The 115,343-nt window shown below is 47.9% G+C and carries 97 protein-coding genes, 2 pseudogenes and 1 riboswitch (2 of these 100 cut by a window edge); of the genes and pseudogenes, 86 read left to right on the forward strand and 13 right to left on the reverse strand.

From position 1 onward, the window contains the following. The 5 genes from OCV96_RS00455 to OCV96_RS00475 form a co-directional block, all read left to right on the forward strand. A protein-coding gene (locus OCV96_RS00455; RefSeq protein ID WP_262593220.1) for an alpha-mannosidase crosses the window boundary here: on the forward strand, positions 1–359 show its end. 2,764 nt of this gene lie to the left of the window's left edge; only the last 359 of its 3,123 coding nucleotides appear in the window; the start codon falls outside the window, past its left edge; the stop codon is at positions 357–359. Between the two features lie 22 nt (positions 360–381). Then, positions 382–1,740: a glycoside hydrolase family 28 protein gene (locus OCV96_RS00460; RefSeq protein ID WP_118502887.1), complete on the forward strand. Its 1,359-nt coding sequence runs from the start codon at positions 382–384 to the stop codon at positions 1,738–1,740. After that, entirely contained in the window at positions 1,715–2,893 is a 1,179-nt protein-coding gene (locus tag OCV96_RS00465) for an MFS transporter (protein ID WP_227063478.1), read from the forward strand. Before OCV96_RS00460 ends, OCV96_RS00465 begins: the two co-directional genes overlap by 26 nt. A 28-nt stretch (positions 2,894–2,921) precedes the next feature. After that, complete coding sequence (locus OCV96_RS00470; protein ID WP_262593221.1) at positions 2,922–3,815, forward strand: ROK family protein; 894 nt, start codon at positions 2,922–2,924, stop codon at positions 3,813–3,815. Between the two features lie 395 nt (positions 3,816–4,210). Beyond that, entirely contained in the window at positions 4,211–4,978 is a 768-nt protein-coding gene (locus tag OCV96_RS00475) for a zinc ribbon domain-containing protein (protein WP_262593222.1), read from the forward strand. Between the two features lie 39 nt (positions 4,979–5,017). Here the strand turns inward: OCV96_RS00475 and OCV96_RS19695 are convergent. Next, a pseudogene (locus tag OCV96_RS19695) lies at positions 5,018–5,185 on the reverse strand (IS4 family transposase); the annotation flags it as partial. After that, entirely contained in the window at positions 5,163–5,996 is an 834-nt protein-coding gene (locus OCV96_RS00480) for an AraC family transcriptional regulator (protein ID WP_262593223.1), read from the reverse strand. The pseudogene OCV96_RS19695 and the gene OCV96_RS00480, both read right to left, overlap by 23 nt. A 263-nt stretch (positions 5,997–6,259) precedes the next feature. Here OCV96_RS00480 and OCV96_RS00485 point away from each other — a divergent pair, with 263 nt between their 5' ends. From OCV96_RS00485 to OCV96_RS00500, 4 genes are all read left to right on the forward strand, one after another. Continuing rightward, a complete protein-coding gene (locus OCV96_RS00485; RefSeq protein WP_262593224.1) occupies positions 6,260–9,169 on the forward strand; it encodes a glycoside hydrolase family 2 TIM barrel-domain containing protein in 2,910 nt (969 codons plus the stop codon). A gap of 52 nt (positions 9,170–9,221) precedes the next feature. Continuing rightward, on the forward strand, positions 9,222–12,551 hold the full coding sequence (locus OCV96_RS00490) for a DUF5107 domain-containing protein (protein ID WP_262593225.1): 3,330 nt from the start codon (positions 9,222–9,224) through the stop codon (positions 12,549–12,551). Positions 12,552–12,606: 55 nt separating this feature from the next. Continuing rightward, the gene (locus OCV96_RS00495) at positions 12,607–14,637 is read left to right on the forward strand and encodes a beta-galactosidase (protein ID WP_262593226.1); all 2,031 of its coding nucleotides are present in this window, start codon (positions 12,607–12,609) and stop codon (positions 14,635–14,637) included. A 61-nt stretch (positions 14,638–14,698) separates the two neighbouring features. Beyond that, positions 14,699–16,033, forward strand: coding sequence for an MATE family efflux transporter (locus tag OCV96_RS00500; RefSeq protein ID WP_117465058.1), 1,335 nt, complete (start codon positions 14,699–14,701; stop codon positions 16,031–16,033). 28 nt (positions 16,034–16,061) lie between these two features. Here the strand turns inward: OCV96_RS00500 and OCV96_RS00505 are convergent, their stop codons facing one another. Further along, positions 16,062–17,060 carry an AraC family transcriptional regulator gene (locus tag OCV96_RS00505; protein WP_227063465.1) on the reverse strand — a complete coding sequence of 333 codons (999 nt, stop codon included), beginning with the start codon at positions 17,058–17,060 and terminating at the stop codon, positions 16,062–16,064. Positions 17,061–17,501: 441 nt separating this feature from the next. On the opposite strand from OCV96_RS00505, the gene OCV96_RS00510 reads away from it, so the two are divergent. The 9 genes from OCV96_RS00510 to OCV96_RS00550 all read left to right on the forward strand — a co-directional run bounded on the left by OCV96_RS00510 (position 17,502) and on the right by OCV96_RS00550 (position 29,916). Beyond that, on the forward strand, positions 17,502–18,455 hold the full coding sequence (locus tag OCV96_RS00510) for an ABC transporter permease (RefSeq protein WP_227063464.1): 954 nt from the start codon (positions 17,502–17,504) through the stop codon (positions 18,453–18,455). Positions 18,456–18,467: 12 nt separating this feature from the next. Continuing rightward, entirely contained in the window at positions 18,468–19,397 is a 930-nt protein-coding gene (locus OCV96_RS00515) for a carbohydrate ABC transporter permease (RefSeq protein ID WP_118502869.1), read from the forward strand. 143 nt (positions 19,398–19,540) lie between these two features. After that, positions 19,541–21,268 carry a type 2 periplasmic-binding domain-containing protein gene (locus OCV96_RS00520; protein ID WP_227063463.1) on the forward strand — a complete coding sequence of 576 codons (1,728 nt, stop codon included), beginning with the start codon at positions 19,541–19,543 and terminating at the stop codon, positions 21,266–21,268. Positions 21,269–21,518: 250 nt separating this feature from the next. After that, positions 21,519–22,571, forward strand: a complete 1,053-nt coding sequence (locus OCV96_RS00525; protein ID WP_262593227.1) for a glycoside hydrolase family 88 protein — start codon at positions 21,519–21,521, stop codon at positions 22,569–22,571. Then, positions 22,572–23,984, forward strand: coding sequence for a rhamnogalacturonan acetylesterase (locus OCV96_RS00530; RefSeq protein ID WP_262593228.1), 1,413 nt, complete (start codon positions 22,572–22,574; stop codon positions 23,982–23,984). A gap of 37 nt (positions 23,985–24,021) precedes the next feature. After that, complete coding sequence (gnpA, locus tag OCV96_RS00535) at positions 24,022–26,217, forward strand: 1,3-beta-galactosyl-N-acetylhexosamine phosphorylase (protein ID WP_262593229.1); 2,196 nt, start codon at positions 24,022–24,024, stop codon at positions 26,215–26,217. Positions 26,218–26,288: 71 nt separating this feature from the next. Continuing rightward, a complete protein-coding gene (locus OCV96_RS00540; RefSeq protein ID WP_262593230.1) occupies positions 26,289–27,599 on the forward strand; it encodes a glycoside hydrolase family 28 protein in 1,311 nt (436 codons plus the stop codon). A gap of 520 nt (positions 27,600–28,119) precedes the next feature. Beyond that, positions 28,120–29,628: an alpha-N-arabinofuranosidase gene (locus OCV96_RS00545; protein WP_262593231.1), complete on the forward strand. Its 1,509-nt coding sequence runs from the start codon at positions 28,120–28,122 to the stop codon at positions 29,626–29,628. A gap of 15 nt (positions 29,629–29,643) precedes the next feature. Continuing rightward, the gene (locus tag OCV96_RS00550) at positions 29,644–29,916 is read left to right on the forward strand and encodes a DUF6171 family protein (RefSeq protein WP_262593232.1); all 273 of its coding nucleotides are present in this window, start codon (positions 29,644–29,646) and stop codon (positions 29,914–29,916) included. 9 nt (positions 29,917–29,925) lie between these two features. Here the strand turns inward: OCV96_RS00550 and OCV96_RS00555 are convergent, their stop codons facing one another. Together OCV96_RS00555 and uxuA are read right to left on the reverse strand one after the other, a co-directional pair. After that, on the reverse strand, positions 29,926–31,557 hold the full coding sequence (locus OCV96_RS00555; RefSeq protein WP_262593233.1) for a mannitol dehydrogenase family protein: 1,632 nt from the start codon (positions 31,555–31,557) through the stop codon (positions 29,926–29,928). Positions 31,558–31,601: 44 nt separating this feature from the next. After that, positions 31,602–32,675 (reverse strand): mannonate dehydratase, encoded by a 1,074-nt coding sequence (gene uxuA, locus OCV96_RS00560; protein WP_022313440.1) that lies wholly within the window; start codon positions 32,673–32,675, stop codon positions 31,602–31,604. A gap of 186 nt (positions 32,676–32,861) precedes the next feature. On the opposite strand from uxuA, the gene OCV96_RS00565 reads away from it, so the two are divergent. From OCV96_RS00565 to OCV96_RS00575, 3 genes are all read left to right on the forward strand, one after another. Then, positions 32,862–33,779, forward strand: a complete 918-nt coding sequence (locus tag OCV96_RS00565; protein ID WP_262593234.1) for an AraC family transcriptional regulator — start codon at positions 32,862–32,864, stop codon at positions 33,777–33,779. Positions 33,780–33,928: 149 nt separating this feature from the next. Further along, positions 33,929–35,080 (forward strand): GGDEF domain-containing protein, encoded by a 1,152-nt coding sequence (locus tag OCV96_RS00570; protein WP_262593235.1) that lies wholly within the window; start codon positions 33,929–33,931, stop codon positions 35,078–35,080. 1 nt (position 35,081) lies between these two features. After that, the gene (locus OCV96_RS00575) at positions 35,082–36,068 is read left to right on the forward strand and encodes a Gfo/Idh/MocA family protein (protein WP_117465066.1); all 987 of its coding nucleotides are present in this window, start codon (positions 35,082–35,084) and stop codon (positions 36,066–36,068) included. 116 nt (positions 36,069–36,184) lie between these two features. On the opposite strand, the gene OCV96_RS00580 is transcribed toward OCV96_RS00575, so the two are convergent. Next, the gene (locus OCV96_RS00580; protein WP_262593236.1) at positions 36,185–36,916 is read right to left on the reverse strand and encodes an HAD family hydrolase; all 732 of its coding nucleotides are present in this window, start codon (positions 36,914–36,916) and stop codon (positions 36,185–36,187) included. Between the two features lie 292 nt (positions 36,917–37,208). Between OCV96_RS00580 and OCV96_RS00585 the strand changes: the two genes are divergently transcribed. The 3 genes from OCV96_RS00585 (at position 37,209) to OCV96_RS00595 (ending at position 41,063) form a co-directional block, all read left to right on the forward strand. Further along, the gene (locus tag OCV96_RS00585) at positions 37,209–38,492 is read left to right on the forward strand and encodes a putative glycoside hydrolase (RefSeq protein ID WP_262593237.1); all 1,284 of its coding nucleotides are present in this window, start codon (positions 37,209–37,211) and stop codon (positions 38,490–38,492) included. Positions 38,493–38,564: 72 nt separating this feature from the next. Next, positions 38,565–40,223 (forward strand): transglutaminase domain-containing protein, encoded by a 1,659-nt coding sequence (locus OCV96_RS00590; protein ID WP_262593238.1) that lies wholly within the window; start codon positions 38,565–38,567, stop codon positions 40,221–40,223. Positions 40,224–40,436: 213 nt separating this feature from the next. Continuing rightward, a complete protein-coding gene (locus OCV96_RS00595) occupies positions 40,437–41,063 on the forward strand; it encodes a flavin reductase (protein WP_117465071.1) in 627 nt (208 codons plus the stop codon). On the opposite strand, the gene OCV96_RS00600 is transcribed toward OCV96_RS00595, so the two are convergent. After that, positions 41,060–41,707 (reverse strand): Crp/Fnr family transcriptional regulator, encoded by a 648-nt coding sequence (locus OCV96_RS00600; protein ID WP_022313576.1) that lies wholly within the window; start codon positions 41,705–41,707, stop codon positions 41,060–41,062. The two genes, OCV96_RS00595 and OCV96_RS00600, sit on opposite strands and share 4 nt — an antisense overlap. Positions 41,708–41,848: 141 nt before the next feature. Between OCV96_RS00600 and OCV96_RS00605 the strand changes: the two genes are divergently transcribed. The 7 genes from OCV96_RS00605 (at position 41,849) to mgtE (ending at position 47,184) form a co-directional block, all read left to right on the forward strand. Next, the gene (locus tag OCV96_RS00605; RefSeq protein ID WP_118538123.1) at positions 41,849–42,172 is read left to right on the forward strand and encodes a cupin domain-containing protein; all 324 of its coding nucleotides are present in this window, start codon (positions 41,849–41,851) and stop codon (positions 42,170–42,172) included. A 335-nt stretch (positions 42,173–42,507) separates the two neighbouring features. Continuing rightward, positions 42,508–43,236, forward strand: coding sequence for a 4Fe-4S binding protein (locus tag OCV96_RS00610; protein ID WP_022313574.1), 729 nt, complete (start codon positions 42,508–42,510; stop codon positions 43,234–43,236). A 54-nt stretch (positions 43,237–43,290) separates the two neighbouring features. After that, positions 43,291–43,716, forward strand: a complete 426-nt coding sequence (locus OCV96_RS00615) for a hypothetical protein (RefSeq protein WP_119623835.1) — start codon at positions 43,291–43,293, stop codon at positions 43,714–43,716. A gap of 560 nt (positions 43,717–44,276) precedes the next feature. Then, positions 44,277–44,729, forward strand: a complete 453-nt coding sequence (locus tag OCV96_RS00620) for an 8-oxo-dGTP diphosphatase (protein ID WP_227734028.1) — start codon at positions 44,277–44,279, stop codon at positions 44,727–44,729. 71 nt (positions 44,730–44,800) lie between these two features. Next, positions 44,801–45,289 carry an HD domain-containing protein gene (locus OCV96_RS00625; protein ID WP_022312746.1) on the forward strand — a complete coding sequence of 163 codons (489 nt, stop codon included), beginning with the start codon at positions 44,801–44,803 and terminating at the stop codon, positions 45,287–45,289. A gap of 19 nt (positions 45,290–45,308) precedes the next feature. Next, entirely contained in the window at positions 45,309–45,548 is a 240-nt protein-coding gene (locus OCV96_RS00630; RefSeq protein WP_262593421.1) for a TetR/AcrR family transcriptional regulator, read from the forward strand. Between the two features lie 277 nt (positions 45,549–45,825). After that, entirely contained in the window at positions 45,826–47,184 is a 1,359-nt protein-coding gene (mgtE, locus tag OCV96_RS00635) for a magnesium transporter (RefSeq protein WP_262593239.1), read from the forward strand. 21 nt (positions 47,185–47,205) lie between these two features. On the opposite strand, the gene OCV96_RS00640 is transcribed toward mgtE, so the two are convergent. Both OCV96_RS00640 and OCV96_RS00645 read right to left on the reverse strand, forming a co-directional pair. Further along, complete coding sequence (locus OCV96_RS00640; protein WP_262593240.1) at positions 47,206–47,337, reverse strand: hypothetical protein; 132 nt, start codon at positions 47,335–47,337, stop codon at positions 47,206–47,208. Positions 47,338–47,362: 25 nt separating this feature from the next. Further along, entirely contained in the window at positions 47,363–48,271 is a 909-nt protein-coding gene (locus tag OCV96_RS00645) for an AraC family transcriptional regulator (RefSeq protein ID WP_262593241.1), read from the reverse strand. 115 nt (positions 48,272–48,386) lie between these two features. Here OCV96_RS00645 and OCV96_RS00650 point away from each other — a divergent pair, with 115 nt between their 5' ends. The 16 genes from OCV96_RS00650 (at position 48,387) to OCV96_RS00725 (ending at position 69,826) form a co-directional block, all read left to right on the forward strand. Then, positions 48,387–49,577, forward strand: a complete 1,191-nt coding sequence (locus tag OCV96_RS00650) for an MFS transporter (protein WP_262593242.1) — start codon at positions 48,387–48,389, stop codon at positions 49,575–49,577. Continuing rightward, positions 49,577–49,789 carry a hypothetical protein gene (locus tag OCV96_RS00655; RefSeq protein WP_262593243.1) on the forward strand — a complete coding sequence of 71 codons (213 nt, stop codon included), beginning with the start codon at positions 49,577–49,579 and terminating at the stop codon, positions 49,787–49,789. Before OCV96_RS00650 ends, OCV96_RS00655 begins: the two co-directional genes overlap by 1 nt. A 137-nt stretch (positions 49,790–49,926) precedes the next feature. Continuing rightward, entirely contained in the window at positions 49,927–50,823 is an 897-nt protein-coding gene (locus OCV96_RS00660) for a deoxyribonuclease IV (RefSeq protein WP_262593244.1), read from the forward strand. Continuing rightward, positions 50,820–52,454: a type 2 periplasmic-binding domain-containing protein gene (locus OCV96_RS00665; RefSeq protein ID WP_262593245.1), complete on the forward strand. Its 1,635-nt coding sequence runs from the start codon at positions 50,820–50,822 to the stop codon at positions 52,452–52,454. The genes OCV96_RS00660 and OCV96_RS00665 overlap by 4 nt, the downstream gene beginning before the upstream one ends. Before the next feature lie 86 nt (positions 52,455–52,540). Beyond that, complete coding sequence (locus tag OCV96_RS00670; protein ID WP_262593246.1) at positions 52,541–54,460, forward strand: alpha/beta hydrolase-fold protein; 1,920 nt, start codon at positions 52,541–52,543, stop codon at positions 54,458–54,460. A gap of 92 nt (positions 54,461–54,552) precedes the next feature. Beyond that, positions 54,553–56,289 carry an SGNH/GDSL hydrolase family protein gene (locus tag OCV96_RS00675; protein WP_262593247.1) on the forward strand — a complete coding sequence of 579 codons (1,737 nt, stop codon included), beginning with the start codon at positions 54,553–54,555 and terminating at the stop codon, positions 56,287–56,289. 20 nt (positions 56,290–56,309) lie between these two features. Then, positions 56,310–57,872, forward strand: a complete 1,563-nt coding sequence (locus OCV96_RS00680) for a glycoside hydrolase family 43 protein (RefSeq protein ID WP_022313627.1) — start codon at positions 56,310–56,312, stop codon at positions 57,870–57,872. A 95-nt stretch (positions 57,873–57,967) separates the two neighbouring features. Continuing rightward, positions 57,968–59,761, forward strand: coding sequence for a sensor histidine kinase (locus tag OCV96_RS00685; protein WP_022313628.1), 1,794 nt, complete (start codon positions 57,968–57,970; stop codon positions 59,759–59,761). Further along, entirely contained in the window at positions 59,736–61,331 is a 1,596-nt protein-coding gene (locus OCV96_RS00690) for a response regulator transcription factor (RefSeq protein ID WP_022313629.1), read from the forward strand. The genes OCV96_RS00685 and OCV96_RS00690 overlap by 26 nt, the downstream gene beginning before the upstream one ends. Positions 61,332–61,458: 127 nt before the next feature. After that, the gene (locus OCV96_RS00695) at positions 61,459–63,165 is read left to right on the forward strand and encodes a type 2 periplasmic-binding domain-containing protein (protein WP_022313630.1); all 1,707 of its coding nucleotides are present in this window, start codon (positions 61,459–61,461) and stop codon (positions 63,163–63,165) included. Between the two features lie 75 nt (positions 63,166–63,240). Further along, positions 63,241–64,197, forward strand: a complete 957-nt coding sequence (locus tag OCV96_RS00700; RefSeq protein ID WP_118537156.1) for an ABC transporter permease — start codon at positions 63,241–63,243, stop codon at positions 64,195–64,197. 23 nt (positions 64,198–64,220) lie between these two features. After that, positions 64,221–65,117, forward strand: a complete 897-nt coding sequence (locus OCV96_RS00705) for a carbohydrate ABC transporter permease (protein ID WP_022313632.1) — start codon at positions 64,221–64,223, stop codon at positions 65,115–65,117. Between the two features lie 18 nt (positions 65,118–65,135). Next, on the forward strand, positions 65,136–66,281 hold the full coding sequence (locus OCV96_RS00710; RefSeq protein WP_022313633.1) for a family 8 glycosyl hydrolase: 1,146 nt from the start codon (positions 65,136–65,138) through the stop codon (positions 66,279–66,281). Positions 66,282–66,325: 44 nt separating this feature from the next. Continuing rightward, positions 66,326–66,805, forward strand: coding sequence for a glycoside hydrolase family 3 protein (locus tag OCV96_RS00715; protein ID WP_022313634.1), 480 nt, complete (start codon positions 66,326–66,328; stop codon positions 66,803–66,805). Further along, complete coding sequence (locus OCV96_RS00720) at positions 66,738–67,619, forward strand: AraC family transcriptional regulator (RefSeq protein WP_227733638.1); 882 nt, start codon at positions 66,738–66,740, stop codon at positions 67,617–67,619. Before OCV96_RS00715 ends, OCV96_RS00720 begins: the two co-directional genes overlap by 68 nt. 98 nt (positions 67,620–67,717) lie before the next feature. Then, a complete protein-coding gene (locus OCV96_RS00725; protein ID WP_262593248.1) occupies positions 67,718–69,826 on the forward strand; it encodes a glycoside hydrolase family 3 C-terminal domain-containing protein in 2,109 nt (702 codons plus the stop codon). Positions 69,827–69,846: 20 nt separating this feature from the next. Here the strand turns inward: OCV96_RS00725 and OCV96_RS19545 are convergent. The 3 genes and pseudogenes from OCV96_RS19545 to trkA form a co-directional block, all read right to left on the reverse strand. Further along, a pseudogene (locus OCV96_RS19545) lies at positions 69,847–70,072 on the reverse strand (hypothetical protein). A 125-nt stretch (positions 70,073–70,197) separates the two neighbouring features. After that, the gene (locus OCV96_RS00735; protein WP_262593249.1) at positions 70,198–71,643 is read right to left on the reverse strand and encodes a TrkH family potassium uptake protein; all 1,446 of its coding nucleotides are present in this window, start codon (positions 71,641–71,643) and stop codon (positions 70,198–70,200) included. A gap of 20 nt (positions 71,644–71,663) precedes the next feature. Continuing rightward, positions 71,664–73,022, reverse strand: coding sequence for a Trk system potassium transporter TrkA (trkA, locus tag OCV96_RS00740; RefSeq protein WP_117464847.1), 1,359 nt, complete (start codon positions 73,020–73,022; stop codon positions 71,664–71,666). A 226-nt stretch (positions 73,023–73,248) separates the two neighbouring features. Between trkA and spoIIIAA the strand changes: the two genes are divergently transcribed. The 37 genes from spoIIIAA (at position 73,249) to OCV96_RS00925 (ending at position 111,384) form a co-directional block, all read left to right on the forward strand. Beyond that, positions 73,249–74,160 (forward strand): stage III sporulation protein AA, encoded by a 912-nt coding sequence (spoIIIAA, locus tag OCV96_RS00745; RefSeq protein ID WP_227732889.1) that lies wholly within the window; start codon positions 73,249–73,251, stop codon positions 74,158–74,160. Further along, positions 74,136–74,651 (forward strand): stage III sporulation protein AB, encoded by a 516-nt coding sequence (locus OCV96_RS00750; RefSeq protein WP_022313640.1) that lies wholly within the window; start codon positions 74,136–74,138, stop codon positions 74,649–74,651. The genes spoIIIAA and OCV96_RS00750 overlap by 25 nt, the downstream gene beginning before the upstream one ends. A gap of 46 nt (positions 74,652–74,697) precedes the next feature. Continuing rightward, positions 74,698–74,892, forward strand: coding sequence for a stage III sporulation protein AC (gene spoIIIAC, locus OCV96_RS00755; RefSeq protein WP_022313641.1), 195 nt, complete (start codon positions 74,698–74,700; stop codon positions 74,890–74,892). A gap of 11 nt (positions 74,893–74,903) precedes the next feature. After that, on the forward strand, positions 74,904–75,290 hold the full coding sequence (locus tag OCV96_RS00760; protein WP_022313642.1) for a SpoIIIAC/SpoIIIAD family protein: 387 nt from the start codon (positions 74,904–74,906) through the stop codon (positions 75,288–75,290). Positions 75,291–75,303: 13 nt separating this feature from the next. Beyond that, the gene (locus tag OCV96_RS00765) at positions 75,304–76,353 is read left to right on the forward strand and encodes a stage III sporulation protein AE (protein WP_227732891.1); all 1,050 of its coding nucleotides are present in this window, start codon (positions 75,304–75,306) and stop codon (positions 76,351–76,353) included. A 4-nt stretch (positions 76,354–76,357) separates the two neighbouring features. After that, positions 76,358–76,825 carry a stage III sporulation protein AF gene (locus OCV96_RS00770; RefSeq protein WP_227061534.1) on the forward strand — a complete coding sequence of 156 codons (468 nt, stop codon included), beginning with the start codon at positions 76,358–76,360 and terminating at the stop codon, positions 76,823–76,825. 77 nt (positions 76,826–76,902) lie between these two features. After that, complete coding sequence (locus tag OCV96_RS00775; protein WP_227732893.1) at positions 76,903–77,586, forward strand: stage III sporulation protein AG; 684 nt, start codon at positions 76,903–76,905, stop codon at positions 77,584–77,586. A 90-nt stretch (positions 77,587–77,676) separates the two neighbouring features. Then, positions 77,677–78,324, forward strand: a complete 648-nt coding sequence (locus OCV96_RS00780) for a SpoIIIAH-like family protein (RefSeq protein ID WP_117464988.1) — start codon at positions 77,677–77,679, stop codon at positions 78,322–78,324. A gap of 346 nt (positions 78,325–78,670) precedes the next feature. Beyond that, on the forward strand, positions 78,671–79,837 hold the full coding sequence (locus OCV96_RS00785) for a phosphopentomutase (protein ID WP_262593250.1): 1,167 nt from the start codon (positions 78,671–78,673) through the stop codon (positions 79,835–79,837). 71 nt (positions 79,838–79,908) lie between these two features. Beyond that, positions 79,909–81,507, forward strand: coding sequence for a peptide chain release factor 3 (locus OCV96_RS00790; protein WP_022313649.1), 1,599 nt, complete (start codon positions 79,909–79,911; stop codon positions 81,505–81,507). Between the two features lie 37 nt (positions 81,508–81,544). Then, entirely contained in the window at positions 81,545–82,771 is a 1,227-nt protein-coding gene (locus OCV96_RS00795; protein WP_262593251.1) for a transglutaminase domain-containing protein, read from the forward strand. 50 nt (positions 82,772–82,821) lie between these two features. After that, the gene (locus tag OCV96_RS00800; RefSeq protein WP_022313651.1) at positions 82,822–83,208 is read left to right on the forward strand and encodes an Asp23/Gls24 family envelope stress response protein; all 387 of its coding nucleotides are present in this window, start codon (positions 82,822–82,824) and stop codon (positions 83,206–83,208) included. A 21-nt stretch (positions 83,209–83,229) separates the two neighbouring features. Continuing rightward, positions 83,230–83,640 carry a transcription antitermination factor NusB gene (nusB, locus tag OCV96_RS00805; RefSeq protein ID WP_022313652.1) on the forward strand — a complete coding sequence of 137 codons (411 nt, stop codon included), beginning with the start codon at positions 83,230–83,232 and terminating at the stop codon, positions 83,638–83,640. 1 nt (position 83,641) lies between these two features. Next, a complete protein-coding gene (gene xseA, locus OCV96_RS00810; RefSeq protein WP_227732952.1) occupies positions 83,642–84,856 on the forward strand; it encodes an exodeoxyribonuclease VII large subunit in 1,215 nt (404 codons plus the stop codon). Positions 84,857–84,913: 57 nt separating this feature from the next. Continuing rightward, on the forward strand, positions 84,914–85,153 hold the full coding sequence (xseB, locus tag OCV96_RS00815) for an exodeoxyribonuclease VII small subunit (RefSeq protein WP_262593252.1): 240 nt from the start codon (positions 84,914–84,916) through the stop codon (positions 85,151–85,153). A gap of 42 nt (positions 85,154–85,195) precedes the next feature. Next, positions 85,196–86,119: a polyprenyl synthetase family protein gene (locus tag OCV96_RS00820; RefSeq protein ID WP_022313655.1), complete on the forward strand. Its 924-nt coding sequence runs from the start codon at positions 85,196–85,198 to the stop codon at positions 86,117–86,119. Between the two features lie 14 nt (positions 86,120–86,133). Then, positions 86,134–87,987 carry a 1-deoxy-D-xylulose-5-phosphate synthase gene (dxs, locus tag OCV96_RS00825; RefSeq protein WP_262593253.1) on the forward strand — a complete coding sequence of 618 codons (1,854 nt, stop codon included), beginning with the start codon at positions 86,134–86,136 and terminating at the stop codon, positions 87,985–87,987. A 17-nt stretch (positions 87,988–88,004) separates the two neighbouring features. After that, positions 88,005–88,886 carry a TlyA family RNA methyltransferase gene (locus OCV96_RS00830; RefSeq protein WP_117464857.1) on the forward strand — a complete coding sequence of 294 codons (882 nt, stop codon included), beginning with the start codon at positions 88,005–88,007 and terminating at the stop codon, positions 88,884–88,886. 20 nt (positions 88,887–88,906) lie between these two features. Continuing rightward, complete coding sequence (locus tag OCV96_RS00835; RefSeq protein ID WP_227732903.1) at positions 88,907–89,776, forward strand: NAD(+)/NADH kinase; 870 nt, start codon at positions 88,907–88,909, stop codon at positions 89,774–89,776. A gap of 31 nt (positions 89,777–89,807) precedes the next feature. Continuing rightward, positions 89,808–90,260, forward strand: a complete 453-nt coding sequence (argR, locus tag OCV96_RS00840) for an arginine repressor (RefSeq protein WP_022313659.1) — start codon at positions 89,808–89,810, stop codon at positions 90,258–90,260. Positions 90,261–90,275: 15 nt separating this feature from the next. Next, positions 90,276–91,964 carry a DNA repair protein RecN gene (gene recN / locus OCV96_RS00845; protein WP_118668284.1) on the forward strand — a complete coding sequence of 563 codons (1,689 nt, stop codon included), beginning with the start codon at positions 90,276–90,278 and terminating at the stop codon, positions 91,962–91,964. Positions 91,965–92,146: 182 nt separating this feature from the next. After that, a complete protein-coding gene (gene pfkB / locus OCV96_RS00850; protein ID WP_227061526.1) occupies positions 92,147–93,055 on the forward strand; it encodes a 1-phosphofructokinase in 909 nt (302 codons plus the stop codon). Between the two features lie 36 nt (positions 93,056–93,091). Next, positions 93,092–95,008, forward strand: a complete 1,917-nt coding sequence (locus OCV96_RS00855) for a PTS fructose transporter subunit IIABC (protein ID WP_262593254.1) — start codon at positions 93,092–93,094, stop codon at positions 95,006–95,008. Between the two features lie 89 nt (positions 95,009–95,097). Continuing rightward, entirely contained in the window at positions 95,098–95,355 is a 258-nt protein-coding gene (locus OCV96_RS00860) for an HPr family phosphocarrier protein (RefSeq protein ID WP_022313664.1), read from the forward strand. A 37-nt stretch (positions 95,356–95,392) separates the two neighbouring features. Next, a complete protein-coding gene (gene ptsP / locus OCV96_RS00865; protein ID WP_262593255.1) occupies positions 95,393–97,045 on the forward strand; it encodes a phosphoenolpyruvate--protein phosphotransferase in 1,653 nt (550 codons plus the stop codon). Continuing rightward, positions 97,039–97,782, forward strand: a complete 744-nt coding sequence (locus OCV96_RS00870) for a DeoR/GlpR family DNA-binding transcription regulator (RefSeq protein ID WP_022313666.1) — start codon at positions 97,039–97,041, stop codon at positions 97,780–97,782. Before ptsP ends, OCV96_RS00870 begins: the two co-directional genes overlap by 7 nt. A 110-nt stretch (positions 97,783–97,892) precedes the next feature. Further along, a complete protein-coding gene (spoIVB, locus tag OCV96_RS00875) occupies positions 97,893–99,245 on the forward strand; it encodes a SpoIVB peptidase (protein ID WP_262593256.1) in 1,353 nt (450 codons plus the stop codon). Between the two features lie 71 nt (positions 99,246–99,316). Continuing rightward, positions 99,317–99,454, forward strand: a complete 138-nt coding sequence (locus OCV96_RS00880; protein ID WP_172594758.1) for a hypothetical protein — start codon at positions 99,317–99,319, stop codon at positions 99,452–99,454. A 49-nt stretch (positions 99,455–99,503) separates the two neighbouring features. Beyond that, complete coding sequence (locus OCV96_RS00885) at positions 99,504–100,037, forward strand: NUDIX hydrolase (RefSeq protein ID WP_118668288.1); 534 nt, start codon at positions 99,504–99,506, stop codon at positions 100,035–100,037. Continuing rightward, positions 100,034–102,166, forward strand: coding sequence for an ATP-dependent helicase (locus OCV96_RS00890; RefSeq protein WP_227732917.1), 2,133 nt, complete (start codon positions 100,034–100,036; stop codon positions 102,164–102,166). The genes OCV96_RS00885 and OCV96_RS00890 overlap by 4 nt, the downstream gene beginning before the upstream one ends. Positions 102,167–102,188: 22 nt before the next feature. Continuing rightward, the gene (locus tag OCV96_RS00895) at positions 102,189–103,748 is read left to right on the forward strand and encodes a response regulator (protein ID WP_022313670.1); all 1,560 of its coding nucleotides are present in this window, start codon (positions 102,189–102,191) and stop codon (positions 103,746–103,748) included. Between the two features lie 3 nt (positions 103,749–103,751). After that, positions 103,752–105,470, forward strand: coding sequence for a cache domain-containing sensor histidine kinase (locus OCV96_RS00900; protein ID WP_262593257.1), 1,719 nt, complete (start codon positions 103,752–103,754; stop codon positions 105,468–105,470). Next, positions 105,467–106,450 carry a substrate-binding domain-containing protein gene (locus OCV96_RS00905; RefSeq protein WP_022313672.1) on the forward strand — a complete coding sequence of 328 codons (984 nt, stop codon included), beginning with the start codon at positions 105,467–105,469 and terminating at the stop codon, positions 106,448–106,450. Before OCV96_RS00900 ends, OCV96_RS00905 begins: the two co-directional genes overlap by 4 nt. Positions 106,451–106,753: 303 nt before the next feature. Next, entirely contained in the window at positions 106,754–107,848 is a 1,095-nt protein-coding gene (locus OCV96_RS00910) for a galactose ABC transporter substrate-binding protein (RefSeq protein ID WP_117464866.1), read from the forward strand. Positions 107,849–107,923: 75 nt separating this feature from the next. Further along, the gene (locus OCV96_RS00915) at positions 107,924–109,423 is read left to right on the forward strand and encodes a sugar ABC transporter ATP-binding protein (RefSeq protein ID WP_117464867.1); all 1,500 of its coding nucleotides are present in this window, start codon (positions 107,924–107,926) and stop codon (positions 109,421–109,423) included. Positions 109,424–109,435: 12 nt separating this feature from the next. After that, on the forward strand, positions 109,436–110,539 hold the full coding sequence (locus OCV96_RS00920; protein ID WP_262593258.1) for a galactose/methyl galactoside ABC transporter permease MglC: 1,104 nt from the start codon (positions 109,436–109,438) through the stop codon (positions 110,537–110,539). Positions 110,540–110,721: 182 nt separating this feature from the next. Then, positions 110,722–111,384 (forward strand): InlB B-repeat-containing protein, encoded by a 663-nt coding sequence (locus tag OCV96_RS00925; RefSeq protein ID WP_227061507.1) that lies wholly within the window; start codon positions 110,722–110,724, stop codon positions 111,382–111,384. 515 nt (positions 111,385–111,899) lie between these two features. On the opposite strand, the gene typA is transcribed toward OCV96_RS00925, so the two are convergent. Then, positions 111,900–113,738 (reverse strand): translational GTPase TypA, encoded by a 1,839-nt coding sequence (gene typA / locus OCV96_RS00930; protein ID WP_227061505.1) that lies wholly within the window; start codon positions 113,736–113,738, stop codon positions 111,900–111,902. A gap of 286 nt (positions 113,739–114,024) precedes the next feature. Between typA and OCV96_RS00935 the strand changes: the two genes are divergently transcribed. Both OCV96_RS00935 and OCV96_RS00940 read left to right on the forward strand, forming a co-directional pair. After that, entirely contained in the window at positions 114,025–114,678 is a 654-nt protein-coding gene (locus OCV96_RS00935) for a single-stranded DNA-binding protein (RefSeq protein ID WP_022313502.1), read from the forward strand. 111 nt (positions 114,679–114,789) lie between these two features. Next, positions 114,790–115,287, forward strand: a complete 498-nt coding sequence (locus OCV96_RS00940) for a cob(I)yrinic acid a,c-diamide adenosyltransferase (protein WP_118502776.1) — start codon at positions 114,790–114,792, stop codon at positions 115,285–115,287. 36 nt (positions 115,288–115,323) lie between these two features. After that, positions 115,324–115,343, forward strand: a riboswitch (Lysine riboswitch) (it continues 157 nt past the right edge of the window).

Genomic DNA, 115,343 nt, shown 5'->3' on the forward strand with positions numbered 1-115,343 from the left:
GTGTGGTAAGAGAAGCTTACGATCTGAACTGCCCGATGGCATGGGAGAAGGTACAGGGTATCTATGAAGACAGCTTCTCAATGCTGCAGATAGCAGAGGAAAATGTGATGGCAGATACTGTGAAAGCAGCAGAGGACGGCAATGGCATCATCGTACGTATCTATGAGACTTGGGGAATGCGTACCAAAGTGCATGTGAACTTCCCACTTGCTCCGGATGCACAGGTAACAGTCTGTGACTGCATGGAGAATTTTTCCGGGGTGGAGAATGCGGATATGACCCGTGCACAGGACGGATGGAGCTTTACTATGAAGCCTTATGAAATCAAGACCCTGCGTATTGTGAATGAAAAAAAGTGAGAGGGTTACGAAGGAGAAAATTATGATCAATATATTAGAATACGGTGCAGTGGGCGATGGACAGACCAATGATGCCCCTGTCATTCAGAAAGCAATCGATACGTGTGCAGAACAGGGAGGAGGCGTAGTCCTCTTCCCCGGCGGCAGGACATATTCTTCCGGATATGTGCTGTTGAAATCCAATGTGGAGGTACATCTGGAGCCGGGCGCTGTCTGGAAAGCCAGCAGCAACATAGAAGATTATTACCCGTTGCGCAACAATGGTAAAATCACAGCCCATGAATCCGGCCTGCCTTCTTTCCTGAACAGTGAATATGCAGGACGCCCGTTCCATGCCTTTATCTATGCGCTGGGACAGGAAAATGTGACGATCTCCGGACAGGGTACCATTGATGGCAATGAATCTGTCTTTTACGGAGATGACTCGGGTTATCATATCGAGGGTTCCTATTATCCCAGAGTTCCGCTCCTGCTATTGGAGGATGTAAAGCATCTGACCATCAAGGAAGTCCGCCTGACGAACTGTGCCTTCTGGACAGTGCATCTGGTAGGCTGTAAGGATGTGCTGATCGACGGTATCCGCCTGCTGAATAATCTGAAGATGGCGAATTCCGATGGCATCGATCCGGATCACTGTCAGAATGTCCGGATCAGTAACTGTCACATTGAATGTGGAGATGACGCCATCGTATTGAAAAATTCCGGGGATTATAAGAAATACGGTCCCTGTGAAAATATCGTGGTCACCAATTGTACTCTGGTATCCACCAGTGCTGCCATCAAATTCGGCACGGAGGGAGAGTCTGACTTCCGGAATATTCTGGTGGAAAATTGCTGTATTTCCAGAAGTAACCGTGGAATTTCCATTCAGATCAGAGATAATGGCAACGTGGAAAATGTAATCTTTTCCAACATCATTATGGAGACCAGAAGATTCTCTTATGAATGGTGGGGAAGAGCGGAGGCTGTCTGCCTGACTGCGCTGGATCGCAAACCCGGAGTTAAGGCCGGTAAGATCCGCAATATCCGCTTCCAGAATATTACCTGCGAGGGAGAAAACGGCATTTTCCTGCTGGGCAGTGAAGACAATTATATTGAAGATGTGACCTTTGAGGGCATTCGGCTGACACTGGATAAGAAATCCAAGTGGGAGATCAACGGCTACGATAAGAGACCCTGCCAGGGAGAGGGAGAGATCCACACAAAGATTTCCGGAATCTATGCGGATTATGTGAAGAATGTCTCCTTCCATGATATTCAGATCACGAAGAAAGAAGGAATCCTGCCTTTTTACGAGGAGGACGTGACACTGGGAAATGTAGAAAATGTACGGATCGATGTAGAAGAGCCGGAAGATGGGAGCCAGAATGGAGAAGAGTAATAGAAGGATCGCTCTCATCGGATTTGCAATCCTGATGGTCGGCCTGGGAATCAGTGACAGCCTGAGAGGTATTTTCTCCGGCATTTTTCAGACGCATTTTGCATTGACGGCAAAGGGGCTGTCCACGATCATAGCCGTAAGCTATGCGGGAAATCTGTGCTTCCTGCTGGCCGGAGGCAGAATCATGGATAAGATCGACCGCAAAAAGGCTTTTTTGGGATTTCTCGCAGTATGGATGTGTGCAATGCTGGTATTCCTGCTTACAGATAACTATTATGCATTGCTGGTGGGAATGTTCCTGGCAATGGGAGCTTCTACGCTGTTGAATACGTCCATTACACTGATCACACCGTTCATTTTTGCCACATCACCGGCCATGATCGTCAATGTATTGTTCTTTACGCAGGGAATCGGTACCAGCGGAGGACAGAGTCTGATCGGAAATCTGGCTAACGATTTTGGCGGATGGAAAGCTGTGACAGGGGTGCTTTTTGCCATCGGCGTTCTGGCGTTCCTGATCATTTTAAAACTGCAGATCCCGGACAGCGGAGAAGTGAAGAAGGCAGAAAAGGATCGGCAGGGAAGGAAAATGAAGGGAAACTACCTTTGGATTGTCATGGTGGTGATCTTTGGTGTATACTTTATTGCAGAACATGGAATGCTGAACTGGTTTGTGATCTACGGAACCAATGCGCTGGGACTGGAGCAGGGAAAGGCTGCCAATTATATGGCGTTGTTTTTTGGCGGAATGACGGTGGGAAGACTGGTCTTTTCTCCGTTGGTTGACCGGCTGAAGGTATTCCCGAGCATTGCCTTGTTTTCTGTGATTTCTGCAGTGCTTTATGCGGCAGGGATCTTCAGTGGGGCACTCTGGATGCTGAGTCTGGCCGGACTGTTCTGCTCGATCATTTATCCGACACTGGTTATGGCCATCGGGAGACTTTATGATCCGTCGCAAGTGTCTACGATGTCCGGATTGATCATCAGTGTGGCATCCCTGTTTGATATTGGATTTAACTATATTTACGGAGACATTGCTGAAAAAACAGGATATGGCAGGAGCTTTCTGATCATGCCGGCAGCAATGATACTCTTTACTCTGTTGTTTGTGCTGGTGTTCCATAAGCGGATCCTGAACAGGGAACAGGCATAGTAAAAAGTTGTATTGGGAGGATGTCAGAATGAAATTAGGCGGAATTGAAGCCGGCGGCACAAAGATGGTATGTGCCATAGGAGATGAGCAGGGAAAGATTTTCGACAGGGCAGTATTCCCTACGGAGACACCGGAGAGTACGGTGCCGAAAATGATAGCATATTTTCAGGATAAAGGAATCGAGGCACTGGGGATCGGCTGTTTCGGCCCGGTGGATCTGAATAAAAAATCGGCAACCTACGGCTATATTACCAGCACTCCGAAGCTGGCATGGAGATTTTATGATTTTGCGGGAGCGTTCCGGGAAGCACTGAAAGTCCCTGTAGGTTTTGATACAGATGTCAATGGAGCAGTGCTTGGCGAGGTACGCTTCGGCGCAGCCAAGGAGTGTGAGAATGCGCTCTATATCACCATTGGTACGGGAGTAGGTGTAGGGGCATATATTAACGGCAGACTGCTGCATGGCCTGATGCATCCCGAGGGCGGACATATCTTCCTGCGCAGGCACCCGGAGGATACCTATGAAGGCTGCTGTCCTTATCACGGTGCCTGTCTGGAAGGACTGGCTTCCGGTCCTGCGATTCAGGGCAGGTATGGCAGAAAGGGAGCTGAACTGGCCGGAAGAGAGGATGTCTGGGAACTGGAAAGTTACTACATCGGACAGGCTGTGGCAGATTACATGCTGACTTACTCGCCGGAGAAGATCATTCTCTGGGGCGGTGTGATGCACCAGGAGAAGGTTTTCGACATGGTGAGACAGAATGCGGTGGAGTTTCTGAATGGCTATCTGCCGGAGACCAGCCTGCCGAAGGATATGTCACAGTATGTGGTGGCTCCTGCACTGGGCGAGAACCCCGGAATCATCGGTGCAATGTGTCTGGGAATGGATGCATACCTGATGGAATGTGGGAAGAATCTGTGAGGAGGCTTGATGAAGTAGCGGTTGATAATCCAGAGAGGGTGAAATCACCAGAGAGTTTTCGGCGATCTCGCCCTCTTTTTTTGCGGTCCTGTAAGGCAAGGATCTCGGGAGAATCCGGTTTTGCCGTGTCGGGGTTGGCACCGCCGAGACGCCGGGGTACTGTAAGTGGTGTGTGGAACGTTGCTGGGCAGTTCCAAGATTGCGGAGATGAAAATGTGTAACAAAGATTTGAAATTATGTAATAAATAATCATAATTTTGTCAATACACTTTTGGCACTAAAAGCGAAAAGTGCCGAAAATATTTTGGTGGATGACAGGCATAGAGTATGGCAACAGCAGGTTGCTTTTCATAACATGAATTTATCTATATGATATGGTTATGGAGGTGATGACTATGGAAACAAAAAATATTATTTTGAAACTTCGTACGGAAAGAGGAATGTCACAGGACGAGCTGGCAGATAAAATCATGGTTACAAGGCAGGCGGTATCGCGTTGGGAAAACGGTGATACCGTTCCCAATACTGATACACTTAAGCTCTTATCAAAAGAATTTGATGTTTCAATCAATACGCTTTTGGGAGAACCCAGAAAGCTGATCTGCCAGTGCTGCGGAATGCCAATTGATGATGATTCCATATTGGGACGTGATAAGGATGGCACATTAAATGAGGAGTATTGTAAATGGTGCTATGCAGATGGAACGTACACATATAATGATATGGATGAATTGATTGATGTGTGTGTAAAGAATATGGTAAATGAAAACTTTACCGAAGAACAGGTACGTTCTTATCTGAAAGAAATGCTTCCCCAATTGGATTACTGGAAAAGGTATGATGAACTTAGTGACAATGGGCAGTTTGAAGAGTTTAAAATGCAGTTGATAAATGAAATAAATGATCTGCATATAGACGGACTTCCCAGGGTAGATAAACTAAATGCACTTGTGGGGAAACATGTGAATCTGGAATATAGTCTGCCAAATGGACAGAAAATGAAATTCCTTGATGATCAGAAAACCTATCTGGGGAACCAACTGGAGTCTGAATTCGGAGGAGACAGATGCTTTGGCATTCTGGCAGGTATGGATTTTATTCTGGTATGTACATATGAGAAGAATGGTGAAAATCCGGAGCTTCTGATTTATAAAAAGAGATAATGTTAACAAAAAGAAAATTTCAGCTAACAAAATAGTGGTTTAAGCCGCTACTGCTTCCGGATGAAGTGCATTCCGCAGATATCTCGGTAGTCTTGATTCAAAATCAGCAGTAAATACAGCCAACTGCTCATTGCTGAGCTTTAGGATTTCCTGAAGGCTTGCCATTAAGGCATCCATCAGGATACTAAGTGATCTGCAGAAAGTAATGGGGTTCTTTTTTGGAAAAATATTGTGTAGGGGTCATGCCGTAGTGTTTTTTAAAAACCCGGTAAAAATAAGAAACGCTTTGGAAACCACAGGACTTGCTGATGACAGAGAGAGAATTGCCGCCCTGTTCCACCTGGTGTATGGCATGACGGAGGCGAAGCTTATTAACATATTCTTTTACGGTGAGGGATTCTGTCCGCCGGACAGCCCGGTGGACATAGCTTTCGGACACACCGCAGGATTCGGCGATATCCCGGACGGTCTGAAGCGTTGTATAGTTTGCGTTAATATAATTAATGATCCGCTGAAAACCGGAAGCTTTATTCTCACTGACAGAAATATCATTTTCAAGAGGATACTGATAGCGAAAAGCTGCCAGATCTGTAAGAATCTGTGCAAGCAACAGGTAGGCAGTGGGAGATTTGCAGCAGGAAGCTGCGTTCCAGTCGACGAGCTTTTGTCTGTAATCCTCGGGAATGAAAATAATCGGTGCCTTGAAACAGGTCAGGTAGGAAGATACTACGGCAGGTAAAAAGTATTTTTCAAGATAGACTTTTGAAAAATGGATGCAGATCCCGGTATAATCCGTGTCACCGACGCTTCGGTGAGAGATATTGCTCTCAAACAGGCTTGCCATGCCGGCTTTTACCCGGTAGGTGATATCGCCGATGGTAACCAGACGCTCCCCGGAGAGCAGAATATAGATTTCATAGTTGGTGTGGTGATGCGAATAGGGCATGGACCATCCTTTTTTTGTATCTTCATAGGAAATTTCAAAATCTTCGCATAAAAAAGTTCTTCTATCTGTCATTTCTGATTCACTCCTCTCAGGTATTATGATGTCGGGGTCAAAAGCCCTTAACTTTGATGCCTACGGATTGTTCCGTGCTTATGGGCTTAGACCTTTCGCCCCTGGCATCATATTATATCAAAAAGGTTCAGAATAATGCAATAAATATAAAAAATAGTTCATGATAGTGAATTTAAAACACTAAAGTTAAGCTATATAATGATTCCGTGATCAAGGAGAAAACATCAGAAAATTTACTATGGATCTGCTAGGGGATTTTCTGTATGGAAAAGGGTCTGTGGGATGGAGCTTATATGAGAATATTGTTGAATGGAAAATGGCATGTAGTACTGGAGGACGGAACCACGGGACAGATGGATCTGCCGGGGACGTTGGATGAGAACGGGATCGGACATAGAGATGTGGGGGCGAATCAGTGGCATCCGGATGCGGTACTGGGGAATGCGGCGGGAGAGATAGACAAAGATGCACCGATCGCTACGAGATTTACCAGGCGGCATACCTATGAGGGAGAAGCCAGGATCAGTCGTAAGATAACGGTACCGGATTACGGAACCGACAGGCTGTTCGTACTGGCGGAGCGGGCACGGGCACTCCGGCTGCTAGTGGATGGAGAAGCGTGTTCGGTGTTCCGGCAGGGGACACTAAGTACACCTTATATTTTTGAACTCACCGGGGCGGCACCGGGAGAACATGAATTTACGTTTCTTTCGGATAACAGCTATCCGGGAATGCCCAAAGCTGCCATCTATTATTCTTCCGCAGCGACGGATGAGACACAGACAAACTGGAACGGGATACTTGGCGAATGCAGCATGTATACCAGACCGCAGAATTTTATAGACAGCCTCCGGGTATATCCGAGAGCGGTGAAAAAGGAAGAGAAAAATAAAGCAGGCGGATATGTGCTGGATGTATGTGTGGAACTGGCACCTGGCGCAAAGAAAGTATATAAAGATGCGAAAATCATATTACAGTCAGAGGCTCTGGCGGCAGGAGAGTTAGAAGACACACAGACATTGACGGAAATTATCAGCTATTCCGGGGAGGGATTAGCGGAAGCCGGAACAGATAAAGAGGAGAATCCGAAAACAATGGAAATCTGGTTCCGTGATCTGCCTCTGCGGGAGAATGTGAAACTGTGGGACGAAGATGAGGGCAATCTCTATGAGATGGCTGTAACCCTGGACAACGGTATGTCAGCAGAAGATAAAGGCGGTAGCACTGCTGAGTGCAGGACCCGTTTCGGCATCCGCTCTTTTGGTGATAACGGCAGCGGCAGACTGGCACTGAACGGTAGGGCAATTTTTCTGCGGGGTGAGGCAAATTGCGCAGAATACCCGGAGACCGGGCATCCACCCATGACAATTCCGGAATGGAAAGAGATGTTATTAAAATATCGCAGTTATGGAATCAACTTTGTAAGATTCCATTCCCACTGTGAGCCGGAAGCTGCGTTTGCGGCAGCGGATGAACTGGGAATGCTTCTGCAGCCGGAGCTGTCTCACTGGGATCCGAAGGATGCCTTTGGAACGGAGGAAAGCTATCGGTATTACCGGGCAGAACTTGTGGACCTATTGAAAACCTATGCCAATCATCCCTCTTTTGTAATGCTGACACTGGGCAATGAATTGCAGGCACAAGATGAAGGCAGAGAACGGATGCGGGAACTGGTCAGAACGGCGAAAAGGATGGATCCGACCAGACTGTATGCGAACGGATCCAATGCCTTTTATGGTGAAGAAGGATGTGACCCAGAGAGCGATTTCTATACATCGCAGAGTTGCAAGGATGTGGTGATCCGCGGAACATTCTCCGGCATGCGGGGGTATCTCAATGAAAACTATCCCTCCGCAGATCGAACCTATGATGAGGCGATGGCAGAGATACGAAAAGAGTATCAGAAGCCGGTATTCAGTTTTGAAGTGGGGCAGTTCGAAGTGCTGCCGGATTTTGAGGAGCTGGAAAGCTTTCATGGAATATCGGATCCGGTGAATCTGAAACTGATCAAAAAACGTGTAGAGGAACGGGGACTTTTGCCCACATGGGAAAAATACGTAGAAGCCACCGGAGAACTGTCGAGGCTGGCATACCGGGAAGAGATTGAAGCAGCTATGCGGACGAGAGAGCTTTCAGGGATTTCGCTCCTCGGACTGCAGGATTTCCCGGGGCAGGGGACGGCACTGGTAGGCATGATGAATTCCCATTTAGAACCGAAGCCCTATGATTTTGCCAGACCGGAAAGGTTCCGGGAATTTTTTCAAGAGTGTAGGATTTTGGTAAAACTGCCACATTATACCTATGAGGCAGGAGAACGGCTGATCGCAGAAGTGGAAGCAGCGAATTTCGGCAAGAGAAATATCGAAGGAGTATTTTGCTGGACCCTTGCGGGAAAAAAGAGTGTGTCTGAGAATGGAAACTGTGAGCCGGCGGAGATAAAAAGCAAAAATACAGTTATCGCAACCGGAGAAGATACAGAGATAACAATCTGCCGCCCTGGAAGTTATACAGAGGTAGGAAGTCTGGATATTCCGCTCGACTTTGTGGAGAAGAATACCGCACTCACGCTTAAGGTGCGCATCGGTGACAGTATCAGTGCTTATCCGATATGGGTGTATCGAAAGACCACTCCGGTATGCCCGGAAAATGTATATGAGACCAGAGCCTTTGATGTGAAGACGAGAGAAATCCTTCAAAATGGTGGAAGAGTCTATCTGTCTCCGGATGCAGACAAAGAGAGTCTGCCCAATTCCATTAAAACACAGTTTACGACGGATTTCTGGTCGGTGGGAACTTTTGCAGATCAGGAAGGCGGTATGGGGCAGCTGATCGATACGGAGCATCCAATTTTTAAGGAATTTCCGACGGATTTTCACACGGACTGGCAATGGTGGATTATGGCAACGAAGCGGGCGGTGATTCTACCGCATCCCATGAAGACGATCATTACGGAGATGGACAGCTATGCATTCTTACGTCCCATGGCACAGATGATAGAGTTTCGATGCCTGAAGGGAAAAGTATTGCTATCCACCATGGAATTGCATAAGAGTCAGCAGTATCCGGAGGTGAGGGCACTGCAGGCGTCAATTTATACGTATCTGTCGGGAGAGAATTTTGAGCCGGCGGAGGAAATAACGGAAGAAGAGTTAAGCATGCTGGTGCGAGGTTAAAATAATATCGGGCGGCGGAAAGAAAGCTGCACGGAGATAAAAGGAGGAAACCATGAATAAGGTTCAGGTCTGGGAAGAAAAAGTGATCATTCCCACATACGAAGCAGGAAAGCCGGATAAGAATCCGATGTTTTTGGAGAAACGTGTCTATCAGGGAAGCTCGGGAAGGATCTATCCCCACACGGTGATTGAGAAGATCAGCGATGAGAAAGTGGATAAGGAGTATACAGCGCTTTTTTTGGAGAACGATTATCTGAAAGTAATGATGCTGCCGGAGCTGGGAGGCAGGATCCAGAGAGCTTATGACAAGACAAATGGCTACGATTTTATATATTACAATCATGTCATCAAACCGGCGTTAGTGGGACTGGCGGGACCATGGATCTCCGGCGGTATTGAGTTCAACTGGCCGCAGCATCACAGACCCAGTACCTTTGATCAGGTGGAATATACCTATGCGGAAAATGAGGACGGGAGCGCCACAGTCTGGATGGGAGAGATTGAGAACATGTTCCGGACCGAAGGAGTGCTGGGCGTGACCCTGTATCCCGACAAGGCATACATCGAATTGTCTGTAAAGCTATATAACCGGACGAAAATGCCCCAGACCTTCCTGTGGTGGGCGAACCCTGCAGTAGCGGTAAATGATGACACCATCTCCGTATTTCCGGAGGATGTGACGGCGGTCTATGACCACGGCAAGCGGGATGTTATCAGCTTCCCCTATGCGGAGGGAACTTATTATAAGCATAAATACGACCATGTGAATATTGCCCAGTATAAAAATATTCCGGTGCCCACCTCCTATATGGCATATCGTTCCGATTACAATTTTATAGGGGAGTACGATTACGGAAAACAGGCAGGACTTCTGCATGTGGCAGATCATCATATTGCTCCCGGGAAAAAGCAGTGGACCTGGGGATGCGGAGAATTCGGCAAAGCATGGGACCTTGCACTGACCGACGAGGACGGTCCGTATATCGAACTGATGACAGGCTGTTTTACGGATAATCAGCCGGATTTCACATGGATCCAGCCCCAGGAGACCAAGAATTTCAAACAGTATTTTATGCCCTATAAAAATATCGGCTATGTGAAAAATGCTACGATCGATGCGGCGGTAAATGCGGAATATGATGAGACAAAGGGGCAGCTTACGGTATCGGCCTATACCACTTCCGTGCAAAAAGGGGCACATATACTGCTGACATTGCCGGGAGAAAACGGCAGACAGGAAAAGGTACTGTATGAGGAAACCTCAGATCTGTCACCGGAGGAAACTTATGAAGTAAAGATCGACCGTGAAAAATTGCAACAGATACCGACATTTGCAGAGGGAGAGCAGAATGGAACAGAGGTACTCTGCGGTCTGCGGGTATGTGTTTGTGCCGCAGATGGGAGAGAACTGGTCTCTTACCATTTTCCGAAAAAAATTGAAGCGGAAGTGCCGGAACCGGCGAAGGCAGCGCTACTTCCCGAAGACTGTGAAACCACGGAGGATCTGTTCCTCTACGGTCTGCATGTGGAACAATACCGGCATGCCACTTATCATCCCGAGGATTATTATCTGGAGGGGCTGCGCAGGGATCCTACCGATATCCGTCTGAACAATGTCTATGGAAGATGTCTGCTTAAAAAGTGTGATTTTGCCGGGGCAGAAAAGTATTTTCGGAAGGCAGTGGAGAAATCCATTCGTTCCAATCCAAACCCTTACGATTATGAGCCGTACTATAATCTGGGACTTTCCCTGAAATATCAAGGGAAAGAAAAAGAAGCCTATGATGTCTTTTACAAGGCCATCTGGGGTGGCAGCTTCCAGGCACCCGGATTCTATGAACTGGCCTGTCTGGATGCAAAAGCGGGAAGATTCGCAGAGGCTCTGGAGCATGTAAATGAATCTATTCTCAGACAGTACCAGTGTATGAAGGCCCGTGCATTGAAGGAAAATATTTTAAGAAAACTGGGAAGAGTGAAGGAAGCAGAAGAATTACATAAGGAGAGTCTGAAGATCGATCCGCTCTATGACAGACAGCCGGAGAAAATCAACCATAACACCCTGCTGGAGCTGGTGATCGATCTCTATGAGGCAGGAGACTACGCACAGGGAATCACCCTTGCCGAAAAATGGGTGAAACAACAGAATGTATCACGGCAAGAGGATATTTATCCGCTGGTATATTATTATATTGCCTACGGAGACCAGAACCTGCATAGGAAAGAAAATACGGAACAGGCAAATTGTTACATGACAATGTACGTGACATTGGGAGAAAATGCTGCAGCGGATGGCTGTTTTCCTCACAGAACGGAAGATTATATCGTGTTAAAGAGTCTGGCAGAAGAATATCATCTGGCCATGGCTTACTATTATCTGGGATGCCTGCTCTATGACAGGAGAGTGTACGACGAATCCATAGAAGATTATGAGGAATCGATTCTCCGGAGTCCGGATTTCCCGACGGTACACAGGAATCTGGCACTGGCATATTACAATGTGAAAAAGCTGCCGCAGAGAGCGTACGAGGAAATGGAGAAAGCTTTTGCACTGGATGAGACGGATGCCAGAGTGTATCTGGAACTGGATCAGCTGAAAAAGCGTCTGAATGTTGCCGTGAAAGAACGATGGAGTGATATGGAAAAACATTTTGACCTGGTGGAAAGCAGGGATGATCTGTATCTGGAGTATGTGACACTTTTAAACACTCTGGGAGAACCTGAGAAGGCTCTCGGCCTGATCAAAGCAAGGAAGTTCCATCAGTGGGAAGGCGGTGAAGGCAAAGTGGCAGCCCAGTACCTGACCGCCTTGTATCAGCTGGCAAAAGCGGCTGTGGAAAAAGAGGACTATGCGGAAGCAAAGGAACTTCTTCTGCGGGCAGTCGGGGAATATCCTCATAACCTGGGAGAAGGAAAACTAGAGTCAGGGCAGGAAAATAATCTGTACTATCTGCTGGGACTGGTGCAGGAAAAACTGGGTGAAGCAAAGGATGCTTTCGAGAGCCTGACAAGGGCCTGTTGCGGAGAGTCAGAACCGGTGGGCATGATGTATTATAACGATCAGCCGCCCGAAATGATCTACTATCAGGGACTTGCATACCGAATGCTTGGGGAAGAAGAACAGGCAGTTCGCAGATTCCAAAAGCTGGTGGATTATGGCAGAGAACATATCAGAGATGATGTAAAAATAGATTATTTTGCGGTATCTCTGCCGGATCTGCTGATTTTTGAAGAAAACCTGAACGAGCGGAACAGAAAGCATTGCCTGTTCATGATGAGCCTGGGACTTAAAGGACTGGGACGGATAGACGAAGCGGAAAAGTGTGCGGAAGAACTACTTGCCATGGACAATGCTCACCAGGAAATCCGGGTACATGATCTGTAAAAAAGCTTGAAAAGAAAGACTTGAATAGGAAGGTTTTTGAGGAAAGGATTACAAAATGGAAAACATGGGAAAAGAGGTATATAGCTATAACAGCGAATGCTTAACCTGCAACGACAGACCGATCCTGCCCATCATGGGAGAATTCCATTTCTCCCGCTATCCGGAAGGGGAATGGAAAACAGCACTTAAGAAGATGCAACAGGGCGGCGTAGACATTGTTGCTGCGTACGTGTTTTGGATCCACCATGAGGAAGCGGAAGGTGAGTGGGATTTCTCCGGCAGAAGGAATCTGAAGGCGTTTTTGAACTGCTGTCAGGAAGTCGGGATGAAAGTATGGCTGCGTATCGGTCCGTGGGCGCACGGAGAGTGCAGGAACGGTGGCTTCCCGGACTGGCTGGTGAAGAAAGAAAAGCGGGGAGAACTGGCTCTTAGGACGAATGATCCAGAGTATCTGAAGTATGTGGACATCTTTTTTACCAAGATTGCCGAGCAGGCGGATGGGTATATGCATAAGGATGGCGGTCCCGTCATCGGTATTCAGATCGAGAATGAGTACGGGCATGCCGGAGGTCCTTCCGACAGGGAAGAGGGCATGGCGCATATGCACACACTCAGAGCTATGGCGGAGGAAAAGGGACTGACCGCTCCCTATTATTCGGCGACCGGGTGGGGAGGCGCTTATGTACCGGAAAGCTTCCTGCCGGTGCTGGGCGGGTATGTGGATGCTCCGTGGGCGAATCATATCCACGAACTTGCGGCAAGCGAGAATTTCCTGTTTCAGCCTTTTCACGACGATGCCAATATCGCATCGGATTTCGCCGAAGGACAGAGTGGTTTTACCTTTGATACGTCAAAATTCCCTTACCTGACGGCGGAGCTGGGTGGGGGACTGCAGGTGACGGCACACAGGCGCACTTACCCGTATCCGGAGGACATCGAGGCACAGACGATCTGTATGCTGGGAGCCGGGGCAAATCTGATCGGATATTATATGTATCACGGCGGCGTGAATCCCGACGGGAAATATTCCACCCTGCAGGAGTCGAAAGCTACCGGCTATGCCAATGACCTTCCGGTGAAAAGCTATGATTTCCAGACCTGCCTGCGGGAAAACGGACTGCCGTCGGAAAGCTATTACAGACTGCGGAAACACCATGTTTTTATCAAAAATACAGAAGAACTGCTGGCACCGGCAAAAGCATATCTGCCGGAAAATATACCGGGGCCTGCGGGTGCAGAGGATATGGAGACACTGCGGGCGGCCTTCCGTTATAATGAAGCAGCGGATTGCGGTTTCCTGTTTATTAATAATCACCAGAGAAAACGGAAAATGACGGAGAAACAGATCACACCGGAAAAGCCATTACAGTTTACGGTGACAGATGTTGAAGGAATACAGAGGCAGATTATTTTCGACCGGATTCATGTGCGGACGGATGCGATTCTGGTGCTGCCTTACAATCTGCCGGTGGTAATACGGGGAGAGCAGTTCAGACTTCGGAAAACCAATGCCTCTTATCTGGGATGCTTTGGCGGAACTTATTATTTCTATACGGATGAGAAGCCGGAGGATATTTATTTCGAGTGGAGTGATGGCAATGATCATGCGGAAGCGGTAAGGATCCTTACCATACACGATGCGGAGTATTTTTGTTATGCGCAGGAAGGGGCAGATGAAAAGGGCAAGGTGAGTCTGCTGCCGGATCTGCACTTTGCGGAAGCCGATAAGGTGCGGATCGCGGATGCCGGACAGGCAGTGGAAAGCATCTGGAACGTATATGGTCAAACAGAACCGAACGTCTATGAATTAACCTTGGAATATGAGTATCACCCGGCGGATGCACTGTCTGGCGATGTCTGGCTGGAACTGGATTTCGGTGGGGACTGCGCACGCTTGTATCAGGACGGAAAACTGATTGACGACTGGTTCTCCAATGGTGAACTATGGCGTGTGGCTCTGAAACGCTACGGCTGCCCGACACAACTGACCCTGGAACTGGATCCTTTCAAAGCGGATGTCTATTATGATCTGCCGCCGAAGCGGGAGAACCGTCTGGCAGGGGCGAGACTGCTGCGGTTAAGTTGACCGGAACCCGGTTTGGCAGGACTCACTTTGGAAACAGAAGGATAGAAAAGAGGATACAGATATGAAAGACATGACACAGGGAAAACCGTTAAAACTGATCATCGGCTTCGCCATACCGATGCTGATCGGCAATATCTTTCAGCAGGTATATAATGTGGCGGATACAGTGATCGTAGGAAGATTCTTGGGAGAGAGCGCGCTGGCGGGCGTGGGAAGCACGGGAACGTTGACCTATTTTCTGCTGGCACTGGTCAGCGGCATGTGTAACGGCGCAGGACTGGTGGTTGCGCAGTGTTTCGGCTGCGGGAATAAAGAGCGTCTGGCGAAGACGGTGACAGCACTGATCTGGGTGGCGGGAGTGCTGACCTGCATCATGTCACTGATCGGTATTTTCGGTGCGGAATTTTTCCTGCGGCTTTTAAGCGTGCCGGAAAATGTTATCGGCTATTCTGCTACGTATCTGCATATCATTTATACTTTTGTTTTCGGCAGTGTGGTCTACAACGGCTGTGCGGCGATCTTAAACAGTGTGGGGGATTCGAAGACTCCGCTGCGGGCGGTGATCGCTTCCTCGGTAGTGAACATCGTGTTTGACCTGTTTTTCATCATTGTGTGTAAGATGGGAGTAGCGGGAGCAGCTTATGCGACGATTCTGGCACAGTGTACTTCGGCGGTGATCTGTTTTGCAAAAGTCATGAAGGGGAGAGAAGAGATTGGCCTGTCTCTGATGAAATGGAAGCCGGAGGCTGGTTATATCCGGTTGGTAGTGAAGACCGGATTCCCGGCGGCATTCCAGTCCTGCATGATCGCACTGGGCGGCATGAGTGTCCAGAGACTGGTGAATTCCTTCGGCTCGTCCACCATGGCGGCCTACGTGGCGGCAAATCGTGTGGACAGTGTGGCGATCCAGGTCATCGTCTCTATTGGAACGGCACTTTCGGTATTTACTGGGCAGAACATTGCGAAGAATCAGTATGACCGGATCCGGGAAGCTCTCTATAAGACATTGGGTGTCATGGTGGGAGCCAGTATTTTTATTGCCTCCATGGTACTTATTTTCCGGGTTCAGTTAATGACGCTGTTTTTGGATGCGAACGAATCGGGAGAAGCCATCGGCATCGGCTGCACCTATCTGACCATTATCGGCGTGGCTTATGTGATCGCGGGGGTGATGCAGAGCTACCAGAATGTGATCCGGGGAGCCGGAGACGTCAATACCTGTATGGTAGCGGGACTGACGGAGCTGTCCGGCAGGATCGTGTTCGCGTATCTATTGTCCGGAACCCTGGGCGTCACGGGAATCTGGATCGCCACTCCTCTGTCCTGGAGTTGTGGCTGTGTGATTCCGGTGATCCGGTATTATTCCGGCAAATGGAAGCACAAGAGGCTGGCCTGATGACCGGAGTGACCGGAACACAGAGGGGCTATTCCGGCCGCATCCATCCGGCAAATTCCAGAATGGACTGGTTCTCAGCCTTTTTCTCGCTCTGCTGCATCTGCTTGCGGTATTCTCTGGGAGACATCTGCATAAGTTTGATAAAGTAGCGGTTGAAACTGGACACGGAATGGAACCCCACCATCTCGGAAATGTCCAGAATAGAGTGTTCCGTACTGCGTAACAGAATACAGGATTTTAAAATCCGGGTGTTGTTGACGTAGTCTAACGGTGAAGTTCCCATAATATCATGGAAAACCCGGCGGAAGTGCGTCGGGCTCCAGTGGCAGAGATCGGCCAGATATTCGATCGAGAACTGTTGCATATAATTTTTCTCAATATATTCCAGAGCGGGTGAGATCACCAGAGAGTTTTCGGCGATCTCGCCTTCTTTTTTACGTTCCTGTAAGGCCAGTATTTCAAGAGAGTCCGGTTTGGCCGTGTCGGGATTGACACCGCCGAGACTTTCGATCCGGTACAATTCAATATAAAGGGAGCATAACAGGCTTCTGGCACTGATCTGATAGCAGGGATTCTGCTCTTCCAGCTCGTGGATGATATGAGATACCAGATAGTTGATGTGGGGAAAAGCCTCTTTGCTGAAAATATAACGGAATGCTGGGAAACCGTCCGTGGACAGGTCGTAATTTTTCCAGGAGGCGGGGAGGAGATTGCGGAACAATTCCTTCGGATCCAGGAAAAGATAAGACCAGTGGCTTTTCGTGCCTGGTGCACTGTAAGTGGTATGTGGAACATTGCGGGGAAGAACGGTGACATCTCCGGCATGGAAAGTCTGTTTTTCTCCGTTGATCTCCAGCGTACCGCTGTCGGAATGACAGATCCCAATCTCCAGACAGTTATGAAAATGAAGGCTTCCGCTGGGAATATCGGAAATCTTCCAATAATCACCGGACAGAAGCAGTACCGGGAAGTGTGTTGGCAGATAATAACTTCGGTATTCTGTGACAGCTCGTTTGGATTTCGCCATAGTGTGCCTCCTGTTCCAGAGTTTTCTGAATAGCTTTGTGCATCCTGTATGATGATGCAACGGAAAGACATGCTGCAGTAGAAATAATGTCTATACATTATATATAACAATTAAAATGGATAAAATCAACCATTATGTTGCGAAAATGACTTTTTTAGGGTTGGCAATGTTTCCGTGGAAGAGATTAAAAAAGGCTAAAAATACCGTGAAACAGCGAATCCTACAGCAAAAACGCTCCAAAATTCACGCAAAATTTACGAAAATGCAACGAAACTTCAATACTTACGAAAAACGACCATGATCTATAATGATCGTTTTTGCATAGTTTTTTATAATGATTGATTAGAAAAATATGACAACATGTATGATAATGTACTTACAAAGTTACAAAAAGTGTACAAAGTGACGAGAAAATATAGCTGACACTTGAGGAGGTTCGACATGGCGAAGAAGAATGCAGCCAATGTGGTGGGAGTGAAAACGAAAACCACGTGGAAACAAGCTTTTAAAAGAGACTGGCAATTGTATCTGCTGTTACTGCTTCCACTGATTATGGTATTTGTATTCAGTTACGGAGCATACCCGGGATTGCGGATGGCCTTTATGGATTATAAACCGGCGAAGGGATATGCAGGCAGCGAATGGGTGGGCATGAAGACATTCGTTAAGATATTCAAGGATGCCGATTTCATGAGAGCACTTCGCAACTCCATAGTGTTTAACCTGGCGGATCTGATCATCGGTTTCCCAATGCCGATCATTCTGGCACTGATCCTGAATGAATTAAGATATCCGAGATTCAAGAAAGTGTCCCAGACGATCCTGTATCTGCCGCACTTCCTTTCCTGGGCCATCATCGGAAGCGTAGCCATGACAATGTTCCGTCCGAACTCCGGTCTGGTGAACATTCTGCTGACCAACCTGGGAGTGATCTCCGAAGGAATTCCTTTCCTGAATGAGAAATGGCACTGGGCAATTACATATCTGCTGATCGGTGTATGGCAGACGATGGGATGGGGCACGATCCTCTACCTGGCAGCGATCACCGGTATCAACGGAGAATTGTACGAAGCAGCCATGATCGATGGAGCGAACCGTTGGAAGAGAATGTGGCATATCACACTTCCCGGTATCAAGAGCACAGTAGTAACACTGCTGATCCTGAACCTCGGACGTGTCATGGGAAGTAACTTAGAGCGTCTGACCGCATTAGAAAATTCACAGGTCAAGGACTTCCAGTATCAGCTGGCTGTCTACATTTACAACAAAGGTATTGGAGCCGGAAAATTCAGTGCGGCGACCGCAGTTGGTCTGTTCCAGTCATTGATCGGATTGATCCTGGTTCTGTTATCTGATAAATTCGCAAAGAAGCTTGGCGAAGACGGATTACTGTAGGAGGTGAGAGAGATGAAGAAAAAAGAAGTTAATATTAATGAAGAATCTACCTCCGCAGGCGGAGCACATGCGGTCAACAAATTCCGCATCAGTGATTTCGTCATGATGGCAGTGATCGTCATCCTCTGCGCCAGCTGTGTATTACCGTTCTTACATGTAGCAGTAAAATCCATATCCGGTAATACCGCAGTAATGTCCAAGAGCGTTTACTTCTGGCCCAAAGACATCACCTTCGATGCTTACAAGAAGGTATTTGCAGATAACTCCATGACCTACTCCATGATCTTCTCGGTGATCGTTACCGTGATCTTCACCGCTCTGGGAATGCTGGTATGTACTTGTGCCGCTTATCCTCTTTCCAAGAAGAGACTGAAGGGCAAAAAGTTACTGACTTTCCTGCTGATGGTACCGATGTACTTCAGTGCCGGCATCATTCCCAGCTACCTGTTATATCAGAAGCTGCATGTGCTGGATACCATGTGGGTGTTGATCTTACCTCTGATCTATTCCCCGTACAACATGCTGATCATGAAGAACTACTTCCAGAGTACGATTCCCGACAGCTTAGAGGAATCCGCTTTCCTGGATGGCGCAAGTAACTTCCAGATCCTGAGCAAGATCGTATTACCGCTGTCCAAACCGATCCTGGCAACGTTGTCTCTGTTCTACGCCGTAGGCCGTTGGAACTCTTACGCAGACAACATGTACTACACCAAGAGTGCTAACCTGAAGCTGATCCAGTACAAGTTATATCAGTTGGTAGCATCCGCAGCAGAAGCACAGACTTCCTCCCTGGCAGATACCGGCAGTGCGATCCAGTCCACTCCCGAAGTATTACAGGCAGCAAGTATCATGTTTGTAACAATTCCTATCATTATTATTTATCCTTTCCTGCAGAAGTACTTCGTACAGGGTACCATGATCGGAGCAGTTAAGGGCTAAAAGTTAAAAGGAACAAAACAACCAAGTTAGTTTTCCCCAAAACCGGGGGTACACATAAAACTATGTATAATTTTTAAGGAGGAAAATCCTCTCCTCGCCAGGGACTCGGATTTTTCCTTCGGAAAAACAAGGAGGATTGATTTATGAAGAAGAATACTCTTCACAAGGTAATGGCAACAGCACTTGTTGGTGCTATGGCAATGAGCACTCTGACCGGATGCGGCAGCAGTGCGGACAACACAACCGCAGATGCCGGAACAAAGGAATCTGTAGCAGAGAGTTCTGCAGCAAGCACAGATGCAGGAGCATCCACAGCAGTAGCAGGTATTGACGGATGGGAGGCTTTCGCAGACAATGTTACTCTGCAGATCCCCGTATACGATCGTGGTTCTTCCGGAAACGGATGCTCTGATGTAGAGAACAACTACTGGACCAACTGGGTACAGGAGAACTTCGGTGATAAGTACAACATCACGGTAGAATATGTAGGAATTACCCGTAGCGACGTTATGACTGATTACGCTATGCTGGCAGCAAGCCAGAGCCTTCCTACCATCTGTATGGAATATGACTATGATAAGCTGGCAAGCTGGCAGGCAGACGGCTATCTGCAGACCTACGATGTAGAAGAGTTCAAGCAGATCGCTCCTACTTACTGGGAGACCATGGTAGAGCACGGCAACGATGCTTACACCAAGCTGGATGATGAAGATTATCTGGTACTCGGTTACAGACCTTACGGTAACACCACTTATACCTGGTGCACTTTCTATCGTCAGGACTGGCTGGAAGAAGCTGGCTTCTCTGAGTATCCCGTTGGCGACAACACCAAGCTGTTAGAGCTGTATGCAAAACTGGTTGAGAACGGCCATCAGTATCCTTTAAGCGGTAAGAAAGTAAGCGGCGCAGGTATTGACCAGAACTATGGTTACAGAGATTATCCTCAGGATGAGACCACATGGGCAACCACCGGTGACTACCAGATCCCCGCTCTGTCCACCGAGGCTCAGAAGAGATTCTTAAAATGGGAGAACGAGCTGTACAACGATGGTTACTACAATCCTGAGTACTATCTGAGAGATGCTTCCGAGGCAGAGGCAGACTTCATCAACGGTGAAGCATTTACCTGGACCGGATATATCTCCTCCAGCATGAACGTACTGAACTCCTTCTATGATGCTAACCCCGATGCCAAGCTGGCAGTAGCAGTGACTCCTTCCACCTGGACACAGGATGAGACCTGGGGATCTTCCGCTTCTTACAGACCCGGAACCAACTTCGGTATGATGATTGGCTTCGCTAACGATGCTACCGAGGATGAAGTAAAGGCAGCTATGATGTACCTTGAGTGGCTGAACCAGCCCGAGAATCTGTTCACTATGCAGTGGGGTATCGAAGGCGTGAACTTCAATTATGATGATAACGGCGATCCCGTAGCGGTAGCAGATCAGACCGGTCTGGCTGAGCAGCAGGGACACAACAACAACGTAGACTACTGGTGTGCAGTAACCGCAGTTAAGACCCTCGGATCTATCGAGAAAGATATCCAGGCAGTTACCCCTCAGGGTATTCCTCAGGACTTCTATGATCAGATCCTGGCTAACTACAACGGACAGGTTGCTATCTATGAAGCAGGCAAGGCTAACTCCGACTGTCTGTTCGCAACCGCTATCGATGCTGTTACCGAGTACAACCAGACGCTGTATGATCTGTATACTGAGTACCGTGACAAGCTGACCATGTGCCCTAAGGACCAGTTCGATTCTCTGTATGAAGAACTGAGCCAGAAGTACCTGGATGCAGGTTATCAGGAAGTTATCGATGAGAGACAGGCTGCTCTGGATGCAGGTAACACCACCAGACTTCAGTAAGTAAAAAGTTTTATTACAGGAAGTACATACAGCCCCCAGGCATGAATGGCTTGGGGGCTATATTAAAAATGCAACTATTCAGAGCCATGTAAATATTATTCAATGGGCGTCGAATGCTTGCATTCGTAAGAACATTTGATAATATTTATAGGGCGAAGTTACTTTATGTCCTTTTCCGACCGACTGTTTTACAATAAAAACAACTGTGGGAAAAGAATATAAAGAGCCAAAAGGCAGAAATGGAGGAGCTATGTTAAAACTGGAATATGATAAGAAAGAAATAGAGGGAGTCATTGACAAGATCGTCAAAAAGACTATGAATATGGATCTCACCTGGGACTGGCCCTGTGGTGTGGCATATTACGGAATCAGCGATGCCTATGAAAAGACAGGCAAGAAGGAATATCTGGATCTGTTAAAGGATCGTATCGACGAACTGATCGATCTGGGACTGCCCAAGGTATGGACAGTAAACGCCTGTGCCATGGGACATTGCCTGATCACCTTATACCAGGCCACCGGAGAGCAGCAGTATCATGACATTCTTATGAGTAAGATCGCTTATTTAAGAAAAGATGCCCTGCGTTTCGGAGATCATGTATTGCAGCACACCGTATCTGCCAACAACGATTTCCCGGAGCAGTGCTGGTGTGACACTTTGTTCATGGCAGCGTTCCTGATGCTGCGTGTGGGCGTGATGGAACACGATGAAGAACTGATCGATGATGCCTTGAACCAGTACTACTGGCATATCAAATATTTACAGAATCCCAGCAGTGGACTCTGGTATCACGGCTATGACAATATTGCCGGAGATCATATGTCTGGCATCTATTGGGGAAGAGCCAATGCCTGGGCAGCATTTACCATGTCGCAGGTAGGCGGTATTCTGCCTCAGTGCTATCTGTATCCGAAGTATATCGATGTGGCCGGCTCCTTAAATGAGCAGCTGGCAGCCTTGAAGGTATACCAGACGGAGAACGGACTGTGGAGAACTGTAGTGGATGATCCGGAGTCTTATGAAGAGATTTCCGCATCTGCGGGAATTGCTGCAGCAATGCTGACCAGAGGCAACCCTTTACATAGCAAATACATCAATAAGGCCATCAAGGGACTGCTTGCCAATGTCAGTGAGGACGGCAAGGTGATGAATGTCTCCGGCGGAACTGCCGTTATGAGAGACAAGGAAGGTTACAGAGGTATTCCCAAGGCTTATATCCAGGGCTGGGGACAGGGACTGGCATTATCATTTTTTGCAACTTTGTTAGTATCTGACGAGATTGAGAAGGACGGTGCATTATAAATGTTTCGCAGAAATTTCCTGTTCGGGAAGGACGGAGGAACTGCCAATCTGATCGATGTGGGCAGTGACGACCTCTATCAGCCCGGAAAAGGCTATGGCTTTGTAACGGAGAAAAACAGAAGAGAACAGGAAGGATTGCAGATCCGGGAACTGAATTCGTCTTTTGAACCAATGTACTGGTATCAGAATGAGGATCTGACCTTTCTTAGAGAAGATGAGAATGGCTGTTATCTGGATTCTGCAGAAGAAGTGGCAGCATTGGAGGCACAGTCAGGAGAGAAGATGGCGGGATCACCCAGGCGGATCCCGTTACTGTTCAAGGTGGATGTGCCCAGGCAGGGCAATTATAAGGTTACGCTGACTATCCGCTCAGAAGAGGAGATAGGAGAGGTACTGATCTTTACCGGCAGAAGGCGTCTTGCTTTTTATGGAAGAGTGGGAGCCGGAGAGTTCACTTATACAATGATTACAAATGTCTGCGATATTGTACCTGTGGGTTATTCCCGGATTTTTGCGGATAAGACTGTGGATATTGCAGTACTGGCGGACAGACCAAGGATCAGTGCTCTTACGGTAGAAGAGGTGAACGGTCCTACGGTTTATCTGGCGGGAGATTCCACAGTGACAGATCAGCCCGGAGATTATCCCTATTATCCAGGCACCTGTTACTGTGGCTGGGGACAGATGCTTCCGGCATATTTTGACGCACGTGTGGCAGTGTCGAATCATTCCCACTCCGGACTGACTACCGATAGCTTCCGCAAGGAAGGGCATTATGCGGTGATCTCTCAGTACAGCAAGCCGGGAGATTATGTGTTTTTCCAGTTCGGGCATAATGATCAGAAGCTTCCCGGGCTGCAGGCAAAGGGCGGATACCGGGCGAATCTGCAACGCTATATCAAAGAAAATCAGGCAAAGGGGGTCTATCCGGTATTGGTGACACCCATTGCAAGAAATACCTGGCGACTGCGGGATCAGACGTATCTGGATCTGCTGGAGGAATTTGCAGATGTGTGTCTGGAACTGGGAGCACAGTACGGTATTCCGGTGTTGGATCTTCATGCCCACAGTAAAGAATACGTTCTGGAAAAGGGATTGCAGGATGCCAAACCCATCTTTTTCCCCGGGGACTATACCCATACCAATGACTTCGGTGCTTATAAGATGGCAGGATATGTGGCACAGGAGATCCGGGAGAAATGCAAAGGTCATTCTGAAAGAGCCTGCGCTTATCTGGCAGAGTGCGTGACGGATGGTTTCGGCGCATGGGAGCCTGTGGGACAAATCAATGTTCCTAAGAAACCGGAGATCTACAAGGACATTCCGGATCCTGCAGGAGATCAGGTGCTGTTGTCTGAGGCAGAGCAGCTGGAACGTGTGGTCAGACTGTGTCTGAAAGAGGAATTGCTGTAACAGGACAGATATTGTACTGGAAAATAGAAGTGAAGAAATGACAGGAATGAAAAATAAGCAGGAATATGAGGAGGAACTCGAAATGGGAAAAGGTGGTTTTACCTTACCGGGAGAATCAGGATATGAAGAACTGACTCTGAAAATGGCGGAAAAATGGGGAGCAGATGTGATCCGTGACAGTGATGGAACCGTGCTTTCCGACGAAATCACCCATGCCGGTTACGGAATCTATTCTACCATTTGTATTATCAGAGATCACAATGCCTGGGCAAAGGAGAATCAGGACAAATTACAGCAGACCTTCCTGTGCACACCGCCCCAGGCAGCAGAGAGTGACACCCTGACCATCGGACTGATGGACAGCTTTTTTGCGGAGCAGTTCCGGATCAATGATAGCGCAGAGAGTCTGGAATATTGGGAGGTTTATGACAGAACCACCAATGTGAAGATCGACAATGCGGACTGGAGCTATGACAAAGAGAAGGGAAGCGTGTCCCTGAGCGGCATCATCCCTTTTCATAAGTATACAGTAAGCTTCTTAGCCTATCGTATCTGGGAAGAAATCTCTATGTACAATCATACTACGAACCACTGGGACAAGGAGCATCTGATGCAGATCGATCCCAGATATCCTGAGACTCAGGAGTATCTGCTGGGCTGGATGAAGCACTGGTGTGAGACCCATCCGGATACCACGGTGGTGCGCTTTACCTCCATGTTCTACAATTTCGTATGGATCTGGGGCAGCAGTGAGAGGAACCGGAATCTGTTCTCTGACTGGGGTTCCTATGATTTCACTGTGAGCGTTCCTGCTTTACAGGAGTTCGAGAAACAATACGGATATCGCATGACAGCGGAAGATTTTATCAATAAGGGACAGCTGCATGTGACTCATATGCCTGGCAATGCGAAAAAGGCGGATTGGATGGTATTTATCAATGATTTCGTTATTTCCTTCGGCAGGAAGCTGATCGATATGGTGCATTCCTACGGCAAAAAGGCTTATGTCTTCTATGATGACAGCTGGGTAGGCGTGGAGCCTTATAATGGCAGATTTCAGGAGTTCGGTTTTGACGGACTGATCAAATGTGTATTCTCCGGTTATGAAGCCAGACTGTGTGCGGGCGTGGATGTGCCTACACATGAACTGCGTCTGCACCCCTATCTGTTCCCGGTGGGGCTGGGCGGTGCTCCGACTTTCATGGAGGGCGGCAATCCCACACTGGATGCGAAAAAATACTGGAACAGCGTAAGACGTGCCCTGCTGCGTGCGAAGATCGACCGGATCGGTCTCGGCGGATACCTTCATCTGGTGGAGGGTTTCCCGGATTTCTGTGATTATATTGAAAAAGTGGCAGATGAGTTCCGTCTGATCCGCAGCTTCCACGATGCGGGAGAACCTTACCGCATCAAGACCCGTGTGGCAGTGCTGCATTATTGGGGAAGCTTACGTTCCTGGACCTTGTCCGGACACTTTCATGAGACTTATATGCATGACCTGATCCACATCAACGAAGCTTTGTCCGGACTTCCTGTGGATGTGAAATTTATTTCCTTTGAGGATGTAAAAAATGGTATACTGAAGGACGTAGATGTCGTAATCAATGCAGGTAGAGCCGGAAGCGCCTGGAGCGGCGGGGATGCCTGGAAGGATGAGGAGCTTGTTACTGCACTTACAAAGTGGGTACACGAGGGAGGCTGCTTTATCGGTGTGAACGAGCCTTCTGCTGTGGAAGGATATGATACGTATTTCCGTATGGCACATGTGCTGGGAATTGACGAGGACACCGGCGCAAGAGTCTGTCACGGCAGATGGATCTTTGAGACAGCGGATCCGGAGCATCTGATCCCAGAGGGCGCAGGTGTGGAAGCGAAGGAGAACCGGTATCTGACGGATGGAAAAGCACAGGTACTTCTGGCAGACGGCGGGAAGCCACTGATCACCCTGAATCATTTCGGCAAGGGACTGGGAATCTATCTGTCTTCCTTCCAGGTGAACCTGTGGAATACCAGAATGCTGTACCAGCTGATCCGTTATGCCGGTGGAGAAGGCACCTCCGGCAGCTATATGACGGATAACCTGTATACGGAATGTGCTTATTACCCAGAGAGTAAAAAACTGGTAGTCATCAACAACAGTGACACCGAGCAGACCACCACTATCCCAACGGAAGCGGGCGCATGTACGGTAACCATTGCACCTTACGACACTACCTTTGTAGAAATCAGATAACCAACGATAACGATCAGGGCGGAAATCCTGTGTTCGTTTTCTGAGGGAGCAGAACGCAAAGGAGGCAGAGAATGCATAACGAAAAAGAAAGACCTACGGAATATTTCCCGGACGGAACTCCCATAGATGACTGGTTTTATGATATAGGGATGCCGGAGCTTGAGGAACTGGGCAGACCCTATGTCCTCACAGAGTACGGGATCTGGGACGACGGAAAAGTTTATACCAAAGAGATCCAGAAGGTGATCGACCTGGCGGCAGAAGAGGGCGGTGGTGTCCTGGTGGTGCCGCCGGGAACCTATCTGACGGGAGCACTTTATTTCAAACAGGGAGTGAATCTCTATGTTTCCGCCGGTGCGACGTTAAAGGGCAGCGATGATATCTCGGATTATGATCTGGCCGAGACCCGGATTGAGGGAGAGACCTGCCTGTATTTTACGGCACTGATCAATGCGGACGGTCTGAATGGATTTACCATGTGCGGACCGGGCACTATTGACGGTAACGGACTTAAGACCTGGAAAGCCTGCTGGCTGCGCTGGAAATGGAGTAACGGCACCAACAAGGATGGTCAGAGACCCCGGCTGGTCTATCTGTCCAACTGCAGAAATGTGCGGATCGCCGGTCTGAATTTACAGAATTCCCATTTCTGGACCACACATATTTATAAATGTGACCATGTAAAATACTTGAACTGCCATATTTATTCCCCGGCAGGTCCTGTTGCGGCACCCAGTACGGATGCCATTGATATCGATGTGTGTACGGATGTGTTGGTGAAAGGCTGTTATATGGAAGTCAATGACGACTCTGTGGTGCTAAAGGGCGGTAAGGGCCCCTGGGCGGACAGCCAGCCGGAGAACGGCTCCAATGAGCGGATTCTGGTGGAGGATTGTGTCTATGGCTTCTGCCATGGGTGTCTCACCTGCGGTTCGGAATCAGTACATAACCGCAATATCATCATGCGCAGGATTCAGATCAAGGGGGCAGCGAGACTGTTGTGGCTGAAAATGCGGCCAGACACCCCGCAGCACTATGAATATATCACGGTGGAGCAGATCGAAGGCCGGGTAAAGGAGTTCCTCAAGATTTATCCCTGGACCCAGTATTATGATCTGAAGGATCGGAAGGACCAACCGCTGTCTTATGCGGAGCATATCACGATGAAGGACTGTGACTGCGTCTGTGATACCTTTTTTGATGTGATGCCGGATGAGAGCCAGTATCTGCTTTCCGATTTTACCCTGCAGGATCTGCGGATCAGGGCAAGAGTGGATAACTTTTCGGAAGACAAGTTAAGAAGTGTAGTATATGAGAATGTACAGGTGGAAGAAAGTACGGAGCCTGTGGAGAGCTGGCATGAAGTGAAGGGCTTCCAATAATGAACCAGCATCGAAAGGTAAATTTACTTTAGTGCCTGCCATTTTGGAAAAATATTTTTTTGAACACTTTTTTGAAAATTCAGAAAGTTATCCACATCGTATGATTGCACGGGGGCGTTTTTCAAAAAAATGTTTATAAATTTCATTTCCTCTTGGCAGGCATCACCTTCTTTGCTAAAATAATCTCAGTTGTGGATTGCTTTATGCAATTCTCTTTTATATGATGTCGGGGTCAAAAGCCCCCGACTTTGATGCCTACGGATTGTTCCGTGCTACGCACTCCCACAATCCTACCCAATATTCGCATATCGTGGGATTATCATCCCACTTTTATGCTCATATCGGGGCGGGTCCTAAGGTCTTTCACCCACCTATGAGCAAGCTCATGTGGGCTTAGACCTTTTGACCCTGGCATCTTTTATATTTTATAATGAACGCTCTGCAGGAATCGCACTGCGACGGAATGGCGTGATGCCGCAACAGTGGTAGGAAACGGATGCCTGCCACAGAAAGGATCAATATGGCAAAGGTTTATATTAACGAAAAGAACAAAAAGGGACATATCAATCCGGAACTTTACGGCAATTTCTCTGAGCATCTGGGAAGATGTATTTATGAGGGATTGTATGTAGGAGAGGATTCCGAGATCCCCAATACCAAAGGCATGCGTAATGATGTGGTGGCAGCCCTGAAGGAGATGAAGCTTCCGGTACTGCGCTGGCCCGGTGGGTGCTTCGCAGACGAATACCATTGGAAGGACGGCATCGGCCCGAAGGAGAACCGCAAGAAAATGATAAACACTCATTGGGGTGGTGTGACCGAGGACAACAGCTTCGGTACCCATGAGTTCTTCGAACTGTGTGAACAGATCGGTTGTAAGACCTACATCAATGGCAATGTGGGAAGCGGTACCGTACAGGAGATGTCCGAGTGGGTAGAGTACATGACTTTCGACGGGGTATCTCCTATGGCAGACCTGCGTAGAAAAAACGGCAGAGAGAAAGCATGGAAGGTGGATTACTTCGGTGTCGGTAACGAAAATTGGGGATGCGGCGGCAATATGACCCCATCCTACTATGGCAATCTGTACCGCAGATACCAGACCTATGTGAGAAATTATGATCAGAAGCACCCGATTTTCAAAGTCTGTTGCGGCCCCAATGCGGGAGATACTTATTGGACTGAAAATGTGCTGAAGACCTGTTTTGAAAATGCACCGGAATGGATGCATGGCTTTATGGACGGACTTTCTCTGCATTACTATACACTGCCGGAGGATGACTGGTCTCACAAGGGAAGTGCACTGGACTTCGACGATGCAGCATGGTATAAGACGCTGGCAAAGGCTTTTAAGCTGGATGAACTGATTCATAAGCATTCTACGATCATGGACAAATATGATCCTGAGAAGAAGATCGGACTGATCTGCGATGAGTGGGGCACCTGGTATGATGTGGAGCCCGGCACGAATCCCGGATTTTTATACCAGCAGAGTACCATGCGTGATGCTCTGGTGGCCGGACTGTCTTTAAATATTTTCAACAAGCACTGTGACCGTGTGAAGATGGCAAACATCGCACAGTTTATCAACGTACTGCAGGCAGTGATCCTGACCGAGGGACCGAAGATGTTGCGTACCCCGACTTACCATGTATTCCATATGTACAAATACCATCAGGATGCGGATCTGGTGGAAAGCTATATCGATGGTGTGGAACAGATCGGTGAAGATGAAAAGTTCAAGGTTCCCAATTTACAGGAATCCGCTTCCGTGGATAAGGACGGTGTTGTGACCATCACCCTGAACAACCTGTCCATTGATAAGGCAGAAGAGGTGGAGATCGCTTTCGCAGAGTGTGATCCAAAGCACGTGACCGCTGCGATACTAACCAATGATATGCATGCTTACAACACCTTTGAGGATCCCGATAAGGTACACGAAGAAGTATTTACGGAGTATAAGATCGCAGATGGCAGGATCACCTTTACCATGCCGGCATGCAGTGTCGTTATGTTCCGGATAAAATAAGCGATAAGAACAATTATGGAAGAAGAAAAAATAAGAGAAACAATAAAATATCCCTGTCGGAAATGTCTGTTGCGGGAAATGGACAAGAATGCCTATATGGAGAATCTGTATGCCTACATAGACAGAATCGAAGAGGATAGTAAAGCAGATAAGGCGGTCTATGAAGACCGCCTTGCTGTATGTAAGGAATGTAAATATCTGAATGAGGGGCTGTGTGGTGCCTGCGGCTGCTTTGTGGAACTGAGGGCTGTAATCGCCGTCAACCGGTGTCCTTATGAGAAGTGGTAACTTCTAAGATCAAAGGGTTACCTTCTCAGGAACATATTTTTTCAGGGCTGCAGCCACGGCTCCCATACCGGAGCTTAATTCTGCAAAATACTGTTTTACCAGAGTATCCATGCCGATGGCGTGGAGGTTCACACCGAATATTTTCTCATTGGCAAGTAATGCGTCCAGCTTTGACAGATCCTTGGGAGCGGAACTCAGTTCGTAGTCTGCAACGTACTGACGGGCTTCCTCTAACAGGGGGTCGGAGCTGGGCGTAAATTCTCTGCCCTCATCATCGATTCCCATGAGATACCGGAGCCATCCGGCATAGACCAGAGGAATCAGCTTCAGGTCTTCCGTATGCAGGTCTGGAGAAGCTTCGTAAGCTTTGATGGTCTCGCCGAAGCGGATGGAAAGCTTCTGGGAGGTATCGGTAGCGATTCTCTGGGGAGAATCCGGCAGGAAGGGATTGGGGATCCTCACATTCACCACTTCGTCAATGAATTTCTTCGGATCCAGGATGCCGGGATTTACCACTACGGGAAGTCCTTCTTTGTAACCGATGACTTCCACCATATTTTTCAATAACGGGTTCTTCATCTCTTCGGAGATCAGGGTATATCCCAGAAGGCAGCCATAGATGGCCAGTGCGGTGTGCAGAGGATTCAGGCAGGTACATACCTTCATTTTCTCCACTTTGTCTACGGTCGCTCTGTCGGTGAAGATGATGCCGCCTTTGTCCAGTGCGGGTTTACCGTTCGGAAAAGCATCTTCAATGACCAGGTATTCGCATTCTTCCGCATTGACAAAGGGAGCGATATAGGTGTTTTTGGAAGTAACTACGGCATCCAGACCGCCGATATGATCCTCGGCCAGCATAGCTTCTACTTTGGCATCAGGTCTGGGGGTGATCTTGTCGATCATGCTCCAGGGGAAGGTGACTTTCGTCTGGTCATTGACGTAGCCTAAGAAGCCGGCTTCCACCAGTCCGTTGTCGGTCCATGCCTTGGCGAACGCATTGACAGCGGCATATAATTTGTCACCGTTATGGGAGCAGTTGTCCATGCTGACCATGGCAATGGGGAGCGCTCCGTGAGTGTATCTGGTATAAAGCAGGGAGACTATCTTGCCCAGGTAGCTTTCGGGGGCTTCGGGACCTTTTTCGAAGTCAGCGGCTACTGCGGGGAAGAATTCTCCTTTGGCATTGGCGGTAGCATAGCCTTTTTCAGTGATGGTAAAGCTGGCCATCTGGAGAGAAGGATTTTTAAAAATCTCCCGGAGACGTGCGTATTCTGCTTCGTTTTTACTGTCCAGGATCAGAGACTCCATGATGCTGCCTACGATGGTCTTTTCCACGGTGTTGTCGGCCTTTAAGGTGGCGAGAATGCTTAAATTGTCGTGGGGACGGTAGCTTTTTTCAATGATCTCGTAGTCATAGCCTTCCGCTGCGATGAGACCGGTATCCAGAACGCCGCTGTTTAACAGATTCTGTGCTACGTTGGCCTGAAAGGCACGGAAGATATTGCCGGCACCGAAGTGGATCCAGTGGGGATGTTCCACGGTGTTTTTATGAACGGTATCGTAATCGAATTCCGGCAGATGATAACCGGCAGCGAGAAATGCGTCCCGGTCGTCATGAAGACTTTTTAAGGTAAGTTCCATAATGGTTTCCTCCAAACTGATTTATGAGTTTTCAGGTGCGATGATTATTTCTGCTTATGGGACTTCTCGATAGCTTCCCACAGACCGTTTAAATAGGTGGCGCCTAAAGCTCTGTCGTACAGTCCGTATCCGGGCATGGCCACTTCATCCCAGATCATACGTCCGTGATCGGGACGGATGGGACCGTCAAAACCAATATCATAAAGAGCCAGCATGATCTCGTACATATCGAAGGTTCCATCGCTGGACAGATGTGCAGCCTCCTCAAAATCAGTAGGAGAGTTGAACTTCAGGTTTCTGACATGGGCGAAATGAATGCGGCCTTTCAGGGAGCGGATCATATCTGGCAGATCATTTTCCAGGTTGGTGCCGTAGGAACCGGAACAAAAGGTAACGCCATTGTGAGGGTTATCCACCATCTTCATCATACGCAGGATATTCTGCTTGTTGATGATGATACGGGGCAGTCCGAAAACACTCCACGCAGGATCGTCAGGGTGGATCGCCATGTTAATGTTGTATTTATCACAGGTGGGCATGATACGCTCCAGAAAATATTTCAGGTTGGCAAAAAGCTTTTCATCATCCACATCTTTGTACATTTCGAACAGTTCTTTGACATGAGCCATACGCTCAGGCTCCCAGCCGGGCATTACAGTGCCGTTCATATCGCCGGCAATGGATTCGAACATTTTGGCCGGATCAATAGCGTCTACAGCAGCCTGATTGTAAGCAAGGACTGTAGAACCGTCGGGACGCATTCTGGCAAGTTCGGTGCGTGTCCAGTCAAAGACCGGCATGAAATTGTAGCATACCATATGGATGCCTGCCTGGCCGAGCCGTTCCAGGGTAGTGATATAATTCTCTATATATTGTTCACGGTCGGGAGAACCAATCTTGATGGCATCGTGAATGTTGACACTCTCGATACCGGCCAGTTGTAAGCCGGCAGCTTCAATCTCAGTCTTTAGGGCCAGGATGTCATCCATTTCCCAGACTTCTCCGGGAGCGGTGCCGTAGAGAGTGGAGATGACTCCGGTGACACCGGGAATCTGACGGATCTGTTTTAAGGTAACCGTGTCGTACTTGCTGCCATACCAGCGTAATGTCATTTGCATAATAGAAATCCTCCTTGTAGGGAATGCTTTGGTTTCGTTTTTTGCTGTCTTAAGCATAGCAGAATGGTAAATGCATTAAAACTGCATGAATTGCTTGAAATAGTGCAAAAATTGCTATATAGTAAGACAGGGGATATAAACCATGGAAAATAAAAACTGAACAGAATGATACAGGAGAGAAAATGGATGGTCGTGAACAGAAAAAGCAGCCTGCGCTGCCGGGATGCGGCGGACGAACGGCAATATATGTTGAGCGGTGACTATGAGGTCTATGAGAAGGTAGGGGAGCCTGTCGGAGCGGTGTCGTTCCATTATCATGATTTTTATGAGCTGATCTATATTATAGAGGGGGAATTTTCTTCCCTGATCGAGGACCGGGCGGTGCGGATGCGGAAGGGAGATTTCCTGCTGATCGATAAGAATGTCATGCACAAATATCATCCCACGGAGAAGAAAATGGATTCGTCCCGCCGGATCATTTTGTGGATCAGTGATCAGATGCTGCGGGAGCTGGCGGTGGGAGAGCCGTTTCTTGCAGAATGCTTCTGGGGAGCGGGGCCGAAACTGTATCATTTCCCCATTTATTATGAGGAAATTTTGCGCGGATTTCTGCTAAAGCTTGCTATGTCGGAGATCTTAGAGGGGGATGATGTCCAGAACTGCGGAATCCGTAAGGTCATGGACAGAGGCAATTTGAGCCTGTTTTTTGGGTATCTGAATGTGTTGTGTAAACGGGAGGAATATTTGTCTTCCACACAGGAGATCGTGGATCATCCTCTGGTGGAGCAGGTGACCGGCTACATCGAGACCCATCTCAGCCAGGAGATCACAGTGGAGGAAGTGGCGGAGGCCGTGCACATGAGTAAGTATCATTTTCTGCGGAAATTCAAGGAGATCACCGGCATGACGGTGCATAACTTTATTGTGAACAAGCGGATTATTTCCGCCTGCCAGGCCATGGCGGAGGGGAAGAACATTACTGAGAGCTGGCAGCAGACCGGCTTTGCGGATTACTCCTCTTTCCTGCGGAATTTCCGGAAAATCTATGGCATTTCCCCAAAAGAGTACCGGGAAAATAACCGCAGCTTGATTATTTCCCAGTAAAGAGGTCGATTGCCGGGGCACCGACAGCATGAAACAGAATGTGGAAAAATAGGATTTTAATTATGCTAAGTAAGCTCATTTAATGCAAAAAAAATCATAATATGTTATACTGTATCTGTTATGCGCTGAGCACTGAATGAAGAGAACAAATGATAGAAGAACATAGGGATGTTATGATGGAAAATTATCAGGAAAAGTATAAAAAAGAATTATACCAGCAGGAGATCAACTCAAATATACACACACTAAAAGGTTTTTTCTGGATTTTTGTGACTATTCTGCTCCTCTGGCTGTTGACATTAGTGAGAATCTTTATTGTGGATGCCAGAATTTTTACCATGGCAGCAGGGGTGTCGGCGGTGATGGGAATTCCTGTTTTATACATTTATAAAAAGGTGGATCTGTCAAAGCATTGGGTAAAGTATGTGTTTTTGACACTGATCTGTATGATATCGGCAGTCATTGCGGCATTTTTGTCATTCCATGCGGTGCTTATCTATGTGTTGCCGTTGCTTTTGGCGGTACAGTACAGGGAGCGGATGACACTGTGGATCACCTATGTTGTCAATGACGTGACAATGGCTGTCAGTATGGTGACGGGATTCTATCACGGAATCTGTGATTTGAATATGCTCTTAGGAAGCAATCATTCCAGAGACTGGTATATGGAGCAGTGGATGGCGGGGACGCTGCAGTTTGGCATTGAGCCGGATCCGGTGTTCGTGATATTGTTCTACGGAGCGCTGCCCCGGGCGGTGATACTTCTGATATTCACCATTATTTTGCGGTATATCAGCATTACCAGCCACGAGGATGCACAGAGGATCGCTGATCTGACATATCGTAAGGAGACCGATCTGGGCACCCATGTATATAACAAGAACAAATATGAGGAAATGATCAATGATTACTATCCGCAGGTGGACAGACTGGCAGCTATTTTCTGGGATGTGAATAATCTGAAATGTGTCAATGACAAATATGGCCATGCCGCCGGAGATGTGTTGATCCAGACGTTGTCTTCCGTATTATATGAATTATCCACGGACAGACGTAAGGTCTATCGCATAGGCGGAGATGAATTTGTCATGCTGATCGAGAATCCGGTGGAAGCGGAGATCCAGTCCATGATCGAATCTGTCAGTGCTGCATTGCAGGAGAAAAACAGTCAGGGCGAGATGCCGGTCTCCAGTGCTGTGGGCTGGGCAGAAGGCTGTGGTGTGGATGTCCGTAAGATCATCAATGAAGCGGATACAAAGATGTATGAGAATAAGACGCGTGGAAAGGAATGCAGAAAATAGGATGGCAAACTGGGTAAGTGCAGGCTGCGGTGTCATTGCAAATGAGCTGGCGCAGGCTATGGAAAAAAGAGGACAGAAACTGTATGGTGTCGTGAACCGGACGCCGGAGAAGGCAGTGGCCTTTGCGGAAAAATACGGTGTGCAGAAGGTGTTTACGAGCTTTCAGGATGTATGTGCGGATCCTGCGGTGGATATCATTTATATTTCCACACCCCATAACACTCACATTCACTTTCTGCGGAAAGCGCTGGCAGCTGGCAAGCATGTGCTGTGCGAAAAATCCATTACGCTGAATTCCGAAGAACTGGAAGAGGCAGTGCAGCTGGCGAAGGAGCATGGTGTGGTGCTGGCGGAAGCTATGACTATCTATCATATGCCGATTTATAAAGAACTGAAAAAACGCATGGATGCCGGAAAATTCGGAGAATTGCGTGTGATACAGATGAATTTCGGAAGTTATAAGGAATACGATATGAAGAACCGGTTCTTCAACCGGAATCTGGCCGGAGGAGCATTGCTGGACATCGGTGTGTATGCCCTTTCCTTTGTCAGAATGTTCTTAAATTCCTGCCCGGATCAGATTACTTCGCAGGTGAAGCTTGCACCTACCGGTGTGGACGAGCAGGCGGGAATACTTCTGATGAACCGGGAGCAGGAGATGGCAACGGTCACATTGTCCCTGCATGCCAAGCAGCCCAAACGGGGCATGATCTCTTTTGACAAGGCTTACGTGGAAATGTATGAGTATCCCAGAGGGCAGAAAGCAGTGATCACGTACACGGAAGACGGACACACCGAGGAAATTGTGGCGGGAGCTACGGCAGACGCACTGGGATACGAGGTGGAGGATATGGAACAGGCCATCGCCGGACATCCGGAATTAATGAAGCTTGAGCTTACCGAGGATGTTATGAAAATGATGACCCGGATCCGAAAAGACTGGGGACTGACTTATCCAGAGGAAGAGCGTGCCACGGAAAAAATCTGAGGAGCATTCCTGATGCAGTTCCTGACAGGCTCCATGATCTCTGTGGTGATCTGTGTGGCAGCCTTTGTATGGATGAAAAAACACCCGGGAAAAAGCTGACTTCCGGGTGCTTTATCTTATCTCGCTAAACTTAGAAGAAGTTTTTGCAGCGCATAAGAGTCACCATCCATAACTGTAAAGCGGGCTTTTTTTGGTGGCTCATCTGCGGAACCGGAAGAGGTGGCGGTGTGCAGGTAACAGCAGTCGATCCCCGCAGCTATAGCACCTGCCAGGTCTCTGGTACGCTCGTTGCCGGTCATCAGACAGTCGGTGAAATCTAATCCGTAGCGGTCAAACAGGATCTGAAAAAAAGCGGGATCCGGCTTGCAGCAGCCCTCGTCAGAGGAGATAAGGATACCGTCGAACAGATCCCAGAGTCCCAGCGAGCGCAGCTCGTATTCGGTGAAGATCCGCTGGGCATTGGACAGGAGGTAGATCCCACAGCCTTTTGCATGGAGCTGCTGCAGTGTGCCGATCGTGGCGGGATAGCATTGTAAAATATTGAGGGATTCGATCCGGAAGAACTGACCGGTAGCGGTCAGAAGAGCCTCTGTGGGTTGGATCCCTTTTTCGACATAAAGAGTTCGAAAAATATCTGCGGCGCAGATCTCCGGACAGGTGTAAGATGAGGGAACCTTGCTGGCAGCCGTTTCCAGCTGGCGATATCTGTTCCTCAGTTCCCTCCCCGTATAGGAAGCACCCTGGAAGGAATAGAACAGCGCAAGCCTTTTCCAGAGGGAAGTTTTATTTTCATTAGTGTGGATGTCTACTAAGGTGCCGTAGAGATCAAAGATAAAATTATGATACATGGAAGACCTAATTTCTTGTGGTGAAAAACCTTATTCCAGGGAAAATCAGGACGGCTCTTTTCTCAAGCGGAGGCAGAGCCGATAGATATAGTGTAGCATTTCTTGCATTTTTTAACAATTAAAAATATAATGATACCAGGGGCAAAAGGTCTAAGCCCACACGAGCTTGCTCATAAGTGGGTGAAAGACCTTTTGACTCCGACGGAACTATTCAGAACCATGAAATTATGAAGCTTTTGTACCGCTGGATAAAGAAAACAGGAGCGACCGGCGGTATGCAGGGAGAGTACCGATGATACGAAATACTGGTCCGGGGAAGAGACTTCTGGCAGCAGGGATTGTACTTATACTAGGCATGACCGGCTGTGGAACAGACAATGAATTATCTCTGACAGGGACGGAAGAGACAGGAATAGAAGTAATGGCCACGGTGGATTTCACAGAAGAGGCTGCCACCGGGGAGAATGCACCGGATGTCACGGATGGGGATGCCGCCACCGGGGATGCAGAGCAGACTACGGCGGACCGCATGGCGGGACGGACGAAGGTAAAGGGAATCTACGTCACCGGCCCGAAGGCTGGCAGTGGCGGAATGGAAGATCTGATCCGCCTGGTGGATGAGACGGAACTGAATGCCATGGTCATCGACGTGAAAAACGACGAGGGAAATTTGACGTTCCGGCTGACTAATGAGGAGATTCCACAGGACATTCCCGTGCTGGACCGGATATCCGAAATGCAGGCCGGAATACGTTACATCCGGGACATTCAGACAATGATGCAGGAATTGAAAGATCATAATATATATACCATTGCGCGGATCGTATGCTTTAAGGATCCCATTCTGGCGGCGGCACAGCCGGAACTGGCACTGACGAAGCCGGACGGTAAGCCGGTGACAGATGCCAATGGACTGGCCTGGGTAAATCCCTACAGGCAGGAGGTCTGGGAATATCTGACAGAGCTTGCGGAGATGGCGGCAGATCTGGGTTTTGATGAGATCCAGTATGATTATGTGCGATTCCCGGTAGGTTCGGATGCCGATGCGGCAGATTACGGTGTGGATATGGAAGCCTATCCGAAACGGCAGGCTATACAGGATTTTCTCTCCTATGCGGGAGACAGACTTCACGAAAAGGGCTGTGTGGTCACGGCAGATGTCTTCGGCACTATTATCGGCAGCGAGACGGATGTGCAGACCGTAGGGCAGGATTACACGGCACTGGGACAGACAGTGGATGCCATCAGCCCTATGGTATATCCCTCTCATTATGCTAACGGTGTGTTTGGTCTGAAGGTGCCGGATGCCCATCCTTACGAAACGGTATCGGCCGCCATGCAGGGGTCTGCAGAAGAATTGCAGGAGATTCCGGAAGCGGAACGGGCCGTGGTAAGACCCTGGCTGCAGGCATTTACGGCCACCTGGGTTCCTGGGCATATCTCCTATAACGGAACCCAGATCCGGGAACAGATCCAGGCAGTCTACGATGCGGGATATGAAGAATGGATCCTGTGGAATGCAACGAACCGCTATTCTCCGGATGGATTACTTGCCGCAGGAGAAGAGAAGCAATAGCGGCAGAAGCTGGCTTTATAACAAATCCGGGCAGGAGCACAGGCCAGGAGCCCGGTCTGATAGGAGCATAAGATGAAAGTAGTCAATAAGATCATGATAGGAATTGCAGTGTTGTGTCTGCTGTTGTGTGGCGGAATCCTGGTATTCGCATTGAACCCCGATATGACCAGTTCTCTGGCGCAGAAACTGTATGGCAATACAGTGGATATGCCCCCTGGGACCGAAGAGACCGGGGAAGGACAGACTTCCGGGAATGGAAATATCAGTGTGACGCTTCCTAATGGTATGCCGGGGGAAATGAACGGCTACGTGGCGCCGTCCATGGATCAGATGCAGATTCCGGAGGATGTCAGCGGCAGGACAGGATTTACTCCCGTGCAGCCGGAAGAACAGCAGATTCCGGATCAGGAAGCACAGAATCTGAAGGAAACATTAGGTTCCGGAGAAACGGGAGAGGGGCTGTCATTTTCCGCAGAGGAGTATCCGTATTATCAGATGTTGTCGGAGAATCAGCAGTCCGTATACCGGCAGATTTATGCCAACGCACAGAACCTGACGGAAAAGTTTGCACCGGAGAAGACCGTGTCTGCCAGTGATGTAAAGACAGCGTTTGAGGCGGTGATCGGTGATCATCCGGAAATGTTCTGGCTGGAGACGGGTTATTCCAGCAAATATCTGACCAACGGGCAATGCGTGGAGATCGATTTAAAATATAACAGTACGGCAGATGATCTGGAGAGCGCAAAGCAAAGATTTGATGCGGCGGCACAGAATCTGATTACCGGGGCAGCGTCCCTTGACAGCAATTATGAAAAAGAGAAATATGTGCATGATGCACTGGCATCGGCAGTGACCTATGATCTGACAGCGGATATGAACCAGAGTGCTTACAGTGCACTGGTGAATGGGAAGAGCGTGTGTGCCGGTTATGCCAGAGCTTATCAGTATCTGTTACAGCAGCTGGGAATTCCCTGTTATTACTGCACCGGTTATTCCGGTGGGGATCATGCCTGGAATATCGTAAAGCTGGAGGATGGTTATTACAATGTGGATGTGACCTGGGATGACGCAGCGGCCATCCGATATGACTATTTTAACAAGACGGATGCAGATTTTGCCTCCACCCATATAAGACAGAATCTGTCGGTGTATCTGCCGGCCTGCAACGGTACCGCTTACAGACAGGAAAATACCACAGGGGCAGCGGGTACCGGTCAGCCGTCTGAAGCAGGCGGAGCCACACCGGATCCGGACGCAGGCACCACACCCTCCGGCGGTCAGACAGACGGGAGCGTTACAGATCCCGGACAGCAGGGAGACGGTACGCAGGAACCGGAGCAGCCTGGCAGCTCTCTCAGTGATTATATCAATCCGGATCCTCAGGAGCCGTTGCGTTATCCCTCCGGCAATACCGCAGGCTCTGCAGGCAATACCACAACTGCCGCTACGCCGGAGCCCAGAGCCGATGCGCTGACGGATTTAAGTTCCTATTATGAAGACTGCAGGAAGCAGCTGACCGGCCTGGGAAGTGGTGACCAGCATTTTGACAATGTTGTGCCTAAGAGCCTGTGGAGTACCATTGAGCAATCCTATCATACCGGAGCCTACGAGCAGGGATATGTGGTGGATGTGTTGAAAAATCTCGGTATGGAGTATTTTGCAATACAGCTGCAGCTGGTGGATATCGGAGACGGATATTACAGAGTGTATCATAACGTTGTGACCTATTAGGAAACAGATAAGAAACACTGGTATCGAAAGGTATCGGTGTTTTTAAATTATAGAAATAAAAATAAGAATCATTACTAATATTATTGACAGATAATTTCAACTGTGTTATCATCAGGATAAAGAAAATAAGTAATGTTAAGAAAATAAAATATGGTAGATAAGAGATACTAAAAAGGAAGCGAAACAGGCTGAAGGAGAAAAGGAGAGAATATAATGAATAAGAAGGCAATGCACAAATTAAGTTATGGATTATATATCGTAACGACGAAAGATGGAGAGAAAGCAAACGGTTGTATCGTCAATACTGCGATTCAGGCGGCATCCACTCCGAATCAGCTCTGCATATGCATCAACAAGGCAAATTATACCCATGATATGGTGTTAAAGACCGGCGTGTTCAACGTATCGGTGCTTAGTAAGACAGCACTATTCCCTCTATATCAGCGCTTTGGTTTCCAATCCGGCCGGGAAGTGGACAAATTCGCAGACTACACAGCGTATAAAAATGCGGAGAATGGCGTGCCCTACATCATAGAAGGCACAAATGCTTATCTGGCGGTAAAGGTCAGTCAGACCGTGGATCTGGGATCCCACACCATGTTCATTGGTGAAGTGACAGAGATGGAAGTGTTAAGTGAGGAGCCATCGGCAAACTATGAGTACTATCAAGAAGAGGTAAAGCCAAAGCCGGAGGAAGTGGGAAAAACCGCAGACGGCCAGACGGTATGGCGCTGCACCATCTGCGGTTACGAATACGTGGGCGAGGAACTGCCGGAAGATTTTATCTGTCCGCTGTGCAAACACCCAGCTTCCGATTTTGAAAAGGTGATCAAAAATTAATCCAGTGGTTTTAATAAGGTGAAATGACTGCGCTGTGTCCGGAGGATGCCAAGCTTTGTGAGCTTGCCCAGCTCTGCGGACATGGCGCTCCTTTCTACCCCGAGATAATCCGCCAGCTCCTGCCGGTTGAAAGGGATGGTAAAATCGTTGCTCCTTTTCAATTTTGCCTGATCGGTAAGATAGGCCATCAGTTTTTCCCGGGTGGTCTTACGGGAGGTATATTTGATCTTCTGATTCAGATACATATTTTTCTGCGCTACGATTCCTAGGAGATTGCGTATCAGGGTATGATGGAAAGTGCAGCTGTTGTCGCAGGTGTTTAACAGTGTTTTCCCATTTAGGAACATCACTGTACAGTCCTCTGCTGCCACAATATCCACGGGAAGATATGGAATTCCTGCACAGGCAAAAGCCTCCCCAAACAGGGAATCCGGGGGGATAGAAGCGGTGATATTGCGGTTGCCGTAATAATCGTCCTGTAGGATGTGAACGGAGCCGGATTCGATAATGCCGATGAAATCCGCAGGATCACCGGCATGCTTGATGTATTCTTCCTTTTGATAGGATTTCGTATATGCATTCAGACGCTTCAGCATAACAGGGATATCTTCGGGTAAAATATTTTGAAAAAGAGTGCTAGTCATAATGAATTCTCCTTTTGTTGGAAAATCAACATACTTGATGGGATGATTCTAGTATAATCACCTCAGAAAGTCAAGGAGAGCTCTGGTGGGAGCATGCCGGGCAGGCACAATAACGATGTGTTTAAGAAAGGATGGACAACGATGTATAAAAATATCGACAAGCAGACCAAATTAACTCTGAAGGAACTGGTGGAATACCAGGAGGGCCAGGTAGTCAGCAAGACTCTGGTACAGAACGATTATGTGAGCATGACAATCTTTTCCTTTGACAAGGGCGAGGAGATATCTACCCATGCAGCAGGCGGAGATGCCATGGTGACCGTTCTGGAAGGCAAGGGCAGATTTACCGTAGGCGACGAGGTATTCTATGTGGAAGAGGGCGAGACACTGATCATGCCCAAGGATATTCCTCACGCAGTATACGGTGAAGAGAGATTCAAGATGCAGCTGACCGTGTCTTTCTAAATTATAAGTCGTGCTGTATATACCGCTTGTGTGGAACTAATATTCATGCAGGCGGTATTTTTTTGCCCTTTGTGTTCAGAATTTTACCGCTGGAGCTGGGCGAGAACATGATGGTGCCCATAGGTTGGACTGGTTCACTATCGGTTCTTTTTATGAGGCCATTGGTCATAAGCTGGAAGGAGAAGCGCTGCTTACGATTAATCGCAGGACGCTGGAGAAGATGATTTTGTATGCGAAGGAAATAATGATTTTGTTGGAAAAACAACATAACAACCAGCTTAAGTCTGCTATAGTATTCGAAGAGACAAAGAGAACAGCAAAATTAAGGAGGCAACATGATTCGAAAAATCATTCATATTGATGAAGAAAAATGCAATGGTTGTGGTATTTGTGCGACCGCATGTCACGAGGGTGCGATAGATATTATTGATGGCAAGGCAAAATTGGTCAGGGAGCATTTCTGCGACGGCTTCGGTGACTGCCTGCCGGGGTGTCCCACGGGAGCCATCACCTTCGAAGAGCGGGAGGCACCGGCCTATGATGAGGCGGCAGTAAAGCAGGCACAGCAGCTGAAACAACAGGAAAAGATGCAACGGGAAGGTATGCAGATTCCCCATGGAGGATGCCCAGGAAGCAGAATGCGTCAGATGAACCGGACGGAGAACGCAGAAATTGTGGCAGAGAGTAGTGCGACAATGAAATCCCAGTTGTGTAACTGGCCGGTCCAGATCAAACTGGCACCTTTGCAGGCACCGTATTTTGACGGGGCAAAACTGCTCATCGCGGCAGACTGTACCGCATATGCTTATGCAAATTTTCATAAGGAGTTCATTCGCGGCAAAGTGACGCTGATCGGCTGTCCGAAGCTGGATGCAGTGAATTACAGCGAGAAGCTGACGGAGATTCTGCGGAACAACGACATTCAGTCCGTGACCATCGTGCGCATGGAAGTGCCCTGTTGCGGAGGACTGGAAATGGCGGCAAAGAAGGCTATACAGGACAGCGGAAAGTTCCTGCCCTGGCAGGTAGTGACCATCTCCATTGACGGAGAAATTTTGGAATAATCAGGATTGCCTGTACGGAAAGCAGGCATCTGAAAAATGGAGGTTTGTAGGAAAATGCAGGGAGACAGAATCATCAGCGCCCTGATCGGCTTGGTGGGAGCCATGTCTAATAATGGCAAAACAGAGCGGACGGACAGTGTGGTCCGGGAAGCATTTCTGCGGTTGACAGACGGCGATAGCGAAGAAGAGACAGTCCAGAAGATTCATGCGGAGAAATTCGCCATTGCACCGGACTGCGCTACCTGTCTCAACCCCTGTGGCAATACTTCAGATTGCGATATGTCGCAATTTTACGCAGCAGATGCGAAGATCATCGCGGCAAAGCGGGATCTGATTGAGGCTATTTGTAAAAAAATGAGTTCATCGGAGATCATTCCGGAAACAGTGTATCAGGGAATTGCTTATCTGGGATATGATCTGGAGCCGGAGGCTTATGCGCAGATACAGCAGAAGATTATGTGCTATGATTTGATTCAATAAATTGAGAGTTAGTGAAATACATTGGCAAAATTCACGAACTCCCGGAGCATGCGATACACATGTCTCGATGTAAGGTCTCCAGATGTGAATTTTCTACGAAAAGTGATGAGTGGTTCTCGTCATGACGGGGCCGCCTACAGTCGACATCCATGTCGACAATCGGCTGACGCGGACATCGTGTCCGCTTTCCCCCTGTCTTTCAGCACTTTTCTAGAAAATATCAACATCCTCCGACAAACATCTTCGACATGGCACCGCATACTCCGGGAGTTCTGCGTTTTGGAAAGCTTTCAAAAACCAGTAGCCCCGGCTGGGTATAAGAATAAGCAGTGCCGTAAGCAGACGTCGGTACCATAGCGTCCCAAGGGACGCATTGCGGTCGTATTGTGACCGCTTATGTACCGCTACGCTCTGCGACAGAGCGCGAGCGTGCCGCGTTTCTTATACCCTGCCAAGGGCTACGGGATTATTTCACTAACTTTCAAGTTACACTAACTCGATTTGCCGGCATAGCAAGATTATGTTATATTAAGTTTATCTTAGAGAAATGAGAGAAAGTAATGGCTGGAATTGAAAAAGTAATCTTTATGAATATGTGTATGGTCTATGATAACGAGGGCAATGTGCTGGCACTGGACAAGGAGGGAAAAGGGTATTCGGGAACGACATTTCCCGGAGGGCATGTGGAGCCGGGTGAGACTTTCAAAGAATCGGTGATCAGAGAAATCTATGAGGAGACCGGACTGACGATCCAAAATCCCAGACTGACCGGCATTTATCACTGGATGACAGGGGATATAAGGAATGTGGGATTTTTATATAAAACGTCGGAATATGAAGGAAAATTGATCTCATCCGAGGAGGGAAAGGTCTACTGGATCTCCGGAGAACAGTTTTTGAAGAAGCCGCTGGCGCCCGGTATGGAGCAGGTGTGGCAGATGATGCATGATGAGAATGCACAGGAATGTTTGCAGACATTGACGGAAGAAGGCATTGTATCAAAGATCCAGTAGGATATTTCGGAGGCAGGAGGCCCGTGAAAACGGAAAGCATCACAAAGGAAACCCGGTAGGAGGAAAATAAAATGATCAACAAATTACATATGGCAATGATCGAACTTTACCATGGAGATGCAAAGCGCATTCAGCATTTTTGCAAGGTACACAGCTATGCGAAGCTGATTGCGGAAATGGAGAATGTGGATGCTAAGACCTTATTTATTTTGGAGACGGCAGCACTGACTCATGATATCGGCATCCATCTGTGTGAAGAAAAATACGGAAACTGTAACGGAAAATTACAGGAAAAAGAAGGCCCGGTCATTGCTGAAAAGCTGCTGTCAGATCTTGGTTTTTCCGGAGAAGTTTCTGAGCGGGTACAGTATCTGATTGCCCATCATCATACCTACAACAATATAGACGGCATTGATTATCAGATTCTGGTGGAAGCGGATTTCCTTGTAAACATGTGTGAGGACGAACTGTCTGAAGAAGCCTTGCAGAACGCTTATCGGAATATTTTCCGGACGGAAACTGGGAAAAAGATCTGCAGAGAGATGTATGATATAGCATGACTTTTTTGCGAATGAAAAGATCGCCGGAGAGCTTGACATGACGAAAGGAGCATTATACCGCCATTACAAGAGTAAAAGAGATATTTTTGACTGCATTGTAGAGCGGATGGAGCAGGGAGACAGCGAGCAGGCTGCAGAGTATGACATGCCGGAAGATGATAAAGAGAGTATGCCGGATCAGTACAAGACAGTGTCTTTGGAGGAATTTGTCGAATATAGCAAGTCTATGTTTGCATACAAAAATGCAATTGAAAAATAAGAAAAACAGCTTGCAAAACAAATGGTACAGTGCTACTATAACCACGAAAAAAACAAGTCGGAGGTGAATTTCATGGACAGTTGCGATGGTTATGGGCGAAGTAGAAAACACGGTGCTTTTTCCTGCGAGCAGGGTACAGCTGTCTGTGGAAAGTGACGGCCGTATTTTGATTTGTTGTGCATAGAGATTTATGCAGAGGAAGCATCGTGTGATGCTTCTTTTGTTTTGCCCTTTACGTTGCATTTAAAAGATGAGAACGAGAAAGGAGACTTAGACTATGAACAAGAAATATTCCGAACTGGCAGAATTATTCCGCAGCGAGAAAACGGATGAGGAGATCCTGGATTTTTTATTGAATTATCATAAAAACGATATTGCCGATATGATGGCGGGGATGACAGAGGAAGAACGGAAGCGATTGTATCATCTGCTGGGAGCGCAGAAGGTCGCAGAGATCTTCAAATACATTGAGGAACCCCGTAAGTATATCCGGGAATTGTCTGTGGAGAGTGCTGCGAGAGTGATCTCCGAGATGGATTCCGATGACGCCGTCGATTTGTTGGAAGATCTGGATCCGGAAGAGAAAGAACAGATCGTCCGGATGCTGGACGAGGATGCGAGAAAAGATGTGAAGATGCTGCTGTCTTACGATGAGGAAGAGATCGGCAGCTGCATGACAACGAATTACATCTGCATCTCGGAAGACCTGACCATCAAGCAGGCTATGAGCGAGCTGGTGAAGCAGGCAGGAGAAAACGACAATATCATGACCATTTATGTGGTAGATGAAAAGGGTGTTTTCGCCGGAGCCATTGATCTGAAGGATCTGATCCGGGCAAGAGAAAATACACATCTGGAAGATCTGGTGTTGAAATCTTATCCTTATGTGACCGATCATGAGAAGATCGATGATTGCATGGACCGGATCCTGGATTATGCGGAGGACTCGATTCCCGTATTGTCAGAAGATAAGAGAATCCTAGGTGTCATCACATCCGAAGACCTGATCGAAATGGTGGACAATGAGATGGGCGAGGACTATGCAAAGCTAGCAGGTCTGACCGCAGAAGAGGATCTGAAGGAGCCCATAGTCCAGAGTATGAAAAAGCGTCTGCCCTGGCTGATCATTCTGCTGTTCTTAGGCATGGGAGTGTCTTCTGTGGTGGGACTTTTTGAAAATGTGGTGGCGGTGCTTCCCATCGTGATCTGCTTCCAGTCGCTGGTGCTGGATATGGCGGGAAATGTGGGAACCCAGTCTCTGGCAGTGACCATCCGCGTGTTGATGGATGAAAATCTGACGGGAAAACAGAAGTTCCAGCTGGTGGTCAAGGAAGTAAAGACCGGTTCCTTAAACGGAGCACTGCTGGGCATTATGGCATTACTTTGTCTCGGTGTCTATGTGCATCTGTTCAAAGGATATACCTGGATGGGAGCCTTCGGCATCTCCGGCTGTGTGGGAGTATCTTTGCTGGTGGCAATGGCAATCTCCAGCGCTGTGGGTACTGTGATCCCCATGTTTTTCCATAAGATAAAGGTAGACCCCGCAGTGGCATCCGGTCCCCTGATCACCACAGTAAACGATCTGGTGGCGGTAGTGACCTATTATGGAATGGCATGGCTGCTTCTGATCCGGTAGCAACAGAGGTGAGTCCTACCTTTAAGTGGTGGTTGTAAAAGCGTAAGAATTGCTATTGGTCAGTGCCATACAGGTGGCGATGACTTTTCCCATATCATCCAGGGCAAAAAATACCATAGCGCACTGTGTGATCAGAGCTTCCCCATGATCCATGGCATACGGGTCAAAGTTATGCGGTTTATACTGGATGACTGATACAATGGGTCAGCTTCTTCTTTCTGTATTCATTGGGACTCATATGATAATGCTGTCTGAATTTTCGACAAAAATAGCTGGAACTTGTAAAACCGTTTTCTTCAGCAATGGAAAAAACGCTTTTTTGAGTAGTATAAAGCTGTTCGGCAGCCTGCGCCAGTCTGTATTGAATCAGATATGCTACCGGAGAACAGTGGATGTTGGATTGAAAAATGTGTAAAGCACCACTTTTGCTGATAGATGCCGATGCTGCAATCATTTCCAGCGTAATTTCTTCCATATAGTGGTCATGAATATATTGCATCATAGTTTGTAAGCCTGCCTGTTTGTGATTTAACCGATGAATACTGTCAGAATCGGATTTCCAATCTTTATTTTCAAATAGTATGTTCCAAAGCTGAAGTAAAAGCTGCATGGTACCTAATTCATTAGTTTCCTTTGCTTCTTGAAGGGAAAAAATATGTGTCAAAAGCTGCAGAATCTGATTTTCCCATCGGTTGTATGGGCGAAGCACCTGATAGGGAACAGAAGAGTTTATCACAGGGATAATATACTTTTCATAAATGAGGCTGTTTTCGGGGGCTAACAGAGTCGGCGAAAAAACAATGTTAGGTGTAAATGTACTGCCTTGTACTTCAAAACGATGAATGATACCACTATTGATAAATATGCCGCAGCCTTTCGGCAGTTCTATTTTGCTTGTTCCTGCAAGGCAGAGAACAGAGCCTTCAGCAACATATAAAAATTCCAACTCATGATGCCAGTGCCAGTCAATGCGATGAAAGTCAAATTCCCAGATATTTTCAGGATAGTATGCAAATGGATAATGATCACTGCCATGCTGGACGGTTTCGCGTAGTGTTTCATCTGTAGTTATTTTATAAAAATCCATGGTAGATTTCCTCACAAACTATAGAGTTTGTTATATTGTACTATAAAAATGCGATTTTGTGCAATGACTGAATCTTTGATTTGCGATATAATTCCACCTAACAGGAGGAAACAAAATGAAAAATCAATACAACAAGACAATTACAGCCTGCTTTGTGGGGTATATTGTACAAGCTATCGTTAACAATTTCGTACCATTACTTTTCTTGTTTTTTCAGAAAAACTATCATGTGCCGATTTCTCAGATTACATTACTGGTGACTTTTAATTTTGGAATTCAATTGTTGGTCGATCTTCTTTCCGTCAGGTTTGTTGATAGAATAGGTTATCGCGTATCCATGGTTATGGCTCATGTTCTGGCAGCGGCAGGATTGATCCTTCTTACAGTTTTACCGGAAGTGATACCGATACCATTTATAGGGATATTGACTTCTGTAATGATTTATGCAGTAGGTGGCGGACTTTTGGAAGTTCTGGTAAGTCCGGTTGTTGAAGCGTGTCCATCGGATAATAAGGAGAAAGCAATGAGTCTGCTTCATTCTTTTTATTGTTGGGGACATGCAGGAGTTGTACTCATTTCAACATTGTTTTTTCATGTGGCTGGTATAGATAACTGGAAAATATTAGCTATTATTTGGGCGGTAATTCCCCTTGGAAATGCTTTTGTTTTTTCAAAAGTCCCGATGGAGCCATTGCTTGCGGATGGAGAGGCCGGACTTGGGTTAAAGGATTTATTCCGGTTAAAAATATTTTGGATACTGCTGATCATGATGATATGTGCGGGAGCAAGTGAACAGGCAGTAAGCCAATGGGCGTCTGCTTTTGCGGAAAAAGGTCTTGGTATTTCCAAGGCAGCCGGGGATCTGGCGGGACCGATGGCATTTGCAATCTTAATGGGAACCTCAAGATTGTTTTACGGTAAATATGGCGACCGTATCAATTTGGATCACTTTATGATCTTTAGTACTTTTTTATGTATTTTATCTTATTTGGGGATTTCGTTATTATCGATGCCTATGTTAAGCCTGATTGCCTGCGCCGTCTGTGGGCTGTCAGTGGGAATCGCATGGCCGGGAACTTTCAGCAAGGCATCGGCTGCTTTGCCCAAAGGCGGAACAGCTATGTTTGCTTTGTTGGCATTGGGCGGAGATATAGGCTGTTCGGGAGGTCCTACATTGGTTGGGATGGTATCAGGAGCTTTGGGAGATAACATGAAAATGGGAATCCTGGCAGGAATTATTTTTCCGGTACTGTTGCTTATAGGAATCATTCTATGTAGAATGGCAAATGGAGAATTTTCAGAATAATGGAAGGTAAGATATTTATAGAAGAAGGTAAGGATGGACTGGGGTATATCGTATTTGATGTCAGACAAAGGAAAGACGTAAACGGATTAACCTTAGATATGATAGGAATGGGAATGGATGTGTTGTATGAGCCGAGAATTGTATCTGGACGATATGAAAGCTGCGTTATATGTAGTGAAAAAATAGGCATTAAAATAGTTGCGGCTTTATAATGGCAATTCCAATGTGGTTCTTGGGAAGAATATTTTCAGTGGCAGGAGGGGCAGTAATAGCAATTATGGTGGAAGAACGCAAGACCTAACAGGACAGTTGAAAGGAAAAATCTATTTCGAAGGAGTTATCAGTTTTTATGTCAGAGATATTATTGGGTTCCCATGTGGGAATGTCGGGAAAAGAAATGTTTTTAGGCTCTGTGAAGGAGGCGGAAAGCTACGGTGCCAACGTGCTGATGGTCTACACCGGGGCACCCCAGAACACTAGACGCAAGGAAATCGGAGAGCTGAGAATTGATGAGGGGATTTCCTATGCCGAAAAAGCAGGTATCCGGGAAATCGTCATTCATGCTCCCTATATTATTAATTTAGGCAACATGGAGAAGCCGGAAATGTTTGATTTCGGCGTGGAATTTCTGGCAAAAGAAGTAAAGCGTGCCGCAGCCTTTCACAGTAAGGTACTGGTACTGCATCCGGGTTCTTCCTTAAGTGCCGGTGTGGAAGCATCCGTGGAGCAGATCGCAAAGGGACTGAAGCTGGTGCTTGATGCGGATGACAGTGAGGTCAATATCGCACTGGAAACCATGGCAGGCAAGGGCAGTGAGGTCGGCAGAACTTTCGAAGAGCTGCGAAAGATCTATGACAGAGTAGAGCGGAAGGACAGACTGCGGGTATGCTTTGACACCTGCCATGTGAACGATGCCGGATATGATCTGGTGAATGATTACGAAGGTGTGCTTGCGCAGTTTGACAAGATTCTGGGATTGAACCAGATTGCAGTGATCCATGTGAACGACAGCCTGAATCCCTTAGGAGCCCACAAGGACCGCCATGCCAATATCGGACAGGGTACCATCGGCTATGAGACCCTGCATCGGATCGTCCATGACGAACGGTTTACCGCCGTGCCCAAAATCTTGGAGACACCATGGCTGTGTGCGGAGGGCGAAGACAAGAAGACCATTCCACCTTACAAGCAGGAGATTGCATGGCTGAAAGCCTCAAAACAGATGGATAAGAGGACAGACGATTGAAAAAAAGAATCATTGCAGCAGTAGCAGTATTTGGACTTTTGGGCGGAATATTATATTTTGCATATGCACAGACAGCGGCGCAGAACAATGTGAAGCATTTCACAGCTTTTTTTGCTGTGGAGGGAGAATCTATTGACCAGAATAATGATATAAAAAAAGAAATCGCACGCCTGACAGGTGCGGATTGTGAAGAACTATGGCTGGTGGGACAGTCCAAGGAAAGTGCCTTGAACAGTTATATTGTGAGTGGGGAATATCCGGATTTTATTTCCGGAGATACCAGTCTTTATGAGGCAGGGGCATTACTTCCTTTAGATGAATACTGGGAGAATTATCCCAATATCAAAAATTACCTGACGGAAGAACAGTGGGAGAGATTCCGCAGACCGGACGGTCATATCTATTGGATCCCACAGTTTGGTGTGACCCATGGCGAAGATGTGGAGGTGACCCACTCAGGTGAAGCCTTCTGGATCCAGACCAGAGTGCTGAAATGGGCGGGGTATCCGGAGATTCATACTGTGGATGAATATTTTGATCTCATCGAGCGCTATGTGGCAGCGAACCCAGTAATGGAGGATGGAACACCGAACATTCCGTTTACGATTTTGTGTGATGACTGGCGGTATTTTTGTCTGGAAAATATTCCGCAGTTTCTGGATGGTTATCCAAATGACGGAAGCTGTATTGTGGATCCGGATACATTACAGGTTTACGATTATAACACCACAGATACTGCCAAATGGTACTTTAAAAAGCTGAATGAGGAATATCACAAAGATATTCTCGGTGCAGAAGTATTTACAGAGACCTATGAGGATTATCTGGCAAAATTATCCACGGGTGCGGTCTGCGGTATGCCGGATCAGTGGTGGCAGTTCTACTATTCGATTCAGAATGCCTATGATGAACAGGGCCTTAGAGAACAGGGCTGCGATTATGTTCCACTTCCGATTACCAGAGAGGAAGGAATCGCCAACCAATGGCATGTAACACGCTCCGCAGAGATGGATAGCTCTACAGGCTTATCCATTACGGTATCCTGCAATGACATTGACGGAGCTTTGCAGTTTGTCAGTGACCTGTTAGAGCCGGAGATTATTAAACTGCGTTTCTGGGGAAAAGAGGGAGATGATTACTGCGTGGATGAAAACGGATTGTTTTATCTGACAGAGGAGCAGGAGAAGCGTTGGATGACTTCGGAAGAAAAGAGAAAACACTTTTGTTTTTATTCTTATTTTCCACGAGTAGAAGGAAGGCTTTCCGATGGAATCAATGCGTTTTCACTGGAATATCAGACAACGGAATTTTATAAAAATCAACCGGAGGATATTCAGGAATGTTTTTCTGCTTACGGAGTGACAAATTATGTGGATATGATCGGCAACAATGAGGCTCCCGGGGCATGGTATCCCATGTACAGTTATACCACATCCCTGTCGTCTAATTCTCCTGCCGGACAGGTCAGGGATCGGATGGATGCGGTGAAACACAAATGGCTTCCCCAGGTGATCATGGCAGAAGATTTTGAGACTGCGTGGGAGCAATATATGAAAGCATATGATTCCTGTAATCCTGAGATTTATTATCAGATGTTGCAGCTTGAGGTGGAAAAAAGAGTAAAAGGATAAGTTTTTTACAAAAAAGTATAAAAAACAAATAGAAAAATACCTCTCAATTCCTTTAAACTAAAGAAAAGGATTGGGGGTATTTTTTTATGAACGAGAAGAGAAACGGAGCTTTGGACAGATATCCAATAGAAAAAAAGAGAGCAGGAAGACCATCTGTTACAGTGAAAGAAGACGGCGCAGTCATTTTTTATCTGTATGCACCGGCAGCAAAAATAGTACAGGTTGCCGGACTTGGGGGATATTTTACAAATAAGAAAATAAATCTGATGCCCGATGGGCAGGGCGGATTTTTTGCGGAAGTTCAAGATTTTCACTGGGGGATGCATTATTATTTCTGGTATGTGGACGGTGTCAGGATCTGCAATCCGTACGCCGGAATTTCTTATGGGTGTTTTGCTGCGATCAATACTTTTGAGGTGCAGGAGAAGAATGTGGATTTCTATTTTGCAAAGGATATTCCTCATGGTACGGTCAGCATCTGTAAATACGCTTCGAAGGTGAGCAGCCACCTGAAGGAATGTTATGTCTATACACCTTATGGATATGAAGAAGGAGATGAAAGATATCCGGTATTGTACCTGCAGCATGGCGTAGGAGAGAACGAGACCGGATGGATCTGGCAGGGGAAGACGAACTTTATCATGGACTATCTGATCGCAGAGGGAAAGTGCGAGAAAATGATCGTGGTCATGAGCAGTGGCTATGCCTTCAAAGATGGAGAAAAACCTGTATTTTACCCTGGAAATTTTGAGAGTGAACTGATTCACAACATTATTCCTTATATTGAAAATAATTTCCGGGTGAGAAAGGGAAGAGATTACCGGGCGATGGCGGGACTTTCCCTGGGATCGGCGCAGACTACGGATATTGTGGCAAAAAATATGAAGTTATTTTCTGCTGCCGGTGTATTTTCCGGAGTTGCTATTCATGAGATGGAACGGATCTGCGACAGCAAGGAAACATTGGATGTCGTATTTATGTCCTGTGGATGCTATGAGGATCAGATCAGAACGGGAATGAGGCAGATAGAACAAAAGTTTGAAAATGCAGGAAAGTATTGCATTTCCAAAGTATATGAGGGATATCACGAATGGCATGTCTGGAGGAAAAGCCTGTATGATTTTGTACCGTTATTGTTCCGGAAAGCGGGGGCAGAAACGGATGACATTCCGGGGGAAAGAACAGCCAGAATCACAAGACAGAGACTACAGCGACAGACCATGGAAGAACAGATACTGATGTTTGATCCGGTATACCGCCAGATCCGCTTTGAGACTGATGAAGCAGGGAGGCCTGCAGGAAAATACCCGGACATCCCTCACGGAATCTGCATTACGGAACAGGGAACGGCAGTCGTATGCTTCGAGGCACCGGAGGCAGTCTCGGTAGAAGCCACCCTGGACGGAAAAGAATTCCTAAAACTCAGGAAAGATCAGGAAAGACAAGGATATTGGACAGGGGAAATCCACAATATCACGCCGGGATACCATAATGTGTATTTCAGGGCGAATGGTACGGATGTAATCAACCCGGATGCTCCGGTGGGATACTCGGGAGACAGGGCTGTGAACTATCTGGAAATGCCAGATCCGGAGTTCCCGCTGACAGAACTGGCGGATACAGTGCACGGTCAGGTGCATATACATTATGATTATCTTGCGGAGGAAGAGAAAGTAAGTACGATCTATGTATATACACCGGCATATTTTGAAAGAGCGGAAAAAGAGCGGAGCGTAATGATCTTAAAAGCACTTTCCACAGAAACTGCGTCCTGTTTCCTGCACCAGGGGAAAATACCGAACATTATGGAGTATTTTCTGGCAGCAGGAAAAGCCGTAGAGACTATATTGGTGATGACCGATGCCGAAGAGACACCGGAACGGATGCAAAACATTATAAAGAAATATATTCCGGATGGACAAAAAGCAAAAGCAATTGTCATGGAACGAAGCGACGGAGAAGATTGGAATTCCTTCCGGAGACGATTTGCAGCCTGCCGGATATAAAATTATTACCTGCATTTCCTATATTTTCCCGGGTGTTTGTGCAAGGAGAGCCGGACTATAATAGAACTGATAAAAGTTCGGGAGGGATAGAAATGACAGGATCGGCAGCACCGAAGGATCCGGAAAAGGCAAGACCTTTTTTCTATATATTAAAAGACAAAGATATTTTTGGAGAACGGCAAAAGGACGGAACCGGAATCCAGTTTATCTATGAAAGCGACGGACGGCTGATCAACAGTGCACAGATCACGGGAAATGTTACGGATAAGGAAGAACTGACACTTCTGGAGACAGTAGAGGGATTTGGCAGACTGGTACATAGTATCGGCGTAAGCGTGGAGACGGACCGGCCGGAAGAAACCGCAGAATTTGTATTTCAGATGTATGGGAAAAAGGACCTGTACGGAGGTGGAACGAATCTTACGACTTCTCTTAAGTGTGACGGCATGGAACATAGAATCTATCTGTCGGATTACAGGTGGACAGAGGATGATCATGTGCCGGGACAGATTAAAATTCTGTTTGCAGCGCCGGAGCGGATGGGAAAAGTCAGTGTAAGACTCTTCCTAAATGACGGATACGAAGCACCTCCGGAGGAAGAGGATCTGTTTATAGATATGCATTCGGAAGAATACTGCGGCATGATCAGCCGCTCTCTGTTGCAGCTGGGGAATCCTTATCGTATCCGTAAGGCTATTGAAAAATCTAAGGCAGGAAAAGAGGTAACGCTTGCCTATATCGGTGGATCTATCACGCAGGGAGCCGGAGCTATACCAATCCATACGGAATGCTATGCATATAAGTCCTTTCAACTGTTTCAGAATCGTTTTTCGACACAGAACAATGTCAGGTTTATCAAAGCCGGAGTCGGCGGAACACCTTCAGAACTGGCAATGATCCGGTTTGACCGGGATGTGCTCAGGGAAGGGGAACGACCGGATATTGTGGTTATTGAATTTGCAGTAAACGATGAGGGAGATGAGACAAAGGGTGTCTGTTATGAAAGCCTGGTGCGGAAAGTGTTGAAACTGCCATGGAAGCCGGCAGTGGTTCTCCTGTTTTCGGTATTTGCAAATGATTGGAATTTACAGGAGCGGTTAAGGCCGGTGGGGGATCTTTATGATCTTCCCATGGTGAGCATCCTCAATGCGGTCACTCCACAGTTTTCATTAAAGTGCGGCGAGGGAAGAATTTTATCTAAAAATCAGTTTTTTTATGATATGTTTCATCCCAATAATACCGGACATACCATTATGGCGGACTGCCTGCAATATCTGTTTGAGCGTTGTGATGCAGCAGAACCTGCAAGAGTTGGGACTTTTGTGGAAGGAATGACGGAGGAACAGATCCTGTCGGAAAAGCTTTTCGGACCGGCAGTGATCGGTGCTGATTTTGAAAGAATTTTTTTGCTTGATAAGAAGAACCGTTATGTAGGAGCCAAAATCCGGACGGGTAGTTTTACTTCCACAGATATAGAATTGCAGAGTGTGGAAATGGACGGAAGCCTTACACAGACACCGGAATTTCCGTATAACTGGATGTATGATGGAAGCAGACCGCAGATGCCGGGATTTGAAATGGAGATTACCTGCAAGTCACTGTTTCTTATATTTAAGGATTCCGGAGAAATGGATGTGGGGAAGGCCGATGTATTTGTAAATGATGTATATTGTATGACGGCGGATCCCCATAAGAACAATTGGCTGCATTGTAATGCTGTATTACTGTTTTGGGAGACAGAAAGCAGATCCCATAAAGTACGGATTACAGTGACAGAGGAAGACCAGAATAAAAAATTTACAATCTTAGGATTTGGATACACAATATAGAACAGAGTGAGGAAAACAAAATGGTTACAGCAAAGAATCCAATTTTATCCGGTTTCTATCCGGATCCATCCATATGCAGGGCAGGAGAGGACTATTACATTGTGAATTCCAGTTTTGTGTATGCACCGGGAGTTCCAATTTTCCACAGCAGAGATCTGGCGCACTGGGAGCAGATCGGGAATATTCTTGACAGACCGGAACAACTTCCGGTGAAGGGAAGTGAAATATCACAGGGGATTTATGCACCAACGATCCGCTTCCATGATGGACTGTTTTACATGATCACTACCAATGTAAGCTACGGAGGCAATTTCATTGTAACGGCAAAAGATCCAGCAGGACCGTGGTCGGATCCTTATTATCTCGGCGAAGATGCTCCGGGGATCGATCCCAGTCTTTTCTTCGATGATGACGGGAAATGCTATTACTGTGGTACACGACCGAATCCGGAAGGAGTCCGCTATAACGGAGACTGGGAAATCTGGGTGCAGGAACTGGATCTTCGGCAGATGAAGCTTGTGGGAGAAAGCATGGCAATCTGGAAAGGGGCTGTAAAAGGAGTTATCTGGCCGGAGGGACCGCACCTTTATAAGATCGACGGTTACTATTATCTGATGCATGCAGAAGGAGGAACCGGACCGGAGCACAGCATCAGCATTGCAAGAAGTAAAAAGCTGTTCCAGTGGTTCGAGGGCTGCCCCAGAAACCCGATCTTCACCCACAGGAATCTGGGGAAAAACTATCCTGTGATCTACGCAGGACACGGAGATCTGGTGGAGGATGGTAAGGGGAACTGGTACGTGGTAATGCTGGCATCCAGACCTTGTGAAGGACACAGCAGCATGGGAAGAGAGACTTTTCTGGCGAAAGTCACATGGGAAAATGGATGGCCGGTGATTGCAGAAGGCGTCGGGCATCTGGAAGATACATTGGAACTGCCCACAAAGGAATACCGTTTTCCAGAGGAAGTAAGCAGTACTTCCGATCATATCAGTTTCTGGGAGAAAAAACCGGACAAACGGCTGGTAAGTGTAGAAGAAATCTGTGAAGAAAACTATTCGCTGAGTCACCGTCCGGGGATGCTGCGGCTCTATACAAAAAAGGAAAAAATATCTGACTGCAATCATTGTTCCTATTTCGGAATCCGTCAGAAAAATTATGCATTCTATGCAGAGACTGGGATGGAATTTGAACCGAAGCAGGAATGTGAGACAGCGGGAATGGTGTTGTACCAGAATCATGAAAATCATCTGCGCATGGAGATCCGGAAAAGGGCTGACGAGAATTATTTTGTTGTGACAGCCTGTATCCATGGGGAAGAGAGAATCCTTACCGAAAAGCCGGTAGGAGAAGGTAGACAATTCTTTAAAATACGAATGCATTGCGACAGGCAGAAGGCACGGATATGGCTTTTTCGGGATGGCAGGGAGATGCTGATTGCTGAGGATATCAGTCTGCTTCCTTATACCACGGAGGAAGCAGGGGGATTTGTGGGATGTACGATAGGAATGTACGCATCTGCCAATGGACAGGACAGCAGTAACTATGCTGATTTTGCCTGGTTTGTGCAGAATGCCGTATAAAAATGTATTGCGGGCAGATCGTAGATGTCCTATAATAAAGAAGAGCAGGCTACAGAAACGTCTGCTCTTTTTCACATAAATGAGGAGAGGATCTTATGGGGAAGGCATTACATAAGCTGGGGCTTTGGATGGATGATTTCACCATCAAAAAAAAGTTTTATATTTTCTATGTTGTCTGTGTGTTGATTCCCCTGATTGTAACAGACAGTGTTGTGTTCCTGACGACTGCAAAATTTGACAGAGAGCGCAGGGAGCATGAGATGTCTAATATTGCCAGTGCGGTGGAATACAGTCTGAGCAGTATGATCGGAAATGCCGGGGAGATAGGCAACAGTATTTATACCAATCGCGATTTTGAAGAGTTCTTATCCAAAAGATACACTAATTCTGCAGAATATGTGGCGGCATATCAGAATTTCCTGAGCGGGACGTTATTGGAAAATGCACTGGGAATGAACAGTATGATATTTACCCTGTATACGGATAACGATACCATTGTAAACGGAGGAAGGGTCAATACGCTGGATAAGCTCAGGAATACAGAGAGCTATCTGCAGCTGAACGAAGAGGCGAAAAGCAAAGGGCTCTTTTTTGTCTATGATGACAGCAGTTCCAGAATCACAAGGGAGCGGCGCATCATTTATCTACAGCGGCTGGATTTCTATGATGCAGAGACAGAAAAGTACTTAAAAATCGAGTTTGATTATGGCAGTATGGTGCGCATCATTAAAAACATGAACTATGATAATGAGGTTCTGATCTGTGAAGGAGATCGGATCCTCCTTTCCAATGGACAATACGGCAGCTACGGCAGCGAGTTTCAGCGGCTGGATAACGCAACAATAAGAGAAGCCTATGAACATACCATCAGTCTGTATGGTACGGATCTTACGATTTATGTAAAGCCGGTAGAGAACAGTTTTCTTACAAGCATCCGGAACGAACTTCCCATCATATTGCTGCTCCTTGTGGCGAACGTTATTTTTCCCTTCTGGTTCGTTCAGATCTTCAACCGTTCCTTTACAAAAAGGATTACGGAACTGAGCAGGGTATTCAAATCGGTAGACAGTGATCATCTTATTCCCATGCCCTGTGAAGACGGTAAAGATGAGATCAGCAGTATGATACGAAATTATAATCGCATGGTGGAACGTACCAATGGACTGATCGAGACTGTATATAAGAATAAGATCCGTGAGCAGGAGATACTGGTGGGAAGAAAAAATGCGGAACTTCTGGCATTACACAGCCAGATCAATCCTCACTTTTTGTTTAATGTACTGGAAAGCATCCGGATGCACAGCATTTTGAAAAAAGAAAACGAGACAGCCGACATGGTGTCCAAACTTGCGGTGATGCAGAGACAGTATGTGGAATGGGGCAATGATTCCGTGAGTATCTTCCAGGAGATTGAATTTGTGAAAGCTTATCTGGCGCTTCAAAAGTATCGTTTCGGAGAACGGCTGAATTATGACATTGAAGTAGACAGAGAATGTGAAAACTTCAAGATACCCAAGCTTACGATTGTAACCTTTGTAGAAAATGCCTGTGTGCATGGCATTGAAAGCAAATCCAGCCCGGGATGGATATTTGTAAGGATAGGCCGTCAGGAAGAAGGGCTGGAGATAGAAATTGAAGATACTGGAAGCGGTATGGCGGAGGCCAAACTTACAGAGCTACAGAACAACATGTGCAATGCCAGCATTGAGATGCTCAAGGGCGGCGGAAGAGTAGGGATTATCAACGCCTGTGTCAGATTGAAAATGGTAACGGAAAACAGAGTGGAATTCCGTGTAGAAGGAGAAGAAGGAGTGGGAACCACGGTTACGATACGGATTCCCTGTTTGCAGGAGGGTAAAACAGATGCTGAAAGTATTGTTAGTAGATGACGAGCCGTTTATTTTACAGGGATTGAAACTTTTAGTAGATTGGGAGAATGAAGGCTTTCGGGTTGCGGGAACAGCGGCAAATGGGATGGAAGCACTGGCTTTTTTGAAGAAGGAAAAGGTAGATCTGGTTATTGCCGATATTAAAATGCCTCGGATGACAGGACTGGAACTGTTGGAACACATCCGTAAAGAGAAAATTTCAGATGCCTATTTTGTTATACTGAGCGGATATGCGGAATTTAGTTTTGCACAACAGGCAATACAGAATGACTGCACGGATTACCTGCTGAAGCCGGTAGACAGCGAGATTCTGTGCAAGGTACTGAATAAGGTTCTTGCCCTGCACAACAGAGAGGAACTGGATCATGAAAAGAACCGGAAGCTGGAGCAGGCTTATCTGGCGAGAAATATGATCGCATTGATCCAGGGGAAGTTTGATGACCTGAATGCCAGATATATACATGAACACATGAGGTGTGGAATCGGTGTGAGATATGTGGAAATCCAGATGGAAGAAGTCTGTGATGAAGAGGGAACGACAGATCGGGAAATGCGGACATTACAGAGGCGGCTGTATGAATACAGCAGGGAATACCTGAAAGAAGATGCAGATCTGTGTGTGTTTGATGTCTCTGTCAATGAGAAAATCTACGATATCGGACTGATTTTGTTTGACTATGTTCCGGAAAAAAACGGGATGGATGTAAAACGGTATCTGGAACGGTTTCGGGAATATCTTGCATCAAATTTACAGACAAATGTGGTGATGCTGGCAGGAAAAAAAGTGCAGGATATCAACAGTATCGCAAAGTCTTACGGCAATACCTGTATGCTTCGTTCTTTTCAGGGGTTCCGGACAAAGAAGGATATCTATTTCTATGAGGAGGAGGTCCAGGTATCTCCGGAAGGACTGATCCTGTGTAAGCAGAGCCTGGATGGCCTGCTGAAGGCAATCGAACAGAACAATCATCTGGAAATCCGGGAGGCGGTGGCTTTCTTTTATGAAGAAATGTGTAAACGCGGTATTTGTGGGGAGACGATGACCCTGAATATTAATTATCTGTTGTTTCAGCTGATCCACTTAGCCTGTGAACAGGATGATGACGTGAACCAGGAGGAAATCTTAAGGGTCATCAGTGAGAGCAGCTTTGCGACCGGGGTAAAGCGCGGAAGTAAGGCACATCTGACCAGATTTGCCTGCGAATATGCGGATTATCTGTCACAGCTGCGGAAGAATGTATCCAGAGGAATTCTGGGTATGGTGGAAAAAGAGATCCGGGAAAATTACGCTTCAAATATTACACTGAAAAGCCTGAGTGAGAAATATTATGTCAACAGTGCTTATCTGGGTCAGCTTTTCCGGAAAAAGTACGGACAATCCTTTAAAGACTACCTGAACAATTACCGGATGGAGCAGGCTGCGGATGCCTTGTTGCGTACCGATAAAAAGATCGTTCAGATCGCAGAAGATGTGGGCTACCATGATCTGGATTATTTTACGAACCGTTTTATTCAGATCAAGGGCTGCACTCCCGCAAGATTCCGTAAAAAGATGCAACAGGGAGAGTAAGAGAATAAAAGACAGGGGAAATTACAGGACTACCTATAATTTCCCCTGTCTTTTGCTATAGTTCCTCTGATTGTTAGTTCCTCTCAAAAAGGTAAAATAGATTTATCGAAAGGGAGGTAGTTACAACATGAACAAAAAGAGACTTGTAAGCATGTTACTTGTGTCAGCAATGACAGCGGCACTGTTCACCGGATGTGGCAGTGACGGAAACCAGACATCCGGAGACAGTACAACGAGCGCAGGAACCAACAGTACCACAGAAGAAGCAGGCATCAAAGAATTCACCGCATTTTTTGCGGTAGCGGGATCTGAGATCAATGACGACAATGAAGTGCAGCAGCTGATCGCAGAGAAGGTAGGCGCCAAAGTAAAAGAGACTTGGCTGACCGGACAGACCGCAGATGAAGCTGTGGGTACCATGATCGCCGGTGGCGAGTATCCGGACTTCATTGAGGGACAGACTGGAACCAAACAACTGTATGAGGCAGGAGCATTGGTAGCGCTGGATGATTATCTGGATGATTATCCTAATATCAAGAATCTGTTTACTGATCTGGAGTGGGAGAAGCTTCGTCAGGAAGACGGCCACATTTACTGGATCCCTCAGTTCAGCTGCATCAAGAACGAAGAGAAGGTATGTACACATAATGATGAAGCATTCTGGATTCAGGCAAGAGTTCTGAAATGGGCAGACTATCCCGAGATCCGGACCATGGATCAGTATTTTGATCTGATCGAAAAGTATAATGCAGCAAATCCTACTATGGAAGACGGAACAGCCAATATTCCTTATACCATTCTCTGTGATGACTGGAGATACTTCTGTCTGGAGAATGCACCTCAGTTCCTGGATGGTTATCCTAATGACGGAAGCTGTATGGTAGATCCTGAGACGCTGACGGTACTGGATTACAACACTTCCGATACCGCAGTAAAGTATTTCAAAAAATTAAATGAAGAATACCAGAAAGGCATTGTAGACCCCGAGTCCTTTACCCAGTCTTATGATGAGTATATTTCCAAACTTTCTACAGGACGTGTCCTGGGTATGATCGATCAATGGTGGGATTTCGCTTACACAGCAGGCGATGCCATCAAGCAGGCAGGACTGGATGCACAGGGATGCGATTACATTCCTCTGCCGATCACAATTGATGAAAGCGTAAAGAACCAGTGGCATAATGCCGGTGGCGCATTCAACTCAGGAAGCGGACTTGCAATTACTGTAAGCTGTAAGGATGTTCCCGGCGCACTGAAGCTGATCAATGATCTGCTGGATCAGGATATCCATAACCTTCGTTTCTGGGGTGTGGAAGGTGTTGACTATGAAGTAGATGAGAACGGTGAATTCTACAGAACACCGGAGCAGAGAACGCAGGCTTCCGATACAGAGTATAAGGCATCCCATATGTGCTCTTATTCTTATTTCCCTCAGTACAACGGAACCAGTGATGATGGTATCAATGCAAACAAGCCAGATGGCCAGGCGAGGGAATTCTTCGATGGATTAAACGATGATGTGAAGGAAGCATTCCAGGCATACGGTGCGGAGACTTACGTGGAAATGCTGGGCACCAACGAAGCACCCGGTGAATGGTATCCTATGTGGTCCTTCTCCAATAACTTCAATACCAGCACACCCGGTGGTATGGCATGGACCAAGATCGGTGAAGTAAAGCATGAGTATCTTCCTCAGGTAGTTATGGCAGCTGATTTCGACAAAGCATGGGCGGATTATATGGATGCATATAATGCCTGCAAGCCGGAAGATTTTATCAGTGAATTACAGGCAGAACTGGACAGCAGAATGGAACTGGCAGCAAAGTTCAAATAAAAACATATAAATGAAATTTGAGAATGGGCAGATGCAGGTAAAATTTCATCTGCCCGTTTTTTAAGGAGCGAGGATATGTCGTTAACGAGAACAAAATCGAAACAAAAAGTAAAACAAACCAGAACACCTATCACATGGAAAGAAATCAAAAGGCAAAAAGTTCTGCTTTTCTGGGCAGGAGTAATGATGATCTATGGAGTGATTTTTTACTATCTTCCCTTAGCCGGATGGACGATGGCATTCCAGAATTATAAGCCGCAGTTGGGAATCCTGCACTCCGAATTCGTGGGACTTCAGAAGTTTCAGATGTTATTCTCGGATGTGACATTCCTGCGGGTCATCAGGAACACACTGGCCATGGGCGTGATCAACCTTGTGGCAACTTTCGTTACCGCAATTGTATTTGCAATTCTATTGAATGAAATCAAGAGTAATGGTGGGAAAAAGACAGTACAGACGATCTCTTATCTGCCACATTTTCTTTCCTGGATCATCGTAACCGGTATCCTGCATGATATGTTGTCTGGTACCGGAATTGTAAATGAAGTATTGGTAAATCTGCATGTGCTCAGCCAGCCGATCAATTTCTTTGCCCATCCTGGGTACTTCTGGCCGATCGTAGCATTTGCAAATGTCTGGAAGGAGACAGGATGGAATGCCATTATTTATCTGGCGGCCATCACATCCATTGACCCTTCCCTGTATGAAGCTGCTGCCATTGATGGCGCAGGAAGATGGAATAAAATTAAATATGTTACTCTTCCGGGAATCAAACCGACCATCGTAATTTTATTGCTGATGAATGTGGGTAATGTATTAAATGCAGGATTTGAAATTCAGTATCTGTTAGGAAACGGATTGATACAGAAGTTCTCCCAGACGATTGATATTTATGTATTGAAATGGGGCATCAGCCAGGGAGATTATGCAATAGGTACAGCCGCAGGTATTTTCAAGAGCCTGGTAAGTATCATCCTGATCGTTCTGGCCAATCAGTTTGCAAAACATAACGGCGAAGAGCAGTTATTCTAAAACAGAAAGAGATGGTAATTACAATGATAGATACAAAGTATAAGATCAAATCCAAAAAAAATGACATTTTTCCGTTCATAAACGGCATCATCATGGTCCTGTTTGTGATCGTAACGTTATATCCGGTGCTGAATACTCTGGCAATCTCTTTGAATGATGGTACGGATGCCCTGCGGGGAGGAATCTACCTGTGGCCGAGAAAATTCACCTGGAAAAACTATACGACGGTTTTACATAAAGATAATCTGATCACAGGCGCTTATATCACAGTTGCCAGAACACTGATCGGAACCCTGTTGTCTCTGGCAGCCAATGCGATCCTTGCTTTTATTGTCAGCCGCAAAAGATTCCTGTTCCAGAGAGAGGTTTCCCTGTTCTGGGTCATCACCATGTATGTAAACGGTGGAATGATCCCGACATTCCTTTTATATAAGGGGCTGGGGCTTACCAACAACTTCTGGGTATATGTGATCCCTGGAATGGTAAGCGCATTTAACATGCTGGTAATCCGTACTTATATGAACGGAATCCCTGACAGCTTGGAAGAATCTGCACAGCTGGACGGTGCCGGTTACAGCACTATTTTTCTTAAGATCTATTCTCCGCTGTGTAAGCCGGTTTATGCCACAGTAGCCCTGTTTGTGGCGGTAGGACAGTGGAACTCCTGGTTTGATGCCATGCTTTACAATCGCATGAGCAGTAATCTGACCACATTGCAGTATGAATTGATGAAGCTGTTATCCTCCGTAACCAATCAGGGAACTTCAGCGGAGGCAATGAAGAATGCCGCAGGAACCGTAACACCGACTTCCGTGCGTGCAGCGGCAACGATCATTACCATGCTGCCCATTATCTGTATTTATCCTTTCTTACAGAAGTACTTTGTAGCCGGACTTACTTTGGGTGGCGTCAAAGAATAAAAATCGGAGAACGAGCAAATGGCAGGAGCATATCAGACTGGAATTTATCGAAATGTATTGAAAGAGTGCGGTTATGATGAGACCGCAATCGGGGAAAGACTGGAACAGACCTTTGAAACCATATTTTACGGAACGGAGGCACAACGTTTTTATCATGAGGCAGGCGGTGATATGGCGTATCTGGAGGATACCGGCAATCATGATGTACGCACAGAGGGAATGTCCTACGGCATGATGGTCTGTGTCCAGATGGATAAGAAGGCAGAATTCGACCGCCTTTGGAAGTGGGTGCGGACTTATATGTATATTCCGGCAGGACCCTGCCGCAACTATTTTGCCTGGTCCTGCAGCACGGATGGAACGCACAATGCAGAGGGACCGGCACCGGACGGAGAAGAGTATTTTGCCATGGCATTGTTTTTTGCATCTGCCCGCTGGGGGGACGGAGAAGGTATTTTTGCTTACAGCAAAGAGGCAAAAGCAATCCTGCGGGAATGTATTCACAAAGGGGAGCCTGGACATCCGGGAGAACCTATGTGGGAGCCTTCCAATCATCTGATCAAATTTGTCACAAACATGGATTTTTCTGACCCCTCATATCATCTGCCTCATTTTTATGAGTTGTTTGCGGAGAAGGTGGAGGAAGAAGACCGGGAATTCTGGAGACAGGCTGCGGCAGCCAGCAGAGAATATCTGCATAAGGCATGTCATCCACAAACCGGTCTCAGCGCAGAATACGCAGACTATGACGGGACACCCCATGCTGGGCATCAGGAGATCTTCGGAAAGCATGACTGGTACTACAGTGATGCATACCGCACCATAGCCAACATTGCTATGGATCATCTCTGGTATGACAAAGATCCGTGGCAGACGGAGATCGCAAACCGGCTGCAGAGATTTTACTGTGAAGAGCAGAGAGAACACTGGGACGGTGTGTTCCTGATTGATGGAACAAGACTGGAAGAGAAGGCACTGCATCCGGTTGCCATTGTAGCAGTCAATGCACAGGCATCACTGGCAGCAGACGGTCCTCATATAAAGGAATGCGTAGATCGCTTCTGGAATACTCCGCTCCGCACCGGGGACAGACGATATTATGATAATTTCCTGTACCTGTTTGCCATGCTGGCACTTTCGGGAAATTACAGAATTTACAAATAAAGAGAGTGGCACATGATTGGCACGGACCGCAGCGGAGCTGAGAAGTGGGAGTGCGTACCACGGAGCAAGTAAAGCTGTCCGTGGAACATGCCGATGTGGCAGTAATGTGCCTTGGACTGGATGCAACCATAGAGGGAGAACAGGGCGATGCCAGGAATGAATATGCCAGCGGAGACAAACTGGGATTAAATCTGCCGGGACTTCAGGAAGAACTTCTGGAAACTGTTGCAGCGATGGGAAAACCGGTGGTGGTTCTGTTAATGGCAGGAAGCGCCATAGATCTGCCATGGGCGGAACACAACCCGAATGTGAAAGCCATCGTGGATTGTTGGTATCCGGGAGCCAGAGGTGGTAAGGTAATTGCCGAAATGCTGTTTGGAGAATTTTCCCCCTCCGGGAAACTGCCGGTGAGATTTTATCATGGAACAGAAAATCTTCCGGTGTGGAATATTAGGGATGACTATGAAAGAAGAGAAGATATACCGGCAGGAAGCAGTGGTGCCGGATCGGGGACTGCCCTTTAAGCTATTCCGTTTCGAAGGTGCAGACGGAAAATATATATGTGAGGCGCATCAACATAGCTGTGTTGAAATATTTGCCTTGCGGGAGGGAAAGGTAGATTTTTATCTCGGCGATAAAAAATATGTCCTTCCGGCAGGAAAGTTTATAATTGTGAACAGCAATGAAGTGCATTCCATTCATACATCGGGACGAAATGAGGCAATTGTTTTACAGATCCCAATGGAAAAACAGATAATGCGGTTTTCCGGTGAAAAAAAGGAAGAGGATGGAAAACTTTTTGCATTACTTGAGAAAATGTACAGACAGCAGATCAGAAAAGAGTACGGCTATGAACTGTTGATGCAGAGTATCTTTTATCAGCTGAAATATCTTCTGGTAACCGCTTATCGGATACCTGAGGAAAAGAAGGATTATTATCCGGGGAATACTCATTCAGGACATCTTGAAAGAATTACTGGATACCTTCGGGAACATTATGCAGAAGAAATTTCACTGGAAACCCTGGCAGCAACATTTGGATATTGCCCTACTTACTTGTCGAAAATGTTCCGTCAGTATGGCAGAATCAACTATAAAGATTATCTGCGGAGCATCCGGTTTGAACATGCATTGCGGGAACTGGAGGAAACGGATCTGACCATAGGCGAAATTGCATTAAAGAACGGTTTCCCCAACAGTCAGGCTTTTTCCAGACTGTTCCGGGAGAAATACGGTATTCTGCCAACAGAGTATCAGAGAAGACAAAAAGAAAATGACAGCGCAGCTTTTCTAATGATTCAGATCCAAGCAGAAAGTTCCTTACTCGGCAGATTATGATACCTGTGTGGCAGAGGCAAGAAAGGATTTTCAGGAGAACGCCAGACCGTATTAAGCCTATATAGCTAATAATCAGAAAAAAATTTATGGAGGAATTTATGAACAGACAAGAGGCAGTCAGACGAGCTACTGAATTGGTGGAGCAGATGAGCGTAGAGGAACTGGCTTCACAGCTGCGCTTTGACGCAGATGAAATTCCACATCTGGATATTCCGGAGTATAACTGGTGGAATGAGGGCCTGCATGGTGTTGCAAGAGCGGGTACAGCAACTGTTTTTCCACAGGCAATCGGGCTTGGAGCAACTTTTGATGAAGAACTGCTGGAGCGGATAGGAGTTGCCGTTTCTACGGAGGCGAGAGCCAAATATAATGAAAATGAAAAACATGAAGACCGTGATATTTATAAAGGAATTACACTTTGGTCGCCCAATGTCAATCTCTTCCGGGATCCCCGCTGGGGGCGTGGACATGAGACTTATGGAGAAGACCCGACACTGATTGCAATACTGGGTGTTGCATATATCAAAGGTCTGCAGGGAGAGGGAGAATATCTGCGCACGGCAGCGTGTGCCAAGCATTTTGCAGTACATTCCGGCCCGGAGGAAAAACGTCACTATTTTGATGCAAAGGTTAGCATGAAAGAACTTTGGGAAACGTATCTTCCGCAGTTTGAGGCCTGTGTCAGGGAAGGAAAAGTCGAAGCGGTTATGGGCGCATACAACAGAACCAATGGTGAACCATGCTGTGCTCATAGTTATCTGATGGTGGAGGTTTTGAGAAAACAGTGGGGATTTCAGGGACATTATGTTTCAGACTGCTGGGCTATCCGTGATTTTCATGAACACCATAAGGTGACAGACAGACCGGAGGAAAGCGTCAGACTGGCTCTGGAGATGGGCTGCGATGTTAATTGCGGATGTACTTATCAGAAAATCCTGAATGCCTATGAAGAGGGGCTTATTTCCAAAGAACTACTGCAGAAATCAGCCATTCGTTTATTTACGACCAGATTCTTGCTGGGAATGTTTGATGAGACAGAATATGATCATATTCCGTATGAAGTTGTTGAATGTAGGGAACATATTGAGCTTTCCATAGAGGCAGCATGCAAGAGTGTCGTATTGTTAAAAAATGATGGCATTTTACCCTTAAATAAAAAGAAACTTAAAACAATCGGAGTCATTGGTCCCAATGCCAATTCCAGAGAAGCCCTGATCGGCAATTATCATGGGACGGCTTCAAGGTATGTTACTGTACTGGAAGGTATTCAGGACTATGTAGGCGATGATGTCAGGGTACTTTATTCAGAAGGCTGCCATTTGTTTTTAGATCAGGTAGAAAAACTGGCAAGAGAGGATGACCGTATCTCTGAGGCAATGACAGTTGCAGAACATTCGGATCTTGTTATTCTGTGTCTGGGACTGGACGAAAGTCTTGAAGGAGAAGAGGGCGATACAGGCAATGCATATGCATCCGGAGACAAGCAGGGGCTGATGCTTCCGCCTTCACAGCAGAGGCTTTTGGAAATCGTGGCAGAAATGGGAGTTCCGTTTATTGTATGTATGATGGCAGGAAGTGCTATGGATTTGAACCTGGCAGATAACAGGGCGAATGCAGTTCTTCAGACATGGTATCCGGGAGCAAGAGGTGGAAAGGCAGTTGCAGATATACTCTTTGGAGAAATATCACCTTCGGGTAAATTGCCGGTTACCATTTACCGCAATTTACAGGGGATGCCGGATTTTGATGACTATTCCATGAAGAACAGGACATATCGCTTTGTGGAAAAAGCTCCGCTTTATCCATTCGGTTATGGGCTGAATTATGCTGATACACTAGTTACGAGGGCGGAATTGACGGAAGATGTGGTATATGCACAGACGGAAGAACAGAGTGTAGGTGTTGAAGTAACCGTTGCAAATCACGGAGATGTTTTTACAGAGGATGTATTGCAGGTCTATGTACAGGTTGAGGATATCAACGAAGTGCCCAATCCTAAACTTGCCGTGTTTAAGCGCGTGGAACTTGCACCGGGAGAAGAAAAGATGGTGACACTGGAAATTCCGAGGAGGGCATTTACCGTTGTAGATGAAGAAGGTAAATTTGTACATACCGGTAGGGGAGCAGATATTTATGTTGGCTTTGGACAGCCGGATGAACGGACGAAGGAACTGACCGGAAAGAAGTGTCTGAAGATTCATATATAATGATGCCAGGGTCAAAAGGTCTAAGCCCACATGAGCTTGCTCATAGGTAGGTGAAAGACCTTAGAACCCGCCCCGATATGAGCATAAAAGTGGGATGATAATCCCACGATATGCGAATATTGGGTAGGGTGCTATGTGCCAGTGGCACATGTCTAGCACGGACCGAAGCGGAGCGGAGACGTGGGAGTGCGTAGCACGGAACAATCCGTAGGCATCAAAGTCGGGGGCTTTTGACCCCGACATCATATAATGATTGTAATGATATGTAGCGTTCTCATTTCGGTCAACATTTGATTAGAGGTATGCATGAAAAAATGAGTCTGTGTGACGATTAAAAATGTCATCACAGACTCATTTTTGTGATTAAGGAATTAATATTTCTTCCAGCAGGACGGCAGCAGGATCACGAGCATGGGGAAGAGTTCCAGTCGTCCGGCCAGCATATCGAACATCAGCACGCATTTGGACAGAGGACTGAACAATGCGAAGTTCTGGGTGGGACCGACTAACTCCAGGCCGGGACCGATATTGTTCAGGGTGGCCAGTACTGCGGTAAAGTTTGTGCTCAGGTCATATTCGTCCAGACAGACGATCAGCAGGGAAACGAAGAGTACGATAAAATAAGCCGTCATATAGACATTGGTGGAACGAAGCGTCTCGTGGGACAGATTGTGTCCGTCCATCTTGATCTTTTTCACCATCCGGGGATGGATCATCATGGACAGCTCCTTGCGGATCGCCTTGAAGAGGATCAGCACACGGGATACCTTTATACCGCCACCGGTACTGCCGGCACAGGCTCCGATCATCATCAGAAGCAGAAGGATCGTCTTCGACAATTGCGGCCACATATTGAAATCCGTGGTGGCAAATCCGGTGGTGGTGATGATCGTTCCTACCTGGAAAAAGGAGTGCCGCAGTGTCTCTCCCAAAGTTGCATAGAGCGGGCGGATATTCCAGGCGATCGTCAGAGCACTGGCGAAAATGATCAAAAAATACCAACGAACTTCTTCGATGGAAAAAGCTTCCTTAAACTGCCTGCTTAACAGACAGAAATATACCGTATAATTGACACCGCTTAAGATCATAAGTATCGTTACTGCATTCTGTATCAGTGGAGAGTAACCGCCGATACTGCTGTTCTTGACACCGAAACCACCGGTGCCGACACTGCCGAAGGTCGTACACAGGGAATCAAACAACGGCATACCGCACAGGCATAGCATGATCACGCCCAGAACAGTGATCGCCATATAAAGTCCATAGAGGATTTTCGCAGTATCCCGTACTCTCGGTACCAGCTTGCTGACGGAAGGACCGGGGCTCTCCGCACGCATCAGGTTCATGGTGGAGCCACCCATCATCGGCAGGATCGCCATAATAAATACAAATACGCCCATACCGCCGATCCAGTGAGTGAAGCTGCGCCAGAACAGGCTGGCATAGCTGAGTGCTTCCACATCGGACAGGATACTGGAACCTGTGGTCGTAAAGCCGGAGATCGTCTCGAAGAGAGCATCAATATAAAAAGGAATCTCTCCGGTGAGAACGAAGGGAATAGCACCGAAAACAGACATGACAAACCAGCCCAGTGCAACGGCAGTGAAGCCTTCCCTGACATACAATTCCTTAAAACGTCCTGTGTGTTTGAAGCTTAACAATTTTCCTAAAATGAAACAAACAGCTGCGGTCACCAGATAGATCAGTGCCACATGATATTCTCCGTAGATCATACCCACGATCCAGGGAAGCAGTAAGAATAAAGCTTCAAATTGTAAAATAAATCCGATAATAAAACTCAATATCGCAAAATTCATGATAGTGTCCTTCTACAAAATTACCCTTCAATAATATCTTTAATATCATTCAGCCGTGCATGTGTCAGTACTACGACCACATAATCGCCTACATGAAGCTCGTCCTGACCACTGGGAATAATAGCCTGTCCTCCGCGGACGATGGAACAGACCAGGATATTTTTCCGGATGTGCAGACGGTTCAGAGGTATATTGGTAACGGCAGAATCCTCTTTGATGTAGAATTCCAGTGCCTCTGCATGACCGTCTTCCAGCTTATACAGATTCTCCACATTACTGTTGAGAGATTCATTCATGGATCGTGCATATTTAATGATCATATCTGCAGTTACCAGGCGCGGATAGGAGATCGTATCCAGCTTGATATCACTTAAGACACCACTGAAGTTGATACGGTTGATCTTGGTGACTACCTTTGCGCGGGAAGTCCGTTTCGCATACAGTGACAGGAGGATATTTTCCTCATCCAGTCCGGTCAGTGCAGCAAAAGCATCCACGTTCTCCAGCCCCTCCTGTATCAGAAGACGTTCATCCGTACCGTCACCGCAGATAATGGAAGCCTTGGGCAGCAGTTCACTCAGATGCTCGCAGCGAGCGGGATCCTGATCGATGATCTTGGTATGGATGCCGACTTCTAAAAGTCTTCTTGCCAGATAATAAGCAATGGTTCCGCCACCGACGATCATGGCAGTACGTGCCCTGCCGGCGCCGATACCGATCTTTTTGAAGAAATCATTGGCCTTGGGAGGAGTGGACACAATAGCTACCACATCGCCTTCCCGGAAGACAAAATCACCCCGGGGAATCAGCACCTGATTATCTCTGGTGACCATACATACCAGTACATCGCATTTTAAGGTGGTACGGATATGGATCAGTTCATAATTATTTAAGAGACAGTCATGGGTCACGCGGAAATGCAGAAGCTCGATCCTTCCCTTGGAAAAAGTATCGATCTTAACTGCAGAAGGAAACTGGAAGATCCGGGCAATCTCGGCGGCACTGGACAGCTCCGGGTTGATGATCATGGCAAGCCCCAGTTCTTCCCGCAGAAAAGCAATCTCATTATTGTAGATAGGATTGCGGACACGGGCGATGGTCTTACAATGTCCCGCCTTTTTCGCAATGACACAGCACAGAAGATTCTGCTCATCGGATCCGGTCACGGCGATCAGCAGATCCGCATGGTCAATGCCGGCCTCAGACAGTGTCTGGAAGCTGACACCATTGCCCACGATGCCCATGGCATCCAGATCATCCGTGATGGAATTCACCTTTTCCTCATTGGTATCGATCACGGTGATATTGTGATTCTCACCGCCTAATTGCTCTACCAGGGTGTAGCCAACCTTGCCACAGCCCACAATGATTATGTTCATAAAAACCTCCAAAACAAAAGTCATAAAAACAGTTATCGCTTATTATACCACACTATAGAAAAAAAGAGAAGATTGAAAGGAATATCCTGTCCACGGAGACATATATTGTAACTATTCAGAGCATTAAATATCAGCTAAGTCTTGATGAATGCCTGCATTCGCAAAGGAGAAGTTCCGAAGGAACGATTTTGCGCATGAGGTTCTGAATAGTTACGGGAGGAGAAACATGGACAGCCTGCTTCGTATTTTTCCGCAAAAGAGAAGAGCATTCTGGCAGAAGACAGCGGATAATGGGGAAAAAATCTGCGAGATCCGTCTACGTGTGGACAGGCCGGTGATCGTGGAAACATCGAGAGAAGATTATTTCTTAAATAACGGCGGGGAATGGCAGGAGCATCCTTACGGAGCGCATCTGGTGACGGAAGCGGAGATACGGGAGTTGATCGCCTGGCTGTGTCAGGATTCGGTGTATGCTTATGCCGATGAGATCAGACAGGGCTTTTTGACTGTGGAAGGCGGACACCGGATCGGATTGTGCGGACAGGCTGTGTTGGAAAATGAAACAGTGATCCGCACTCTGAAAAATATTGCGTTTATCAATATCCGGGTCGCCCATGAGATCCGGGGAGCAGCTGACGGTATCCTGCCAAAATTATATAAGAAAGGAAAATTTCAGAATACCCTGATTGTATCGCCTCCGGGATTCGGCAAAACCACTCTGCTCAGGGATCTGATCCGCCAGATTTCCGATGGTAATACGTATGGTGCGGGACTTCGGGTGGGAGTGGTGGACGAGCGCTCGGAGCTGGCGGGAAGCTATCTGGGAAGACCTCAGAATGATCTGGGGATGCGGACGGATGTGCTTGATGGCTGTCCCAAGGCTCAGGGGATGTTATTACTTTTGCGTTCCATGTCACCTCAAGTCATTGCAGTGGATGAACTGGGGGAGGAAACGGACAGGCGGGCCTTACAAAAAGCAGCGGCCTGCGGCTGTGGTCTGCTGGCCACTCTGCATGGAACGGACGAGACGGACGCAGCAAAGCGCCTGGGTGAATCCTGCCTGCGACAGATATTTGACCGCATAGTGATCTTAAAAGGAAGGGGACGGATGGAATGCAGATGCTCGGAGGATTTCTGATTCTGTTGGGATGCTTTGGAATGGGACTGTGGTATCGGCAGCAATTCTTAGGAAGATTATATACGATCCGGGAACTCATCCGCATTCTGGAACAGTGGATCAGTGAGATCCGGTACAACGGGTCAACACTTCCGGAATGCTGCCGACAGACCGGCAGACAACGGAAAGACAGGCTGGGAGAGATCTGCACCGAAGTATACCGAGAATATGCGGAGACGGAGGATGCTGGTTTTCTGGAACTGGCGGAGAAAAGCTTTCGCAGACAGCTGCGGATGCTTCCTCTGAAAAAAGAAGACATTGAAGAGTTTTTGCGTTTTGCGGAAAAAGAGGGCTATGCGGATGAAACGATGCAGATAAAAAGTATCGAATTGTCCAGACAGGGACTGGAACATACGGCGGATATGCAGCAGCGGGAAATTACACAGAAATGCAGGCTCTCCGTAGGACTGGGAGCCATGAGCGGTCTGCTGATACTGTTATTGTTAGTCTGATGCCGGTTCCGGAGACCACAGAGAGAAGAGAAAAGGACGGGGAAAGATGGGAATAGGACTGATCTTTAAAATAGCTGCGGTAGGAATCCTTGTAACGATACTCAGCCAGGTCTTAAAACACAGCGGCAGGGAGGAACATGCTTTTCTCGTCAGCCTTGCGGGACTGATCCTGGTTCTTAGCTGGATCGTTCCGTATATCTATGATCTGTTTGATACTGTACAGACTCTGTTTTCGTTTTAATAGGAGGAAATATGTCCGAGATCATTAAGATTGCATTGCTTGGAATCGCCGGAGTTCTTTTTGCCATACAATTTAGGCAACAGCGGCCGGAATATACGCTGCTGATCGGATTTGCCCTGAGTGTGCTGGTATTTTCCTATGTGCTGGGGCTGACGGGACAGTTGCTGGAGGAGTTTGCGGGATTACAGCAGTACCTCGGGGATGCAAAAGGGTATCTCGGTATTTTGATGAAAGTGGTGGGGATCACCTACCTGTGTGAATTCAGCGCCGGAATCTGCAAGGATGCCGGATTCGCAGCGGTATCGGATCAGATCGAGATTCTGGGAAAACTTTCGGTACTGTTTGCGGGACTGCCGATTCTGCTTACGGTGATCCGACAGATCTATGGTATTTTATAAGAGTGAGGGAGCAATGGATGCAATGTGGCAGGAATATGGCATGGAAGAACTGGAAAAAGGGATGCAGAAGCTGTTTCCGGCCTCCCGGATCTCCGTGGCGGAATTGATGGGACAGCTGCTGCAGGGAGATGTGCTGGGGGCAGCGGGAACCCTGTTGCAGGAAGTGATACAGGGAATGGGAGCATCTGCTGCGGGCAGGAAAAATATTCTGATCTGGCTGATCGTACTGGGGATCCTTTCTGCACTGCTGATTCATTTCGTGGAGGTTTTCGACAAACATCAGATTGCGGATTTAAGCTTTTACTTTATCTATCTGCTCATGGGAGTGATCCTGCTGCAATGTTTTTCCGGGATTCTGGGAACCGCAAGAGAGACGGTGGAAAATATCGTGTTGTTTGTAAGGCTGATGGTACCTACGTATCTTCTTGCGGTGGGAGTGGCCTCGGGGCCGGCTACAGTGGGAGCCGGGTATCAGCTGATGCTGCTTCTGATCTATGGTACGGAAAAAATACTGTTGGGTGTGGTACTACCACTGATTTACTGCTATGGCCTGTTGACCATGATCAACGGGATCTGGGTGGAGGAAAAGCTGACACTTTTGACGGAACTTCTGGAAAAGGCGGTGGGCTGGATTCTCAAGGCTTCTCTGGGAGTGGTCACGGGGATCAGCGTGTTCCAGTCATTGATCACACCGGTATTGGATTCCGTGAAGACCTCCGCCGTGGAAAAGGCACTTTCGGCACTGCCGGGGATCGGAAATGCGGCAGACGGGCTTCTGGAGCTGGCGGTGGGTTCAGCCGTTGTCATCCGCAACAGCATCGGCGTACTTTTGCTGTTACTGCTTCTGGCGGTGTGTGCGGCTCCGCTTCTGGAGATTTTGTTTACTGCGTTTTTGATCAAGTGTGCGGCAGCTTTTATGGGGATCGTCAGCGATAAAAGAGTGACCAACTGTACGGATCATATGGGAAATGCAGGGATGCTTCTGTTTCGTACTGCGGGCACAGCCATGCTGTTGTTTCTGATCACATTGGCACTATTAGCTATCGGAAGCAGGGGGAGGTAAGAGGATGCAATGGTTATACCGGGTGATCGGACAGGCCGGGATCTTCCTGATCTGTGCACAGACCGTAGTGCATTTCAGACCGAAGGAGTCCTACGATAAATATTTGAAACTGTTATTATCCGTTATGCTGTTGCTGCAGTTGTTACAGCCTGTTCTGAGCATGTTCGGCGGCGGAGACGGCTGGAATGCAGAAGAACAGGTGACAGGATTTATGCAAGAATTGCAGACCGTGCTGACCCGGGCCACCGAACAGGCAGAACAGTCGCAGGAAGAGATCGGGAATACGGCAGCTGCTGTGGCGCAGGAAGCCGGGGAAGGATATGACCCGGCAAATGTGTGGGAGCAAGATTCTGCACAGGGAGCTGTTACAGGAGAAAACAGTGGGGAAGTATCGGATCAGAAGGAAACAGATAGGGAAAATGCAGAAACGGAGGGGATCCATGTGGACATTGCACCAATCCGGCTGGAATGATGGAGAAGTCTGCTGGAGAGTTAAGGAAAATGACGGTAGAAAAACCGGAGCCAGGGAAGAAAAAGAGGTGAGAAGCAATGGGTGAATTTTGGGAAAAGATCACAGGCAGCATTGGTACAGGTAACGGTGCAGGCGGTTCCGGCCCTCCGAAATGGTTCCGTCGGGACAACCTGTTGATTCTGGTATTGTTGGGTGTCCTATTGTTTATCATCGCCCTGCCGGTGAAAAAGGAGGAGCCACAGGCAGCTTCCGTTGGCACAGAGACTGCAGAACAGTACAATGCCGGAATTTTCACTTCTCCTTCGCAGACAACCGGGGAACAGGAGACGGTGGTAGATACCGAAACCCGGGCGGTGGCAGCGGGAAGCGCGGAGGAATATACTGCCTATCTGGAGGGAAAACTGAAGAAAATGCTGGAATCCGTCCGGGGACTGGGAGAGGTGGAAGTCATGATCACATTGGAATCCTCGGAGGAAAGAATTGTGGAAAAAGACATGACCGCGGATCGTTCCCAGACAGAAGAACAGGACTCCGCCGGAGGAACCCGCACCGTGAGTTCTTCCAATACCGGATACCAGACCGTCTATCAGGACGGCAGTCAGGGCACACCGTTTGTAGCGAAGACGATCACACCCAAAGTGGAGGGGGTGCTGGTGGTGGCGGAAGGAGCCGGAAAAGGCAATATGACCAGTGAAATCACGCAGATCGCACAGGCACTTTTCGGTGTGGAAGCCCACAAAGTCAAGGTGTTGGAAAAATGAGTCACAGGAAACATATCCGCACAGACGGGTACATACAATAGAGTATAAAATCAAGAAGGCAGATACAGGCCTTTGGAAAAGGGGAACGCAGTGAAAAACTTAATTAAGAAGAATCAGCTTATGATTACCGCACTTGCCATCATGATAGCCATTGCAGGTTATCTGCAGTTTGCGGGGACCAACCTGGAAAAGGAGTATCTGGCGTCGGATAATACAGAAGATCTCAGTGCAGTGGATTCCACAGACATTGTCACAGATATGGAAAGCCTGGATTCGGATGTGGAGATCGTCATGGAAGATTATCTGGATGAAGATATGCAGGTGGCAGAGGCTACGCCGGACGAAGGGGAGATTCCCGGGGAAGCAGTGTTGACCGGAACGAACGGTGTGGAGGTACTGTCTGCTGCAAGACTTTCCAAGGAGCAGACCAGAGCCCGGAATAAAGAGACGTTATTGGAGATTATCAACAGTACTGAGCTCAGCGATGCCCAGAAACAGGAAGCGGTGGACAGTATGGTGCGCATGACTGATATCGCGGAAAAGGAAGCGGCGGCCGAGGTGCTTTTGCAGGCGAAAGGTTTCAGTGAAGCTGTGGTCAGCATCAACGGGGATGCCGTGGATGTGGTGGTCAATGCCGCAGAACTGACGGATGTGCAGCGGGCACAGATCGAAGATATCGTAAAAAGAAAGACGGATATTGCGGCGGAAAATATCGTCATCAGCACCATTGCACAGTGATATTTTTGTGTACATAGGGGAAAAATTATGTTATGATACCAAGGGTTACAATTAAAAAGCCTACGCAAGCTTGCTTGCAGGAGGCTTTTTGAATTCGTAACCCGTACCACATGAGCAAGCAGCCATTTTCGAAGAAAATGAGCGGATTGCGAATGCGGTCCAGATTGAGAGAGTGCGAAGCACGAAGCAATCTGGATGGTATCATAAGAACTCGGAGGAGCAAGCAGCCATTTTCGAAGAAAATGAGCGGATTGCGAATGCGGTCCAGATTGAGAGAGTGCGAAGCACGGAACAATCTGGATGGTATCATAACTTAACCTGGAAAACTTGACAAAAGGAAGAAACAATGAAGAGAGTCTTTTTAATTGTATTGGACAGCTTCGGTATCGGACAGATGCCGGATGCCGCAGCTTACGGTGACATCAATGTAAATACACTGGGGAGCGTGTCAAAGAGCCCTTTTTTTCATATGGAAAATATGAAAAACATGGGTTTGTTTAATATTGATGGCGTGGAAGTGGGAGAGAAAACAGACCATCCCACCGCAGCTTACGCCCGCATGACGGAGCGTTCCCGCGGAAAGGATACGACCATCGGGCACTGGGAGATCGCAGGTATCTATTCTCCCAAGCCACTGCCTACCTATCCGGACGGCTTCCCCGAGGATGTGCTGGAAGAGTTCCGGATCCGCACCGGCAGAGATGTGCTGTGCAATAAGCCGTACTCCGGCACACAGGTCATTGCGGATTACGGGGACGAGCATGTGCGCACCGGCAAACTGATCGTATATACTTCCGCAGATAGTGTGTTTCAGATCGCTGCCCATGAGGATGTGGTTCCTGTGGAGCAGTTATATGATTATTGCCGTATTGCCAGACAGATTTTACAGGGAGAACACGGCGTGGGCCGTGTCATTGCGAGACCTTTTATCGGTGAGAGCGGACATTATACCCGTACCCCCAGAAGGCACGATTTTTCCCTGCTGCCTCCCGCAGTGACCATGCTGGATCAGCTGAAGGCTGCCGGTAAGGATGTCATTGCTGTGGGTAAGATCCAGGATATTTTCGTAGGCAAGGGCATTACCGAGCATGTATACACTTCCGGCAACGCAGAAGGCATTGAGCGGACACTGGAATATCTGGACAAGGATTTCGAAGGACTCTGCTTTATCAATCTGGTGGATTACGACATGCTCTACGGCCATAGAAGAGATGTGGACGGCTATGCGAAGGCACTGGCTTATTTTGATGAGAAGCTGCCGGAGATCCAGGCGCACATGAAGCCGGATGATATTCTGATGATCACCGCAGACCACGGCTGTGATCCCGCTTACACAGCCACCACGGATCACACCAGAGAATATACTCCGTTTCTTATGTACGGTGCGCCTGTGACGCCGGGGAATCGCGGAACCAGACCGACTTTTTCCGATATCGGAGCTACGGTATTGGATTATTTCGGAATCCAACCGGAGTTTGAAGGAAGCTCTGTTTTAAAGGCAGATCCATCATAGATAGCAGATCCCGAAGAACTGCGAAAATAGATTTTTAGAGATATAAGAGATATATTTGGAGGACTATAGTAGTGAGTAATAATTATACAGAAGAGATCAACCGCCGCCGGACGTTTGCCATTATTTCCCACCCGGATGCCGGCAAGACGACCCTGACCGAGAAGTTCCTGCTCTACGGAGGAGCCATCAACCTGGCAGGAAGCGTAAAGGGTAAGGCAACGGCCAGACATGCGGTATCCGACTGGATGCAGATTGAGAAAGACAGAGGTATTTCCGTTACCTCTTCCGTATTGCAGTTTGAATATGACGGTTACTGCATCAATATTCTGGATACCCCGGGACATCAGGATTTCTCTGAGGATACCTACCGTACCCTGATGGCAGCGGACTCCGCAGTTATGGTCATCGATGCTTCCAAGGGTGTCGAGGCCCAGACGAGAAAGCTGTTCAAGGTCTGCGTGATGCGCAAGATCCCTATTTTCACCTTCATCAACAAGATGGACCGTGAGGCAAGAGATACCTTTGAACTGCTGGATGATATCGAGAAGGAGCTTGGCATTGCCACCTGCCCCATCAACTGGCCCATCGGTTCCGGTAAGGAATTCCAGGGTGTCTACGACCGTGAGAAAAAGTGTGTGATCGCATATTCCGATACGGAGAAGGGAACGAAGGAAGGAACTTCCACCGAGATTCCCATTCAGGACGAAGAACATCTGAAGGAACTGATCGGAGAGGATGCAGCGGACAAGCTGCTTGGCGAGGTGGAACTGTTGGACGGTGCCAGCGCAGAGTTTGATCTGGAGGAAGTGCAGAAGGGTAACCTGACCCCGGTATGCTTCGGATCTGCTTTGACCAACTTCGGTGTGGAGATCTTCTTAAAGCATTTCCTGAATATGACTACCACGCCGCTGCCAAGAAAAGCAGACATCGGCATGATCAACCCGACGGAGCATGAGTTCAGTGCCTTTGTTTTCAAAATCCAGGCTAACATGAACAAGGCTCACAGAGACCGTATCGCATTCATGCGTATCTGCTCCGGTAAATTCGATGCCAACATGGAAGTGCGTCATGTGCAGGGCAATAAGGTTATGAGATTATCCCAGCCCCAGCAGATCATGGCGGATGAACGTAAGATCTTAAACGAGGCTTATGCGGGTGATATTATCGGTGTCTTCGATCCCGGCATTTTCTCCATCGGAGATACCCTGTGCATGCCCAGGGAGAAGTTCCAGTATGAAGGTATTCCGACCTTCGCTCCGGAGCATTTTGCCAGAGTGCGCCAGGTGGATACCATGAAGAGAAAACAGTTCGTCAAGGGCGTAGAGCAGATCGCTCAGGAAGGTGCTATCCAGATCTTTCAGGAGTTCAATACCGGTCTGGAAGAGATCATCGTCGGTGTGGTAGGCGTGCTGCAGTTCGATGTACTGAAATACCGTCTGGAGAACGAATATAACGTGGAGATCCGTCTGGAGAACCTGCCTTATGAGCATATCCGCTGGATCGAGAATAAGGATGAGATCGACCTGGCCAAGCTGTCCGGTACTTCCGATATGAAGAAGGTCAAGGACATGAAGGGTAATCCTTTATTACTGTTTGTGAATTCCTGGAGCATCGGCATGACTCTGGACCGTAATAAGGGACTGGTGCTGACGGAGTTCGGACGCAATTAGTAATTATATGGAAACAAAAAGTGTGTAGGGGGATAGAATGCGGAATAAGAAAAAGTTATGTGCCGGAATTCTGATGTTACTGCTTTTGACAGGATGCTCCTCACAGGAGGTTCTGCAGGAAGTACCCCAGACCATCGTGCTGCCCGAGTCACAGATAGATACTATGCCTGTGCAGGAGACGGCGGCTGCGGAAAATGACAATACAGAGAGCTTTTCCCTTTTAGAGGAGGGAGGCTCTCGTTTTGCATATGAGAGTCTGGATGCGCAGGAACAGATCTGGTATCAGGAGATCGAGCAGGCGATTGGGTCTATGGATGACACGATCAAACTGTCCACGGAACCGTTGGAACAGGGAATGGATGAACAGGACATTGACAAAGTATTTCAGTGCGTGCTGATAGATCATCCGGAGATTTTTTACACCACAGGATATACTTATACCAAATATTCCAGAGGGGAGAAAACCGTAGGAATCGACTTCGCAGGCACTTACGATCAGACGAAGGAAGAGGCCGTAGCGCGGGCGGAGGCCATTCGCAGTGTGACGGCGGAATGGCTGTCCGGTATGGAAGAGGCGGCTTCTGAGTACGATAAGGTAAAAGCGGTGTATGAGGCGGTCATCTTTTCAACAAATTATGATCTGAGTGCGGCGGATAATCAGAACATTGCCTCGGTATTCTTAGGAGGAGCTTCTGTCTGCCAGGGATATGCCAAAGCCACCCAGTATCTGTTGAATCATCTGGGGGTGATGTGCACCCTGGTGCAGGGAACGGTGGATACCGGAGAAGCTCATGCCTGGAATCTGGTACAGGTGGACGGGGACTATTATTATGTAGATACCACCTGGGGAGATGCCTCTTACCGCATGGAGAATGGCAGCGAGCAGAGGAGCCTGCCGGAGATCAATTATGATTATCTGTGCGTGACTACAGAGGATCTGCTACGGACGCATCGTATCGAAGCGATGATCCCTATGCCGGAATGTACGGCGACGGAAGCAAATTATTATGTGCGGGAAGGTTCCTACTTTACTTCCTATGACCATGAACAGATGCAGGCGGTCTTCGACAGAGCCATAGAGGGCGGCAGAACGGAAGTGACGATAAAATGTGCAGATGAACTCTGTTATCAGGAAATCTGTCATGCATTGATCGATGAGCAGGAGATTTTTTCATATATGCAGATACAGGGGAACAGCAATACCGTCACTTATGCCCAGAACGGGAAACAATTATCCTTGACTTTTTGGGTGACAAATGAATAAGGATTTGGTATACTGTAACTAATTAGTTATTATTAGGAGGATCAGCTATCATGGAAAAAGAAATAGATAAGAAGAACCTGGTATTAAGGGAAGACGAGAGCATCGGTACCGTACAGATCGCCGATGATGTAGTGGCTATGATCGCATCTTTAGCAGCTACCGAGGTAGACGGTGTCAGCGCCATGGCTGGTAATGTTACCAACGAACTCATGAGCAAGGTAGGCGTTAAGAGCCTGACCAAGGGTGTCAAAGTAGAGGTGCTGGACAAGAATGTGACCGTGGATCTGACTGTGACCATGGAGTACGGTTACAATATTCCCGCTACCTGTCAGGCAGTACAGCAGAAGGTGAAAAATGCCATTGAGAATATGACAGGACTGACCTGCTCTGATGTGAACATCCGTATTGCCGGTGTGAACATGAAGAAGGATAAATAAGAGGAATTACAGGAAGATATTATGGGAAGACACGAGCAGAGAGAACAGGTTTTCAAACTTTTATACCGCGTGGAGTTTCATGCACCGGAGGATATGCCGGAACAGATTGCATTGTTCCGCGAGAATAATGAGGAAGTTCCTTCCTGGCAGGATGCAGATGCCATTGCGGCCCGCTTTGAGAAGATCAGGGAGAAAATCCCCGAGCTTGACAGGCTGTTGAATGAGAATACCGAAGGCTGGGATACCACCCGTATGGGAAAGGTGGAGCTTGCAGTACTGCGTCTTGGTGCATATGAGCTGCGCTATGATGACGATATCCCGAATGGCGTTGCTATTAACGAGGCAATCGAGATTGCCAAAAAGTACGGACAGGAAAGCTCTGGCGGATTCGTCAATGCGATCCTTGCCAAGATCATGAAATCCGGTGAGTAGGATACAGAACGTAATCAGCGTACGACAACTGAATACTTATATCAAAAATATGTTCACGCAGGATTACTTTTTACAGATGGTATCTGTAAAGGGTGAGGTAAGCAACTGTAAATACCATCCCTCTGGACATATTTATTTTACGTTAAAGGATTCTGCCAGTGCCCTGAACTGCATTATGTTCGCCGGAGACCGGAGAGGTCTGGGATTCCGGCTGACGGAAGGGCAGCAGGTAATTGCGAAGGGCAGTGTGAGTGTATTTGAGCGTGACGGCAGATATCAGCTGTATGTGAAGGAAGTGACGCTGGACGGCGCCGGAGCCCTCTATGAAAAATACGAACAACTAAAACGGGAACTGGCGGAAGAGGGCATGTTTGCTCCGGAGTATAAGCAGCAGATTCCGAAGTATATCCATACTCTTGGGGTAGTCACGGCAGATACCGGCGCGGCAGTCCGGGATATCATACAGATCGCCTCCAGACGGAATCCCTTCGTGCAGATTATTTTGTATCCTGCGCTGGTACAGGGAGCTTCGGCGGCGCCTTCCATTGTGAACGGAATCCGTGCACTGGAGAGACAGGGCGTGGATGTCATGATCGTGGGACGTGGGGGCGGCTCCATCGAGGATCTGTGGGCATTCAACGAGAGAATGGTGGCACAGGCAGTATTCGACTGCTCTGTTCCCATTATTTCGGCGGTTGGACACGAGACGGATACCACGATCATTGATTATGTGGCGGATCTGCGGGCACCGACCCCGTCGGCAGCGGCAGAACTGGCAGTGACACAGGTCAGTGATATTGAGAATGAGATTTTGGACAGACAGGACAGGCTGTATCAGCGGATGGGACGAGTGCTTCAGCATAAGAGGCAGCAGGCGGATCAGATGGAAATGCGCCTGAAATATTTAAGCCCCGCCAGCCGGATACGGGAGAAGAGGACTTACAGCATACAGCTGGAAGACCGGCTGCAGAACCGGCTGCAGGCGATCCTGCGGGAACGCAGACATAACCTGGCATTGTATATTGAGAGAATGAAAGCGGTCTCTCCTTTGGAAAAGTTAAACAGTGGTTTTTCCTATGTGGAGGATACCGATGGGAAAAATATCCGTTCCGTGACCCAGGTAGAAGCAGGGGAGCGCCTGCGGATCCGGATGAGTGACGGCGTGATCGATACCCGGGTGGAACAGATACAGAAGGAAGAAAGACTTCCCGGATAGCATTTACCGGTATCCGGGGGATGCAGATAGATGCAGGCAGCAGACGGAGGTGCTATTTTGGCAGGAAAAAAGAAAACGGAAGCACAGGAACCACAGAGCCTGGAAGAGAATTTTTCCGCAGTGGAAGAACTGATCGGACAGCTGGAAGCAGAGGATATTTCTCTGGAGGAAGCTTTTACGGCGTACAGCAAGGGCATGAATCTGCTGAAACAGTGCAGCGAACAGATCGACCGGGTGGAAAAACAGGTCATGAAGCTGAACGAAGAGGGCGGACTGGAACCGCTGGATCCCCAGTAAGCATACAGCATACCGGCAGGTAGAGGAAGGTTGGCATTAGACATGGAAGAAACGTTATTCAGACAGGAATTGCAGAAGAGAACGGCAGCGATTGAAGAATTACTGAAGGAATATCTTCCGGCAGAGGAAGGATACCAGAAGACCGTTATTGAAGCCATGAACTATAGTCTTATGGCAGGCGGAAAGCGCCTGCGTCCCATGCTGATGCAGGAGACCTATAAAATGTTCGGTGGCAAAGATGATACGATAGAGCCTTTTATGGCGGCGATCGAGATGATCCATACATATTCTCTGGTACATGATGATCTGCCGGCCATGGACAATGACGAGTACCGCAGAGGCCGCAAGACCACCTGGTCTGTGTACGGTGACGGTATGGGAGTCCTGGCAGGAGACGGACTGCTCAATTATGCCTTTGAGACTGCATTTCGTGCTTTTCCGGCATGCACCTCGGGAGAACCGGTAGATCCGAATTACCCGAGAGTGGCGGCGGCACTGAATATTTTAGCCCGCAAGGCAGGAATCTATGGGATGATCGGCGGCCAGAACGCAGACATTGAAGCGGAGGAACAGGCAGAACCTCTGACCACAGAACAGATCCTGTTCATCCATGCCAACAAGACGGCAGCCCTGATCCAGTCGGCCATGACTATCGGAGCTACGCTGGCAGGGGCAACCGATGAAGAGATTGCGGCATTGGAACTGTGTGCCTACAATGTCGGCATTGCATTCCAGATCCAGGATGACATTCTGGATGTGATAGGGGACAGCAAGGAGCTGGGAAAAGCTACCGGAAGTGATGCACAGAATCATAAGCAGACCTATGTGACTTTACACGGACTGGAAGAATCCGGCAGAGAAGTGGAACGGCTGACCGGGGAAGCGGTAGCGATTCTGGACAGCTTTTCGGGAGAACATGAATTCCTGAAGGAACTGTTGCTGCACCTGGTTCATAGAACGAAATAGCAGAGGAAAAGCCAATGTTACTGGATAAGATCGAGAAAGCAAACGATATCAAAAAAATAGATAAATCAGACTATGGGGAACTGGCGGAGGAGATTCGGCAGTTCCTGATCGAAAAGATCAGTGTGACCGGGGGACATCTGGGTTCGAACCTGGGAGCGGTGGAACTGACCATGGCACTTCATCTTGCTCTGAATCTCCCGGAGGACAAGATCATCTGGGATGTAGGTCATCAGTCTTATACCCACAAAATATTAACGGGCCGCAAGGACGGTTTCGATGTCTTACGCCAGTTCCATGGCATGAGTGGGTTCCCCAAGAGAAAAGAAAGTGATTATGACGCATTTGATACCGGACACAGTTCTACCTCCATATCCGCAGGACTGGGACTGGTGAAGGCAAGAGATCTCAAAGGGGAGAAGACCACCATTGTATCCGTGATCGGAGACGGCTCTCTGACAGGAGGCATGGCTTACGAGGCCTTGAACAATGCAGCCAAACTGGAGACGAACTTTATTGTGGTATTAAACGACAACAATATGTCCATCTCCGAAAATGTGGGCGGTGTTTCCAAATATCTGAACAATATCCGTACGGCGACCGGCTATCTGGATCTGAAAGAGGGCATATACAACGCTCTCAAGAGAAAACCCGGTGGCAACGGTATTGTCAACAGTATCCGCCGGGCCAAGAGCAGCTTCAAACAGCTGGTGATCCCCGGGATGTTTTTTGAGGATATGGGAGTGACTTATTTAGGCCCGGTAGACGGACATGATATCGAAGGCCTGATCAAGGTCATTGAGGAAGCCAAGAGAGTCAAGGGAGCTGTGCTGGTGCATGTGATTACCCAGAAGGGCAAGGGCTATGGACCGGCGGAGAAACATCCCGCCAGATTCCACGGGGCAGAGCCTTTTGACATCGAGACGGGAATTCCTTCCCATCCCCGCACCGTGGCCAATTATACGGATGTGTTTTCCACTGTTATGTGCAAGCTGGGCCAGCGGGACGAACGGGTAGTGGCAATTACGGCAGCCATGCCGGACGGCACCGGCTTAAAGCGCTTCCGGAATATGTACCCGGACCGGTTCTTTGATGTGGGAATTGCGGAGGAACATGCGGTGACCTTCGCAGCAGGACTGGCAGCAGGAGGCATGAAGCCTATTGTTGCGGTGTATTCTTCATTTTTACAGAGAGCCTACGATCAGATCCTGCATGATGTGTGTATTCAGAATCTGCCGGTAGTGTTTGCTATAGATCGTGCAGGGCTGGTGGGGAGTGACGGTGAGACTCATCAGGGTATTTTTGATTATACCTATCTGTCGGGAATTCCCAATATGCATATCTGTGCGCCGAAGAACAAATGGGAATTATCGGATATGATGAAGTTTGCCGTGGCACTGGATGCGCCCATTGCGGTGCGATATCCCAGAGGAACGGCTTATGCCGGACTTGCCGAACACCGTGCCCCCATTGAACTGGGCAAGGCGGAGTGGATCGCAAGAGAGGGCGGTATCGCATTGTTTGCCGTAGGCAGTATGGTAAAGACAGCGGAGGGAGTCCAGAAGCTTCTGCATGAAAAGGGTTACAAGGCAAGTATCATCAATGCCAGATTTATCAAGCCCATTGACGAAGAGGCAGTACTTTCGGCCTGTGAAGATCATGAGATGATCGTGACCATGGAAGAAAATGTCCAAAGCGGAGGATTCGGAGAAAAGGTGTTGGATTGTCTGAATGACCACGAGAAACGGATCAAATGTGTCATGGCAGCTATTCCCGATGCTTATGTGGAACATGGAAATGTAGAGCTTTTGAAAAAGGAGATCGGATTGGATGCGGAAAGCATCACGGAGAAAATTCTGGAAAGATTATAAATAATTAGGAGACGAAGATGAAAGAACGACTGGATGTGATTCTGGTAGAGCAGGGGTATGCTCCTTCCAGAGAAAAGGCAAAAGCCATCATAATGTCCGGCAATGTCTATGTCAACGGACAGAAGGAAGACAAGGCCGGCACCGGATTTGATGTCAGCAAGATCAAGCTGGAAGTCAGAAATCATACCATGAAATATGTCAGCCGCGGAGGCCTGAAGCTGGAAAAGGCAATGGAACAGTGGGGATTTCTGCTGGACGGCATGATCTGCATGGATATCGGTGCATCTACCGGAGGCTTCACGGACTGCATGCTCCAGAACGGAGCCACGAAGGTGTATTCCGTGGACGTGGGACAGGGGCAGTTAGCCTGGAAACTGCGGAATGATGAGCGGGTGGTATGCATGGAACAGACCAATTTCCGTTATGTGACCCCGGAGGATATCCCGGATGCACTGGATTTCGCCAGCGTGGATGTGTCCTTTATTTCCCTGACCAAGATTTTGATCCCGGCGAGAAATCTGTTAAAGACCGGCGGACAGATGGTGTGTCTGATCAAGCCCCAGTTCGAGGCCGGCAGAGGCAAGGTGGGCAAGAACGGTGTGGTGAGAGAGCCTCAGATCCACGAGGAAGTGATCCGCAAGATCATCGACTATGCGGACAGCATTGGTTTCGAAGTACTGCATCTGGAATATTCCCCCATCAAGGGACCGGAGGGCAATATCGAATATCTGCTGCATATCCGTAAGCCGGAGGAGATCTCCGAAGAAAAGCTGGCGCTGACCGAGCATGAAGCGGAGAGCGCCTTACAGACTATTATAGAGGAAAAGACCGGACTGTCCTATACCCCTGAATGGGATGCCGTAATCAAAGGTATCGTAGACAACTCTCATACCCTGTAACAGACAAGGAGTGCGAAGCTATGAAGCATTTTCTGATATATACCAACAAGCATAAGGATCAGGAGCTTGCGACCACGAAACGGATCCAGAATTATCTGGAAACCAAAGGCTGTACGGTGAAATTAAAGGTCAAGGAATCCGACTGGAAGGAAGAAAAGGATTCCGTGGCGGAAGAGGAAGCAACGGACATTCCGTTAGATGTGGACTGCATGATCGTATTGGGCGGCGACGGCACGGTGCTGCAGGCAGCCAGAGAGACGAAGAAGATCCTTGTCCCCATCATCGGAGTGAATCTGGGAACCGTAGGTTATATGACGGAGATCGAACTGTCTGGATTAGAGGAATCACTGGACCGCCTGATCCGGGATGATTTTAAGAAAGAACGCAGAATGATGTTAAACGGTAAAGTCTGCTGTGCGGATGGAACTGTGTCGGAAGGCTGGGCTTTGAATGACATCGTCATTTCCCGAAGCGGATCCCTGCAGATCATAGAATTCAACATCTATGTCAACGGACAGCTTCTGAATCATTACAAGGCAGATGGAATGATCGTGACTACACCGACAGGATCCACGGGATATAATCTGTCGGCGGGCGGGCCGCTGGTGGAGCCCAAGGCGAAACTGATCACCCTGACACCGATCTGCCCCCACAGCCTGAACCAGAGAAGCATTATCCTGTCCCCGGAAGATGAGATCGTTATAGAGATTCCCGGTGGCAGAGAGGGCAAAAGCCAGACCGTGGAAGCCAATTATGACGGCAGCCACAAAGTGACCATGTGTACCGGAGACCGGATCCGTATTGTGCAGTCGGAGAAGATCACCGAGTTTATTCAGCTGAATCAGGTAAGCTTCCTGGATGTATTGCATCGGAAAATGAGAGATTCCTGACGAATTGTTGTGAGAAAGGCATGAGGTCAAGATGAAGAAAACAAGACATCGCAAGATCGTGGAGATTATAGAAAAAAGAGATGTGGAGACCCAGGAGGAACTGGCGGGCTATCTGAAGGAAGCCGGTTTTGCTGTGACACAGGCTACCGTATCCAGAGATATCAGAGAACTGAAGCTGTCCAAAGTACCCACCGGTGGCGGCAAACAGAAATACGTCATTTTAAAACAGGATGACAGTCATATGGGAGATAAATACATCCGCGTCCTCAGAGACGGTTTTATCTCCATGGACATGGCACAGAATATTCTGGTGATCAAGACCGTATCCGGCATGGCCATGGCAGTGGCGGCGGCACTGGATGCCCTGAAATTCTCCGAAGTGGTGGGATGTATCGCCGGAGATGATACGATCATGGTGGCAGTGCGGACCGTGGAAGATACCCAGATCCTTATGGACAAGATCCATCTGATGATAGAAAGGTAAGACAGGGGGAAATACATGCTTCGTAGTTTACGCGTGAAAAATCTGGCTCTTATCCGGGAGACAGAGGTAGAGTTCGGAGAAGGACTGAATATACTGACCGGTGAGACCGGTGCCGGTAAATCATTACTCATTGGATCAGTGAATCTGGCACTGGGAGGAAAGTTCGAGAAAGACATGCTCAGACGGGGAGAAGAGAACGGTCTGGTGGAACTGGTCTTCGACTGCGAGGAAGAAAGGCTGGCGGAAAAATTAAAGAGCATGGATCTGGAACCTTCGGAAGACGGAACCGTGATCCTGAGCCGAAAACTTTCCTCCGGGAAAAGCATCTGCCGCATCAATGGAGAGACCGTGACGGCAAAGCAGGTGAAGGAACTTTCGGAGCTGCTGATCGATATTCACGGACAACATGAGCACCAGTCTCTGCTAAACAAGAAAAAACATATGGAGATCCTGGATGCCTATGCGGGAGCGGAATTTGCAGAATGCGCAGGGCGGGTGGCTGCACTTTATCATGAGTGTACTGCCCTGGAGAAAAAGATCACAGAGGAAACTCTGGATGATACCTCCAGAAGCAGAGAACAGTCTCTGGCGGAATTTGAACAAAAGGAGATCGCGGATGCTTCCCTGCAGCCCGGAGAAGATGAGGAACTGGAACAGGCGTACCGCAAAATGTCCAACAGCCGAAAAATTGCGGAAAGCCTGGCGGAGAGCTATCAACTCAGTGGCAATGACGCGGAAGACGGTGCCGGGAATTCTTTGAGCAGGGCACTGCGGGCATTGCGTAGTGTGACCATGTATGATCCTGCACTGGAACAGATGGAGGAACAGTTGGCAGAGGTGGAAAGTCTTTTGTCAGATTACAATCATGATGTCTCCGAATATATGTCGGATCTGGAATTTGATGAAGAGGATTTTCGCAGTACAGAGGATCGTCTGAATACCATCAATCACCTCAAGGGAAAATACGGCAACACGATCGAAGAGATCCTGCGGTACAAAGAGGAAAAAGAAGCTTATCTGGAAAAACTGGCGGATTATGATGCCTATATGCAGAAATTGAACGCCGAGTGGGAGGAAAAGCAGGCGTTACTGAAGAAAGCCTGTGAAGAACTGTCTGAGATCCGTAGAAAAAACGCAGCGGTACTGACGCAGAAATTGAAAGATGCGCTGATAGGTCTCAATTTCCTGACGGTGGAATTTGACATCGCAGTCAGACCCGGTCAGGCCATTACAACAAAAGGCTATGATGATGTGGAATTCCTGATTTCCACCAATCCCGGAGAAAGTCTGAAACCTTTGAACCAGGTGGCCAGTGGCGGTGAACTGTCCCGGGTGATGCTGGCGATCAAAACGGTACTGGCAGGGAAAGATGCCATTGATACATTGATCTTTGATGAGATCGATACCGGTATCAGCGGCAGAACCGCATGGAAAGTAGCGGAGCAGCTGAGTATTCTGGCAGGAGCCCATCAGGTCATCTGTATCACTCATCTGCCTCAGATCGCAGCCATGGCGGATGTGCATTTCATTATTGAAAAGAGCAGTACCGATGATATGACCATTACGGACATTCACAAGGTGGCAGAAGAAGAAAGTCTGGCGGAGCTGGCAAGACTGTTAGGCAGTGATGCACTGACGGAAGCGGCGCTTTCCAATGCAAAGGAAATGAAAGAACAGGCAAACGGGTTTAAAGAAGCCAGATAAGGGAAATGCTATAGTGAAAGAAACATTGAAAAAGGATGAAGAAGTATTTCATCCTTTTATTTTGTGCAAATTCAACCAAAATAAAGCACCATATTTGTGAATTAAATTGATTGAATTTGACTGAATGTGAAGATATAATAACATCATAAGAACAAGAAAGATGACAGACAGGAGGGATAGAAATGATTTGTACCGTGACTTTCAATCCGTCACTGGATTACATCGTATCCGTGGATGACTTTCAGCTGGGAATGACGAACAGAACCTCATCAGAGCTGATTCTTCCGGGAGGAAAGGGAATCAATGTCTCTATCGTACTGAAGAATCTGGGACTGGATTCCACAGCCCTGGGATATGCGGCGGGATTCACTGGAGAGGAACTGATCCGGAGATTGAACGAGTTTGGCGTAAATGCTGATTTCATCAAAATCGATCACGGAATGACCAGAATCAATCTGAAGCTGAAAAGTATTGACGGAACAGAGATCAATGGCTGTGGCCCGGATATTGATGCAAAAGCTTTGGAACAGCTGATGGAAAAGATTGACAGACTGGGAGACGGAGATGTCCTGGTATTGGCAGGAAGTATTCCTTATACCATGCCGGATGACATTTATCAGAGAATTCTGGAGAGAATTCAGGGAAGAGGTGTTCTCACCGTAGTGGATGCCACCAGAGACCTGCTGGTAAAGGTATTGCCGTATCATCCTTTTCTGGTAAAACCCAACAACCATGAATTGGGGGATATCTTCGGTGTGAAGCTCTCCACAAGGGAAGAGGTGGTTCCATACGGCAGGAAACTGCAGGAGATGGGAGCACAGAATGTACTGATTTCCATGGCAGGCGAAGGAGCAGTATTGATCGCAGCGGACGGACAGAGCATGGGAGCTCCGGCACCGAAGGGAACACTGGTCAATGGTGTGGGTGCAGGCGATTCCATGGTGGCAGGTTTCCTGACAGGATGGATGGAAAAGAAAGATTATGTACATGCGTTCCATATGGGAATTGCTGCAGGAAGCGCCAGTGCATTTTCCGAGAATCTGGCCACCAGAGGAGAAGTCTTGCAGGTATTACAGCAGGTAGAACAATAACAATGATAAATATAAAAAGAGAGGATGGGTCACAACATGAGAATTACAGATCTTTTGGACAAAAATAGTATTTCCCTAAATGCGGCACCGGCTGACAAAAAGGAAACATTGGATCTGGCAGTGGAACTGATGGCAAAAAGCGGAAAGCTGTCTGATGTGGAGAAGTATCGTGAACAGGTCTATGCAAGAGAGGAAGAGAGTACCACGGGAATCGGAGAGGGAATTGCGATCCCTCACGGAAAATGTGATGCGGTAAAAACCCCCGGACTGGCAGCCATGGTGATCAAAAACGGTGTGGAGTATGAATCTCTGGACGGGGAACCGGTGACCTTACTGTTCCTGATTGCAGCACCGAATACAAAGGATAATGTACATCTGGATGTGCTGAGCAAACTGTCCGTGATGCTGATGGATGAAAATTTTACCACTTCCCTGAGAAACGCAAAAAGCGTAGATGAGTTTTTACAGATCATTGATGCAGCAGATGAAAGTGCCAAGAGCATTGATGACAGATTAAGTGATACCGGTATTACCACCGAGAAGAAGAAAGGCTTTAAGCTGTTGGCAGTGACCTCCTGTCCGACCGGAATCGCTCATACCTATATGGCAGCAGAAGCATTGGAAAAGGCGGCCAGAGCAGCAGACTGTCAGATTAAGATTGAGACCAGAGGCTCCGCAGGCGCAAAAAATGTACTGACTGCAGAAGAGATTGAAGCGGCGGACTGCATCATCGTGGCGGCTGATGCCAAAGTACCCATGGACCGCTTTAACGGCAAGAAAGTCATCAGCTGTCAGGTATCCGACGGTATTGGCAAGGCAGACCAGCTGGTAAAACAGGCAATGAGTGGAAACGTGGAAGTTTTCCACGGGGAAAGCAGTGAAACAACTACAGCCGTAACCGGTAAGGAAAGCGCAGCTCATAAGATCTATACCCAGCTGATGAACGGCGTATCCCATATGCTTCCTTTTGTAGTAGGCGGAGGTATCCTGATCGCAATTGCATTCCTGATCGACGGACTGAACGTTGATATCAATGCACTTCCCGCAGATCAGAGAAGTAACTTTGGTACGATTACTCCCATAGCCGCAATGTTCAAGAATATCGGCGGCGTGGCATTCGGTCTGATGCTTCCGGTACTGGCGGGCTTCATCGGTATGGCAATCGGCGACAGACCGGCGCTGGCGCTTGGCTTTGTAGGCGGTATGCTGGCAGCCAACGGAAAGTCCGGATTCCTGGGTGCACTGGTAGCAGGTTTCCTGGCAGGCTATCTGATCCTGGGACTTCGCAAGATCTGCGATAAGCTTCCCGATGCCATTGAAAAGCTGGCACCGGTACTGATCTACCCGGTAGTGGGTATCCTGATCATGGGACTGGCAATGAACTTCGTGGTAGAACCGATCATGGGCGGTATCAATACCGGATTGAACAATTTCTTAAGTGGAATGGGTGATTCCAGCCGAGTTGTACTGGGGTTGATCTTGGGCGGCATGATGGCGATTGACATGGGTGGTCCTTTCAACAAGGCAGCTTATGTATTCGGAACGGCAGCGATCGCTGCAGGCAATTATGACATCATGGCAGCTGTTATGATCGGAGGTATGACTCCTCCCTGTGCCATTGCACTGGCAACCCTGTTATTCAAGAATAAATTCACCAAGGAAGAGAGAGACGCAGGTCCCACCAACTTCATCATGGGCCTGGCGTTCATCACCGAAGGTGCGATTCCTTTTGCAGCATCCGATCCTCTGCATGTGCTTCCTTCCTGCATCATCGGTTCGGCACTGGCAGGCGCCCTGTCCATGGCATTCCACTGCACACTGATGGCACCTCACGGTGGAATTTTCGTATTCCCTGTAGTAGGTAACGCAGTGATGTATCTGGTGGCACTGGTGGCAGGTACGGTAGTGTCCGCACTGCTGTTGGGTGTATTGAAGAAAAAAGTAACCACATGAGCAAAAGGGAAGCTCTGAAAGAGCGGTTTTGCGAATGTGGGTGCTGAATAGTTACCGTAATATAAAAAATCAGAAAAGGAGATAAGAAAATGAAAGAATTTAAATATGTTATCACAGATCCCGAAGGTATCCATGCTCGCCCAGCAGGAGAACTGGTAAAGGCAACAAAGGAATTCCAGAGTGCCATCACTCTGACCAAGGACGGCAAGACCGGAGACTGCAAGAGAATCTTCGGCATCATGGGTCTGGCTGTTAAGGCCGGCAACGAGATCACCCTGACCTTCGACGGTGAGGATGAGGAAGCAGCTTATGCAGCTGTTACGGAATTTGTGAAAGCAAACCTCTAAGTAATCATAATATTATCGTCAGGAGAGGAGAAAAGTCATGGAAGTCTACCAGGGAAAAAGTGTATTCGGCGGAATTGCCATTGGCAGGATCAGTGTTCATAAGAAGGATGAGCAGCAGGTAAAGCGTGTGAAGATCGAGAATCCCGACCTGGAGATCGCTCGTTACAGACAGGCCAGACAAACCGCCATGGAGCAGCTGCAGAATCTGTACCAGAAAGCCTTGAAAGAAGTGGGAGAAGCCAATGCAGCTATTTTCGAGATTCATCAGATGATGCTGGAGGATGATGATTACAATGAATCCATTGAGAACATCATTCATATGCAGCAGGTGAATGCAGAGTATGCGGTGGCTTCCACCGGAGACAATTTTGCACAGATGTTTGCCTCCATGGAGGATGACTACATGAGAGCCAGATCTGCGGATGTCAAAGACATTTCCGAGCGCGTATTAAGCGTGCTGGGTGGCAGAACGGCAGGCATGGCGGCATCGGAAGAACCCGTGATCATTGTGGCAGACGACCTGGCACCCTCCGAGACGGTACAGTTGAACAAGGATCTGGTATTATCCTTTGTAACGGTACATGGATCCGTGAATTCCCATACGGCGATCCTGGCCCGCACCATGAGCATTCCGGCACTGATCGGCACCGATATCCCTCTGACCGATGCCATAGACGGAAAACTTGGTATCGTGGACGGACGAAACGGCTGCATCTATGTGGATCCCGATGAAGATACTCTGTCGAAAATGCAGCAGCTAAAGCAGGAGGAGCAGGAGAAGAAAGAACTGCTCCAGACCTTAAAGGGACGTGAAAATATCACTATTGACGGTAAGAAGATCATGCTCTATGCTAATATAGGTAACAGCAAAGATCTGGCGGCCGTATTGCAGAACGATGCCGGCGGCATCGGCCTGTTCCGCAGTGAGTTTTTATATCTGGAGAGAGAAACCTTCCCTACCGAGGAAGAACAGTTTCAGATCTACCGCACTGTGGCGGAGACCATGGCGGGAAAGCCTGTGATCATCCGTACACTGGACATCGGTGCAGACAAGAAGTGCGATTACTTCGAAATGGAGCCGGAGGAAAATCCGGCCATGGGATGCCGTGCCATCCGTATCTGTCTGACCAGACCGGAGATCTTCAAGACACAGCTCCGTGCACTGTTCCGCGCCAGCGCATTTGGTAATAGCTCCATTATGTATCCCATGATCATCAGCGTGGAAGAAGTCCACCGGATCAAAGAAATTGTGGCGGAGGTAAAACAGGAACTGACAGAACAGGGTGTGGCTTTCGGAGAACCGAAGCAGGGTATTATGATCGAGACACCGGCTGCTGTCATGATGAGTGCAGAGCTGGCGAAGGAAGTGGATTTCTTCAGTATCGGTACTAACGATCTGACCCAGTACACACTGGCCATCGACAGGCAGAATCCGAAGCTGGATGCATTTTATGATCCGCATCATCCCGCAGTGCTGCGTATGATACAGATGGTCGTGGAAAATGCGCATAAGGCCGGAATCTGGGCTGGCATCTGCGGAGAACTGGGTGCAGATACATCGTTGACCAGACGTTTCCTTGCAATGGGTGTGGATGAATTATCCATGTCTCCCGGAAGTATTCTTCCCGTGCGTAAGATCATACTGGAGACAGATGTGACAAAGGAAAGAGAAAATAACAATTTATGCTGACAGAACAACGTTATGAGATCATTCTGAAATTATTGGAAGAAAAAAACAGCATTACGGTGGCCGAGGTAAAAGATCTGTTAAATACGTCGGAATCCACGGTACGCCGGGACATCACAGCATTGCATAATGCCGGGAAGCTGGTAAAGGTCTTTGGAGGTGCTGTGGCATGTGACCGGACGGTGATAACACATGAACCCACGGTGGAACAGAAGGCAGAAGTCAATGTGGAAGCCAAACAGCTGGTGGCTGCCAAAGCGGCAGCACTGATCCAGCCGGAGGATTTTATCTATCTGGATGCAGGTACGACCACAGCAAGTATGCTTTCTTATCTGACAGAGAAAAGTGCCACCTTTGTGACCAATGCGGTAGCGCATGCCAAGACACTGGCAGCGGCAGGATTCCGCGTGTATCTGGTCGGCGGTGAATTAAAAGGCTCCACGGAGGCTGTGGTAGGCAATCAGGCACTGATGAATTTACAGAGCTATCATTTTACCAAAGGCTTTTTTGGAACCAACGGGATCAGCAGGCAGAGTGGCCTGACCACACCGGATATGAATGAGGCCATGGTGAAAAAGACTGCCATGGGACAATGCAGAGAATGTTTTATTCTGGCAGATCATTCTAAGTTCGGAAATGTCAGCTCTGTGACCTTCGGGGCGTTTCAGAGCGGAACGATTCTGACGGACGACTGCCCAGAGGAATATAAAAGCAGTGGGAATGTGGTCATTTGTGGTTAAACTGGAGAAAACTGTAAACCGCAAATCCCGGTGATCACAGATTAAAAATAGGAATGTGACGTACACTATACCCTATACAGCAATGACAGAAGTTCAGTGGGGGAATGTGTATGAAGCTATGGATTACGGAAACGGAAAAAGTAAAAAGGCAGGCAGGAGAAGATGCAGTCATCATTTTGCAGCTCTGGAAACAGAAGGTGCGCAGACTGCGGATTTACCGGGCCTGCCTTTGTGCTGCCCTTATCCTGGCCGGTATGGGACTCTTTGGCTACAGCTATTATCTGGTGGACAGCAGTATTCCTTCTGTTATTTATATGCGGGCGGAATCGGAGGAATCACTGGCACTGGATATTCCCGCAAAAGGTGAGATTTTAAGTGTCAGTGAACAGGGAACCAGTAATATTCCCCAAGGTGCCGTGACACTGGATCTGAGTCAGCCGGTGACTATGAAGACCGGAATGACGGACAGCCTTGAGATGCAGGTGAAGCTGTTCGGGATCCTGCCTTTTAAGCAGGTGGGGATCCGGGTGATCGAGGATCAGCAGCTGATCCCGGTAGGTGTTCCCATCGGAATCTATGTCAAGACCGAAGGGGTAATGGTCATAGGTACCGGAGAGTTCCGTTCTGTCAACGGGGAGAAGGTGGCTCCGGCGGAACATATTTTGAAAAGCGGCGATTATGTGGTGAAACTGAACGGCACGGAAGTGGCGGACAAGGATGATCTGATCACCCGGATCGAAAACGGTAATGGAGAAGCAGCGATTTTGACGATCCGGCGGGGCGAAGAATATTTTGATGTTAAAATCGATCCGGTACAGGATCAGACGAAGAAATATAAGATTGGTGTCTGGGTCAGGGACAATGCCCAGGGTGTGGGAACCATGACCTACATTGACAGTCAGGGAAATTTCGGAGCACTGGGGCATGGAATCAATGATGTGGACACCAGCAACCTGATGGAAATGAATGACGGAACCCTGTACCAGACGGAGATCATCTCCATTCAGAAGGGAACGGCCGGGCATCCGGGGGAAATGACGGGAATGATCGTCTATTCTGATGACAGGATTCTGGGGGATATTACCGGCAACAGTGTCCGGGGAATCTTCGGCAAGTGCAATGACAAAGCACTGGCAATGGGAACGGAAGAGGCGATGCCCATTGGATTAAAACAGGAGATCCGAAAGGGACCGGCGCAGATTTTGTGTACCGTAGATGGCACCACCAGATACTATGATATCGAGATCACCGACATTCATCTTGATCATGACAACGTGAACCGGGGAATCGAACTGAAAGTCACAGATTCTGACCTGATCGCCCTGACCGGAGGAATCGTCCAGGGAATGAGCGGTGCACCTATCATCCAGAACGGTAAATTCGTAGGGGCCGTCACCCATGTTCTCGTGCAGGACAGTACCAGAGGATATGGGATTTTTATTGAGAATATGCTGGAGCAATAAGGTTGCCGTCCGGCAGTTAACATGGTAAAATAAATTAAATATACATTCAAATGCAAAAATGGATTTGTAATGTGAGGAATAGGGAAAATGCGCTGACGTATGAAGAAGATGCGAAGAAATGTCTGACCGCCGGAAGGAATGCACATCTGGCGGAACCGTTCCAGATGGAGAAAGCGATCGCAGCCATTGCGGAACATTGTAAGAAATAATAATTTTGGACAGATTTTTCAGAGGATAGGGATATAGAGGAGAAAGAAAATGAGTATACAGCAGCTCAGAAATCTGACCACGCTCTGCTATATCGAGCAGGACGGAAAATATCTGATGCTTCACCGGGTGAAGAAGGAAAATGACATTAACAAAGACAAATGGATCGGCGTGGGTGGTCATTTCGAGGCGGACGAAAGCCCGGAGGACTGTGTGCTCCGGGAAGTAAAGGAAGAGACAGGATATACTCTGACGGCCTACCGGTTCCGGGGAATCATCACCTTTTTATACCGGGACGTCTGTGAGTATATGTGCCTGTATACGGCGGATGGATTTACGGGGGAACCGAGGGAGTGTGACGAAGGAGCACTGGAATGGGTGGAGATCAATAAGGTGGAGGAACTGGATCTCTGGGAAGGGGACAAGATCTTTTTCCGGCTGCTTCGTGAGAACCGCCCCTTTTTCTCCTTAAAACTGTCTTACGATGAGAATGGTATCCTTCTGGATGCAGTACTGGACGGTGAGCCGATAGCAACAAAGGAAGGCAGAAAAATGCCGGAGGCGGAAAGTGGGACAATGAATTGAATTTTACGGAATTTGTACGGAACTATCACATACAGTTAAACGAACAGCAGATGCAGGCGGTACAGGCTACGGAAGGTCCGGTACTGCTTCTTGCGGTTCCAGGAAGCGGTAAGACCACCGTACTGGTCAGCAGACTGGGCTATATGATCTATTGCCTGGGAATAACACCGGAGTCGATCCTGACAGTGACCTATACGGTGGCGGCAACGAATGATATGCGCAGGCGGTTTGCGGGGATGTTCGGAGAAGCGGATGCAGAGCGGCTGGAGTTTCGCACCATCAACGGCATCTCCCAGAAGGTACTGCAATATTTTGCCTACCGTACCGGGAAAACGCCTTTTCAGGTGGCAGATAAGGAAGCCTCGGCGGCCGTCAAACAGTCTTTTCTGGAAGTAACGGGGAAATACGCCACGGAAAATGATATCAAAGAGACCCAGCTGGATATCACCTATGCGAAAAATATGCGTCTGACACCGGAGAAAATCCGGGATATGGACACGGATGTGGAGAAATTCCCGGAGATATTCCGTACTTATAATGCGAAACTCAGGCAGATGCAGATGATCGATTACGATGATCAGATGATCTACGCCCTCAGAATTCTGGAACAGTATCCTGAGGTACTTGCACATTTCAGGGAGCAGTATCGGTATTTCTGTGTGGATGAAGCGCAGGATACTTCGAAAATACAGCATGATATGATCGACCTGCTGGCGGCGCAGAGCCGGAATCTGTTTATGGTGGGAGATGAAGACCAGAGTATCTACGGCTTCCGGGCAGCTTACCCGCAGGCACTTGTCTCCTTTGAGGACAGACACCCGGGAGCAGGGATCCTTCTCATGGAGACCAATTACCGCAGCAGGCAGGAGATCGTCCGGGCGGCGGATACTCTGATCCAGAAGAATAAAAACAGACATCCGAAGAAGATGACCGCGGCCAGAGAAGGTGGTGGCTGCGTTACAGAGATCAAGGCAGTATCCAGACAGGGACAGTACAATTATCTGCTGAAAGTAGCCCAGGACTGTGAACAGGAGACGGCAGTATTATACCGGAATAACGAAAGTGCACTTCCCATCATTGATCTGTTGGAACGTAAAGGATTGTCCTGCCGGGTGAAAAATTCGGATATGACCTTCTTTTCCCATCCGGTGGTCAACGATATCTGTGATTTTATTCAGTTGTCTCTGGATCCATGGGATGGGGAGGCATTTCTTCGGATCTATTACAAAATGGGAGCCGGTATCAGCAAAAAGGCGGCCATGGAGGCGGTGGATGCCAATACCAGACGACTGACACTGTTGGATACGGTGGCGGAAATGGATGAGGTATCCGTTTACACCAGAAAACAGTGCAAGGCACTGGCTACCCATCTGGACAATATGCGGTATGAGTCAGCAGGAAAAGCTATCTACCGGATCCTGAATTATATGGGATATCAGGAATTCATGGATACCCACGGGTTGGACAGTGGCAAGGCGGATATATTAAAGGCCCTGGGAGATCAGGAGAACAGCCTGTTTGATTTCCCTGCAAGATTACAGAAGCTGCAGGAGATGATGCGAGAGGGCTACGGGGATCCGAAGAGTAATTTTATCCTGTCCACGATCCATTCCAGCAAGGGACTGGAATACACAAGAGTGTATCTGGCGGATATGCTGGCGGGAGTGATCCCTTCCCAGATTCCGGGGAGGGGCTGTGTACCGGATTCCCCGGAGGCCAATGCCTATGAGGAAGAGAGAAGGCTTTATTATGTGGGAATGACGAGAGCGAAGGAACAGCTGTATGTATTTACCTTTGGACCGAATCTGACCTCTGCTTTTTCAGGAGAAGTGTTTGAGAAAACGAAGCCGTTAAACGCTGTAAGAAAGACCGGTACGGCTGTCGGGATCAGAGGCTCGCTGCTAAAGACACCGGACAAAAAGGTGCAGAAGCTGCCGCCACGGGAAGTGGAGGCCTGCATCGCAGCCTGTGAGTCCGGACGGGAAGTACAGCATCAGAAATACGGAACCGGCAGGATTGCGTCCGTATCGGCTGACGGCATTGCCCAGATTCTGTTTGCAGGCGAAAACAGTACCAGAAAAATATCCCTTCCCATTGCGTTTTCCGGGAAGATACTTACCTTAAAATAATACATACCAGAGAGGGACAGCAATGTATACAATCGTAGTGGCAGATGACGAAGAGGAATTACGCAGAGCAATCATAAGGAAGATCGACTGGGAGAGCATCGGATTTCAAGTCGTGGGGGAAGCGGAGAACGGCATCGAAGCTTTGGAACTGGTGGAGAGGATGGAACCGGATCTGCTGCTTACGGATATCCGGATGCCTTTTGTCTCCGGAATCGAGCTGGCAAGACAGGTCAGAGAGGTACGTCCTACCACACAGATCGCCTTCTTAAGCGGCTTCGATGAATTTTCTTATGCCCAGCAGGCCATCCAGTACAATATCATCAGTTATATGTTGAAACCTATCACTATGGTGGATCTGACGGAAGAACTGAAGAAGATCAAGCTTAAGATCGACGGAATCTTTGCGGAATTTGATGCCAGAAAACATGATAATCCGGATCTGCAACAGTTTTTTCTGCCCCTTTTGCTAGATGATTATGCCAGCTTTGAGGGGCAGGACCGGGAGGAACTTTTACAGGAACAGGCGGTTGGCAACGGCTTTTTGAAGGATCGTAATAATGCCTTTCAGTATGCGGTGCTGGCCATCACGGTGGAGGATACCAACGGGAAGAACCGTACGAGACCGGAACTGGTACATTCCGTGGATATGATACTGCAAAAATATATGAAGCATTATTCTTTTGCCATGGACGGCAGGATCATTGCAGTGCTGGCGGCCACCACGTCGACCTTCGACCGGTATCTGCATATTGCCGTGGGAGAGATGGTACAGAGTACGGAACGCATTCTGAAAATGCATTGTCATATCGGTGTCAGCCGTATCAGAGAACATCTGGGAGAATGCCACGAGGCCTACAGAGGAGCTATGAGTGCATTGGGATATTGCACTCCGGGAGAGAGCGGCATCCATTATATTGCCGATGAAGAGCGGGATAACACCATGGACATGGAGCTGGCGGCGGAATGTGTTACTCAGATGGAGAATCTGATCCGTGGTGGTTCCCGAGAGGAACTGGAAAACTATCTGAAGGATGTATTCGGCAAACTGGAGGTGCAGCAGGATGCTGCCCTGAAATGCAAATTCCTGATCTTCCGGATGTCCTCGGCGCTGATCCGCATTGCCTATACGGTGACAGAAGATTCCGCCCTGCTCCAGCGTTTTGCCATGCTGGAAGGTCCGATACGGGAATCCAGGGATCGTTTCACGGCACTTTGCCTGGAAGTATGGGAACTGGTCAATGCGGGCAAGAAAAAGAGCAGCCAGATCCTGTGTGAAAAGGCCATGCAGATCATCGACAAGGAGTATGGGGATCCGTCCCTGTCTCTGGTGGGCGTCAGCAACAGCATTCATGTGAGCCCCAATTACCTGAGTGCCCTGATCAAAAAAGAGACCGGGTCAAGCTTCGTGGATCTGTTGACGAAAAAGAGGATCGAAACGGCAAGGGAACTGGTACTGGGCAGTTCCATGAAGATGCGGGAGATTGCGGAGCGCTGCGGTTACAGCGATCAGCATTATTTCAGCTACTGCTTTAAAAAGTATTGCGGGGTATCTCCCAATGCCATGCGACAGGAGAAAGAATAAGATATGAAGAAGCAAAAAACGTCCCTTTCTTTTATCATTACGACATTAGTGGTGGGACTGGTTACCCTGTTTTTGTTGTGGTCCACTTTTTACTTTTTTTCTCTTTATGTCGGAAGTATGAAACAGGCGGCACATACCAGCAGTGAACAGGCGGTGACTCAGGCTTCCAATACCATTTCTAACTACATCGGAGATATGCAGGAGATCATGAGTCTGATCGAGAAGGATCTGACAAAGAGCGGCGGAAGTACCGGGCAGACACTGGAGACTCTTTGCAGTGTCCGGTCGGATCTGGTGGCGGTCTATATCTATGATGAGCAGGGGAAGCTGGTGGATTCCCATACGGGAACTCATACTCTGAAGGAACATTATCTGAAGGATCTGTCTTATATCGAACTGGATTCCTACAGCCCCGGGGTACTCTATCTGTCGGAACCCCATGTGGAATCTCTGTTGCAGGACTATTATCCCTGGGTGGTATCGGTCTTACAGGAGATTCCCGGAGCAGACGGACAGAAGCTGCGGGTAGTCATTGATATCCGTTTCTCCAAAATATCGGATTATGTGGACGATGTGGGAATCGGACAGCATGGCTACTGCTTTATCACAGACAGTAACGGAGAGATCATCTATCATCCCCAACAGCAGCTGCTGTATTCGGGTCTTAAGACGGAAGCCACGGAGGGACTGGATCTGAGCCACAACGGTTCCTTTGAGACCGAAGAACTGATCTGTAGTGTCCTGGCGCTGGATAACTGTAACTGGAAGGTGGTGGGTGTCAGCTATATCAGTGAACTGGTGACGGCCAAAGAGATGGAACTGGTGGGAAACATCTGCTTCATGCTGACAATCATTCTGCTGACGACCATGGTGGTCAGTGTTCTGGTATCCAGACTGGTGACCAATCCGGTGCAGCGCCTGATCCGGGCTATGGAAGAGTTCGAAAAGGATGCTGCGGGATATGTTTATCAGCCTGTGGAAGGCACCACGGAGATCGAGGCACTGTCACAGTCCTACGAGCACATGGTAAGAAAGATCCAGAAACTGATGAAGCAGGTACGTCAGGAAGAGATTTCCCTGCGCAAAACGGAGTTAAAGGCTCTGCAGGCCCAGATCAATCCCCACTTCTTATATAATACGTTGGATGCCATCGGGTGGCTCTGCGAGGAAGAAAGGTGTCAGGATGCCGTGGAGATGGTCAATGCTCTGGCGAAACTGTTTCGTATCAGTATCAGCAAGGGGCACGAATTGATCCCCATTGAAAAAGAAGTAGAGCATGCCAGAAGCTATTTAAAGATCCAGAATTTCCGCTATAAGAATCAGTTTTCCTATGAGTTTCAGGTGGAAGAGGACTGTCTGCAATATTACTGTAACAAGATCACCCTGCAGCCCATTATCGAAAATGCCATCTATCACGGACTGGACCGCATGGTGGATGAAGGACGGATTCTGATCCGCATCTACAGCGAAGGGGAAGATGTGGTCTTCCGGGTGGAGGATAACGGTGTCGGTATGTCAGAGGAACAGTGTCGGTCGATCCTTCATAAGGAGCCGGGAGATAATTCTGGCATCGGCATCAAGAACGTCAACGACAGGATTAAGATTTATTTCGGAAAAGAGTACGGTCTTTCCATAGAAAGCGAACTGGATGAAGGCACTACTGTGATCATACGGATGCCGAAGGTGGAAGAAAATGCAGCGGCAGGATGGGAGAAAGTATGAGAAAACAGAAAATGAAAAAAATACTGTCCCTGCTGGCTGCGGGTGTCCTGCTTCTTATGAGCATGAGTGGCTGCGGAAAAGAAGCTGAGACAGGGAAAACCCAGGTGGCTATGATCGTGAAGTCCACGGAGAGCGCCTTTTTTAAAAGTGTCTTTGCGGGTGCCCGGGCGGCGGCTACGGAATACAATCTGAATGTTACGTTTAACGGCCCGGAATCGGAAGAAGATTATGTGACCCAGAATGAGATGGTGCGGCAGGCCATGGAGGACGGAGTGGATGTGATCGTTTTCTCTGCGGTGGATTACAATGCCAATGCGGAGATCATCGGTCAGGCAGCCCAGAGAGGAATTAAGATCGTTGTCATTGACAGTGATGTCAACAGCAGTATGGTAAGCTGCCGCATTGGGACCAATAACCTGCAGGCCGGTGTGAAGGCGGCGGAAGCAGCTCTGGCGGTGGGAGAAGACGAACTGTATATCGGTATCGTGAATTATGATGTGAATTCCGCCAACGGGCAGCAACGGGAACTGGGATTCCGGCAGACGGTGGAGCAGGACCCGAGAGTAAAGGATATTACCACCATCAATGTCCTTTCCACCACGGAGGATGCCAGAGCGGGAGCAAAAGAGATGCTTTTGTCGGATTCCAGGATCAATGTGGTGGTGACCTTTAACGAATGGACCAGCCTCGGTGTGGGCTGGGCCATCCGGGATCTGGACCGGGGAGACAGGACGCAGGTGGTGGCGTTTGACTCCAATGTGGTCTCTGTGGGAATGTTGGAGACCGGGGAGGTGGATGCCCTGATCGTGCAGAACCCCTATGCCATGGGGTATCTGGGAGTGGAGACGGCAGCGAACCTGATCAACGGACAGACCGGCGGCCCCAGCGTGATAGACACAGCCACCACTATTGTGACCAGAGAGAACATGTACGAGCGGGAGAGCCAGAAGATATTGTTCTCTTTTGAAGAGAGAAAGTAACTATTCAGAACCCCACTCGCAAAACCGCTCTTTCAGAGCTATTCTTTTGCTCATGTGGTTACTTCGCCGAATAAGCATTACATAATTCTTACGAATGCAAGCGTTCGACGAAATTATGTAATGCTTTTCGGCTCTGAATAGTTACAAATTATGTACAGAACATGAACAAAATGTGTACAGAATAGTATATTTTTTAACCCCATGCGTAAGATTTTGTATATCTTTTATGTACAAGATGCCATATAATTACCTCATCAAGAGATGAAACACATACATTTTCATCAAAACAAGGAGGTATTTTATATGAAAAAGTTCATGTCACTACTGTTGGTCGGCATTATGATGCTCAGCCTCGTAGCGTGCGGAAAGAGCGGCGGAGGAAAGGGAGAGTTGAATGTAGGAGTATTCTATTACACCTACAGTGATACATACATCTCCAGCGTGCGTACTGCACTGGATAATGCGCTTACCGAAGCAGGCATCAAGTTCCAGAATTATGACGGCAACAGTAACCAGACCACCCAGAACGAGCAGATCGATACCGCTATCGCACAGGGTACCAACCTTCTGATCGTCAACATCGTAACATCCGGTTCCGTAGACGCTTCCCAGGCCATCGTTGACAAGGCAAGCGCAGCAGGAATCCCTGTAATCTTCTTCAACCGTGCGGTAGAATCCGATGAGGATGAAGGTAAGGTATTAGGCAGCTATGACAAGTGTGCATTCGTTGGAACCGATGCTCCCGAAGCAGGTCATATGCAGGGTAAGATGGTTGGTCAGTATGTAGTAGACAACTTCGATGCTATTGATCTGAATGGCGATGGCAAGATCAGCTACGCAATGTTCATGGGTCAGTTAGGTAACGTAGAAGCAATCTATCGTACCCAGTACGGCGTAGAAGATGCAGATGCAGTGATCACCGCAGCAGGCAAGCCCGCTCTGGAGTACTTCGATGCATCCAATACCGATAAGTATCAGGTTGACCAGGACGGTAACTGGTCCGCAACCGCAGCTAACAACTACATGACCACCAACCTGTCTCAGTACAATGAGTCCGCTGGTAACATGATCGAGCTGGTTATCTGCAACAACGACGGTATGGCTGAAGGCGTTATCTCCGCTCTGAATGACAAGGGCTACAACTTAGGCGATGGCAACTGCACCACCATTCCTGTATTCGGTGTTGATGCAACTGATGCAGCCAAGCAGCTGATCGCAGACGGCAAGATGACCGGTACCATCAAGCAGGATGCAGAAGGTATGGCAAACGGTATTGCTTACCTGGCTAAGAACATCCAGGCTGGCAAGGATCTGATGGCAGATACCGACAGCTTCAACATCTCTGAGAAGGTTAGCAACAAGATCTACATCCCTTACGCTACTTACACCGGAGAATGATCTGAATAACAAGTAAATAAAAGAAGCGGCTGCTGCATCTGGCAGCGGCCGCTCTTTATGTATAGGAGGATGCGTATGGGACAGGAAGTATTACTTCAGATGACAGACATATGCAAGGAATTCCCCGGCGTAAAGGCACTGGATCATGTATCCCTTACCGTAAAAAAAGGAACGGTACACGCGCTCATGGGAGAGAACGGCGCCGGTAAATCCACCTTAATGAAGTGTCTGTTCGGCATCTACAGTAAGGATGCAGGCAAGATCGAACTGGAAGGCAAGGAAGTCAATTTCAAAAATTCCAGAGAAGCACTGAATAATGGAGTGGCCATGGTTCACCAGGAACTGAATCAGGCACTGAAGAGAAATGTCATGGATAATATCTGGCTGGGCCGTTATCCCATGACAGCAGGCATTATGGTCAACGAGCACAAGATGCTGGAAGACACCAACAAGATTTTTGAAGAACTGGGGATCGCTGTAGACCCCAAGAGAATCATGAGTACGATGCCGGTATCACAAAGGCAGATGGTAGAGATCGCGAAAGCGGTATCCTACAACAGTAAGATCATTGTATTTGACGAACCTACTTCATCCCTGACGGAAGAAGAAGTGGAGCATCTGTTCAAGATCATCAATATGCTTCGTGACAGAGGATGCGGTATTATCTATATTTCTCACAAGATGGCAGAGATCCTTAGGATCGCAGATGAAGTCACCGTCATGCGTGACGGTACCTGGATCGCAACAGAGCCTGCACAGAACCTGACTACAGACAAGATCATCAAACTGATGGTAGGCCGTGAACTGACCAACCAGTTCCCGCCCAAGACCAACAAGCCCGGTGAAGTGGCATTGGAGGTAGAACACTTAAGCGCGAGATATTCCTTGCTGCAGGATGTATCCTTTAAGGCTCGAAAGGGTGAGATCGTAGGTCTGGCCGGACTGGACGGCAGCGGCAGAACGGAGACACTGGAGAATATCTTCGGTGTGGCCACCAGAAAAGACGGTGTGATCAAACTGGACGGCAAAGAGGTCAGAAACCGCAATGCCAGAGAGTCCATTAAAAACGGTTTTGCACTTCTGACGGAGGAACGTCGTGCCACCGGTATCTTCGGAATCCTGAATATCCGGGAGAACACGGTGATCTCCAGTCTGAAGAAACATAAAAAAGCAGGATTTTATCTGAGCGATAAATCCATGGAGAAGGACACTGCATGGGCCATTGATGCCATGCATATCAAGACACCTTCCCAGAAGACGAAGATCCGGTCACTGTCCGGTGGTAACCAGCAGAAGGTTATCCTCGGCAGATGGCTTCTCACAGAGCCGGAGGTGCTGATGCTGGATGAGCCTACCAGAGGTATCGACGTAGGTGCAAAGTACGAGATCTACCAGCTGATCATCGATCTGGCCAATAAGGGCAAAGTTGTCCTGATGGTATCTTCGGAGATGCCGGAGCTGTTGGGTGTATGTGACAGAATTCTTGTCATGAGCGGCGGTAAGCTGGCAGGAGAAGTAGATGCCAAAAATACGACACAGGAAGAGATCATGTCTCTTGCTGCAAAATATGTATAGGAGGATATGCGTATGAATCCCGGCAAAGCAATTCAGAATAAAATAAACGGCGTAAAGCAAAATTTTGCAGACTACAAGAAGCTGGACAGCAGAGACAAGAAGACCTATTGGAAAGAATTTTTACTTAACAATGCCTTATACATCCTGCTGATCGTAGCAATTATTTACACTTACATCCAGAACTCCAATTTCCTGTCGGCGGCTTCCATTGTCAACATCATCAGCCTGTCCGCGGCGAACCTTCCCATTGCCTGTGGTATTGCAGGATGTATCGTATTGACAGGTACCGACTTGTCCGCAGGACGTGTGGTAGGACTGACCGCATGTATCACGGCATCCCTGATGCAGTCCGTGACTTATGCCACCAAGATGTTCCCGAACCTTCCGGTACTTCCGATCCCTCTGGTGATCCTGATCGTACTGTTGGTCGGCGGTATCGTGGGATGGGTCAACGGTTTCTTCGTAGCGAAATTCCAGTTGCATCCCTTCATCGTAACTCTGGCTACCCAGTTGATCGTATACGGCTTACTGTTAATGTACATCATGATCAACGGCAATAACGGTCAGCCTCTGTCCGGTCTGGATCAGCACTTCAACGATGTGGTAAAGGGAAGCGTGATCTCCTTCAATGCCGGCGGCGCGAGAATCGCCATTCCCAACTATGTATGGCTGGCAGCTTTGATCGTTGTTATCATGTGGTTCATCTGGAACAAGACCACTTTCGGTAAGAACATGTTTGCAGTAGGTTCCAATCCCGAAGCAGCAAAGGTATCCGGTGTTAACGTAATGAGAACCACCATTTTAGTACATACACTGGCAGGTGCCATGTATGGTCTGACCGGTTTCATCGAGTCTTCCCGTATCGGTTCCAACACAGCAAATACCGGATTGAACTACGAGTGTGATGCCATTGCAGCTTGCGTTATCGGCGGTGTCTCTTTCGTAGGTGGTACCGGTAAGATCAGTGGTGTCGTACTTGGTGTATTTCTCTTAAGAATCATCTTCGTAGCACTGAACTTCCTGTCCATCAACATGAACATGCAGTATGTGATCAAAGGACTCATCATTCTGGTTGCCTGCGCAATCGATATGAGAAAGTACCTGGTAAGAAAGTAATGACATAAGACTCCCCCATAGAAAACATCCGTGACTGCTTGCAGGTAAAGGATGTTTTCTACGTGGGGAGTAAAACAATATGAGTATGAAGGACGACAGTCCGGAATACGAATATTGGTTGCAATTTCGAGAGTGCGCAGCACATAGAAATTGCTTATGATAGATTAGGAAAAGGAAAAATTATGAATCAGGAACAAGTGACAACAGAGAATACAGAAGAAAAGGCAGCAGAAGTCACCACGCAGTCGGAAACGACGCAGCAGCCGGAGGAAGCAATCCGTCCGAAAGGAAAATGGTTCGGCCGCGGCATTTACGGAAGCAAGGATGTTCCCATCCGCATTCTGGACGGCCTGATCGGTGTCCTGATCGTGGTGATCGTGGGAATGATTATTTTCTTCGCGGTACGCGGTGGATTCAACATTGTGTACGATACGGACGGCGGAAGTGAAGTGGCAGCCCGGAAGGTACGCTACGGTGAATTCCTTACAGAGCCCGAGACCCCTTATAAGCCCGGCTACACCTTTGACGGGTGGTATACGGAAAAAGAAGGAGAGACAGTGCTGTGGTATTTCCAGTCGGAGAAAGTCACCGGCGATATGACTCTGACCGCTCACTGGGTTCCCGCACAGTTCACCGTGAAATTCGACTATGACGGCGGCACCGGTGCCGACGGTTCCACCGTGGAATCCAAACAGGTGACTTTCGGCGAGACCTACGGTGAACTTCCTACCCCGGTAAAAGAGGGCAGTACCTTCGGCGGATGGGAGTACAGTGGCCAGATTATTACCGCAGACACCGTCGTCCAGATGACCGGGGAGCATGTGTTGACAGCCACCTGGAATTAACTGAAGAGTTAGTGAAATATCCCCGTAGCCCGTATTGGGGCTAAGAACCGCAGACCCGTTTCCACTTCGGACGCAGACCGTAGCGGTACATAAGCGAGGAAAGTACCCTCGCTAAGTACCGACGGCTGCTTAGAGTCTGCTTGTCCTTACCCCAACGCGGGCTACTGTTTTTTCGCAGGCTTTCCAAAACGCAGAATGCCCGCGGCGGATGGAATGTCCTTCCGAAGATGTTTGTCGGGAGGTGGTGATATTTTCTCGAAAAGTGTTGAACATCAGGGTGGAGCGAACAGGACGTTCGCGACAGGCGGACGTTGCCATGGATGGCAACTGGAGCCGTGCCCGTACGGGTTAGAACCGCTACTCACTTTTCGTCAGAAAATTCCCACCGGGAGACCTTACATCGAGGAAGGATGTTCCGTTCGCCGTGGGCATTTGGGATTCTTTGTTAACCCAGTTAAAAACCACCTTCACATACTGCAGGCAGTACACGAAGGTGGTTCTATTTATAAATCTTCTTAAGCTTTCTTATTGATCATGGCACGTTTCCTCATGGTCGGATCCAGGATCTTCTTACGGATACGCAGGTTGGTAGGAGTTACTTCCAACAGTTCGTCGGTATCGATGAAGTCCAGAGCCTGCTCCAGAGACAGGATTTTGGGCGGTGTCAGACGCAGAGCTTCGTCAGCGCTGGAGGAACGGGTGTTGGTCAGCTGCTTCTTCTTGCAGACATTGATCTCGATGTCCTCACTGCGTCCGGTCTGACCGATGACCATACCGGAGTATACCTTTTCACCGGGGCCGATGAAGAGAGTACCACGCTCCTGTGCATTGTACAGACCGTAGGTGATAGCTTCACCGGCTTCAAATGCGATCAGGGAACCCATCTTACGATACTGGATATCTCCCTTGTAAGGGCCGTAGTCGTCGAATACGGTGTTCAGAATACCGTTACCCTTGGTATCGGTCATGAACTCACCGCGGTAACCAATCAATCCTCTCGCGGGGATGGAGAACTCCAGACGGGTGTAAGTGCCGCCGGAAATGGAACCCATGTTACGAAGTTCACCTTTTCTCTGACCAAGCTTCTCAATAACAGCACCGGCAAATTCATTGGGAACATCGATGTAAGCCAGCTCCATAGGTTCTAACTTCTTGCCGTTCTCATCGGTATGATACAGAACCTCAGCCTTACTTACTGCAAACTCAAAGCCTTCACGACGCATATTCTCGATCAGTACGGACAGATGCAGCTCACCACGGCCGGATACCTTGAAACGGTCGGCGGACTCGGTCTCTTCCACACGTAAGGAAACATCGGTATTCAACTCACGGAACAGTCTGTCACGCAGGTGACGGCTAGTAACGAATTTACCTTCCTGACCGGCCAGAGGAGAATCGTTTACCATGAACTGCATGGCAATGGTAGGCTCACTGATCTTCTGGAAAGGAATGGGAACCACATTTTCGGGAGAGCAGAGGGTGTCACCGATGTGGATCTCACTGATGCCGGAGATCGCAACGATGGAACCGATGCCAGCTTCTTTGACTTCTACTTTATTCAGACCGTCGAACTCGTACAGCTTGCTGACCTTGGTCTTGATGATCTTGTCGGGATCGTGGTGGTTACAGATGACCACATCCTGGTTTACACGGATGGTACCGTTGTCTACTTTACCGACACCGATACGTCCTACATATTCATTATAATCAATGGTACTGATCAGTACCTGGGTAGCCGCATCCGGATCTCCTTCGGGAGCGGGGATGTAGTTTAAAATGGTCTCAAACAGAGGTTCCATATCAGTACCCATTTCGTCAGCATCCAGAGAGGCAATACCGGCCTTTGCGGAAGCATATACGAAAGGACAATCCAGCTGAGAATCATCCGCATCCAGCTCTAAGAACAGTTCCAGTACCTCGTCTACGACCTCATCGGGTCTTGCTTCGGGACGGTCGATCTTATTGATACATACGATAACGGGAAGCTTTAATTCCAGTGCTTTACGAAGCACGAATTTGGTCTGGGGCATGGCACCCTCGAAGGCATCCACCACCAGGATAACACCGTTTACCATTTTCAGGACACGCTCTACCTCGCCGCCGAAGTCCGCATGGCCCGGGGTGTCGATGATGTTGATCTTGGTACCCTTATACATAACGGCAGTGTTCTTGGACAGAATGGTGATACCACGCTCACGCTCGATATCGTTGGAGTCCATGACACGCTCAGCAACTTCCTGATTTTCACGGAATACACCGCTTTGTTTTAACAGCTCATCCACCAGAGTGGTTTTACCGTGGTCTACGTGAGCAATGATTGCAACGTTTCTGACATCTTCTCTTTTTTGTCTCATAAAAATCCTTGCCTTTCTAAAAATGCGTGCAACTGATTCAATCTTTTTTCAAACTGTTTCAGTATAGCACTTATCATTTCCGGACGCAAGAAAAAACCGTGGAAAATCAACGCTTTTGGTGGTTTTCTATATGAAAAAGTATGGAAAAGAAATCCCTTTTGTGCGTAATTTGCCCTTTTGTGCGATGAGTTTTAGTACTCAAACGATGGATTTTAGAGTATAAATAGTAGTGCAATACATAAAGATTGTTGTAGAAGAGTCAGAAGATGTAGAAGGGAGAACAAAAATGACAGATAAGGTTATTGAAAACAATCAGGTAACGGTGATGGGGGAAGTGGTAAGCAATTTTTCCTACAGCCATGAGATCTATGGGGAAGGATTCTACATGGTGGACATCAAATGTACGAGACTGAGCGACAGTTTTGACATTATACCGGTGATGGTCTCAGAAAGATTACTGGACGTGACAGCCAGCTATGTCGGAATGCTTTTGTGTGTGAACGGACAGTTTCGTTCCTACAATCGTCATGAGGAGCGCAAGAACAGACTGGTGTTGTCTGTGTTTGCCAGAGAAGTGAAATTTATTGAAGAAATGGAAGAAAGTTCGAAGACGAACCAGATTTATCTGGATGGATATATATGTAAGGAACCGGTGTATCGTAAGACACCGTTGGGAAGAGAAATAGCGGATCTGCTGCTGGCAGTAAACCGTCCGTACGGAAAATCCGATTATATTCCCTGTATCTGTTGGGGACGTAACGCCCGTTATGCGGAGCATTTCAAGGTAGGAGAGCGCTGTGCGATCTGGGGACGGATCCAGAGCCGTGAATATATGAAAAAACTGGATGAAGAGCATGTGGAGAAAAGAGTAGCTTTCGAGGTATCCGTCAGCAAACTGGAACTTCTGGAGGAGGCACAGGTGCAGGAATCCATCGTCTAACGACAAAAGATTGCAAAAAGTGACAATATATGGTATAAAAGAATGCATAGATATTAGTAACTGTGTACAGCTAGGGAGCGTCAGATACGCAGATAGACCATGAGGTGTGGAATGGCAGAAGGATGCATCTATATTTATACCGGCGATGGCAGAGGCAAATCACCGGCAGCGATTGGAAGAGCGGTACAGGCAGCGGTAGAAGGCAAGAGGGTCGTTATTATTCAGTTCCTGAAGGGAAAGGGACTGGGGGATTCCGATTTTTTACGCAGAATGGAGCCGGAGATCAAGCTGTTCCGTTTCGAGAAATCGGACGGTAATTTCGTGGAATTACCGGAGGAAAAGAAGCAGGAGGAGATCCAGAACATCCGTAACGGGATCGGCTTTGCCAAGAAAGTACTGACGACTGGAGAATGCGATCTGCTGATCCTGGACGAAGTGCTGGGACTGGTGGAGAAGGATATTATTACGGAAGATGACCTGAAGGCATTACTGGAATGCAGGGGAGATACGGATGTGATTCTGACGGGAATCACCCTGAACGATGAGATCTGTGTTCTGGCGGATGAAGTGTCCAAGATTGAAACGGTAAAATTCAAGGTCTGGGATTGACAGTCACATGGGTTGATGCTATCATAAAACTATATTTAAGAAGATAGAGGTTGCGT

The organism is Waltera acetigignens (genome assembly GCF_025567015.1).
GTDB lineage: Bacteria > Bacillota > Clostridia > Lachnospirales > Lachnospiraceae > Acetatifactor > Acetatifactor acetigignens.

Excerpts from the sequence above, each read along its gene's own strand:
- mgtE (WP_262593239.1), top strand. The coding sequence starts at position 45,826 with ATGAACAAGAAATATTCCGAACTGGCAGAATTATTCCGCAGCGAGAAA.
- gnpA (WP_262593229.1), top strand. The coding sequence starts at position 24,022 with ATGACAGGAATGAAAAATAAGCAGGAATATGAGGAGGAACTCGAAATG.
- OCV96_RS00785 (WP_262593250.1), top strand. The coding sequence starts at position 78,671 with ATGAAGAGAGTCTTTTTAATTGTATTGGACAGCTTCGGTATCGGACAG.
- OCV96_RS00565 (WP_262593234.1), top strand. The coding sequence starts at position 32,862 with ATGGTCGTGAACAGAAAAAGCAGCCTGCGCTGCCGGGATGCGGCGGAC.
- OCV96_RS00750 (WP_022313640.1), top strand. The coding sequence starts at position 74,136 with ATGCAGATGCTCGGAGGATTTCTGATTCTGTTGGGATGCTTTGGAATG.
- argR (WP_022313659.1), top strand. The coding sequence starts at position 89,808 with ATGAAGAAAACAAGACATCGCAAGATCGTGGAGATTATAGAAAAAAGA.
- OCV96_RS00725 (WP_262593248.1), top strand. The coding sequence starts at position 67,718 with ATGAACAGACAAGAGGCAGTCAGACGAGCTACTGAATTGGTGGAGCAG.
- OCV96_RS00615 (WP_119623835.1), top strand. The coding sequence starts at position 43,291 with ATGCAGGGAGACAGAATCATCAGCGCCCTGATCGGCTTGGTGGGAGCC.
- OCV96_RS00770 (WP_227061534.1), top strand. The coding sequence starts at position 76,358 with ATGCAATGGTTATACCGGGTGATCGGACAGGCCGGGATCTTCCTGATC.
- OCV96_RS00720 (WP_227733638.1), top strand. The coding sequence starts at position 66,738 with ATGACTATGAAAGAAGAGAAGATATACCGGCAGGAAGCAGTGGTGCCG.
- OCV96_RS00595 (WP_117465071.1), top strand. The coding sequence starts at position 40,437 with ATGAATAAGAAGGCAATGCACAAATTAAGTTATGGATTATATATCGTA.
- OCV96_RS00870 (WP_022313666.1), top strand. The coding sequence starts at position 97,039 with ATGCTGACAGAACAACGTTATGAGATCATTCTGAAATTATTGGAAGAA.
- dxs (WP_262593253.1), top strand. The coding sequence starts at position 86,134 with ATGTTACTGGATAAGATCGAGAAAGCAAACGATATCAAAAAAATAGAT.
- OCV96_RS00485 (WP_262593224.1), top strand. The coding sequence starts at position 6,260 with ATGGAAAAGGGTCTGTGGGATGGAGCTTATATGAGAATATTGTTGAAT.
- OCV96_RS00695 (WP_022313630.1), top strand. The coding sequence starts at position 61,459 with ATGAACAAAAAGAGACTTGTAAGCATGTTACTTGTGTCAGCAATGACA.
- OCV96_RS00700 (WP_118537156.1), top strand. The coding sequence starts at position 63,241 with ATGTCGTTAACGAGAACAAAATCGAAACAAAAAGTAAAACAAACCAGA.
- spoIIIAC (WP_022313641.1), top strand. The coding sequence starts at position 74,698 with ATGGGAATAGGACTGATCTTTAAAATAGCTGCGGTAGGAATCCTTGTA.
- OCV96_RS00480 (WP_262593223.1), bottom strand. The coding sequence starts at position 5,996 with ATGACAGATAGAAGAACTTTTTTATGCGAAGATTTTGAAATTTCCTAT.
- OCV96_RS00610 (WP_022313574.1), top strand. The coding sequence starts at position 42,508 with ATGATTCGAAAAATCATTCATATTGATGAAGAAAAATGCAATGGTTGT.
- OCV96_RS00585 (WP_262593237.1), top strand. The coding sequence starts at position 37,209 with ATGATACGAAATACTGGTCCGGGGAAGAGACTTCTGGCAGCAGGGATT.
- pfkB (WP_227061526.1), top strand. The coding sequence starts at position 92,147 with ATGATTTGTACCGTGACTTTCAATCCGTCACTGGATTACATCGTATCC.
- OCV96_RS00575 (WP_117465066.1), top strand. The coding sequence starts at position 35,082 with ATGGCAAACTGGGTAAGTGCAGGCTGCGGTGTCATTGCAAATGAGCTG.
- OCV96_RS00920 (WP_262593258.1), top strand. The coding sequence starts at position 109,436 with ATGAATCCCGGCAAAGCAATTCAGAATAAAATAAACGGCGTAAAGCAA.
- OCV96_RS00555 (WP_262593233.1), bottom strand. The coding sequence starts at position 31,557 with ATGGAACTTACCTTAAAAAGTCTTCATGACGACCGGGACGCATTTCTC.
- OCV96_RS00510 (WP_227063464.1), top strand. The coding sequence starts at position 17,502 with ATGGCGAAGAAGAATGCAGCCAATGTGGTGGGAGTGAAAACGAAAACC.
- OCV96_RS00765 (WP_227732891.1), top strand. The coding sequence starts at position 75,304 with ATGGATGCAATGTGGCAGGAATATGGCATGGAAGAACTGGAAAAAGGG.
- OCV96_RS00820 (WP_022313655.1), top strand. The coding sequence starts at position 85,196 with ATGGAAGAAACGTTATTCAGACAGGAATTGCAGAAGAGAACGGCAGCG.
- OCV96_RS00885 (WP_118668288.1), top strand. The coding sequence starts at position 99,504 with ATGAGTATACAGCAGCTCAGAAATCTGACCACGCTCTGCTATATCGAG.
- OCV96_RS00645 (WP_262593241.1), bottom strand. The coding sequence starts at position 48,271 with ATGGATTTTTATAAAATAACTACAGATGAAACACTACGCGAAACCGTC.
- OCV96_RS00605 (WP_118538123.1), top strand. The coding sequence starts at position 41,849 with ATGTATAAAAATATCGACAAGCAGACCAAATTAACTCTGAAGGAACTG.
- OCV96_RS00940 (WP_118502776.1), top strand. The coding sequence starts at position 114,790 with ATGGCAGAAGGATGCATCTATATTTATACCGGCGATGGCAGAGGCAAA.
- typA (WP_227061505.1), bottom strand. The coding sequence starts at position 113,738 with ATGAGACAAAAAAGAGAAGATGTCAGAAACGTTGCAATCATTGCTCAC.
- OCV96_RS00550 (WP_262593232.1), top strand. The coding sequence starts at position 29,644 with ATGGAAGAAGAAAAAATAAGAGAAACAATAAAATATCCCTGTCGGAAA.
- OCV96_RS00460 (WP_118502887.1), top strand. The coding sequence starts at position 382 with ATGATCAATATATTAGAATACGGTGCAGTGGGCGATGGACAGACCAAT.
- OCV96_RS00525 (WP_262593227.1), top strand. The coding sequence starts at position 21,519 with ATGTTAAAACTGGAATATGATAAGAAAGAAATAGAGGGAGTCATTGAC.
- OCV96_RS00475 (WP_262593222.1), top strand. The coding sequence starts at position 4,211 with ATGGAAACAAAAAATATTATTTTGAAACTTCGTACGGAAAGAGGAATG.
- OCV96_RS00530 (WP_262593228.1), top strand. The coding sequence starts at position 22,572 with ATGTTTCGCAGAAATTTCCTGTTCGGGAAGGACGGAGGAACTGCCAAT.
- OCV96_RS00685 (WP_022313628.1), top strand. The coding sequence starts at position 57,968 with ATGGGGAAGGCATTACATAAGCTGGGGCTTTGGATGGATGATTTCACC.
- OCV96_RS00830 (WP_117464857.1), top strand. The coding sequence starts at position 88,005 with ATGAAAGAACGACTGGATGTGATTCTGGTAGAGCAGGGGTATGCTCCT.
- OCV96_RS00640 (WP_262593240.1), bottom strand. The coding sequence starts at position 47,337 with ATGGATCATGGGGAAGCTCTGATCACACAGTGCGCTATGGTATTTTTT.
- OCV96_RS00735 (WP_262593249.1), bottom strand. The coding sequence starts at position 71,643 with ATGAATTTTGCGATATTGAGTTTTATTATCGGATTTATTTTACAATTT.
- OCV96_RS00495 (WP_262593226.1), top strand. The coding sequence starts at position 12,607 with ATGGAAAACATGGGAAAAGAGGTATATAGCTATAACAGCGAATGCTTA.
- OCV96_RS00520 (WP_227063463.1), top strand. The coding sequence starts at position 19,541 with ATGAAGAAGAATACTCTTCACAAGGTAATGGCAACAGCACTTGTTGGT.
- OCV96_RS00465 (WP_227063478.1), top strand. The coding sequence starts at position 1,715 with ATGGGAGCCAGAATGGAGAAGAGTAATAGAAGGATCGCTCTCATCGGA.
- OCV96_RS00570 (WP_262593235.1), top strand. The coding sequence starts at position 33,929 with ATGATAGAAGAACATAGGGATGTTATGATGGAAAATTATCAGGAAAAG.
- OCV96_RS00835 (WP_227732903.1), top strand. The coding sequence starts at position 88,907 with ATGAAGCATTTTCTGATATATACCAACAAGCATAAGGATCAGGAGCTT.
- OCV96_RS00910 (WP_117464866.1), top strand. The coding sequence starts at position 106,754 with ATGAAAAAGTTCATGTCACTACTGTTGGTCGGCATTATGATGCTCAGC.
- OCV96_RS00855 (WP_262593254.1), top strand. The coding sequence starts at position 93,092 with ATGAGAATTACAGATCTTTTGGACAAAAATAGTATTTCCCTAAATGCG.
- OCV96_RS00905 (WP_022313672.1), top strand. The coding sequence starts at position 105,467 with ATGAGAAAACAGAAAATGAAAAAAATACTGTCCCTGCTGGCTGCGGGT.
- spoIIIAA (WP_227732889.1), top strand. The coding sequence starts at position 73,249 with ATGGACAGCCTGCTTCGTATTTTTCCGCAAAAGAGAAGAGCATTCTGG.
- OCV96_RS00900 (WP_262593257.1), top strand. The coding sequence starts at position 103,752 with ATGAAGAAGCAAAAAACGTCCCTTTCTTTTATCATTACGACATTAGTG.
- OCV96_RS00655 (WP_262593243.1), top strand. The coding sequence starts at position 49,577 with ATGGAAGGTAAGATATTTATAGAAGAAGGTAAGGATGGACTGGGGTAT.
- OCV96_RS00500 (WP_117465058.1), top strand. The coding sequence starts at position 14,699 with ATGAAAGACATGACACAGGGAAAACCGTTAAAACTGATCATCGGCTTC.
- trkA (WP_117464847.1), bottom strand. The coding sequence starts at position 73,022 with ATGAACATAATCATTGTGGGCTGTGGCAAGGTTGGCTACACCCTGGTA.
- OCV96_RS00600 (WP_022313576.1), bottom strand. The coding sequence starts at position 41,707 with ATGACTAGCACTCTTTTTCAAAATATTTTACCCGAAGATATCCCTGTT.
- OCV96_RS00680 (WP_022313627.1), top strand. The coding sequence starts at position 56,310 with ATGGTTACAGCAAAGAATCCAATTTTATCCGGTTTCTATCCGGATCCA.
- OCV96_RS00580 (WP_262593236.1), bottom strand. The coding sequence starts at position 36,916 with ATGTATCATAATTTTATCTTTGATCTCTACGGCACCTTAGTAGACATC.
- OCV96_RS00795 (WP_262593251.1), top strand. The coding sequence starts at position 81,545 with ATGCGGAATAAGAAAAAGTTATGTGCCGGAATTCTGATGTTACTGCTT.
- OCV96_RS00590 (WP_262593238.1), top strand. The coding sequence starts at position 38,565 with ATGAAAGTAGTCAATAAGATCATGATAGGAATTGCAGTGTTGTGTCTG.
- OCV96_RS00935 (WP_022313502.1), top strand. The coding sequence starts at position 114,025 with ATGACAGATAAGGTTATTGAAAACAATCAGGTAACGGTGATGGGGGAA.
- uxuA (WP_022313440.1), bottom strand. The coding sequence starts at position 32,675 with ATGCAAATGACATTACGCTGGTATGGCAGCAAGTACGACACGGTTACC.
- OCV96_RS00515 (WP_118502869.1), top strand. The coding sequence starts at position 18,468 with ATGAAGAAAAAAGAAGTTAATATTAATGAAGAATCTACCTCCGCAGGC.
- OCV96_RS00490 (WP_262593225.1), top strand. The coding sequence starts at position 9,222 with ATGAATAAGGTTCAGGTCTGGGAAGAAAAAGTGATCATTCCCACATAC.
- OCV96_RS00470 (WP_262593221.1), top strand. The coding sequence starts at position 2,922 with ATGAAATTAGGCGGAATTGAAGCCGGCGGCACAAAGATGGTATGTGCC.
- OCV96_RS00540 (WP_262593230.1), top strand. The coding sequence starts at position 26,289 with ATGCATAACGAAAAAGAAAGACCTACGGAATATTTCCCGGACGGAACT.
- OCV96_RS00925 (WP_227061507.1), top strand. The coding sequence starts at position 110,722 with ATGAATCAGGAACAAGTGACAACAGAGAATACAGAAGAAAAGGCAGCA.
- OCV96_RS00670 (WP_262593246.1), top strand. The coding sequence starts at position 52,541 with ATGAACGAGAAGAGAAACGGAGCTTTGGACAGATATCCAATAGAAAAA.
- ptsP (WP_262593255.1), top strand. The coding sequence starts at position 95,393 with ATGGAAGTCTACCAGGGAAAAAGTGTATTCGGCGGAATTGCCATTGGC.
- OCV96_RS00690 (WP_022313629.1), top strand. The coding sequence starts at position 59,736 with ATGCTGAAAGTATTGTTAGTAGATGACGAGCCGTTTATTTTACAGGGA.
- OCV96_RS00650 (WP_262593242.1), top strand. The coding sequence starts at position 48,387 with ATGAAAAATCAATACAACAAGACAATTACAGCCTGCTTTGTGGGGTAT.
- OCV96_RS00800 (WP_022313651.1), top strand. The coding sequence starts at position 82,822 with ATGGAAAAAGAAATAGATAAGAAGAACCTGGTATTAAGGGAAGACGAG.
- OCV96_RS00710 (WP_022313633.1), top strand. The coding sequence starts at position 65,136 with ATGGCAGGAGCATATCAGACTGGAATTTATCGAAATGTATTGAAAGAG.
- OCV96_RS00895 (WP_022313670.1), top strand. The coding sequence starts at position 102,189 with ATGTATACAATCGTAGTGGCAGATGACGAAGAGGAATTACGCAGAGCA.
- OCV96_RS00775 (WP_227732893.1), top strand. The coding sequence starts at position 76,903 with ATGGGTGAATTTTGGGAAAAGATCACAGGCAGCATTGGTACAGGTAAC.
- OCV96_RS00660 (WP_262593244.1), top strand. The coding sequence starts at position 49,927 with ATGTCAGAGATATTATTGGGTTCCCATGTGGGAATGTCGGGAAAAGAA.
- recN (WP_118668284.1), top strand. The coding sequence starts at position 90,276 with ATGCTTCGTAGTTTACGCGTGAAAAATCTGGCTCTTATCCGGGAGACA.
- OCV96_RS00675 (WP_262593247.1), top strand. The coding sequence starts at position 54,553 with ATGACAGGATCGGCAGCACCGAAGGATCCGGAAAAGGCAAGACCTTTT.
- OCV96_RS00545 (WP_262593231.1), top strand. The coding sequence starts at position 28,120 with ATGGCAAAGGTTTATATTAACGAAAAGAACAAAAAGGGACATATCAAT.
- OCV96_RS00705 (WP_022313632.1), top strand. The coding sequence starts at position 64,221 with ATGATAGATACAAAGTATAAGATCAAATCCAAAAAAAATGACATTTTT.
- nusB (WP_022313652.1), top strand. The coding sequence starts at position 83,230 with ATGGGAAGACACGAGCAGAGAGAACAGGTTTTCAAACTTTTATACCGC.
- OCV96_RS00760 (WP_022313642.1), top strand. The coding sequence starts at position 74,904 with ATGTCCGAGATCATTAAGATTGCATTGCTTGGAATCGCCGGAGTTCTT.
- OCV96_RS00625 (WP_022312746.1), top strand. The coding sequence starts at position 44,801 with ATGATCAACAAATTACATATGGCAATGATCGAACTTTACCATGGAGAT.
- OCV96_RS00860 (WP_022313664.1), top strand. The coding sequence starts at position 95,098 with ATGAAAGAATTTAAATATGTTATCACAGATCCCGAAGGTATCCATGCT.
- spoIVB (WP_262593256.1), top strand. The coding sequence starts at position 97,893 with ATGAAGCTATGGATTACGGAAACGGAAAAAGTAAAAAGGCAGGCAGGA.
- OCV96_RS00620 (WP_227734028.1), top strand. The coding sequence starts at position 44,277 with ATGGCTGGAATTGAAAAAGTAATCTTTATGAATATGTGTATGGTCTAT.
- OCV96_RS00505 (WP_227063465.1), bottom strand. The coding sequence starts at position 17,060 with ATGGCGAAATCCAAACGAGCTGTCACAGAATACCGAAGTTATTATCTG.
- OCV96_RS00915 (WP_117464867.1), top strand. The coding sequence starts at position 107,924 with ATGGGACAGGAAGTATTACTTCAGATGACAGACATATGCAAGGAATTC.